98 protein-coding genes and 1 pseudogene (2 of these 99 only partly in view) are annotated in these 114,323 nt (G+C 62.6%); 37 read left to right on the top strand and 62 right to left on the bottom strand.

Going from position 1 to position 114,323, the window contains the following annotated elements; all coding sequences use genetic code 11:
* Together DEM26_RS14795 and DEM26_RS14790 are read left to right on the top strand one after the other, a co-directional pair.
* Positions 1-795 carry the 3' portion of a Gfo/Idh/MocA family protein gene (locus DEM26_RS14795; RefSeq protein ID WP_109172733.1) on the top strand. It extends 177 nt beyond the left edge of the window, so the window shows 795 of its 972 coding nt (coding positions 178-972); the start codon falls outside the window, past its left edge; the stop codon is at positions 793-795.
* A 21-nt stretch (positions 796-816) separates the two neighbouring features.
* The gene (locus tag DEM26_RS14790; protein WP_075775579.1) at positions 817-1,614 is read left to right on the top strand and encodes an SDR family NAD(P)-dependent oxidoreductase; all 798 of its coding nucleotides are present in this window, start codon (positions 817-819) and stop codon (positions 1,612-1,614) included.
* An 83-nt stretch (positions 1,615-1,697) separates the two neighbouring features.
* On the opposite strand, the gene DEM26_RS14785 is transcribed toward DEM26_RS14790, so the two are convergent.
* Positions 1,698-3,314, bottom strand: coding sequence for a Na/Pi cotransporter family protein (locus tag DEM26_RS14785; RefSeq protein WP_088720232.1), 1,617 nt, complete (start codon positions 3,312-3,314; stop codon positions 1,698-1,700).
* 487 nt (positions 3,315-3,801) lie between these two features.
* Between DEM26_RS14785 and DEM26_RS14780 the strand changes: the two genes are divergently transcribed.
* On the top strand, positions 3,802-4,137 hold the full coding sequence (locus DEM26_RS14780; RefSeq protein WP_088720231.1) for a J-domain-containing protein: 336 nt from the start codon (positions 3,802-3,804) through the stop codon (positions 4,135-4,137).
* 31 nt (positions 4,138-4,168) lie between these two features.
* Positions 4,169-5,080, top strand: a complete 912-nt coding sequence (locus DEM26_RS14775; protein WP_233243128.1) for a CPBP family intramembrane glutamic endopeptidase — start codon at positions 4,169-4,171, stop codon at positions 5,078-5,080.
* Between the two features lie 25 nt (positions 5,081-5,105).
* Here DEM26_RS14775 and DEM26_RS14770 read toward each other — a convergent pair whose 3' ends face one another.
* Both DEM26_RS14770 and DEM26_RS14760 read right to left on the bottom strand, forming a co-directional pair.
* Positions 5,106-5,933, bottom strand: a complete 828-nt coding sequence (locus tag DEM26_RS14770) for a DUF6544 family protein (RefSeq protein ID WP_109172732.1) — start codon at positions 5,931-5,933, stop codon at positions 5,106-5,108.
* A gap of 337 nt (positions 5,934-6,270) precedes the next feature.
* Positions 6,271-6,495, bottom strand: a complete 225-nt coding sequence (locus DEM26_RS14760; protein WP_075775584.1) for a DUF465 domain-containing protein — start codon at positions 6,493-6,495, stop codon at positions 6,271-6,273.
* 189 nt (positions 6,496-6,684) lie between these two features.
* Between DEM26_RS14760 and DEM26_RS14755 the strand changes: the two genes are divergently transcribed.
* Positions 6,685-7,617 (top strand): hydrogen peroxide-inducible genes activator, encoded by a 933-nt coding sequence (locus DEM26_RS14755; RefSeq protein ID WP_109172731.1) that lies wholly within the window; start codon positions 6,685-6,687, stop codon positions 7,615-7,617.
* A 226-nt stretch (positions 7,618-7,843) separates the two neighbouring features.
* Positions 7,844-8,596, top strand: coding sequence for an SDR family oxidoreductase (locus tag DEM26_RS14750; protein ID WP_088722601.1), 753 nt, complete (start codon positions 7,844-7,846; stop codon positions 8,594-8,596).
* A gap of 230 nt (positions 8,597-8,826) precedes the next feature.
* Here DEM26_RS14750 and DEM26_RS14745 read toward each other — a convergent pair whose 3' ends face one another.
* The 3 genes from DEM26_RS14745 to DEM26_RS14735 form a co-directional block, all read right to left on the bottom strand.
* Complete coding sequence (locus DEM26_RS14745) at positions 8,827-9,951, bottom strand: PQQ-dependent sugar dehydrogenase (protein ID WP_109172730.1); 1,125 nt, start codon at positions 9,949-9,951, stop codon at positions 8,827-8,829.
* A gap of 211 nt (positions 9,952-10,162) precedes the next feature.
* Positions 10,163-10,783, bottom strand: a complete 621-nt coding sequence (locus tag DEM26_RS14740) for a DnaJ domain-containing protein (protein ID WP_075775588.1) — start codon at positions 10,781-10,783, stop codon at positions 10,163-10,165.
* Positions 10,784-11,042: 259 nt separating this feature from the next.
* Positions 11,043-11,441: a DUF4177 domain-containing protein gene (locus tag DEM26_RS14735; protein WP_109172729.1), complete on the bottom strand. Its 399-nt coding sequence runs from the start codon at positions 11,439-11,441 to the stop codon at positions 11,043-11,045.
* Positions 11,442-11,616: 175 nt separating this feature from the next.
* Between DEM26_RS14735 and cobS the strand changes: the two genes are divergently transcribed.
* Positions 11,617-12,588, top strand: a complete 972-nt coding sequence (cobS, locus tag DEM26_RS14730) for a cobaltochelatase subunit CobS (protein ID WP_075775590.1) — start codon at positions 11,617-11,619, stop codon at positions 12,586-12,588.
* Positions 12,585-13,172: a hypothetical protein gene (locus DEM26_RS14725; RefSeq protein WP_158275131.1), complete on the top strand. Its 588-nt coding sequence runs from the start codon at positions 12,585-12,587 to the stop codon at positions 13,170-13,172. The genes cobS and DEM26_RS14725 overlap by 4 nt, the downstream gene beginning before the upstream one ends.
* A gap of 106 nt (positions 13,173-13,278) precedes the next feature.
* On the opposite strand, the gene DEM26_RS14720 is transcribed toward DEM26_RS14725, so the two are convergent.
* Positions 13,279-13,878 (bottom strand): NADPH-dependent FMN reductase, encoded by a 600-nt coding sequence (locus tag DEM26_RS14720; RefSeq protein ID WP_088735813.1) that lies wholly within the window; start codon positions 13,876-13,878, stop codon positions 13,279-13,281.
* Positions 13,879-14,134: 256 nt separating this feature from the next.
* Between DEM26_RS14720 and cobT the strand changes: the two genes are divergently transcribed.
* Positions 14,135-16,012 carry a cobaltochelatase subunit CobT gene (gene cobT / locus DEM26_RS14715; protein ID WP_075775737.1) on the top strand — a complete coding sequence of 626 codons (1,878 nt, stop codon included), beginning with the start codon at positions 14,135-14,137 and terminating at the stop codon, positions 16,010-16,012.
* Positions 16,012-17,811: an aminopeptidase P family protein gene (locus tag DEM26_RS14710; RefSeq protein ID WP_109172728.1), complete on the top strand. Its 1,800-nt coding sequence runs from the start codon at positions 16,012-16,014 to the stop codon at positions 17,809-17,811. Before cobT ends, DEM26_RS14710 begins: the two co-directional genes overlap by 1 nt.
* Before the next feature lie 133 nt (positions 17,812-17,944).
* Here the strand turns inward: DEM26_RS14710 and DEM26_RS14705 are convergent, their stop codons facing one another.
* Both DEM26_RS14705 and DEM26_RS14700 read right to left on the bottom strand, forming a co-directional pair.
* Complete coding sequence (locus DEM26_RS14705) at positions 17,945-19,117, bottom strand: acetate/propionate family kinase (protein WP_109172727.1); 1,173 nt, start codon at positions 19,115-19,117, stop codon at positions 17,945-17,947.
* Positions 19,114-20,502 carry a bifunctional enoyl-CoA hydratase/phosphate acetyltransferase gene (locus DEM26_RS14700; protein WP_109172726.1) on the bottom strand — a complete coding sequence of 463 codons (1,389 nt, stop codon included), beginning with the start codon at positions 20,500-20,502 and terminating at the stop codon, positions 19,114-19,116. The genes DEM26_RS14705 and DEM26_RS14700 overlap by 4 nt, the downstream gene beginning before the upstream one ends.
* Before the next feature lie 178 nt (positions 20,503-20,680).
* Between DEM26_RS14700 and DEM26_RS14695 the strand changes: the two genes are divergently transcribed.
* Positions 20,681-22,057 (top strand): FAD-binding oxidoreductase, encoded by a 1,377-nt coding sequence (locus DEM26_RS14695; protein ID WP_109172725.1) that lies wholly within the window; start codon positions 20,681-20,683, stop codon positions 22,055-22,057.
* Positions 22,054-22,446 (top strand): SgcJ/EcaC family oxidoreductase, encoded by a 393-nt coding sequence (locus DEM26_RS14690; RefSeq protein ID WP_075775597.1) that lies wholly within the window; start codon positions 22,054-22,056, stop codon positions 22,444-22,446. Before DEM26_RS14695 ends, DEM26_RS14690 begins: the two co-directional genes overlap by 4 nt.
* A gap of 11 nt (positions 22,447-22,457) precedes the next feature.
* Here DEM26_RS14690 and recN read toward each other — a convergent pair whose 3' ends face one another.
* The 15 genes and pseudogenes from recN to DEM26_RS20890 all read right to left on the bottom strand — a co-directional run.
* A complete protein-coding gene (gene recN, locus DEM26_RS14685) occupies positions 22,458-24,107 on the bottom strand; it encodes a DNA repair protein RecN (protein ID WP_088722593.1) in 1,650 nt (549 codons plus the stop codon).
* Between the two features lie 21 nt (positions 24,108-24,128).
* On the bottom strand, positions 24,129-24,977 hold the full coding sequence (locus DEM26_RS14680) for an outer membrane protein assembly factor BamD (protein WP_075775738.1): 849 nt from the start codon (positions 24,975-24,977) through the stop codon (positions 24,129-24,131).
* A gap of 179 nt (positions 24,978-25,156) precedes the next feature.
* Complete coding sequence (gene lpxC / locus DEM26_RS14675; protein ID WP_088720215.1) at positions 25,157-26,077, bottom strand: UDP-3-O-acyl-N-acetylglucosamine deacetylase; 921 nt, start codon at positions 26,075-26,077, stop codon at positions 25,157-25,159.
* A gap of 234 nt (positions 26,078-26,311) precedes the next feature.
* The gene (gene ftsZ / locus DEM26_RS14670) at positions 26,312-28,015 is read right to left on the bottom strand and encodes a cell division protein FtsZ (protein WP_088724887.1); all 1,704 of its coding nucleotides are present in this window, start codon (positions 28,013-28,015) and stop codon (positions 26,312-26,314) included.
* A gap of 269 nt (positions 28,016-28,284) precedes the next feature.
* Positions 28,285-29,610: a cell division protein FtsA gene (gene ftsA, locus DEM26_RS14665; protein WP_075775601.1), complete on the bottom strand. Its 1,326-nt coding sequence runs from the start codon at positions 29,608-29,610 to the stop codon at positions 28,285-28,287.
* Positions 29,607-30,572 (bottom strand): cell division protein FtsQ/DivIB, encoded by a 966-nt coding sequence (locus DEM26_RS14660; protein WP_109172724.1) that lies wholly within the window; start codon positions 30,570-30,572, stop codon positions 29,607-29,609. The genes ftsA and DEM26_RS14660 overlap by 4 nt, the downstream gene beginning before the upstream one ends.
* The gene (locus tag DEM26_RS14655; protein WP_075775602.1) at positions 30,560-31,474 is read right to left on the bottom strand and encodes a D-alanine--D-alanine ligase; all 915 of its coding nucleotides are present in this window, start codon (positions 31,472-31,474) and stop codon (positions 30,560-30,562) included. The genes DEM26_RS14660 and DEM26_RS14655 overlap by 13 nt, the downstream gene beginning before the upstream one ends.
* 66 nt (positions 31,475-31,540) lie before the next feature.
* A complete protein-coding gene (gene murB / locus DEM26_RS14650) occupies positions 31,541-32,473 on the bottom strand; it encodes a UDP-N-acetylmuramate dehydrogenase (RefSeq protein ID WP_109172723.1) in 933 nt (310 codons plus the stop codon).
* Positions 32,474-32,521: 48 nt separating this feature from the next.
* Positions 32,522-32,773 (bottom strand): DUF2484 family protein, encoded by a 252-nt coding sequence (locus DEM26_RS14645; protein ID WP_075775604.1) that lies wholly within the window; start codon positions 32,771-32,773, stop codon positions 32,522-32,524.
* Positions 32,770-33,960 (bottom strand): APC family permease, encoded by a 1,191-nt coding sequence (locus DEM26_RS14640; RefSeq protein ID WP_109172722.1) that lies wholly within the window; start codon positions 33,958-33,960, stop codon positions 32,770-32,772. Before DEM26_RS14640 ends, DEM26_RS14645 begins: the two co-directional genes overlap by 4 nt.
* Before the next feature lie 84 nt (positions 33,961-34,044).
* Entirely contained in the window at positions 34,045-35,454 is a 1,410-nt protein-coding gene (murC, locus tag DEM26_RS14635) for a UDP-N-acetylmuramate--L-alanine ligase (protein WP_109172721.1), read from the bottom strand.
* Complete coding sequence (locus tag DEM26_RS14630) at positions 35,451-36,554, bottom strand: UDP-N-acetylglucosamine--N-acetylmuramyl-(pentapeptide) pyrophosphoryl-undecaprenol N-acetylglucosamine transferase (RefSeq protein WP_075775607.1); 1,104 nt, start codon at positions 36,552-36,554, stop codon at positions 35,451-35,453. The genes murC and DEM26_RS14630 overlap by 4 nt, the downstream gene beginning before the upstream one ends.
* Before the next feature lie 18 nt (positions 36,555-36,572).
* Positions 36,573-37,739, bottom strand: coding sequence for a peptidoglycan glycosyltransferase FtsW (locus tag DEM26_RS14625; protein WP_075775608.1), 1,167 nt, complete (start codon positions 37,737-37,739; stop codon positions 36,573-36,575).
* 150 nt (positions 37,740-37,889) lie between these two features.
* Entirely contained in the window at positions 37,890-39,128 is a 1,239-nt protein-coding gene (locus DEM26_RS14620) for an FAD-binding domain-containing protein (protein WP_233243126.1), read from the bottom strand.
* 54 nt (positions 39,129-39,182) lie between these two features.
* Positions 39,183-39,407 (bottom strand): annotated as a pseudogene (locus DEM26_RS20890) (cyclophilin-like fold protein); the annotation flags it as partial.
* A 662-nt stretch (positions 39,408-40,069) separates the two neighbouring features.
* Here DEM26_RS20890 and DEM26_RS14615 point away from each other — a divergent pair.
* From DEM26_RS14615 to DEM26_RS14595, 5 genes are all read left to right on the top strand, one after another.
* On the top strand, positions 40,070-40,465 hold the full coding sequence (locus DEM26_RS14615) for a (R)-mandelonitrile lyase (protein WP_109172720.1): 396 nt from the start codon (positions 40,070-40,072) through the stop codon (positions 40,463-40,465).
* Between the two features lie 248 nt (positions 40,466-40,713).
* The gene (locus tag DEM26_RS14610) at positions 40,714-41,370 is read left to right on the top strand and encodes a TetR/AcrR family transcriptional regulator (RefSeq protein WP_075775610.1); all 657 of its coding nucleotides are present in this window, start codon (positions 40,714-40,716) and stop codon (positions 41,368-41,370) included.
* Positions 41,363-42,316, top strand: a complete 954-nt coding sequence (locus tag DEM26_RS14605; protein ID WP_109172719.1) for an HlyD family secretion protein — start codon at positions 41,363-41,365, stop codon at positions 42,314-42,316. The genes DEM26_RS14610 and DEM26_RS14605 overlap by 8 nt, the downstream gene beginning before the upstream one ends.
* Positions 42,313-43,287 (top strand): ABC transporter ATP-binding protein, encoded by a 975-nt coding sequence (locus DEM26_RS14600; protein ID WP_088722585.1) that lies wholly within the window; start codon positions 42,313-42,315, stop codon positions 43,285-43,287. The genes DEM26_RS14605 and DEM26_RS14600 overlap by 4 nt, the downstream gene beginning before the upstream one ends.
* On the top strand, positions 43,284-44,417 hold the full coding sequence (locus DEM26_RS14595) for an ABC transporter permease (RefSeq protein ID WP_109172718.1): 1,134 nt from the start codon (positions 43,284-43,286) through the stop codon (positions 44,415-44,417). The genes DEM26_RS14600 and DEM26_RS14595 overlap by 4 nt, the downstream gene beginning before the upstream one ends.
* A gap of 280 nt (positions 44,418-44,697) precedes the next feature.
* Here the strand turns inward: DEM26_RS14595 and DEM26_RS14590 are convergent, their stop codons facing one another.
* The 5 genes from DEM26_RS14590 to DEM26_RS14570 form a co-directional block, all read right to left on the bottom strand.
* Positions 44,698-46,530, bottom strand: coding sequence for a TniQ family protein (locus DEM26_RS14590; protein WP_109172717.1), 1,833 nt, complete (start codon positions 46,528-46,530; stop codon positions 44,698-44,700).
* Positions 46,527-47,537: a TniB family NTP-binding protein gene (locus DEM26_RS14585; protein WP_109172716.1), complete on the bottom strand. Its 1,011-nt coding sequence runs from the start codon at positions 47,535-47,537 to the stop codon at positions 46,527-46,529. The genes DEM26_RS14590 and DEM26_RS14585 overlap by 4 nt, the downstream gene beginning before the upstream one ends.
* Positions 47,525-49,666 (bottom strand): DDE-type integrase/transposase/recombinase, encoded by a 2,142-nt coding sequence (locus DEM26_RS14580; RefSeq protein WP_109172715.1) that lies wholly within the window; start codon positions 49,664-49,666, stop codon positions 47,525-47,527. Before DEM26_RS14580 ends, DEM26_RS14585 begins: the two co-directional genes overlap by 13 nt.
* Positions 49,663-50,343: a hypothetical protein gene (locus DEM26_RS14575; protein WP_109172714.1), complete on the bottom strand. Its 681-nt coding sequence runs from the start codon at positions 50,341-50,343 to the stop codon at positions 49,663-49,665. Before DEM26_RS14575 ends, DEM26_RS14580 begins: the two co-directional genes overlap by 4 nt.
* A gap of 508 nt (positions 50,344-50,851) precedes the next feature.
* Positions 50,852-51,385, bottom strand: coding sequence for an RNA 2'-phosphotransferase (locus tag DEM26_RS14570; RefSeq protein ID WP_109172713.1), 534 nt, complete (start codon positions 51,383-51,385; stop codon positions 50,852-50,854).
* 214 nt (positions 51,386-51,599) lie between these two features.
* Here DEM26_RS14570 and DEM26_RS20225 point away from each other — a divergent pair, with 214 nt between their 5' ends.
* Positions 51,600-51,830, top strand: a complete 231-nt coding sequence (locus DEM26_RS20225) for a hypothetical protein (RefSeq protein WP_146194468.1) — start codon at positions 51,600-51,602, stop codon at positions 51,828-51,830.
* A gap of 36 nt (positions 51,831-51,866) precedes the next feature.
* On the opposite strand, the gene DEM26_RS14565 is transcribed toward DEM26_RS20225, so the two are convergent.
* The gene (locus DEM26_RS14565; RefSeq protein ID WP_146194467.1) at positions 51,867-53,120 is read right to left on the bottom strand and encodes a hypothetical protein; all 1,254 of its coding nucleotides are present in this window, start codon (positions 53,118-53,120) and stop codon (positions 51,867-51,869) included.
* Positions 53,121-53,451: 331 nt separating this feature from the next.
* Between DEM26_RS14565 and DEM26_RS14560 the strand changes: the two genes are divergently transcribed.
* From DEM26_RS14560 to DEM26_RS20220, 3 genes are read left to right on the top strand one after another with little or no spacing between them, the layout of a single operon-like run.
* Positions 53,452-54,741, top strand: a complete 1,290-nt coding sequence (locus tag DEM26_RS14560) for an SIR2 family protein (protein ID WP_233243125.1) — start codon at positions 53,452-53,454, stop codon at positions 54,739-54,741.
* Entirely contained in the window at positions 54,728-56,740 is a 2,013-nt protein-coding gene (locus DEM26_RS14555; protein WP_109172711.1) for an ATP-binding protein, read from the top strand. Before DEM26_RS14560 ends, DEM26_RS14555 begins: the two co-directional genes overlap by 14 nt.
* A 39-nt stretch (positions 56,741-56,779) precedes the next feature.
* The gene (locus DEM26_RS20220) at positions 56,780-57,604 is read left to right on the top strand and encodes a hypothetical protein (RefSeq protein WP_146194466.1); all 825 of its coding nucleotides are present in this window, start codon (positions 56,780-56,782) and stop codon (positions 57,602-57,604) included.
* Between the two features lie 177 nt (positions 57,605-57,781).
* Here the strand turns inward: DEM26_RS20220 and DEM26_RS14550 are convergent, their stop codons facing one another.
* The 5 genes from DEM26_RS14550 to DEM26_RS20695 are packed head-to-tail and all read right to left on the bottom strand — an operon-like array spanning position 57,782 to position 65,276.
* Positions 57,782-60,883, bottom strand: a complete 3,102-nt coding sequence (locus tag DEM26_RS14550; RefSeq protein WP_109172710.1) for a type I restriction endonuclease subunit R — start codon at positions 60,881-60,883, stop codon at positions 57,782-57,784.
* Positions 60,876-62,054, bottom strand: a complete 1,179-nt coding sequence (locus tag DEM26_RS14545; protein WP_109172709.1) for an AAA family ATPase — start codon at positions 62,052-62,054, stop codon at positions 60,876-60,878. Before DEM26_RS14545 ends, DEM26_RS14550 begins: the two co-directional genes overlap by 8 nt.
* Positions 62,051-63,349, bottom strand: coding sequence for a restriction endonuclease subunit S (locus tag DEM26_RS14540; RefSeq protein ID WP_109172708.1), 1,299 nt, complete (start codon positions 63,347-63,349; stop codon positions 62,051-62,053). The genes DEM26_RS14545 and DEM26_RS14540 overlap by 4 nt, the downstream gene beginning before the upstream one ends.
* Complete coding sequence (locus DEM26_RS14535) at positions 63,346-64,890, bottom strand: type I restriction-modification system subunit M (protein WP_109172707.1); 1,545 nt, start codon at positions 64,888-64,890, stop codon at positions 63,346-63,348. Before DEM26_RS14535 ends, DEM26_RS14540 begins: the two co-directional genes overlap by 4 nt.
* Positions 64,887-65,276 (bottom strand): helix-turn-helix domain-containing protein, encoded by a 390-nt coding sequence (locus DEM26_RS20695; protein ID WP_233243123.1) that lies wholly within the window; start codon positions 65,274-65,276, stop codon positions 64,887-64,889. Before DEM26_RS20695 ends, DEM26_RS14535 begins: the two co-directional genes overlap by 4 nt.
* A 1,083-nt stretch (positions 65,277-66,359) precedes the next feature.
* On the opposite strand from DEM26_RS20695, the gene DEM26_RS14525 reads away from it, so the two are divergent.
* Genes DEM26_RS14525 through DEM26_RS14515 form a run of 3 tightly spaced genes read left to right on the top strand, consistent with a single transcriptional unit; the run spans position 66,360 to position 69,992 of the window.
* Complete coding sequence (locus DEM26_RS14525; RefSeq protein WP_109172705.1) at positions 66,360-67,562, top strand: ABC-three component system protein; 1,203 nt, start codon at positions 66,360-66,362, stop codon at positions 67,560-67,562.
* Positions 67,555-68,058, top strand: coding sequence for a three component ABC system middle component (locus DEM26_RS14520; RefSeq protein ID WP_109172704.1), 504 nt, complete (start codon positions 67,555-67,557; stop codon positions 68,056-68,058). Before DEM26_RS14525 ends, DEM26_RS14520 begins: the two co-directional genes overlap by 8 nt.
* Positions 68,055-69,992, top strand: coding sequence for a DUF3732 domain-containing protein (locus DEM26_RS14515; protein WP_109172703.1), 1,938 nt, complete (start codon positions 68,055-68,057; stop codon positions 69,990-69,992). The genes DEM26_RS14520 and DEM26_RS14515 overlap by 4 nt, the downstream gene beginning before the upstream one ends.
* A gap of 190 nt (positions 69,993-70,182) precedes the next feature.
* Here DEM26_RS14515 and DEM26_RS14510 read toward each other — a convergent pair whose 3' ends face one another.
* From DEM26_RS14510 to DEM26_RS14490, 5 genes are all read right to left on the bottom strand, one after another.
* On the bottom strand, positions 70,183-70,392 hold the full coding sequence (locus tag DEM26_RS14510) for a hypothetical protein (protein ID WP_109172702.1): 210 nt from the start codon (positions 70,390-70,392) through the stop codon (positions 70,183-70,185).
* 1 nt (position 70,393) lies between these two features.
* Complete coding sequence (locus DEM26_RS14505; protein ID WP_109172701.1) at positions 70,394-70,663, bottom strand: type II toxin-antitoxin system PrlF family antitoxin; 270 nt, start codon at positions 70,661-70,663, stop codon at positions 70,394-70,396.
* 167 nt (positions 70,664-70,830) lie between these two features.
* Positions 70,831-71,382: a hypothetical protein gene (locus tag DEM26_RS14500; RefSeq protein WP_109172700.1), complete on the bottom strand. Its 552-nt coding sequence runs from the start codon at positions 71,380-71,382 to the stop codon at positions 70,831-70,833.
* Positions 71,379-72,380 carry a tryptophan--tRNA ligase gene (trpS, locus tag DEM26_RS14495; RefSeq protein WP_109172699.1) on the bottom strand — a complete coding sequence of 334 codons (1,002 nt, stop codon included), beginning with the start codon at positions 72,378-72,380 and terminating at the stop codon, positions 71,379-71,381. Before trpS ends, DEM26_RS14500 begins: the two co-directional genes overlap by 4 nt.
* Before the next feature lie 601 nt (positions 72,381-72,981).
* Complete coding sequence (locus tag DEM26_RS14490; RefSeq protein ID WP_075775614.1) at positions 72,982-75,246, bottom strand: adenosylcobalamin-dependent ribonucleoside-diphosphate reductase; 2,265 nt, start codon at positions 75,244-75,246, stop codon at positions 72,982-72,984.
* Between the two features lie 159 nt (positions 75,247-75,405).
* Here DEM26_RS14490 and DEM26_RS14485 point away from each other — a divergent pair, with 159 nt between their 5' ends.
* Positions 75,406-75,831, top strand: a complete 426-nt coding sequence (locus tag DEM26_RS14485) for a DUF1489 family protein (RefSeq protein WP_075775615.1) — start codon at positions 75,406-75,408, stop codon at positions 75,829-75,831.
* On the opposite strand, the gene DEM26_RS14480 is transcribed toward DEM26_RS14485, so the two are convergent.
* The 7 genes from DEM26_RS14480 to DEM26_RS14450 all read right to left on the bottom strand — a co-directional run bounded on the left by DEM26_RS14480 (position 75,828) and on the right by DEM26_RS14450 (position 82,430).
* Positions 75,828-76,148: a hypothetical protein gene (locus tag DEM26_RS14480; protein ID WP_088724881.1), complete on the bottom strand. Its 321-nt coding sequence runs from the start codon at positions 76,146-76,148 to the stop codon at positions 75,828-75,830. The genes DEM26_RS14485 and DEM26_RS14480 overlap by 4 nt on opposite strands.
* Positions 76,149-76,261: 113 nt before the next feature.
* Positions 76,262-77,869, bottom strand: a complete 1,608-nt coding sequence (gene pgi, locus DEM26_RS14475; protein WP_109172698.1) for a glucose-6-phosphate isomerase — start codon at positions 77,867-77,869, stop codon at positions 76,262-76,264.
* 16 nt (positions 77,870-77,885) lie between these two features.
* Positions 77,886-78,557: a 6-phosphogluconolactonase gene (pgl, locus tag DEM26_RS14470; RefSeq protein ID WP_109172697.1), complete on the bottom strand. Its 672-nt coding sequence runs from the start codon at positions 78,555-78,557 to the stop codon at positions 77,886-77,888.
* Positions 78,554-80,008 carry a glucose-6-phosphate dehydrogenase gene (zwf, locus tag DEM26_RS14465; RefSeq protein WP_088727761.1) on the bottom strand — a complete coding sequence of 485 codons (1,455 nt, stop codon included), beginning with the start codon at positions 80,006-80,008 and terminating at the stop codon, positions 78,554-78,556. Before zwf ends, pgl begins: the two co-directional genes overlap by 4 nt.
* 106 nt (positions 80,009-80,114) lie before the next feature.
* Positions 80,115-80,615: a DUF2478 domain-containing protein gene (locus DEM26_RS14460; RefSeq protein WP_109172696.1), complete on the bottom strand. Its 501-nt coding sequence runs from the start codon at positions 80,613-80,615 to the stop codon at positions 80,115-80,117.
* 64 nt (positions 80,616-80,679) lie between these two features.
* Complete coding sequence (locus tag DEM26_RS14455) at positions 80,680-81,222, bottom strand: RSP_2648 family PIN domain-containing protein (RefSeq protein WP_109172695.1); 543 nt, start codon at positions 81,220-81,222, stop codon at positions 80,680-80,682.
* On the bottom strand, positions 81,222-82,430 hold the full coding sequence (locus tag DEM26_RS14450) for an RSP_2647 family RNA methyltransferase (protein WP_109172694.1): 1,209 nt from the start codon (positions 82,428-82,430) through the stop codon (positions 81,222-81,224). The genes DEM26_RS14455 and DEM26_RS14450 overlap by 1 nt, the downstream gene beginning before the upstream one ends.
* A 240-nt stretch (positions 82,431-82,670) precedes the next feature.
* On the opposite strand from DEM26_RS14450, the gene edd reads away from it, so the two are divergent.
* Together edd and eda are read left to right on the top strand one after the other, a co-directional pair.
* Positions 82,671-84,476 carry a phosphogluconate dehydratase gene (edd, locus tag DEM26_RS14445; protein ID WP_109172693.1) on the top strand — a complete coding sequence of 602 codons (1,806 nt, stop codon included), beginning with the start codon at positions 82,671-82,673 and terminating at the stop codon, positions 84,474-84,476.
* 133 nt (positions 84,477-84,609) lie between these two features.
* Positions 84,610-85,251: a bifunctional 4-hydroxy-2-oxoglutarate aldolase/2-dehydro-3-deoxy-phosphogluconate aldolase gene (gene eda / locus DEM26_RS14440; protein ID WP_088720197.1), complete on the top strand. Its 642-nt coding sequence runs from the start codon at positions 84,610-84,612 to the stop codon at positions 85,249-85,251.
* Positions 85,252-85,259: 8 nt separating this feature from the next.
* Here eda and DEM26_RS14435 read toward each other — a convergent pair whose 3' ends face one another.
* Entirely contained in the window at positions 85,260-85,526 is a 267-nt protein-coding gene (locus DEM26_RS14435; protein WP_075775741.1) for a hypothetical protein, read from the bottom strand.
* A 15-nt stretch (positions 85,527-85,541) separates the two neighbouring features.
* Complete coding sequence (locus DEM26_RS14430) at positions 85,542-88,316, bottom strand: glutamine-synthetase adenylyltransferase (protein WP_109172775.1); 2,775 nt, start codon at positions 88,314-88,316, stop codon at positions 85,542-85,544.
* 126 nt (positions 88,317-88,442) lie between these two features.
* Here DEM26_RS14430 and DEM26_RS14425 point away from each other — a divergent pair, with 126 nt between their 5' ends.
* The 5 genes from DEM26_RS14425 (at position 88,443) to DEM26_RS14405 (ending at position 93,200) form a co-directional block, all read left to right on the top strand.
* Positions 88,443-88,910 (top strand): YbaK/EbsC family protein, encoded by a 468-nt coding sequence (locus DEM26_RS14425; protein WP_075775626.1) that lies wholly within the window; start codon positions 88,443-88,445, stop codon positions 88,908-88,910.
* Positions 88,911-89,037: 127 nt separating this feature from the next.
* Entirely contained in the window at positions 89,038-89,493 is a 456-nt protein-coding gene (locus DEM26_RS14420; protein WP_075775627.1) for a DUF2852 domain-containing protein, read from the top strand.
* 139 nt (positions 89,494-89,632) lie between these two features.
* On the top strand, positions 89,633-90,463 hold the full coding sequence (locus DEM26_RS14415) for an arginyltransferase (protein WP_075775628.1): 831 nt from the start codon (positions 89,633-89,635) through the stop codon (positions 90,461-90,463).
* Between the two features lie 234 nt (positions 90,464-90,697).
* Complete coding sequence (locus tag DEM26_RS14410) at positions 90,698-91,795, top strand: TRAP transporter substrate-binding protein (RefSeq protein ID WP_075775629.1); 1,098 nt, start codon at positions 90,698-90,700, stop codon at positions 91,793-91,795.
* Positions 91,796-92,087: 292 nt separating this feature from the next.
* Positions 92,088-93,200, top strand: a complete 1,113-nt coding sequence (locus tag DEM26_RS14405; protein ID WP_075775630.1) for a TRAP transporter substrate-binding protein — start codon at positions 92,088-92,090, stop codon at positions 93,198-93,200.
* A gap of 76 nt (positions 93,201-93,276) precedes the next feature.
* On the opposite strand, the gene DEM26_RS20400 is transcribed toward DEM26_RS14405, so the two are convergent.
* The 4 genes from DEM26_RS20400 to DEM26_RS14395 form a co-directional block, all read right to left on the bottom strand.
* Complete coding sequence (locus tag DEM26_RS20400; protein ID WP_157771598.1) at positions 93,277-93,444, bottom strand: hypothetical protein; 168 nt, start codon at positions 93,442-93,444, stop codon at positions 93,277-93,279.
* A 99-nt stretch (positions 93,445-93,543) separates the two neighbouring features.
* Positions 93,544-93,714, bottom strand: a complete 171-nt coding sequence (locus tag DEM26_RS20585) for a hypothetical protein (RefSeq protein WP_166504604.1) — start codon at positions 93,712-93,714, stop codon at positions 93,544-93,546.
* A 76-nt stretch (positions 93,715-93,790) separates the two neighbouring features.
* Entirely contained in the window at positions 93,791-95,542 is a 1,752-nt protein-coding gene (locus tag DEM26_RS14400; RefSeq protein ID WP_109172692.1) for a TRAP transporter large permease, read from the bottom strand.
* A complete protein-coding gene (locus DEM26_RS14395; RefSeq protein ID WP_075775632.1) occupies positions 95,542-96,114 on the bottom strand; it encodes a TRAP transporter small permease subunit in 573 nt (190 codons plus the stop codon). Before DEM26_RS14395 ends, DEM26_RS14400 begins: the two co-directional genes overlap by 1 nt.
* 549 nt (positions 96,115-96,663) lie before the next feature.
* On the opposite strand from DEM26_RS14395, the gene DEM26_RS14390 reads away from it, so the two are divergent.
* The 3 genes from DEM26_RS14390 to DEM26_RS14380 all read left to right on the top strand — a co-directional run bounded on the left by DEM26_RS14390 (position 96,664) and on the right by DEM26_RS14380 (position 100,051).
* Entirely contained in the window at positions 96,664-98,409 is a 1,746-nt protein-coding gene (locus DEM26_RS14390) for an acetolactate synthase 3 large subunit (RefSeq protein ID WP_088720194.1), read from the top strand.
* A gap of 86 nt (positions 98,410-98,495) precedes the next feature.
* Entirely contained in the window at positions 98,496-99,056 is a 561-nt protein-coding gene (gene ilvN, locus DEM26_RS14385; RefSeq protein ID WP_075775634.1) for an acetolactate synthase small subunit, read from the top strand.
* 11 nt (positions 99,057-99,067) lie between these two features.
* On the top strand, positions 99,068-100,051 hold the full coding sequence (locus DEM26_RS14380) for a glycosyltransferase family 2 protein (RefSeq protein ID WP_109172691.1): 984 nt from the start codon (positions 99,068-99,070) through the stop codon (positions 100,049-100,051).
* Here DEM26_RS14380 and DEM26_RS14375 read toward each other — a convergent pair.
* The 5 genes from DEM26_RS14375 to DEM26_RS14355 all read right to left on the bottom strand — a co-directional run bounded on the left by DEM26_RS14375 (position 100,048) and on the right by DEM26_RS14355 (position 106,981).
* Positions 100,048-101,448, bottom strand: a complete 1,401-nt coding sequence (locus DEM26_RS14375; protein WP_109172690.1) for an O-antigen ligase family protein — start codon at positions 101,446-101,448, stop codon at positions 100,048-100,050. The genes DEM26_RS14380 and DEM26_RS14375 overlap by 4 nt on opposite strands.
* A complete protein-coding gene (locus DEM26_RS14370; RefSeq protein WP_109172689.1) occupies positions 101,448-103,589 on the bottom strand; it encodes a right-handed parallel beta-helix repeat-containing protein in 2,142 nt (713 codons plus the stop codon). The genes DEM26_RS14375 and DEM26_RS14370 overlap by 1 nt, the downstream gene beginning before the upstream one ends.
* Before the next feature lie 133 nt (positions 103,590-103,722).
* Positions 103,723-104,586, bottom strand: a complete 864-nt coding sequence (locus tag DEM26_RS14365) for a glycosyltransferase family 2 protein (RefSeq protein ID WP_233243121.1) — start codon at positions 104,584-104,586, stop codon at positions 103,723-103,725.
* The gene (locus tag DEM26_RS14360; protein ID WP_109172688.1) at positions 104,583-105,746 is read right to left on the bottom strand and encodes a polysaccharide pyruvyl transferase family protein; all 1,164 of its coding nucleotides are present in this window, start codon (positions 105,744-105,746) and stop codon (positions 104,583-104,585) included. The genes DEM26_RS14365 and DEM26_RS14360 overlap by 4 nt, the downstream gene beginning before the upstream one ends.
* Positions 105,743-106,981, bottom strand: coding sequence for a Coenzyme F420 hydrogenase/dehydrogenase, beta subunit C-terminal domain (locus DEM26_RS14355; RefSeq protein WP_109172687.1), 1,239 nt, complete (start codon positions 106,979-106,981; stop codon positions 105,743-105,745). Before DEM26_RS14355 ends, DEM26_RS14360 begins: the two co-directional genes overlap by 4 nt.
* Before the next feature lie 198 nt (positions 106,982-107,179).
* Between DEM26_RS14355 and DEM26_RS14350 the strand changes: the two genes are divergently transcribed.
* Entirely contained in the window at positions 107,180-108,571 is a 1,392-nt protein-coding gene (locus tag DEM26_RS14350) for an oligosaccharide flippase family protein (protein ID WP_158275130.1), read from the top strand.
* A 74-nt stretch (positions 108,572-108,645) separates the two neighbouring features.
* Positions 108,646-109,671 carry an SH3 domain-containing protein gene (locus DEM26_RS14345; RefSeq protein ID WP_158275129.1) on the top strand — a complete coding sequence of 342 codons (1,026 nt, stop codon included), beginning with the start codon at positions 108,646-108,648 and terminating at the stop codon, positions 109,669-109,671.
* Between the two features lie 455 nt (positions 109,672-110,126).
* Here the strand turns inward: DEM26_RS14345 and DEM26_RS14335 are convergent, their stop codons facing one another.
* The 4 genes from DEM26_RS14335 to DEM26_RS14320 form a co-directional block, all read right to left on the bottom strand.
* The gene (locus DEM26_RS14335; protein ID WP_109172684.1) at positions 110,127-110,468 is read right to left on the bottom strand and encodes a zinc ribbon domain-containing protein YjdM; all 342 of its coding nucleotides are present in this window, start codon (positions 110,466-110,468) and stop codon (positions 110,127-110,129) included.
* Positions 110,469-110,562: 94 nt separating this feature from the next.
* Positions 110,563-111,177, bottom strand: a complete 615-nt coding sequence (locus DEM26_RS14330) for an HD domain-containing protein (protein WP_233243120.1) — start codon at positions 111,175-111,177, stop codon at positions 110,563-110,565.
* Positions 111,178-111,449: 272 nt separating this feature from the next.
* The gene (locus DEM26_RS14325; RefSeq protein ID WP_075775644.1) at positions 111,450-111,695 is read right to left on the bottom strand and encodes a hypothetical protein; all 246 of its coding nucleotides are present in this window, start codon (positions 111,693-111,695) and stop codon (positions 111,450-111,452) included.
* A gap of 129 nt (positions 111,696-111,824) precedes the next feature.
* On the bottom strand, positions 111,825-114,323 hold the 3' portion of the coding sequence (locus DEM26_RS14320; RefSeq protein WP_109172683.1) for a vitamin B12-dependent ribonucleotide reductase. It continues 1,161 nt past the right edge of the window; only the last 2,499 of its 3,660 coding nucleotides appear in the window; the start codon falls outside the window, past its right edge — the gene reads right to left on this strand; its stop codon occupies positions 111,825-111,827.

The raw sequence follows: 114,323 nt of genomic DNA, 5'->3' as shown, positions 1-114,323 counted from the left end.
CTCGACGCCCTTCAGGGGCTGCAAACGGCGGGCGCAGTCGTCTGCAGCGAGACAGCCCACCATGCCACCGATATCGGAGCGGCGCTGTCTGCGGGGCTGCCGGTCTTTTCGGAGAAGCCGCTCGCCGGTAGCGCCCGCGACGCCGAGGCCGTGGCGCAGCACTCCGCGAAGGCCGAAGCGATACTGCACACTGCGTATTTCTTCCGAACCGTGCCCGCCCTGCGCAAGGCGAAGGGTTGGGTCTCCGAGGGGCGGCTGGGCGAGGCACGATCGGCGAGAATGCTCTTCAATCACGACGGCGGCTACGCGGACTGGCTGGATCTCGACAGTTGGATGACCGACCCGGAGCTCGCCTGCTACGACGGGTTCGTCGACGAGGCGGTGCACGCGATCGACGCCTTGCAGTGGATACTCGGGCCGATCCGCGAGGGACATGCGGCCACCGGCAACGCGCTGGGGTGGCCCTTGAACGATCACGGTGCCGCAATCCTGCGCTTTGCGAGCGGCGCCACCGGCGTCGTCGAAGCGGGCTGGACCGACACCCGGACGCGGCTCGAACTGGACCTCGTGGGCGATGCTGGTGCGATTTCACTCAAGGAAGGCGAGATGACGCTGACCCCGCGCGGGGCCGAGAGCCCGACCGAGCGCATGGTGCTCGATCCGCTCGACGCGGGCACCGGAATCCTGCCTTTCCTGAGCGCGCTCGAAGGCCGTGCCGCACCGGGGCTGGTCTCGGCCGGCGAGGCGGCGCGCGTCAACCGGGTGCTGGACGATCTCGGGCTTCGGCTCAACTGAACACGCGAAAGGAGCACGACGATGGATTATGGACTTCAAGGCAAAACGGCCCTGATCACGGGCGGCGCCTCGGGCATCGGCAAAGCCGCCGCCAGAACGCTGCTGGCCGAGGGCGCGCAGGTTATCCTCGTGGACCTCAAGGGTGACGAGGTGTCCCGCGCCGCCAAGGAGCTTGCCCACGGCACCTGCGCGCTTCAGGCCGACCTGCGCGATCCGAACCAGATCAAGGGTCTCGCCGCCACCACGCAAGAGCGCTTCACCATGCCGGACATCCTCGTCTGCGCGGCCGGTGTCACCGGCGCCAAGGGGCACCCGCTCGAGATGACGGACAGCGACTGGCACGACGCGTGGGAGAGCGATTTCATGTCGGTCGTCCGCACCGTGCGCGCCTTCGAGCCGACGATGGAAAACCGCGGCTGGGGTCGCGTCGTCATCCTCTGTTCCGAGAATGCGGCGCAGCCCTATGAGAACGAGGCGGTCTATAATGTGGCCAAGGCCGCGCTTCTCAATTTCGCCAAGGGGCTGAGCGGGGTGGCCGCGCGCCGGGGCGTGCTGGTCAATTGCGTCTCGCCCGCCTTTATCGAGACTCCCATGACCGATGGGATGATGGCCCAGAAGGCGGATGCGGAAGGCATCAGCCATGACGAGGCTGTCCGGAGCTTCTTGAAATCGGATCGCCCGTGGCTGGCGCTGGAGCGGCGCGGCAGACCCGAGGAAGTGGCCGCGACCATCGCCTTCCTGTGTTCCGAGCAAGCCAGTTTCGTCGTCGGTGCCAATTACCGCGTGGACGGCGGCTCGGTCGCCTCCATCGCCGTGTGACGGTCGGGGGTCGAAGACGCGCTTGGTGCGTAGATCAAGCCGTCGCCGGAGGGCCCACGCCGCCATGGCAAAACGCCTCAGGATCAGGAACCGGCGCTAAGCGGCGAGTCCGCCTCGGGAGAGGCGACCGCCACATGCCCCAGCTTCGCCTGCACCTCGCGCTCGTATTCGCCGACGCGCTGGACATTGTGCATGATCCGCGCAAACCACCGCATCGCATCAGTCGCCTGAAACGTCTCCTGCATCGTGTAGAGCCCAACATGCTCGCCCAGCAACAGGCCGCGCCGGTGCCGCGCGAGGCGATGGGCGACCGGGTCGGCCATCCGCGCCATGCGCTCCCCGATCTGCGGCAGATCGAGCGGACGTTCGGGCGACAGGCAGGCGGCGAACCATTGCGCGGGTCTGGGCGTGATCTTGCCGCGCAACAGGATCGGGATGTAGCCGCGGTGCTCGGCCTGCTCCACCAGACGCATGAGATGGTCGGCCTGATGCATCAGCGCGGCGAAGGCGGCGGCTTCGGCGGGCCGGTCTCGCGGGACCGAAATCTGCGCCATGTAATCCTTCAGGTCATCCAGAGCGATCGCGATCCGTGGCCCCAGCGTCGACATCCGCCGCAGATCGCGCGCGCGGCCGATCGCCAGCGAATAGGCTGCGAAAATCTCCTGCGCGGCCCAGATCACCATGGAATGCGCCGCTTGCATCGCGGCCCCTTCGTCGCTCAACAGGCGACGGTCCAGTTCCGGGGGCGCCCGCCCGCCGAGATCGGGCCGCAATTTCGCGACGAGCGTGGCGAATTGGCGAGTGACGGGAAGAAAGACCAGCGTTCCCAGCAGGTTGAACCCGGTGTGAAACAGCACGAGCGCCGTATCGACCCCGGTTCGCGCCGCCAGCCCCTCCAACGGAGCCGCGACCAGTTGCAGGAGGGGAAAGGCGATCACCATCGTTCCGCAATTGAACAGCAGGTTCGCGATAGCGGTCTGCTGCATCGCGCGCGATCCCCCGAGGGCCGCGATCAGCGCGGTGAAGGTGGTGCCGAGGTTCATCCCGATCACCGCCGCAGCCGCCTGGATCAGCGGCAGCGCACCGTTGCTGACCAGCACCAGCACAACCGCGATCGCCGCCGAGGAGGATTGCATCACCACCGTGACCGCGAGCCCCAGCGCCGCCATCGCGAGCAAGCCGCCCACCCCGGTTCCGGGCGTGCGCTCCACCGTGATCCAGGCCTCCGCCCCGGACATTCCCTGCTGCATCATGTCGAGCCCGATGAAGAGCAGGCAGAAGCCTGCAAGCACGCGCCCGATGCGCGCCGCCCGGCCATGCGAGAGAAACAGCGTCAGGCTCGCGAAGAACAAAAGCCCCATCGCCACCGCGCCCAGTTTCAGCTTGAAGCCCACCAGCGACACGATCCAGCCGGTGACCGTCGTGCCGATATTGGCGCCGTAGATCACGCCGAGCGCTTGCGGAAAACTAAGCAGTCCCGCGCCGACGAAGCCGACCGTCATCACCGTCGTCGCCGAAGACGACTGGATCACCGCCGTCGTCACCAGACCGCTCGCGACGCCCTTCAGCGGCGTGGTGGTGAACCGCGCCAGCAGGCGGCGCAGATTGGACCCAGCGGCTTCGCGCAGCGCCTCGGTCATTATCTTCATGCCGAGCAGGAACAGCCCGACTCCGCCAAGTGCCGCCAGTGTCTCCGACATGGTTCTCCATCCCTCGCGATCGAGCATGCGGCCGCGCGACACGGAATTCAAGCGCCGGCAGGAACGCCTCGCAAGGTTCTGTTTTGCCGGATGAATTCGTGATCGTCTGGCGTCGAAGACGGCAGTGCACGTTCGGCGCCCCCGCAGTCGCGGGCTAACCGCGGGCGATGAATTCGAAAAAGCACTTCATTCCGGGCTTCGGCGCTTGAGGTTTCCTATCTACATGCCTCGCGGGGGCACGCCGCTGTTGCGTGACCCCTCGATGAACGCCGATCCTCAGTCGCAGCTATGGATGCGAGTTGCAGGTCGGCGCGGCGGTCGCGGACGGGCTTTGGGAACTGCCGCAATTCGCGCGACTAACCCGAGCCCGCGCGCCGCCCTGTCACAGGTTTCGCACGGAAGTCTGAGTGTTGGCATCGCCAGAAGTGGGCTATGCTTGCGAGGGTACCGCGCCTCCCGCGGTGCTCGGAAACGGTAGGAACTCGGCATGAGCCAATCCCTGAACCGCCTCGTCGAGCGGCAAATCCAGAAGGCCCTTGCGGAGGGCCAGTTGAGCGGGCTTTCCGGCGAGGGCAAGCCGCTTCCGGATCGCTCGGGCGAGGCATTTACCGACATGGCAACCGCCGTGGCCGCCCGGATCATGGCCGAAGCCGGCGCGCTGCCCGAGGAGTTCAAACTCAAGAAGCTGCTGGAGGCGGCCAAGCAAAGCTACCGGGAGGCGGAGGGAGACGAGGCCAAGCGCGTCGCTATGGCGCTGATCGCCGATCTGGAACAGCGCTACAACATCGCGGTCGAGGCGCGGCGGCGGTTCATGGCGCCGTAGGACGCGCCGGGTCATCGTTGGCGCGATGCGCTTGACCCAGAACAAGGATTTCGGCGCGGAAAATGACGATGGTGGGGCGGCCCCTGAACGCACATCCATGGTCAGCCGAATGCCAGTCGCACCCGAAGACCTGCCCCTGCACGCCACCGCGCGCGCCTTGCTCGCCTTTCTCGCGCTGACCTTCGCGATCACCTGGGGCGTGATCGGCAGCTACATCTTCTTGTCCGCGGAAATGACCGCGCGGTTCGGCCAGATCAGCGGCTCCCACCCACTTTTCTTCCTCGCAACCTGGGCTCCGGCAATCGCAGGGTTCACGGTGGTCTTGTTCTCTGCCGGGCTTGGCGGCTTGCGCCGGTTCCTGTCGCGCCTTCTGATCTGGCACTGCCCGGTCTCGTGTTGGGGCTTCATCCTGCTCGTGATCCCGCTCGTCTTCATGGCGGGCTCACTGATCAAGGGCGGGCCCCTGCTTGCGCCGATGCCGCCCGAGGGCGTGGGCGCGACGGTCAGCGTGATGTTCATGATGCTGCTTCTCGGACCTATCGAGGAGTTCGGCTGGCGCGGCGTCGCACAACCGCTCTTGCAGCGCCATGTCGCCCCGTTCTGGGCCGGCGTGCTGATCGGCGCGATCTGGGGCATCTGGCACCTGCCCGCCTTCTACCTCGCCGGCGTGGTCTTCGCGCAGTGGAGCTTCCTGCCCTTCTTCATCGGCAATATCACCCTCGCGGTTCTGGTCACGCCGATTTTCAACGCGGCGCGTGGCAGCCTGCTGCTGCCGATTCTGTTTCACTGGCAGCTCATCAATCCGTTCTGGCCGGATGCGCAGCCTTGGGACACCTGGATACTGGTGGGCGTCGCCGCGTTGGTCGTCTGGTGGAAGCGCGAGAAGATGTTCACGCGCGCGGGCGCCGTGACTGAAGTGGTCCCCGGTGAGGCACGGCCATGAGGCGATGTGGCACAGGCAGACACAATCACTTGGGAAAGCGGATTTCGGTCACATCGACGAGGAAGAAGGGGAAATAGTCCTCGGTTTCGAAGTTGTTCCCCGCTTCCACATGGGTCGGCAATCGGAACCCGTCGACATTACGGAACTCCGAGAGATAGCCGCCGAAGGGCTGAAGGCGGTAACGCTTTTGCGGGTTCGCATTGCTCCAGCGCTGGAAGCAGACCTGCTCCGGCCGGCCACTCTCGGCGACGGTGAGGTCGACCGCCTGCTCCAACCCGTCATGGCGCATCGTCATCCGGGCGATGTTCCTCGAGACCGGCTCCCAGGTCACATTCGGGCCCGGCAGCACTGCCGCGGGCGTCCAGAACACTGCCTCGGCCACGTAGCGACCGAAGGCGGAGCGTTTGTGATCCGGGTTGCCGCCGAACCGGGCCACGGGGGCGAGCCCGGCGACCCAGAACCGGGTCCATTTGGCGCTGTCGGAGCCGCCGAGGCGCATTCCACCGGAGCCGCCCGACATTGTCCAGACAAAGCCGTGCGGCGCGGCGAGCACCTGCGTGGCGCGCATCGGCATGTAGCCGGGGGCGGATTTGTCACCCATGCCGAACTGACCCTGCATCTCCAGCCGTGCGACGGTGTAAAGCGGCGTCCCCTCCGCGATGGCGAAGGTGAAAAACCGCCGCGCGGGCTCTGGAAGACCGGCGACCATATCGGCAGAGAAGCGCGGCGGATCGACAGGCTGCGATGCGCTCAGTCGCGCCATCTCTGCGCGGTCGGCGCGCCGATCGAGACGCCGCCTCGCGAAAAGGCCGAAAAGCCCGATGGCGAGGATGGCGAATATCCATAGAGCCATGCAGCTTCCCTACCTTTCCACGCTCAAGCGACCACGCGGCAACCGCCGCATCCCGAGCCGGATGATAGCATGAAGCGATCAGCGCAGGGCACGTCCTCTGACCTCTGCGTCCCGTTCGCACGGGTCATCGAAGAGATCGAACCACGCCTCGGAACATGTTGCGCGCGCGACCGGGGCGCGCCTGATATGCCTGTGACACAGCGCCTCTTCCAGCTCGGAAATTTCCGCGCTCTTGAGAAAACGGTAGGGGAGGAACGGGTCGGTTCGGGATGCCATGTGAGTTCCTTTCGCGAAAAGGGCCCCGTCACGCGCGCGCCGGGACCGGAGAAAAACGATATCAGCCGGGCAGACGCCGACGCGCGAGCGTACGCAGCAGCCCCTCGTAGCGGCCCAGCTCGTCCTTCAGACGCAGGCGACGCCGCTTGAGCCGTTGCAGAACACTCATGTCGCGCCAGGCCCGTTTCTGCTCCTGCTCCACACGCGCATCGAGGTCGCGATGCCGCGCCCGCAGGGCTGCGATACGGGCCGCGATGGCGGCATGGGTCCGATCCGAAAGGCTCATCTCTAAACTCCTGTAAAGATTGGGGTTCACTCGTGCCGAGGGGGGATCCTCGCGGGGAGACTGCGGGGGGACACTATCCGCCGCCTCCGTCATTCGCGCTCCCTCAAGGCCCCCTCGACAGATCAGAGTTGGGGTTGCGGGCTGGTAAGCTCAATCCTAAGTATCCTGAAGTTATGATCGGAAATTCCTATGGATAAGCCGCGCCTGCCGACCCTGCGCCAACTCGAATATTTCCGCGCCCTCGCGGATGCCGGGAACTTCCGCAAAGCGGCCGAGCGTGTCGGCGTGAGTCAGCCCTCGCTGAGCCAGCAGATCGTCAATCTCGAGGACACGCTCGGTGCAGCCCTCGTCGAACGCGGACGCAGCGGCGCGGTGCTGACGGCTGCCGGGCGCGAGGTGCGTGCGCGGATCGACGGCATTCTCGACGAGGTCGCAGCCCTTGCGGGCCTCGCCGAACATACACGCGCGGGCCTTGCCGGGACCTATCGACTCGGGGCATCGGCGACATTCGGGCCCTATCTGCTGCCGAGCGTGGTGCGACGGCTCCACGCCGAGCACCCCGAGCTGCGCCTGTTCATCCGCGACGGGCAGCCGAGCGCCCTGCTCGACGATCTGCGCGCGGGCCGCCTTGATCTGGTCCTGACGCAGCTGCCGGTGCTCTCGTCGGATTTCACCGTCACCCGACTGTTCCGCGAACCCCTCCAGCTTGCCGTCGCCGGGGATCATCGCCTTGCGGAGAAGACAAATGTCGAGGATGCCGATCTCGCGGGCGAGACGCTGCTCGTTCTGTCGAACGGGTTTTCGCTGCATGCCCAGCTTGTGGAGCTGGCGCGCGAGATGAAAACCACCCTGCGGCAGGATTACGAGGGCAGCAGCCTCGATGCGCTGCGCCAGATGGTGGCGATGAATATGGGCATCACGCTCCTGCCCGCGCTCTATGCCCATTCGGAGGTCGAGCAGGCCGGACGGGATATCGCCCTCGTGCCGTTCCGGCGCGGGCGGGTGATGCGCTCGATCGGGCTGCTGACCCGGCGCAGCGCGCGCATTCCGTCGGTCTTCGCTGACGTGATCCGCGAGGTCGTGCGCACCGGTTTCGCGAAGGTGCTTCATCCCGAGAGCTGATTTCCGGGACGCGGGCGACAGGGACGCAGTCACGCGCCCGTGAAATTGCAGTTCCGGCCCCCTGCCCCTATCGTGCCGCGGCAACCGCCGAGCAGGCGCGCAGGACTGGCCCCATGGGAAATTCCCGACTGGCCCTGTCGCACCGGCAGACCAGAGAGACAGACTGGCCGCGACCGCCGCGCCGAGACGCGCGGCCCGACAGGCAGCAAGACAGGAAGGCCCCTTCATGACCAAGACCGCCCTCATCACCGGAGCCACCGCAGGGTTCGGCGACGCAATCGCCCGCCGTTTCGCCCATGAGGGCTGGAAGGTCATCGTGACCGGGCGCCGTCAGGAACGGCTCGACGCGCTGGTCGAGGCACTCGGCGGACCGGAGGTCGCGCATCCCCTGTGCTTCGACATCCGCGACGAGGCGGCGACGCGTGCAGCGCTCGACAGCCTGCCCGAAGGTTTCGCGCAGATCGACGCGCTTATCAACAATGCGGGCCTCGCGCGCGGCACCGCGCCTGCGCAGGACTGCGATCTGGATGACTGGCGCGCGATGATCGACACCAATATCACCGGGCTCGCGGTGATGACGCGGCTCACGCTGGATCGGCTGATCGCGCGCCGCGGGCTGATCGTGAACCTCGCCTCGATCGCGGCGAACTGGCCCTATCCGGGCGGCAATGTCTATGGCGGCACGAAAGCCTTCGTGCAGCAGTTCTCGCTTGGGCTGCGCTCGGACCTGTCGGGCACTGGCGTGCGCGTGACCTCGATCGAGCCGGGTCTGTCGGAGAGCGAATTCACCCTCGTGCGCACCGGTGGCGACAAGGCGGCCTATGACAAGCTCTATGCCGGGGCCGATCCGCTGCAGCCCGAGGATATCGCCGAGAGCATCTACTGGGTCGCCGCCCTGCCCGCGCATGTGAACATCAACTCGATCGAGATCATGCCGGTGAGCCAGAGCTGGGCGCCGTTCCAGATCCACCGCGAATAGTCCGAGGCAAGCCAATCGGAACCCGTGCTCGTGGGTATCTCCCTGTGCGGCGGCATCGTCTGGTGATTTGATCTGGCGATGCGCCGGGGCGGGAATAAGGTCGCGCCTTGGCTGGGCCGAATATAAGCCCGCGAATGGAAAGGCGGGGCCCCCTGCCTGACCTTCGCCAATTCCGGCCGCGCCGCGCTCGGATGCGCGCATCGCCGTTTTCGGTCAAGCGCCGGGCAAGCTCATTTCGGCATCAGCCGGTAGAGAGCGCCCTCGCCCGCGTCCTCGATGATCCAGACCTCGCCATTGGGCCCCACGGCCACGTCGCGCACACGCATCTGCAGGTTCCAGCGCGCGATCTGGTCCGAGCCGTCGCCCGCCACCAGCGCCAGCCCCTGCCCGGCGAGCCCGCCGATCAGCATATCGCCTTGCCAGTCGGGAAAGTCGCGGCCCTGATAGACCGCAAGCCCTGCCGGCGCTATCACCGGCGTCCACCAGAGCTTCGGCGCAGCGAATTCGGGCCGCGTGTCGTGATCCGGGATCGGCTGGCCGGAATAGTGTCGGCCGTTCGAGACCGCGTTCCAACCGTAATTCCTGCCCTTCTCGATCAGGTTCAGCTCGTCGCCGCCACGCGGGCCCATCTCGTGCTCCCAGAGCTTGCCGTCCGGCGTGAAAGCGAGGCCGTATTGGTTGCGGTGCCCTTCAGTCCACGTCTCGGCGCGCACACCGCCCGCCCCTTCATGGGGATTGCCGGGCGCGGGCTGACCTTCGCGGGTCAGGCGCAGGATCTTGCCGCGCGGGTTGCCCGGGTCCTGCGCGGTGTCGGGCTGCATCCGGTCGCCGACCGTGAGATAAACCATTCCGTCGGGCCCGAAGGCGACGATCCCGCCCGGCTGGCCACGCCCGCCCGGCGTCTGCTGCCAGATCGTCTTCAGCTGCGTGAGCTGGGTGCCATCCAGCACCCCACGCGCCAGATGCAGCGCGTTATCCGGCGCGACATAGGTGATATAGACCTCGCGCGTCTCAGCGAAATTGGGCGGCACCGCAACATCGAGCAGCCCGTTCTGGCCGCTATATTGCACCTCCGGCATGCCGGCCACCGCATGCGCCCCGCCGCCCGTGACATGCCACATCTTGCCCGCCTTGCCGGTCACCAGCACCGATCCGTCGGGCAAGGGCGCGATCGCCCATGGGTTTTCCAGCAGCGCCACCGGCTTGAGGACGAAAGGAAGATCGCGGCTTATCGGCTTCTCGCCCACGTTCTGCGCGGCGGCAGGCGCGGCGAGGGGCGCAAAGCCGAGGCTCGAGAGGACGGGGATCGTCAGGGCGAGCGCCAGAGCGGCGTGCAGACTCGGAAACGGGTTCATGAAGCACCTCCTCCCTTAGAGATGGGGCGGAGGCACGGAATGGGAAGGGCGCGCGATGGCAACGGGTGCGAGGGGCGCAGCCCCTCTGCCTGCGGCATTCACCCCGGGATATTTCGGCAAGCCCGAGGATTTGAGCGCGCCTCTTTGCTTCGGGTTTGCGAAAATATCCCGGGGGACGCGCGCAGCGCGGGGGGCAGAGCCCCCCCTGCCGTCACTTGAAGTTGCGGCTGTCCTTCAGCTGGTCCCAAGCCCAGACGACTTCCTGAAGCATCTCTTCCTGCGAGCGGTCGCCGCCGTTCATATCCGGGTGCAGCACCTTGATCAGCGCCTTGTAGCACTTGCGGATCTCGGCCTTGGACATCGAGTCCTTCGCCTCGAGAATGTCGAGCGCGCGGCGTTCGGTCGGCGGCAGCTTGCGCCCCATCGTCCGGCCCGGGTTCTTCGTGGCGTTGTCGCCGAGGATCTCATGCGGGTCCGAGATGCCGTGACGCGCCCAGCCCGCCTCTTCCTTGGCCTTGCTGAAGGGCTTCGTGGGCCGTTCCCAGACGGTCGCATTGTCCAGGAAAGCCTGGAATTCCTCCTCGGACTGACCCTGGAAATAATTCCAGTTCAGATTGTACTCGCGGACGTGGTCCTTGCAGAACCAGTAGTAGTCGTCGAGGATTTTCGGGCTTTTCGGCGCACGGTATTTGCCCGGCTCGTTGCAGCCTTCCTTGTCGCAGATCCGGGTCGAGGTCTCGAAAGCCCCCGACATGCCGCGTCTGCCACGCGAGCGGCGCTTCTTGTCCGCCGCGGCCGAAATGTTGAAGCCGAAAGGATCGCTGTTGCTCATGCTTGCCTCTTGCCTGCTGCCCGAATGCCACTTCGGGGCGGCATTTGGGCCTGCCTCCGAGTCGGGTCACGCAGTCTACTGGAAATGACGGATGTTGAAAGGGGGTCGGGCGGAAATGGGGCCGCTAATTGCGCGGATCAAGGGCGAGCAAGGAGCGTCGCGACGGCAACGCGACTGGCGCGCCGGTGCGGGCGCGCGGCACGTTTCGGGTGGATTGGTCCGGTTCCAAGCCGCCCTACCTTCGCCCTGTCCGTAACGGTCAGTCCCCGTCGCCTGACGACCCGTCGCGGCTGGCGCGCAGTTTCGGCGCACGGCCCTCGGGCGCATCGGCGAGAAGCGCGCGGCGCTTGGCCTCGGGCGCGTCCTCGTCATTCGCCGCAGCCTCGGGGTCGGGATGTGCACCGATCGCCTGCGCCGGATCGGCGCTGGTCGGGCGGCGGAAGACCAGCAGGTTGTGATAGACCGTGGACTTCCCCGTCAGGCCGGTGCGCTCTTCCGCAGGCAGGGTCTCTGCGCGCAGGTATTCCCAGCCGCGCGCCGCCATCTCGTTCATCACGCCGGAAAGCGCATGGGCGAAACGGTCGGCGCCGGATTTCAGGCCGCGCTCCTTGTCGCCGTGCGCGGGCGCCGGGATGACCTTGTATTCGTAATGCTGCATGATGCACCTCAAGCTTTCGCGTCTTTCTAGCGGATGCCGGGTCCGGGTCAACTCACTCCAAGCCACACTGGCGGGAACGGGCCGATAAAAGCCCCGCGCATCGCGCACCATCGCCCCCTTGCACGCCTGCGCGCGATGGTTCACAAATCGACCCAACCACGAAAGGACGTCCGCGATGCTCGACCAGACCGCCAAGCCCACCGAAGAAATCGACCTGCGCGAGGTGTTCGGCCTCGATTCCGACATGAAGGTCAAAGGGTTTGCAGAGCGCACCGACCGCGTGCCGGAGATCGACTCCACCTACAAATTCGACCCCGACACCACGATGGCGATCCTCGCAGGCTTTGCCTATAACCGCCGCGTGATGATCCAGGGTTATCACGGCACCGGGAAATCGACCCATATCGAACAGGTCGCCGCCCGCCTGAACTGGCCCTGTGTGCGCGTCAACCTCGACAGCCACGTCAGCCGGATCGACCTGATCGGCAAGGATGCGATCAAGCTGGTCGATGGCAAGCAGGTGACGGTGTTCCACGAGGGAATCCTGCCCTGGGCGCTGCGCAACCCGACCGCGATCGTCTTCGACGAATATGATGCGGGCCGCGCCGACGTGATGTTCGTGATCCAGCGGGTGCTGGAAGCAGACGGCAAGCTGACGCTGCTCGACCAGAACGAAGTGATCACGCCCAACCCCTATTTCCGTTTGTTCGCGACCTCGAACACGGTGGGTCTGGGCGACACGACGGGCCTCTACCACGGCACCCAGCAGATCAACCAGGGCCAGATGGACCGCTGGTCGCTGGTCTCGACGCTGAACTATCTCAGCCACGACGCCGAAGTCGCGATCGTTCTGTCGAAGAACCCGCAATACAACACGGCCGAGGGCCGCAAGGTGATCAGCCAGATGGTGACCGTGGCCGACCTGACGCGGACCGCCTTCATGAATGGCGATCTCTCGACGGTGATGTCGCCGCGTACGGTGATCGCCTGGGCCCAGAACGCGCGCATCTTCGACAATATCGGCTACGCGTTCCGCCTGAGCTTCCTCAACAAGTGCGACGAGCTGGAGCGTCAGACCGTGGCCGAATTCTACCAGCGCCTCTTCGACGAGGAGCTGCCGGAATCGGCGGCGGCCATCGCCTCGTGATGCCGCGCCTCGCGATCCGGGGCGTGCTTCTCGCGGCGCTGCTGCCCTTCGCGGCGGCAGCCCAGGAGGCGCCCAAGGATGGCGAGATTTTCGCGGCGCTCACCGGCGATTGGAACGGCGACGGCACGCAGGATGCGGCGATGCTGGTGCAGAACGGTGCGGATGCAGCCGATCTGGTGGTCTATCTCGGCGATCCGACCTTCGGACTGAAGCGCGAGATGACGGTCGAGCGGGTTGTCTTCTCCGGTCAGGCAGGCGGCCAGACGCCATCTCTCGAGCCGCTTCCCAACGGCGCGTTCAAGCTGCATTCCGAGCAGATCGGCATCGGGCGCAACCCGTGGGAGAGCACCTATTCCATCGCGTGGCGCAATGGTGGTTTTGTCGTCTCGGGCTACAGCTACAGCTTCTACGACCGGATCGATAACGAGAATACCGGCACCTGCGACGTCAACCTGCTCAATGGGGATTACGTCATGACGCGGCGCGGGCAGGAGGCGAAAGGCTCGCAGGATCGTCGCGCCTTCCCGCTGAGTACGCTGCGCGCGGACTGGATGCCGATGATCTGCTCGGGGCTTTTCCAGTAACCGCTCGCGCTGCGACCTCTTCGCGAGGAGCGGCGCAAAAAGCCCGGCACAAAGGCCGGGCTGGTACTCGTTACTCAACTAACTACGAAAAACAGGCGGGGTCGGATCACGCGGCCTGACGATTTTCTGCTTCGATCTTGGCAAGTTTCGCCGCCTGACCCCAGAAGGCCATGTCGTCGAGCAGCGTTTTCGCCGGACCGTCGAGATGGTCGCCCAGTTCCGCGATCGGCGTGCCCTGCGAGGCCTTCACGAAATCAGCACCGCCAATGCTGACCGCACCCGCGACGGGCACCATGCCGAAATTGATCGCGACGAGGCGCAGATGCTCGACCGCGCGGGCCGCGCCCACGCCGCCATAGCCGACGGTGCCCAGCGGCTTGCGGCGCCAGCCCTCGAACGCGTAGTCGAAAGCGTTCTTGATCGTCGCGGGAATTGAGTGGTTGTACTCCGCCGTCACCACGATGAACCCGTCGAATTCCTTGAGCTTTTCGCCCCAAGCGCGCGCGTTCTCGCTGGTCACGGGTTTCGCGGCGGGCGGGCCCGCCTCGTCGAAGAAGGGCAGCGCGGCTTCGCGCAGATCCAGAACCTCGTAGCGCATGTCGTCGCGCGCAGCGATCTTGGTCTCGAACCATTCGAGCGCGCGGTCGGCGAAGCGACCTTCGCGGGTCGTGCCGACGATCAGGCCGATATTCAGGGTCTCGCTCATGTCGAACTCCTTTCCGGTATGTCGCACGGGAAGGCCCTCGGGGGAGGAAGGGCCACGGGGGGAGACGTGCTGTCCGTGTTGCGAGTTAACCTAAGACGTAATCGCCCGCTTCCAACCGGGAGTTATGTGCGGATGCGAACGAGTGTCGCGCGTCAAATGCGGGAACCGCGCCGGCGGCGCTGCCCGTCCGCGCCGCATCGCCCGCTTACGCGATCGGCTCTTGCGGGTCGGCGCGCGCGGTGCTTTATCTGAGGCCATGAGCAAGCCTTCCGACAACCCCGCGGATCCCTTCAAAAAGGCGCTGGCCGAAGCCACCAAGACGATGGCCGACGCGCCCGACATGACGGTGAGCTACACGGTCGATCCTTCGGGAATGACCGCCGATACGATGCGCCTGCCGCAGGTTTCGCGCCGGATGAGCCGCGACGAGGTTCTGCTGGCGCGCGGCACGGCCGATGCGATGGCGATGCGCCGCCGTCACCACGACGCCAAGATCGACAGCCGTTACGCCCCGTCGGGCGAGTTGGCGAGCGCGATCTACGAGGCGATGGAGACCGCGCGCTGTGAAGCGTTGGGCGCGCGCGACATGCCGGGCACCCTGTCGAATATCGACGCCAAGATCGCCCATGAGGCAGAGCGCAAGGGTTACGCCCAGATTCGCGCTCCCGAGGAAGCGCCGCTCTCGGTCGCCGCGGGTTATTTCGTGCGCGAACTGGCGACCGGCCGGAAATTGCCGCCCGGCGCGGATAACGTGCTCGATCTGTGGCGCCCCTTCATCGAGCAATCGGCGGGCGACGATCTGGAAAACGTCAAACACGTCCTTGCCGATCAGGCCGCCTTTGCGCGCCTCACCCGCAAGGTGATCGCCGATCTCGGTTATGCCGATCAGTTGGGCGACGATCCCGACGAGGAGATGGGCGACGACGCCGAGGACGAGCAGGAAGAGAACGCCGACGAGGAACAGGGCGAAGAGCAGGCCCGCGACGAGCAGGAAGACGACGACGCCGAGGCCTCGCCCGAATCCAGCCAGGAAGCGCAGGACGACCAGACCCAGACCTCCGTCAGCTCCGACGATCTCGCCGATCAGGAAATGAGCGACGAGATGGATATGCCGCAGGCCGATGCGCCGCTGGAGCCACCGCCGCCCCCGCCGCATTCGCAGGCCGACCCGAATTACGTGGTCTACACGACCGAATTCGACGAGGAGATCGCCGCCGAGGACTTGGCCGAACCGGCCGAGCTGGAGCGTCTGCGCCTCTATCTCGATCAGCAGCTGGACCCGCTGAAAGGGGCTGTCTCGCGGCTCGCCAACAAGCTGCAGCGCCGCCTGCAGGCGCAGCAGAACCGTGCGTGGGAATTCGACCGCGAGGAAGGGATGCTCGATGCGGGCCGCCTGGCCCGTGTCGTCGCGAACCCGACCACGCCGCTCAGCTTCAAGGTCGAGAAGGACACCGAGTTCCGCGACACGGTGGTGACGCTACTGCTGGATAATTCCGGCTCGATGCGCGGTCGCCCGATCTCGATCGCGGCGATCTGCGCCGACGTGCTCGCCCGCACGCTGGAGCGCTGCGACGTGAAGGTCGAGATCCTCGGCTTCACCACCCGCGCCTGGAAAGGCGGGCAATCGCGCGAGAAATGGCTTGCAGATGGCCGCCCGCAAAGCCCCGGACGCCTCAACGACCTGCGCCACATCATCTACAAGCGGGCCGACGCGCCGATGCGCCGGACGCGGGCCAATCTGGGCCTGATGATGAAGGAAGGTCTGCTGAAGGAGAACATCGACGGCGAGGCGCTGGAATGGGCGCATCGCCGGATGCTCGCCCGGACCGAGCAGCGCAAGATCCTGATGGTGATCTCGGACGGTGCACCGGTGGACGACTCGACGCTGTCGGTGAACCCCGCGATCTATCTGGAGAAACACCTGCGCGACGTGATCGCCATGGTGGAGCGCCGCCGCGCGGTGGAGCTGATCGCCATCGGCATCGGCCATGACGTGACGCGCTATTACCAGCACGCGGTGACGATCACCGATGTGGAGCAACTGGCGGGCGCCATGACCGAACAGCTCGCCTCCCTCTTCGACAGCGATCCGCGGGCCCGCGCCCGCTTCCTCGGGATCAAGAAGGCTATCTGATGTTTCAGGATTTCTCGGTGCAATCGCGCCCCGAACTGGGCCCACCCCGGCTGGCGGCGCTGCGCGAAGCCATGTCAGCCGCCGGGCTCGACGGCTTCATCATTCCTCGGGCCGACGCACATCAGGGCGAATATGTCGCGCCTTGCGATGCGCGTCTGGCTTGGCTGACCGGCTTCACCGGCTCGGCGGGCTTCTGCATCGCGCTGCCCGAGATCGCAGGCGTCTTCGTCGATGGCCGCTACCGGGTGCAGGTACGCGCCGAGGTCTCGCTCGACCACTTCACGCCGGTGAGCTGGCCCGAGGTGAAACCAGCCGACTGGTTGACGGAAAACGCCCATGCAGGCGCCAAGATCGGCTTCGACCCGTGGCTGCACACCAAATCCGAGATCGCGAAGATCCGCGAGGGGCTTGAAGGCACCGGCATCGCGCTGATCGAGAGCGAGAACCTCGTGGACCGCGTCTGGGACGACCGCCCTGCCCCGCCCGCCGAGCCCGCCCGCATCCATCCGGCGGAATTCGCAGGCGAGACTGCGGCGGAGAAACGCACGCGTCTGGCCGAAGACCTGCGCGAAGAGGATATCGCGGCCGCCGTGCTCACCCTGCCGGATTCGATCTGCTGGCTGCTGAACATTCGCGGCGCGGATATCCCCCGCAACCCGGTGGTTCAGTCCTTCGCGGTACTCTTCGACGACGGCACGGTGAAGCTCTTCGCCGATGACGCGAAATTCGACGCCGATCTGCGCGCCCATCTGGGCGACGGGGTCTCGATCCTGCCGCCCGACAGCCTGACCGCCGCGCTGGAAGCGATCGAAGGCCCGGTGCTGGTTGACCCCGACAGCGCGCCGCTCGCTGTCTCTCTGTTGCTGGCCGATCACGACACCAAGATCGTTGAGGCGCGCGATCCCTGCATTCTGCCGAAAGCGCGCAAGAACGCAGCCGAAATCGCGGGCATGGAAGCCGCCCATCTGCGCGACGCCACCGCGATGGTCGAATTCCTCAGCTGGCTCGACGCGGAGGCCCCGAAAGGCCAGCTGACCGAGATCGACGTGGTCACCGCCCTCGAGGGCTTCCGCCGCGATACCAATGCGCTGCTCGACATCTCCTTCGAGACGATCTGCGGCGCGGGCGGCAATGGCGCGATCGTCCATTACCGCGTGAACGAGGACACCAACCGCCCCGTGAAACCGGGTGAGTTGCTGCTGGTGGATTCGGGCGGGCAATATGTCGACGGCACCACCGACATCACCCGCACCGTCGCCGTGGGCGATGTACCGGAAGACGCCAAACGTCCCTTCACCCGGGTGTTGCAGGGCATGATCGCACTGTCGCGTACGCGCTTCCCGCGCAACGTGGCGGGGGCCCATCTCGATGCGCTCGCCCGTGCGCCCCTGTGGGCCGAGGGCTGGGATTACGATCACGGCACAGGCCACGGCGTCGGCGCTGCGCTTTGCGTGCACGAAGGCCCCGCGCGGATCTCGCGCGTCTCGACCCTGCCGCTCGAACCCGGAATGATCCTGTCGAACGAACCGGGCTATTACCGCGAAGGCGCATTCGGCATCCGGATCGAGAACCTGATCCTCACCGAAGAGGCCGAGGCCAAGGGCGACAACCGCGACCAGCTCTCTTTCTCGACGCTGACCTGGGTGCCGATCGACCGCCGGCTGATCGACATCGATCTGCTCGGCCCCGAGGAGCGCGACTGGCTCAACGCCTATCACGCCGAGGTTCTGGAGCGTATCGGGCCCAAGGTCAGCGAGGGCGCCAAGGCGTGGCTGCAAACCGCCTGCGCGCCGATCTGAGGCTGCGCGCACAGTATGCCGGGGATGCCTCCGGCGGGGATATTTTTACCAAGCCGAAAAGCTGGGTCCCCTCTTTCGTATTGGTCTAAATATCCCCCGCGGAGCGTCCCGCAGGGGCCGCATGCGCCGTCGTCTAAAGGTCGAGTACCGCCTTCGCCGCCCGCGCGATGACGATTTCCTCGTTGGTCGGGATCACGAGAACCCGAACCGCGCCCGCCCCGATCTCGCGCGCATTCGCGCTGTTGCCCGTGGCATCGATCTCCACCCCGAGGAAGCCCAGACCCTCGCAGGCCTGCGCGCGCACGCGCGCCGAGTTCTCCCCGATCCCGCCGGTAAAGACGATCCCGTCCAGGCCGCCCATCGCCGCCGCCATCGCGCCGATCTGACGCTTGATGCGGAAGCAGAAATAGTCGATCGCTTCTTTTGCCTTGGGATCGTCCGAGGCCTCGAGCGTGCGCATGTCGTTGGAAATGCCGGACATGCCCAATAGGCCCGATTCCTTGTAGAGCAGCGTCGAAATCTCGGACGGGCTCATCCCCTCCTGATCCATCATGTAGAGCAGGATGCCGGGGTCCAGTTCGCCCGGGCGTGTGCCCATCGGCAGGCCTTCCAGCGCGGAGAACCCCATTGTCGAGGCGACGGACTGGCCGTTCTCGATCGCGCACATCGACGCACCCGAGCCTAAATGCGCCACGATCATCCGCCCCTTGTGCAACTCGGGCTCGGTCCGCGTCAGTTCGCCATTGATGAAATCATAGCTCAGTCCGTGGAAGCCGTAGCGGCGCACCCCCTGCTCGTAATAGCGGCGCGGCAGCGCGAATGTGTCGCTGACGAAGGGATGGCCGCGATGAAAGGCGGTGTCGTAGCAGGCGACCTGCGGCGTGCCGGGGAAGGTATCGACCGCGGCACGGACGCCGGCGAGGTTATGTGGCTGGTGCAGCGGCGCGAAGGGGGCGAGCTTGGCCAACTCCGCCATGAGCGGCTCGGACAGGGGTTCCGGCGCGGCGTGGTCGATCCCGCCATGCACGATCCGGTGGCCGACCGCGATCACTTCCAGCCCGGGAAAGGCCGACTGGAAGGCCGCAAGCGCAGTGTGTAGCGCCGCCGCATTGGTGACGAAGTCATCTGGCGCGGAGGCGGGCAGCGGCAGTGGCGATCCATCGGGTCCGCTGAGTTTCATCGCCGCCTCGCGCCGTCCGATCCGGTCGACATGGCCAAGCGCGAGCGTCTCGAGGTCTTCCGAGAACAACCCCAGCTTCAGCGAGGACGAGCCGGAGTTCAGTGTCAGAATCGCACGGGTGCTCATGCGCGGCCCCCGCAGGTGCGGTGGTAGTGGATCGAGGCCACGGCGGCAGAGGCCAGCCGCGCCATCCCGCTATCGGAGCGCGAGTTCAGGATCACCGGCACCTTCGCGCCCAGCATCAGCCCCGCGCCTTCCGCGTGGGAGATGTAAGCGAGCTGCTTGGCCAGCATATTCGCGGAATCGATCCCGGGTGCGACCAACACCTCGGCCCGGCCCGCCACGGCGGAACGAATGCCCTTGGTGCGCGCGGCGGCCAGATCGACCGCATTGTCCATCGCGAGCGGGCCATCGACTTCGCCCCCGGTGATCTGCCCGCGCTCTGCCATTTTCGACAGCAGCGCCGCATCGAGGGACGACGGGATCGCGGGCGTCACGGTCTCGACTGCAGACAGCACGCCCACTTTCGGCACCTCGATCCCGATCGAGATCGCCACGTCGATCGCGTTTTGCACGATATGCACCTTGGTCTCGAGATCGGGCGCGATATTAATCGCGGCATCGGTGACGATCAGCGGATGCACAACGCCCGGCACATCCATGACGAAGACATGGGTGAAGCGCTTGCCGATCCGCAGCCCGGTATTCTTGTCGAGCATCGGCTTCAAAAGCGCATCGGTATGCAGATGGCCCTTCATCACCGCGCCGGCGCGCCCCTCGTTGACCAGCTGCACCGCCATGCGCGCGGCATCGCGGGCGGTCTCGGCGGGCAGGATCTCGAACTTGGTCACGTCGCGGCCGAGCTCTTTCGCGACCGACATGATCTTTTCGGGATGGCCGATCAGCAGCGGCTCGATCAGGTGATGCTCGGCGGCGAGGAGCGCACCGTCAAGCGACACCGGCTCTTCGGGGCAGACGACGGCGGTGACCAGATCGGGCAGCGGCTCGGCCTTCTCCAGCAGTTTCTCGAAATGGCGATGGCGCTGCGAGATCAGGCCGGGCACTTCGAGCGCATCGAATTTCAGGTGTTTCTGCGGGGCATGGACCTCGGCCTCGCCCTCGACGATCAGCGCGTCATCGCCCACACGGCGCACTTCCGTCTTCATCCGCAGCAGCTCGCCGGGCAGCTTCTCGAGAACCTCGACGCGGGCGCAGAGCTCTTGACCCGCCATCGCGTGATCATGGAAGCGCAGGCTTTGCGCGCGGTAGAGCGTCCCCGGCCCCGGCAGCAGGTTGCCCAGCACGGCGGTGATCAGAGAGGCCACGAACATGCCCGGCGCGTAGGCCTCCTTCCGGCCATCGCCATCGCCATCCTCGTCTTCGAGATGGACCGGGTTGTGATTGCCGGAGGCGGCGGCGAAAACGTAGAAATCGTCGGCAGTGCATAGCCGCTTCAATTCGGCTGACTGGCCGACCTCGATCTCGTCCCATTTCCGGCTCTCGAACATCATTGGCGCGCTCCTTCTTTTTCCTGCACTGCAAGTCTGCGAGACCTGCACGCTGCTGCCTAGGCAAAGATTCGCGACAAATCCTTGATCCGAGACAAAAACCGCCGACAATCCGCTGAAACCCTTTCACTCCCGCGCGGCTGAGCCTAAACCTTTGGCAGCAAGACATGGGAGGCGTTGCATGGCACTGGCAGAGGCGCTGGCGGAACTCGAAACTTTGCTGGGCGACCGGCTCGATACCTCGAAAGGCGCGCGCGACCAACATGGCCGCAACGAGACGTGGTTTCCCTTCTCACCCCCCGATGCCGTGGCTTATCCGACCAGCACCGAAGAAGTCAGCCAGATCGTGAAGATCTGCGCCGCGCATGACGTGCCGATCACGCCCTACGGCACGGGCACCTCGCTGGAGGGGCACGCCGTGCCGGTGCGCGGCGGGGTCAGCCTCGACCTGATGAAGATGGACCGAGTGGTGGAGGTTCTGGCCGAGGATATGCAGGTCCGCGTCCAGCCCGGCGTGACTCGCGTGGCGCTGAACGAGGATCTGCGCGCGACGGGGCTGTTCTTCCCGGTCGATCCGGGCGCGAATGCCTCGCTTGGCGGCATGGCGGCGACCCGGGCGAGCGGGACGACGACGGTGGGCTATGGCTCGATGCGCGACAATGTGGCGGCGCTGGAAGTGGTGCTGGCCGATGGCCGCATCATCCGCACCGGCAGCCGCGCGAAGAAATCCTCCGCCGGATATGACCTGACCGCGCTGATGCTGGGTTCGGAAGGCACGCTCGGGATCATCACCGAATTGACGTTGCGCCTGCATGGCCAGCCCGAGGCGATCTCCTCTGCGGTCTGCGCCTTCGATACGCTGGAAGCGGCGGTCGAGACGGTGCAGATGACGATCCAGATGGGCATCCCGATGGCGCGGATCGAATTCGTCGACGACCTCACCGCGCAGATCTTCAACGAGGCCAACGGCACCGATTTCCCCGCGAAACCGCATCTGATGATCGAGTTCCACGGCTCGGAAAGCGGCGTGACCGAGGCGTCCGAGCGGTTCGGCGAAGTCGTGGCCGAGATGGGCGGCGCAGATTTCCAATGGGCGACGACGACCGAGGACCGCAACAAGCTGTGGAAGATGCGTCACGGCGCCTACCCCGCCACGATCGCGCATCGCCCCGGCTGCATGGGACTGGTGACCGATATCTGCGTGCCGATCTCGCGGCTGGCCGAGGCCGTGGCCGCGACCAAGCGCGACATCATCGAGGCCGGGTTGATCGGTCCCGTTGTGGGCCATGTCGGCGACGGGAATTTCCACTCTGTCCTGCTGCTCGATCCCGAGGATAAGGACGAGTTCAAACGTGCCAAGAAAGTGGCCGCGAAGATGGCCGAACGCGCGCTCGAAATGCAGGGCACCGTCACTGGCGAGCACGGCATCGGCATGGGCAAGACGGGCTACATGCGCGACGAGCATGGCGCGGGCTGGGACGTGATGGGCCAGATCAAACGCGCGCTCGACCCGCAGAACATTCTCAATCCCGGTAAACTGGTGGAGCAGGACGAATGAGCTTCGAGACTCCGGACGCGCTGCCCCGCGCCTTCGCAAAAGCCTGGGGCGCGCGCGATGCGCAGGCGCTTGCGGGATTTTTCGCGGAAGATGCCGATTTCATCTCGCTGACGGGTGGAGTCGCCTCCGGTCGCACCCAGATCGCGGAGTTGTTCGCAGGCGAACTCGCCGGCGCCTTCTCGCGCGCGCGGCTGGTGACCGGCAAGGCCAAATCGCGCCCTGTCGGCGCCGAGGCAGCGGTCGTCCTGCAGCGCTTCGTCCTGACCGGGATCATCACCGAGAACGGCGCCGATGCCGGCCGCATCGGCTGCACGCTGGCCGCAACGCTGGAACTGACGCCGAATGGCTGGCAAATCGTCGCCGCGCAGTTCGTCGTGGAGGCGGGGTAAGCGGCGCTCCCCTACCCCTTCAGCAGGTCCAGCGCCGCAGCCTTCGCGGCGTCGGTGACTTCTGCACCGGCGATCATCCGGGCGATCTCGTCGGTGCGCTCTGCTGTGGCCAGCGCGCGGACCTCGGACGTGGTCATGCCGTCAGTCACCGATTTCGCGACGCGGAAATGGGTGGCGCCACGGGCGGCGACCTGCGGAGAGTGGGTGACGACGAGGACTTGCGCCCCTTCGGCCAGCTTTGCGAGGCGGCGCCCCACGGCATCGGCGGTGGCTCCGCCCACGCCGCGGTCGATCTCGTCAAAGATCAGGGTCAGCGTATCGGTGCCGCGCGCGAGCACGACTTTCAGCGCCAGCAGGAAGCGCGACAGTTCGCCTCCGGAGGCGATCTTGTTGAGCGGGCCCGCCGGCGCGCCGGGGTTGGTGGCGACGGTGAAGCGCACGGTATCGGTGCCTTCCGGCCCGGGCTCGCCCTCGGACAGGCGCGTCTCGAACACGGCGCGGTCCATCTTCAGCGGAGCCAACTCGCCCGCCATCGCGGCATCGAGCTGCCCCGCGGCCTCGGCGCGCGCCTGCGACAGGGCCACGGCGGCCTTGTCATAGGTTGCACCGGCTTTCGCGAGGTCGGCTTCTAGCGCACCGATCCCCTCCTCGCCCGCGTCCAGCGCAGCAAGCTTCTCGCGCAGGCCTTCGGCGAAATCGGCCAGTTCATCGGCCAGCACGCCATGCTTGCGGGCCAAACCGCGGATCGCGAACAGACGTTCCTCGCAGGCCTCCAAGGCATGCGGGTCGAAATCGAGCGCATCAAGTGCGGTCTCCACGCCTTGGGCTGCCTCGCCCAATTCGAGGAACGCGCGCTCCAACGCCTCCAGCGGCGCGTCGAGTCGCCCTTCGGCCCGGTCCGCAGCGCCCTGCAGCCAGCGATCGGCGTCGCGCATCATCCCCTCCGCCCCTTCCGGGCCCAGAGCGGCAAAGGCGCGGGACACATCTTCGCGGATTTTTGCGGCACCCTGCATCAGGCGGCGCTGACCGTCGAGTTCGGCTTCCTCTCCGGGCTTGGGATCGAGCGAGTCGAATTCCTTCACGGCGTGGCGCAGGAATTCCTCTTCCTCTTTCACGGCCGCGAGTGAGCTACGCGCCGCCTCCAGCTTGCGCGCCGCAGCAGCGCGCGCTTTCCAGGCGGAGCGGGTGGCCTCCAGCAGCTCGGAATGGCCCGCGAAGGCATCGAGCAGCGCGCGGTGGCCGCGTTCGTTCAACAAGCCGCCATCGTCGGATTGACCGTGCAGTTCCACCAGCGAGGCAGAGACTTGCCGCAGCACGTCGCCGCTCGCTCGGCGGTCGTTGATCCAAGCGGTCTTGCGCCCGTCGCGCGCATTCACCCGACGCAGGATCAACTCGTCAGTTACGGGAATGCCGGCCTCGGCCAGCACGTCGCGCGCGGGGTGATCGGAGGGCAGTTCGAACACCGCTGTCACCTCGCCCTGATCGGCGCCCTGACGCACGAGTTCCGCGCGCCCGCGCCAACCAAGGACGAAGCCCAGGCAATCGAGCAGGATCGACTTGCCCGCCCCGGTCTCGCCGGTCAGCACGTTGAGGCCGGGACCGAAGTCCAGCTCGAGCCTCTCGATAATCAGAATGTCGCGGATATCCAGCGAATGAAGCATGTCAGACCATGAGGGCCCAGATCAGAGCCACTTGCCCTGAATCACCTGTCGATACACGCTGGACAGCCACCCGTCGCCCTTCGCCTCGGGCTTCAACCCACGCCTTTGCAGCAGGTTGTACGCGTCCTGATAGAAGGGCGAGGACTGGAAGTTGTGGCCGAGGATCGCCGCGGCGGTCTGCGCCTGATCGGTGATGCCGAGCGCGAGATAGGCCTCCACCAGACGTTCCAGCGCCTCGGGCGTGTGGGTCGTCGTCTGGAATTGTTCCACCACAACGCGGAAGCGGTTGATCGCCGCCGTATAGTTACCGCGCTTGAGGTAGTAGCGCCCGATCTCCATCTCCTTGCCGGCGAGGTGATCGAAGGCCAAGTCGAATTTCAGCATAGCCGACTGGGCATATTCGGAATCGGGGTATTTCTCGATCACGTCGCGCAACGCCTGCAGCGCCTGGAAGGTCAGGCCCTGATCGCGACCGACCTCGTCGATCTGATCGTAATAGCTGAGCGCCAGAAGATACTGCGCATAGGCCGCGTCTTCGTCACCCGGATAGGTGTCGAGGAATCGCTGCGCCGAGGCGCGGGCTTCTTCGTAATTCTTCGCCTTGTGCTGAGCATAGGCTTCCATGATCAAGGCGCGCTTGGCCCATTGCGAATAGGGGTAAAGCCGCTCGACCTCGGAGAAATATTTCAGCGCGGTGTTGGGACGGCGCGGATTGCCGACCTCGAGCTCGTATTCGCCGCGCTCGTAGATTTGCTTGGCCGTGAAGTTTTCGAGGTTCGGTGCTTTGTTCGGATCAGGACCGCAGGCGGAAAGCGCCATAACAAGACCAAGAGCCCCGAGTTTCGCTGCCGCTAATTTGCCGCGCGCCATGCCCTGCCCCATCCCTCTTTCGTTGCCGGAGAAAGGCCCCGGACCCGTCAATCACTGCCCCGGTTCGGAGGCCGTTCGGCATGTCCTAGCACAGAAAAATCCGGGGCGCAAAATGCCTTTGCGGGTTTTGACGCCCCTTTTCCCGATGCCCGCGAACCCGTGACCGGGCCGCGATGCGTTCAGGCCGATGCCAGTGCCGCTGCCGAGCATACACCAGCTCCGGGCAGGCTGTAAGCCTGTGCGGGCGAGCAGGTTTCCCAGCACCACGCATCGGGGCGCGCAAACAGCGCCCGCAGAAGCTGGTTCGTCATCGCGTGACCCGCGCGGTTGCCGCGATAACGCCCGAGGATCGGCGCGCCCGCGAGCGCGAGATCGCCAAGCGCGTCGAGCATCTTGTGGCGCACGGGTTCGTCCGCGTGACGCAAACCGCCGGGGCTCAGAACCTTGTCGCCATCGACGACCACGGCATTCTCGAAGGTGCCGCCGAGGCTCAGCCCCTTCTCGCGCATCGCATCGACATCGGCGAGGCGGCAGAAGGTGCGGCTGTCCATCAGCTCGCGCACGAAGGCGCCGTTGGCCATCTTGAGACGCTTGCTCTGACGGCCGATGGCGGCGTCGGTGAAGTCGATCGCGAAATCGATCTCGAGGCTGGCGGCCGGTTCGAGTCGCGCGACGGCCTTGCCGTTGCGCACTTCGACCGGCTTGAGGATGCGGATCGCGCGCAGTTCCGCGGCGAGGTGCCGCAGACCGGCTTCGCAGAACTCGGCGACGAACGGGGCCGATGAGCCATCGAGGATCGGCACTTCAGGCCCGTCGAGCGAGATCAGCGCATTGTGAATGCCAGAACCGACGAGTGCCGCCATCAGATGCTCGATCGTCGAGACCTGGACGCCATCCTCGTTTTCGATCAGCGTGCAGAGCGTCGCGCTCGGCACGTTGCTCCACAAGGCGGGTACGCGGGGGTTCACGCCGGACACATCGGTGCGACGGAACACGATGCCATGGCCCGACGGCGCCGGATGCACATGCATCTCGACCGGGGCGCCCGAATGGAGCCCAACGCCGGAAAAGGCCACGGATTTGGCAAGCGTCGTCTGCACGATAGACCTCACAACTTTTTTCTCTGGCGATCAACGAACACACGGGTTCGGGAGCCGCAGCATCAGTTAGTCAGAGAGGGCGCGGTTAACAATTCACTCTTTGTAACGGCCTGAAACATTGCGACCGTGATCTGGCGGAACACCGCGTATGAGGACGTAAACCTTTGTTCTCCAATAGAAAAGGGCCCGCTCGCGCAGGCCCTTTTCGATGTTTCGTGAAGTCTTTGTGACCGATTAATTCGCCTGACGACGCAGGAATGCCGGGATCTCGATGCGATCCTGATCGTCGGATTGCTCGTCATCGTAGGCTTCCGCGCGCGGCTGAGCGGTCTGCGGACGCTGCTGCTGGGGCTGCGGCGCAGGCTGCTGCGGAGCGTGCTGCTGCGGCGCGTGTCCCTGCTCGCCATGGCCGTGACCGGTCATGCGGTTGATCAGCGAGTTGATCCCGAAACGCGGACGCTCTGCCTGCGGCTGCGGCTGCTGCTGCGCTGCGGGGCGAGTCGCAGCCATCGGACGCTGCGCGGGCGCGTTCGACGGGGTCTTGTTCACCGCCGCCTCGAGGCGACGCAGCGCCTCCGGCGAAGGGGTGCCGGGCTGACGCGGACGCGGTGCGACATAGTCATGCGCGCCGTCTTCGACATGCAGGTCCTGCGTCGGCGCAGGCTGCGGACGGTAGGCCGGCGGCGGCAGATCGTCGGCGGCCTCGTGGGCGCGCGGCTGATCCATCGTGGCGCGCGCCGCGGGCGCATCGAACAGGGTCCGCTCTTGCGCGGTCTGCTGCGGTTGCGGCGCAGGCTGCGGGGCTGCCTGAGCCGCCGGCGCGTGCTGCGGCGCAGGCTGGGGTGCCGGTTGCGGCGCCGGAGCGGCTGCCGCGGCGGGTGCATGCTCGATGGTGGCCTCGGCTGCGGTTTCCGCGGGCTTCAGCGGCTCGGCCAGCGAGCGGCGCGGCACCGGGATTTCCGCCGGGCTCGCCAGCGCGTCGATGCCGGTCGCGACGACAGAGACGCGCATCGCGCCTTCCATCTCGGGATCCAGCGTCGAACCCACGATGATGTTTGCGTCCGGGTCGACCTCTTCGCGGATCCGGTTCGCCGCCTCGTCGAGTTCGAACAGCGTCAGGTCGTAGCCGCCGGTAATGTTGATCAGCACGCCTTTCGCGCCCTTGAGCGAGATCTCGTCGAGCAGCGGGTTCGCGATCGCCTTCTCGGCCGCCTGAACCGCGCGATCCTCGCCGGTGGCTTCGCCGGTGCCCATCATTGCCTTGCCCATCTCGTCCATCACCGCGCGCACGTCGGCGAAGTCGAGATTGATGAGGCCCGGGCGGACCATCAGGTCGGTCACGCCTTTCACGCCCTGATACAGAACGTCGTCGGCCATCGAGAAGGCTTCGGTGAAGGTGGTTTTCTCGTTGGCCAGACGGAACAGGTTCTGGTTCGGAATGATGATCAGCGTGTCGACGACCTTCTGGAGCTCCTCGAGGCCCTGCTCGGCCTGACGCATCCGCTTGGAGCCTTCGAACTGGAAGGGCTTGGTCACGACGCCAACGGTCAGCACGCCAAGCTCGCGCGCGGCCTGCGCGATGATCGGCGCCGCGCCGGTGCCGGTGCCACCGCCCATGCCGGCGGTGATGAAGCACATATGCGCCCCGGCAAGGTGATCGACGATCGCCTCGATGCTCTCTTCAGCCGCGGCCGCGCCCACCGTGGGACGCGCGCCTGCGCCCAGCCCCTCGGTGACCTTGGTGCCCATCTGGACCCGGGCCTGCGACTTGGACTGCTGCAGCGCCTGAGCGTCGGTATTCGCGACCACGAACTCCACGCCCTCGAGCTGCTGCTCGATCATGTTGTTGACCGCGTTCCCGCCCGCGCCCCCGACGCCGAATACGGTGATCCGGGGCTTGAGGTCCTCGTGCTCTGACATCATCAAATTCAACGCCATGTGGTATGTCCGCCTGTTGTTGCTGCCCGACCCTGTCCCAGGCCGATTTCGATGGAAATTAGACCGATTTTAGCGATGAATCGCCGCAGCGTCACGCAAAAAACCGTCCCGAACCACAAAATCTGGAGCTCCAGATTCCGTGACCAGCGGTATTTCGCGCAAACGTCAGGATATTGTGTGGATCGTGCGGTCAGACCGCCGCCGCTACGCGAACTTGAAGTTCGCGCGACAGGCGTCTGAGATCAGTCGATTTTCACTTTTGCAACATTTCACCAATTATCGCGGAACCAGCGGATGGCCCGGCGCAGCGAGCGCCCGCCCAGCGTTTCGGGCGGCATTTCGAAATCCCACCATTCGTCTTGCGGATGCGCCGCGAAAAGCGAGAGCCCCACCACGGAAGAGAAGCCCGCCCCGGTCGCGGCCTGCGGCAGCCCCTGCACCCGCATCGGTCGCCCGAGCCTTACATTCTGGCCGAGGATTCGCGCAGCCAGCCCGTCGAGGCCGGGGATCTGGCTCGCCCCGCCGGTCAGCACGATCTGCTTCGAGGGCAGATGCTCGAACCCTGCGGCATCGAGGATCGCACGCACGTCTTCGAGGATTTCCTCGACGCGCGGACGCATGATGCCGATCAGTTCGGCCCGGCTTACCTGGCGGCGATCCTTCTCCCAGTCGCCGGAGTCGCCGCCCAGCTCGATCATCTCGCGATCGTCCATGCCGGTAGCCACGACGCCGCCGTGGAAGGTCTTGATCCGCTCGGCCACCGACATCGGCACCCGCAACCCCGCCGCGATGTCGCGGGTGACATGCTCGCCACCCAGACGCACCGCATCGGCATAGATCATGTGTTTCTTCATGAAGATCGACACGCCGGTCGCACCGCCGCCCATGTCGATGCAGGCAGCGCCCAGTTCCTGCTCGTCTTCGACAAGGCTGGAGACGCCGGAAACATAGGCCGAACTCGCAATACCCGCGAGTTCGAGATCACAGCGCCGGATGCAGTAAATCAGGTTCTGGATCGCAGTGTCGGAGACGGTCAGCAAATGCATGTCGACCGCGAGCCGTTGCCCCGCATGGCCCCGCGGATCAGCCAGGCCCGAGCGATGGTCGAGCGCGAAGTTCACTGGCTGCGCATGGAGCACTTCGCGCCCTGCCCCGAGCGGTGGGATATCGCACGACGCCAACACGCGGCTCACATCCACCTCGGTGACCTGATCGCCCTGCACTTCGATCTCACCGGCGAGACCATAGGAGCGCGGTTCGGCGCCCGCGAAACAGGCGATGACGTGATCGACACGGGTATTGGCCATCTTCTGCGCCGCCTGCACGGCGGTCCGGATCGCGCGCTCGGTCTCGGCCATCGCGTCGATCTCGCCGAAGCGCACCCCGCGCGAGCGCGTCGTCGCGGCCCCGATCACACGCACGGAGGCGTGACCCGCCAGCGAGCCTTCATCCTCGGTCCCGTTGGGATTGTCGAACTTCAGAACGAGGCAGGCGATCTTGGAACTGCCGACATCGAGGAGCGCGATCACGCCCCGTTGCATCGCTGCCTTACGCATGTTGCGCATTGCGCGCTGGAACTCGTAGAGATCGGTCATTGCGTGGCCCTCGCTTTGAGAATGTCTGACTGCACCCGGCGGAATTCGGCGAGCGCGTTATCGCTGAGCCGGATCGTCGGACGGTCCTTGTTTCGAAAATCAATCACGGTGAAATCGCGGGCGAGCAGATCCTCGGCGGTATTGAGCGCGAGGATGCGGTCGAGAGCGGCGACGGGATCGGTCTCGGGGAGCATGATGCGCTGATCGTGATCGAGCACCATGTCCCAGCGCCGCTCGCCCAACCGCTCCAGCCCGCGCAGGCGCGGCAGGATCGGACCGGCATCAGCGATGATCTCCAGCGCCTCGGGCACCGCCTTGTCCGCGCCCATGCCGGAAATCACCGGCAGATCGGGGCGCGCGTCGCGCGAAATCAGCGTGGCGACCCGGTGGCCGGAGGCGTCGAGCATTTCCAGACCCGCTGGCTGCCGCCAGAGGATCGCGGGCACACGCTCGGTCACGTCGGCCTCGAGCACGCCGCCGGGGCGGATCACGAGGCGCGCATCGGCCACCGCATCGAGCCGGCGGATCGTATCGCGATAGGCATCAAGGTCGATGTCGAAGCTGGACGCGGGCAGCCCCACCGGCAGCATCGCGCGCACGGCATGCGCGACCTCGGGGCTCGCACCCTCGATCTTGAGCAGCTTGACCATGAATTCGGGGCGATGCTCGATCGCGTCCTTCACATCCTGCACCTGCGCGACCAGCTCGGCGCGGCGGCCGGGATCGCCGAGCCATACCCCAAGGCCCGCAACGATCAACACGAGCGGAAGGCCGATCCGGGTGAAGGCGCGCACGGCGGGCGTCAGCCACAGCCGTTCGAGCTTGAAAGCGAGCCGCGACGGCGCGGGATCGCGGCGCGCGGGACGTTTGGAGCGTTGGTAAACGCGAGGAGCCAGGCCGCCCGGGGGGCCTTTGCGATGCCCGGGGGCTTCGCGCGGCGGGGTCCCGTTCAGCGGCCGCATGAGGCGTCCTCCACCAACCAGGCGCAAAGCTCCGGGAAGTCGATGCCGCAATGGGCCGCCTGTTCGGGCGAAAGCGAGGTGGGCGTCATGCCGGGCTGGGTGTTGGTTTCCAGCAGCACGAGACCGGCGAGCCCCCTGCCCTCGTCCCAGCGGAAATCGGTGCGCGAGAGCCCCCGGCAGCCCAGCACCTGATGTGCGCGAATTGCGTAATCGAGGCAGGCTTCGGTGATCTCGACGGGGATTTCGGCGGGAAGGACGTGACGCGATCCGCCGGGGCGGTATTTCGCGTCATAGTCGTACCAGCCCTCGGTGATGATTTCGGTCACGCAGAGCGCGCGCTCGCCCATCACGGAAACGGTCAATTCGCGGCCCGGGGCGTAGGTCTCGACCATCACCTCTTCGGGCATCTCGGCCGACAGCTGCGGCGGAGAATTCGCGCCGTCCATCACCAGGTAGACGCCGACGGACGATCCTTCGTTATTCGGCTTCACGACGTAGGGCGCGGGCAGCACGTGCCGCGCCATCACGTCCCCCCTGGAGGCGATCACCGATTGCACGATGGGCAGGTTCGCGGCGGCATAGGCCTGCTTGGCGCGGGCCTTGTCCATGGCCAGCGCAGAGGCCAGAACTCCGGAATGAGTATAGGGGATACGGAGCCATTCGAGCATGCCCTGAACGCAGCCATCTTCGCCCCAGCGCCCGTGCAAAGCATTGAAAACACAGTCAGGCGCGGCATCGTTCAGCCGTTGCGGAAGATCCTCTCCCGCGTCGATCTCGATCACTTCGAAACCCGCCGTGCGCAATGCCTTGGCGCATTCGCGCCCCGAGGACAGAGACACCTCCCGCTCAGCAGAAGGGCCGCCCAGAAGAACCGCCACACGGTGGGATGCCCTGCTCGACATACCCGCTACTTTCGCCTCATGCGGGGGTTGGCCCCCGTCCGGTAATTGCGTTGTAGGGTGGAGGTCTTATGCCTCGAATTCTCCTACACGCATGATTTCCCACTCTAGCGAAATTCCGCTCGATTGCACAACCTTTTTGCGCACCTCTTCCCCGAGATTTTCGAGATCGGCCGCGGTCGCCCCGCCAGTGTTGATCAGAAAGTTACTGTGTTTTTCCGACATTTGCGCGCCGCCGATGCGCGCGCCGCGCATGCCGGCGTCGTCGATGACCTTCCACGCCTTCAACTCATGCGTGTCATCGGCGCGGCCCGTCGAGGAAAAGCCCGCCGGGTTGCGGAAGGTCGATCCGGCCGTGCGCTCCTTGGTGGGTTGGGTCGCGTCGCGCTTGGCCAGCTGTTCAGCCATATGCGCCTCGAGCGCCGCCGGATCGCCGGGTTCGGCGCGGAAAGTCGCCCCCGTCAGCACCCAGCCCTCGGGCAGATCGCTCTGACGATAGGCGAAGTTCAGATCGGCGGGCGTGAGCGTGACCCGCTGCCCTGCCCGCGTGATCGCACGCGCCTCGATCAGGTGGTCGGCCACGTAACTGCCGTAGCAGCCCGCGTTCATCCGCACTGCGCCACCAATCGCCCCGGGGATCGTGCGCAGGAAAGTCAGATCGAGCCCCGCCTGCGCCGCTTTGCGCGCGACATGGGCGTCCAGCGCCGCCGCACCTGCGGTGACGGTCTCGCCCTCGCAGTCGATGCCGTTGAAACCGCGCCCCATGCGGATCACCACCGCGCGCAGACCGCCATCACGCACGATCAGGTTCGAGCCGACGCCCATCGGGAAGACCGCGATCTCTTCGGGCAGGCCTTTCAGGAAGGCGGCAAGGTCATCCTCGTCGACAGGCTGGAACAGCCAGTCCGCCGGGCCGCCCACGCGAAGCCAGGTCAGCGAGTCAAGCGGACGGTTCGGCGTCAGAGCGCCGCGCGGAGTATAGGTCGAGGGGCAATCGGTCATGGCGCGTTTCGTAGCCTCGCGCGCGGGGCGAAGCAAGCGATCGTGAGCTCACTCAGCGGTGTCGCGCGTGCCGCGCAACGCCCGGACGAGAAAAATGACCGGCCAGCGCAGCACGGACATCCCGCCCGCCATGACCAGCAGCCCCCAGATCGGACCGTTCTGATAGGTCACCCAGCCGACCAGCGGCACCCCCACCGCGATCAGCCCCCACGCGCCCGGCCAATGAAACCGCCGCGGTCCCATCGCGATCAGCGTGGCTATGAGTGCCCAGACACAAGCGAGAAAGAGCGAGACGGTCATGAGAAACCTCCCAAGGCTGCAATCAGGGCCGCTCCGGCGACCAATGCGCCCACCACCGGAACCGCCATCGGCACCTTGAACGGCGCATAGTCGGACCGGCTTTTCAGCGCGACGAGCGACAAGTTAACGAGAAGGAAGACGCCCAGAAGCACCTTCGAGGTAATACCGGCCAATTGCTCGACCGGGGCGGCGAGCGCAAGCGCAATCATCGCCACGCCGCAAAGAAGTGTCGCGAGAACCGGCGTGCCAAAGCGCGGATGCGCCTGATGAAAAACCGAAAGCGCGGGGCTGCGGCGACCGAGACCGAACAGCACGCGCGCCGCCATCACCACCTGCGCGAGCACCCCGTTCAGCGCCGCCGCCACCGCGATCGCGGCGAGGATTCCGGGCGCGTGCCCCGCCGATTGCCATACCAGCGCCAGCGGCTGTTCGGAGCGGGCGAGATCGGCCAGCGGCACCGCACGCACGGCGGCATAGCTCACGGTCAGATACAGAACGGCGGTAATCGCGAGCGCGGCGAGGATCGCGCGCGGCATGTCACGGATGGGGTCGCGCATTTCCTCGGACATGTTCACCATGTCCTCGAAACCAATGAAGGCGAAGAAAGCGAGCGAGGCGGCCGCCGCGATCCCGGCCCAGTGCGGCGCGCGCAGCGGCGTGAGATCGGGGCTCGGATCGGCGGAGAGCCCCGCCCAGATGACCAGCGCGAGCCCGACCACCTCGACCAGTGTCAGCGCCGCGGCGAGACCGACGGATTCGAGCACGCCGAGGCATGCGACGCCGATCAGCGCCAGCCCGAAGGCGATCATCACGCCCTCGACCGGCAACGGCACCAGCAGCGTCAGGTACCCCGCCCCACCGCGCAGCACCGCCGCCGCGGAGACCGTGCCTGCCACGACAATGCCCAGCCCCACGATCAGAGCCAGCGCATGGCTGCGCAGCCCTTCCTCGACATAGGCCGCCTCCCCGGCGGCTTCGGGGATGCGCGAAGAGAGCTCGGCATAGGAAAGCGCCGAGGGGGCCGCGATCAGCCCCGCAAGCACGAAGGCCAGCGGCGCCCAGATCCCTGCCTGCGCCGCGACCGCGCCGACCAGCACGTAGATACCCGCGCCCACCATGACGCCGACCCCGTAGCCGGTCATCAGCCACGGACCCAATCGACGTTTCAGATGCGCCTCGTCACGCATAGCGCGGCTTTCCTTGCCCACATGAGACGACGTGGCAGCGCCGCAAGCCTTTTTGATGTCGTGCCGGGTCACCCCGGCGCCTGCTCAGCCCCCCAGCTTCGCAGGCAGGTTGTTCGCCCAGGTCGAGATCGTCCCCGCCCCGAGGCAGACGACGATATCGCCGGGACGCGCCTGTTCACGCACCAGCCGGGCCAGATCATCTTCCGACAAGATGGCACGAGCATGACGGTGACCATGCGCGATCAGACCGGCGACCAGATCGTCGCGCGTCGCCCCCTCGATCGGCTCCTCGCCCGCCGAGAAGACCTCGGCGATGGCGACCACATCGGCCTCGTTGAAACAGGTGCAGAAATCGTCGAACAGCGAATGCAGACGCGAATATCGGTGCGGCTGGTGGACCGCGATCACACGCGCACCGGGCTTCACCGCCTGACGCGCCGCTTTCAGCACCGCGGCGATCTCGACCGGGTGGTGACCGTAATCGTCGATGATCGTCACCCCGCCCAGCACGTCGCCCACCTTGGTGAAGCGCCGGTTCACACCGCCGAAGCCCGCAAGCGCCTCCTTGATCTCGCCCATCTTCATCCCGAGGTGGCGCGCCACCGCGACGGCGGCCAGCGCGTTCGAGACGTTATGATCGCCCGGCATCGGCAGCGTACAGCCCTCGATCACCGGCTTGCTCTCTTCGCCCTGCAGCGCAATGTCGAAATGCGCGACGCCCGCCTCGTAATGCAGGTTGATCGCGCGGATATCGGCCTGCGCGTTGAAGCCGAAAGTCACGACGCGGCGGTCATTGAGCTTGCCGACCAGCGTCTGCACCTCTGGATGATCGGTGCAGCAGACAGCCAACCCGTAGAACGGGATGTTCGAAACGAAATCGTAGAAGCCCTTGCGCAGCGCGTCGAAGGACCCCCAGTGCTCCATATGCTCGGGGTCGATATTGGTCACGATGGCGATGGTCGCGGGCAGACGGTTGAACGAGCCGTCGCTCTCGTCGGCCTCCACCACCATCCACTCGCCCGCGCCTGCACGCGCATTCGAGCCATAGGCGTGGATGATCCCGCCATTGATCACGGTCGGGTCGAAATTGCCCTTGTCCAGAAGCGTCGCGACCAGTGTCGTGGTCGTCGTCTTGCCGTGGGTACCGCCGATCGCGATGTTCGATTTCAGGCGCATCAGCTCGGCCAGCATCTCGGCGCGGCGCACGACCGGAAGACCGCGGCGGCGCGCTTCTTCCAGCTCGGGATTGCCCGGCTTGATCGCGGTGGAGATCACCACGACTCCAGCCTCCCCGATATTCTCGGCGCGCTGGCCTTCGAAGATGGTCGCGCCCAGCGTGGCCAGGCGGTCGGTGATTTTCGAGGATTTCGCATCCGAGCCCTGAACCGTGAAGCCCTGCGTCATCAGCACTTCGGCGATGCCGGACATGCCGATCCCGCCGATACCGACGAAATGGATGGGGCCGAGTTCTCCGGGCAGTTTGGTCGCGTTCATTGAGTCTTTCCTGCTAGGTCTTCGACGAGGGCGACAAGCCGCTCGGTGGCGTCCGGCACCCCGTAGGAGAGGGCCGCGCGCGACATCTGCAGAGCGCCCTCGGGGTTGTCCAGCACCAGTGAAATTTGATCCGCGAGGCTCTCTGCCGAGAGCTGGCTTTCGGGGATGGTGATCGCGCCGCCGGTCTTCGCGAGACCGCGCGCATTGGCCGCTTGGTGATCGCCAGCGGCGGCGGCATATGGGATCAGGATCGCGGGCCGCCCGATGACGGAGATATCCGCGACCGATGATGCGCCCGCGCGCGAGATCACCAGCTGACATTCGCTGAGGCGGCGCGGCACGTCGTTGAAGAAAGGTTCGACCTCGGCGGTGATGCCTGCAGCCTCATAGGCGGCCACGACCCGGTCGAGATCTTCGGGGCGCGCCTGGTGAGAGACGCGCAGATTGGCGCGGGCGGCTTCGGGCAGGCTCGCCATCGCGGCCGGAACCGTGTCAGACAGGATGCGCGCGCCCTGCGAGCCGCCGATCACGAGGACCGACATCGGGTAGTCGCCCGGTGGAATATAGGCAGCCCCCGCACGCTCCAGCACGGAAGCCCGCACCGGATTGCCCGTGTGCTCGCCCTGCACGCCCTCGGGCAGATCGGTCGGCCAGGTGCCGCAGGCGAAGCGGTTCACCCTCTTGGCGAAGACGCGGTTCACCTTGCCCATGATGCCGTTCTGTTCGTGGATCGCACGCGGAATGCCGAGCGCGACCGCCGAGGACAGCGCCGGGATCGTCGGATAGCCGCCGAAACCCACGACCACCGTCGGCTTGTCCGACAGGTTCTTGCGGATGGCCGAGGCCACACCGCCCGCGATCTTGAAGGGCACGCCCAGCTTGCCGAGCGCCCCGCCGCGCGCGAAGGTCGCCGAGGCGATCTGCTCTACCGTCACCGTATGAGGAAAGCCGCCCGCGTAGCGCGCCCCGCGTGCATCCGTGGACAGCTTGACGCGCCAGCCCCGGCGCACCATCGCCTCGGCCAGCGCCTGTGCGGGGAACATGTGCCCGCCGGTGCCGCCAGCGGCGATCAGCAGTAGCGGGGTCGTGTCCTTGGCCATGTCCCCCTCCTGAGGGTTTTAGCGACCGCGCCGGGCGAGAATATCCGAAATCTGCCCCTGCGGCCGGGTCCGAGTCAGCGCGAGCAACATACCCACCGCAATCCCCGAAGCAATGACCGAAGAGCCCCCGTAACTGACGAACGGCAAAGTCATGCCTTTCGCGGGCAGAAGGCGCACCGCGACGCCCATGTTGATGATCGCCTGAACGCCGAAGGCGCATGCCAGACCCGCGCCTGCGAGCCGGGTGAACGGGTCGCGCTCCCGCATCAGGCGCAGCAGCGACCGGATCACGACCGTCGCGTAGAGCGCGATGATGACGAGGACAAGGATGAGGCCGTATTCCTCGGCGGCGACCGCGATGATGAAGTCGGTATGCGCATCGGGCAGCGACCATTTCACCGACCCCTGCCCGACGCCCACGCCGAAGAACCCGCCCTCCTGGATGGCGTTCGTCGCGTAGCCGATCTGGGTGCGCGGGTCGACATCCGTCGACAGGAACCCGTTGATCCGGCGCGCGAAGTGTTCCGAGAAGTTATAGGCGAAGAAGCCGCCTGCGACGGTCATCGCCCCGATCCCCGTCAGCAGCGCGATCGGCGCGCCCGAGATGAAATACATTACCGACCAGGCGAAGAGCACCAGCGAGGCCTGACCGAAGTCGGGCTGCAGCGCGAGCGCCACGACGATGATCACCATCAGCAGGAAGGAATAGAGCCGCCCCTTCGGCCCGCCGACCTCATGCGCTGCGGCCATGAACCAGCCGGTGATGATGACGAAACCGGGTTTCAGGAATTCGGAGGGCTGGATCGAGGCGAAGCCGAAGGAATACCAGCGCACCGCGCCCTTGCCGAAATCGGTGCCCAGCACCGGCAGCAGCATCACCGCGATGAACGCGCCCACGAAGCCGATCACGCCGAGCCTGCGCACCTGTTTCGGATCGAGCATCGAGATGCCCAGCATCACGCACAGCGCCAACACGCCGAAGGCCGCCTGTCGTTTCACGTAATAGAAGGGTTCGAGTCCGTTGCGCTCTGCCAGCGGCACCGAGGCTGCGAGCCCCAGAAGCATGCCAAGGCCGAACAACGCCAAAACGGCGCCGAGCGCCCATTTGTCGATCGTGCGCCACCATTTCGGTAAGACGGGTTCACCGACCCGCACGGGGACGGTGCCGAATGCCATTTCTGTCATGGGCTATACTGCCGTTACTGCCTCGAATACGCCCGTTTTCCGGGTCTGAATGGAATCGTAGCCCAAAAGCTTTGAGATGACTAGGAAAATTCAACTGCGACGCGATCACTCGGCGATGATCGGCAAGGGCAGGCGCGATGGCCACCGCTCTCAGGTCAGGTCAAGCTCCTCGAGGATGCGCGGGAGCTTCTTCTTGATCTTGAAGAAACCGGCCGTGGCATGGGGCCAGATAGCGCGATCCCAATCCCTATTGACCTCGCACAGCGCAATACCGTGCTGGCGCAGCGCCGCGTCCGCCCTCTCCCGCCAGTCGCCAAGCGGGCCGACCGGGATAAAGGGCGTGACGATCTGCTTGGCACCAAGGCTTAGCGCCCATTCCACGAGCACGGCCAGATCGTCGGCCCCCATGGGCCGCCCTTCAGAGATTCCTGAGCGAACCGTAGCATCGGCGAGCGCGTCACGCTCGAACCGGGCGACATGTTCGGCCACCGCGCGCGGCGAGCGCAGATGGCTTGCGCTGACGGTCGCCACCCCGCGCAGGTCGAGCGCGCCCAGATCGAAATCCTCGACGCGGCAGTCTTCCTCGGTAATCAGAAGCGCCGTGGGCAGCCCCGGCTGCGGGGCGCGCGGCGCGCGTAACGGGGCGACCGGGGGCAGCCCCTCTGGCTCTTGCGCCTCCAGCCCCGCACTCACCGCCGCAAATTGTGCGGGATCGGGCGCGAACCGCCCGCCGGTATAGCGCGCGATATTGGCAGCTTCGGCGGCATAGAACTTGCCCCGCGTATGCAGCCCCGCCACCCAGCGCCAGCTGAGCGTGTTCGAGGCCGGATCGCCATCGAGCAGGTTGCGATAGAAGAAATCCGCCCCGATCCGCCACGGCAGCCGAAGCGTGAAAATCCAGATCGAGGCGAACCACATCCGGGCGTGGTTGTGCAGATAACCGGTCTCGCGCAGCTCTGTCGCCCAGGCGTCGAAACAGGCGATACCGCTGCGTCCCGCCTCGAAGTCGTTCACACGCGCCTCTAGCTTGGGGTTATCCTCGAGCGTCGCGAGGTCGTGCGCCAAGCCGTCGCGATAGCGCATCCAGATTGCCGGACGATGCTCCATCCAGCCTTTGAAATAGCCTCGCCAGAGAACCTCCTGCACGAATTTCTCGGCAGCTTTTGCCCCATGCGCGTCCAGTGCCCGCGCCACCGCATCCCGCTCCAGCACAAGACGGCGGCGCAGATAGGGAGAGAGTTGCGAGACATCCCTGTGCCGACCGGCCCCGTGATCGAAATTACGCCCCTGCGCGTAAGCCGCGCCCATCCTCGGCGTGAAGCGCGCGAGGCGCTCTTCGCCCGCAGCGCGGGTGGCGGCGGGACATGGCAAAGGCTCGGCTACAGTCACGGCGTCTCCTTTTGGGTCAGGACTACCGATCTACGCCGCGAAGAAGATATGCGATCACTCGGCCAGTTCGAACCGCACCGTCGGGTTGCTCATCAGCACCTCGACCGACCCGTCGAACGTACCCAGCCGCACGAGGCCCGGCGAGTTAGCGAAGGGCTTGTAGAAGATCGCGAGATTGCCCCACGGCGCATCAAGCGTGATGTCGCCCGTCTTCGGCTCATAGCTCCGAGGCGCGTTGGTCGTGTCGAGTTCGCGCGGAAGGTCGGCGATCTTCTCGACGCCGTGGGCGTCTCACAGGGTCAGCCCCAGCGGATCAGGCTCGCGAAATCGCGCCCCCGCGGGCGTGTCGTCCAGCTTCGCGGTCAGCACCGTCTCGCCTGCGGTCACGGTCACTATGATCGGGATCATGCTGTCTCCTTTCGCTTCCTGATCGCTGGCCATGCTCGCGACGTTAACAGCGCCGCGACGGGTCTGAGAAACCTCGGAAAGCGCATGGCCGGTGCCTCACGCTGCTGGAGGCAATACTGCCACAGATGAACGGCGCTCAGCTGTTGCGACCTGGGGCGCGCAGGTAGCGACGCAGGCTACCTGAAATGACGCACTGTATAATCCGTGGACGTCATGAACCACGCGCCACCTCTATTACCCCAGCCGACAGCGCCCGTCCTCCGCCTTCGGGGCGGTTCTGGAAGCCCTGCGCAAGCGCAGTTGACCGGGCTCCCATTATCACGCTCGGTTGAATGAACCTGCACATTCATGGCTCTTGCTCATGAGTGCTGTAAATATTCCACCGATTATCCTGTCGCCCCTGCCGCACTAGGTTGCAGGTCATGAACCGAAGTCGTGAACTTCAAACATCCCGTCTATGGCGGGCAGCTCTGATTTCGAGAACCTGCGCGGCTGAGCCCCGCACCCCCCTCCCCCAAGAAAGGAGTTTTCCCATGAAGATCATTCGCTCCGGCACCAACGCCTCGATGCAGGGTCCCGAAGACTGGTTCACCGGCACCGTCCGCCTCGACCCGCTGTTTCAGGCCGAAGAGCCCGGCCGCACCTCGGGCAGCCATGTCACGTTCGAGCCCGGCGCACGCACCGCATGGCATACCCACCCGGCGGGCCAGACCCTGATCGTCACCTTCGGGCGCGGCCGCGTCCAGCGCGAAGGCGGCCCCGTCGAAGAGATCAGCCAGGGCGATGTCGTCTGGTTCCCGGCAGGCGAAAAGCACTGGCACGGCGCCTCTTCCGACACCGCGATGAGCCATATCGCGATTCAGGAGAGCATCGACGGCTCGCCGGTCACCTGGCTCGAGAAAGTCGCCGACGAAGACTATAACGGCTGACCCTGATGGCCGGGCCCGCGCGGCTCGGCCTTCTCTCCAAGAACGAAACGATGCGAGCGGCTTCCGCGAGTACCGCTCGTCGCAAGCGGCTGGATCCGCTCTCCATCTCCCGCACTCCCGACCGCACCTTTATCCAGCGACCACAGCATGGCCGGCACCGAGCCCTACTCTTTCGCGGACTGCATTGAACCGGCGAGGAAGTATTCAAAGTCATTGCTACTGACCGACCGGTCAGTTACTTTCTTTCCATGACGACCTCCGACTCGCCCGAGCCCAAATTCCGCCGTCGCGCCGAGGCGCGGCCCGACGAGGTGCTCGACGCGGCCCTCACGCTCTTCGAAGAGAAGGGATACGCCCATACGTCCGTGGCCCAGATCGCCAAGACCGCAGGGCTCTCCAAGGGGGCGGTCTACCTCTATTTCCCCTCGAAACAGGCCATTCTCGAAGGCTTGGTGCGGCGGGCTGTCTCTCCGATCGCCGCGCGGGCGCAAGCCCTTGTCGAACTGAGCTCCGACGACGCGCGCGGCACGTTGCGCGCGCTGTTCTCGCTGATCGCGACCTCGCTTTCGGACCCGAAGGTGCTGGCGATCCCCAAGGTCGTGATCCGCGAAGCCGTCGTCGCCCCCGAGATCGCCGCGATGTATCGGCGCGAGGTGTTCGACCACGTCCTGCCCGCAGCGACTGAAATGGTGCGGCAGGGCATAGCGTCAGGCCAATTACGCCCGGTCGATCCCGAACTGACCCTGCGCTCGGTCATCGGTCCGATCGTCGTGCATCTCTTGCTTGCGGAAATCTTCAACGTCGTGCCGGAGGGGGGGCTCGCGATCGACCAGTTGATCGAGAACCACCTCGATATCCTGTTCCACGGCGTTTTCCTGTCCACAGAAGGTTCGACCGATGCTTGATACCATCCTCGCCTGGATCAGCGCACTGCTCGCCGCGATCATTCCCGGCTACGGGAACGCCCCGGTGCCGCATTACTCGGGCTATGTCGAAGGCGAATACGTCTACGTCGCCCCCTCGGTCACCGGACGCATCAAGACGCTGGCGGTGGTGGAAGGCGACACGGTGAAGGCCGACCAGTTCCTGTTCGACATGGATTCGACCAAGCAGCAGGCTGCGGTCCGCGCCGCCGAAGCCAAGATCGGGACCGCGAGCGCCAATCTGAACAACCTCGAAACCGGATCTCGCGACCCGGAGATCGAGGTAATCAAGGCCTCGCTGGAACAGGCCATCGCGCATCGCAATCTCGCGGAATCCGCTTTGAAGCGCACCGAAGATCTGTTCGCCCGCGAGATCGTCGCGCAGGCCAAGGTGGATGTCGACCGCGCTGCGCTCGAAGAGGCCGAGGCGCAGGTCGCCCAACTCAAGGCTCAGCTCGAAGTGGCCGCCCTGCCCGCGCGCAGCGCACAGCTTCTCGCTGCCCAGAAAACCCTCGAGGCAGCACAGGCCGATGCCGATCTCGCGCGGTCGCAACTCGATGACATGACGGTCGCCGCGCCGGTGGAGGGGCGGATCGAGACGGTCTATTACAAGGCCGGGGAAGTGGCCGCAGCGGGGGCGCCCGTGCTGTCGATCCTGCCGCCGAACGCGCTCAAGGTCCTGTTCTTCCTGCCCGAGGCCGAACGCGCCGACTTTGCGCTCGGCGATCAGCTGGAGATGGAGTGCGACGGCTGTGACACCGGCATCAAGGTGACGATCAGCAAGATGGCTTCCGAGCCGCAATACACGCCGCCAATCATCTATTCCCGCGAAGAACGGTCGCGGCTGGTGTTCCGCGCCGAGGCGCGCATTCCTGCGGGCGCGACGCTCCTGCCCGGCCAGCCGGTCAGCCTGAGGCGAGTGAAATGACCACGACGCCCGCCGCGACCTCCGAGCCCGAACCCGCGATCGAAGTGCGCGGGCTGACGAAAATCTATGGTGGCAAAAAGGTCGTGGACGCGGTGGACATGTCGGTGCCGAAAGGCGCGATCTACGGCTTTATCGGACCCAACGGCTCAGGCAAGACCACCACGATCCGGATGATGTGCGCCCTGCTCACCCCCGATGGTGGCGAAGGTCACACCCTTGGCTACGACATTCGCAAGGACGCGCGCCTGATCAAGGAAAACGTCGGCTACATGACGCAGAAGTTCTCGCTCTATGGCGATCTGACGATCCGTGAGAACCTCGACTTCATGGCGCGGATGTATCGGGTGAAAAACCGCAAGAAGGTGGTGGACGAGACGTTGCGCACGCTCGGCCTCGAGGGGCGCGGCAAGCAGTTGGCAGGCACGCTGTCGGGGGGCTGGAAACAGCGCCTCGCGCTGGCTGCGTGCATGCAGCACAAACCCGCGCTCCTCTTGCTCGACGAACCCACCGCCGGGGTCGACCCGAAGGCGCGACGCGACTTCTGGGACGAGATCCGCCAGCTCAGCAAGCAGGGCGTCACGGTGCTGGTCTCGACGCATTACATGGATGAGGCGGTGCAATGCGACTACATCGCCTATATCGCCTACGGGAAGAAGCTGATCGACGGGCCGGCGGCCGAGATCCCCCATCAGGTCGGCCTGACCACCTGGCGGGTCTCCGGCCGCGATCTGATCCAGCTAGAAGACGATCTGCGCGCCGATCCCAGGGTCGAACAGGTGGCGCGGTTCGGCGCCCAGCTTCATGTCTCCTCGACCGACAGCGCCGGGCTTGACGCGGTCGTCGCTGAAAAGCGGAACGAAAACGACGCACGCAAATGGGAGAAGAAAGAGGCCGAGCTTGAAGAGGTCTTCATCTACCTGATGGCGACAGCGGCCGACAATTTCGGTGTCAACGGAGGCCCCTCCGCATGAGCTGGTTCTCTCTGTCGCGTTTCGGAGCGGTGCTCTACAAGGAATTCATCCAGATGCGGCGCGACCGGATGACCTTCGCGATGATGATCGGCATCCCGATCCTGCAGCTGATCATGTTCGGCTACATCATAAATTCCGACCCGCATCACCTGCCGACCCTGATCGAGATGGCCGACGAGAGCCCGGTGGCGCGCGCGGTGCTGTCAGGCATGGAAACCTCGGATTACTTCAAATTCGAGGGCATCGTGACCAGCGCCGAAGAGGGTGATCGCGCGCTTCGCGACGGCACCGCGAATTTCGTCGTGGTCATTCCGCCCAATTTCGAACGCGACATCGTGCGGGGCCTCTCGCCGAAGCTGCTGGTCAGCGCCGATGCCTCCGACCCGACGGCGGTGGGGACGGCCGTAGGCGCCCTGTCGGGGATCGTCGACACCGCGGTGAAGCAAACGTTCGAGGGCCCCCTCGCCCCGGTCGCAGGGCAGCCGCCGCCGTTCTCGGTCGTCGTGCACAAGCAATTCAACCCGGCAGGCGAAACCTCCCTGAACATCGTGCCGGGGCTGATCGCCGTGATCCTCGCGATGACCATGGTGCTGATCACGGCCATCGCGATCGTACGAGAGACGGAGCGCGGCACGATGGAGACCCTGATCGCTACACCGGTCCGACCGCTCGAGGTGATGCTGGGCAAGATCCTGCCCTATGTTGTGATCGGCTACATCCAGACCATAGTGTTCCTGATCGCCGGGAAGCTTCTGTTCGACGTGCCGTTTCTCGGCTCGGGCCTCGCCTTCTTCATCGGCTTCAACCTCTACATCGTGGTGAACCTCGCCCTCGGCTTCCTGATCTCGACCCTCGTGCGCACCCAGATGCAGGCGATGCAGGCGAGCTTCATGACGATCCTGCCCACGATCCTGCTCTCGGGGTTCATGTTCCCCTATGCAGGCATGCCCGGCTGGGCACAGGTAATCGGCGCGGCGATCCCGGCCACGCATTTCCTGCGGATCGTGCGCAAGGTGATGCTCAAAGGCGCCCACCTGGCTGACATCACCGGCGACCTGCGCGCGATCCTGATCATCGGCGTGGCGATCATCGTCATCTCGCTGCTGCGCTACCGGCAGACGCTGGATTGATGCCGATCCAGCGAATGAAATCAGATCGAAGATCGTAACCCGCTGGAACAGAAAAGCCCCTGACCAGACGGTCAGGGGCAGATCTTTTGTTGCGCCAACCAAAAATTCGCAACTTCACCCTACTTACCTAATTTGTTTTCAATAAGTTAGCATGTCGCAATCTGACTTATTTGCAATTTCTCCACCCATAAACTTGCAACTCCATTGAAGCGCCTGAAGCCACACTAAAACAAAAAAGGCCACGCGTTGCGTGGCCTTCGGTCTGATTTCGTCGTGTTGCTTACAATATGACGGGGTCGACTTGCTCTCGTTCGAACAAGTAGGCGCAGACCCACTTCGGGTCGCAGACAGGGTGAATGCCATGCATTCGCAGCTCTTTTTGAACATCAGCATGATGCCAGCCCGACCGCTTCTTCAGTTCGCCGAGCGTCACATACTTCCGCTTGAACCGTTCCATCTCTTCGAATGAAAAGCACTCCTTTGCGCACGCGCCCTCCTTGCGAACTTCAGGGTGGAAGAAATCCTGGCCGGGTGTCTCTAAAAGACGCTTCATTGTCCTCGACGAAAGCCCCAGGAGCTTGGCTGCCTGATATCGTCCCGGCCTCTTATCGGCTTGAGGTAGAGGTAGCGCCTCCTCGACTTCGACAGGGCTCACCCGCAGTGACAGATAGCCACGTTCAGTCGAGATCTTCTCTACAGTCGAGAGGCGACCCTTGAGGAGCAGGCCAACAATGTCCTTTGTAGGCCGCTTGCTTGCCTGAGCGGCGTCCGGGATACGAAGCATACCCGAAGTCGGCTTATCGACCGACTTGGCCCTGTCCGAAACCCTCGCAATTAGATCGTCGATTTCTCGCGTATCGACCCATGAAGAAAAGCGACGATTGCCCCCCGACGGATTTATTATCGGTTGCAGGAAGCCTTCCTGAAGCAGGGTTTCCACCTGCCCCCTGGTCGCGTTCAGATATTCGGGGATCTCTCGAAAGGTAATCGCGCGGGAAAGTGCTCCTGCCAGCTGCTCCCCGGCTACGGCGTCGACGGAGTTGTTAAGGCTCGACTTGTCGCCGCCATTCAAGAGACCATTCGAAACCAAGGCTCGGCGCAGAGTTCTCACGTCCAAGCCGGACTTCTTGGCGAGGCTCTTAACCGTGTGCCTACGCGTCTCATGGACAATCTCGCCCAACAGGTTCGAGCCCGCTTTCACAGCCATCGTGTCGAGGATGTGTTCGCGAAGCACGTCCTTGATCGGGCCATAGTCCTTACCGCCGCGACTGAATTGCAGCCATTTGTAGAGGGGGCCGAACACGGCTTGAGGGCCGACGTTGGCGTTCGGGGACGGATGGTTTCGTTGAATGCGCTCGAAGAACTGCCGGATGGTGCTCACGCCACCGCTCGTGACCTCGAAGCCAAGTTGCCCCGCTTTGTCCCAATCATCATCCACCAGAGTGTGCAGATTGGCGGACGCTCCCCATCCTTCGAGCACACCGATCATCGTCGTCGCGCGCGATGCCTGCTCAATCGACTGACTGTCCAGCCAAGCGGGCCCTGTCTCTCCACGCATCCGGTCGACAACATATCCTTGCAGCGGGGAGACGCTCCACTCCGGCATATTGTCTGCCTGCCGTGCGATTGCAGTTTTCTCCGGAGCGATTTCGTTAAAGCCACGGATCATGTCGTTCCACTTTGTCTTTTGGTGGACGATCAAAGGGACGTTGTGGTGCTCGCAAACGCGGACAGGCTCGAAAAGCCACATCCACCGGCCCACGCGGGTAGAGTGGCCCCTTTCGTCATCCTCGCGAAGGCAGCGTGGGCAATAAGCGAGCTCTTTCTGCGGCATGAACTCACTTGAGAAATCGTTGCCGCGAAAGCGATACCGGCGCTGATCAGTTTGCTCAGGCTGAAGGGCTCGAAGCCCCCCAAAGTCTGCCCCAGTTATTTCCGCCAGATTTCGCAATACCTCGTTGTCACCGGCAAGCAGCCTCTGGGAAGGAATGGAAAAGTCGTTCAGGAAACGCGCGACGATGTCGCCAGTGTGGAAAGCTGCCAGTCGAGCAACCCACGAAAGCACTGTTTCGTCCCTTTCCTGTGGCAGATACGGCTTCAAAACTTGGGTCATTTGCGCCCCCGTTTGCGCTTGCTATCGGCAAGCGTCGCGTGTTCATGAGGGCCCGGAAGCATCGCCCAGTCTCTCGCAACGAAGATGTTCTCATCAAAGCCGCAGCCTTCCTGCAGGGCCCAGGCACTGGCGAAGGCTTCCACTCCAAGCTGTTTCGCACCCTCTTCGAGAGCGGCCTCGATCGCGAAGACAATCAGTTCGACAGCTCTGCCGAACTGGTTACCGGACGCGTAGATCAATCGTTGAATCAGATCATCTGTGAAGTTCACCGCAAGGCCAGCGGTCTCCGCGTAGTGAGCGATTAGCCCCTCCAAGTTCTCACCGTCGGAAGCGTAGGAGATTTCGCTCAGAATCACCGTCGAAAAACGTCTAGCGACCTGAAGATCGACTTCGGTGAGCTCACCCAGAAGCTTGGTTCCGGACAGAACGATAACAACGGCGTGCTCCCCTTGCATCAGGGATTTAATCGTTTTCAAGATATCGTCCCGCTCGCGTGCTGCAGACGGGGAAAAGAGATCGTGCGCTTCATCGATCCAGAGCACCTTGATCCCGAGCAAGGATAGCCTGTGCTTGACAGCCTCCCAGATTTTCCAGCGCTCAGCCCGCTCTGAGATATTGGGGTAGTGAAGCTTCTTGAGAATCTCGAGGCCAACGCTTTTAAGTGTCGCAGGGCTTGGGACCGTGATGTGCAGGTATTGAGACCAGTCATTCCCTGCGATGGGGACCAACCCTTCATGATTTTGGAGGTGATGGCGCACAAGGGCCGTTTTACCGCTGCCAGGTTCGCCGAGCACCATGACGCCGCGGGTTTCGAGACCTCCTGTGTGTAGCCGCGGGACGATGGCGCCATCATCGCTGTCACTCCTACGAAACAGCCGTTCAAAATGCCCGGTGAACCTGTCTGTAGCGGGTGTGACGATGTGGTTTGCGGCGAGCTTGTCCACCACCTCGGCGATGGAAACGGGCGTCTTGGGTAGTTTTGGCTGGGCCATGGTCAGAACTTCCATTTCCGTTTGGCGCTCGGGATGTGTGCTGCTTGGTTTCGTTCCGGAGCTTTGAGCTCGATCGGGGTTTCGATCTTGTCACCATACAAGCCGTCAGGTGGTTGATAGGCATCTTGAGTGTCGTCGCTGACGAACCCCATCGAAATTTTCTGCTCAAGTTTCTCGATGGCCTCCGCGTCGAGGCGTTCATCGAGAAGCCCCGCCCGGTGGCCGGCGACCCTGTTCATCTCGTCGATCTCGGCGATGGCTCGGGTGACAGTGTTCATCGAGATATTGCGCTCGTGGGGGTTCCCTTTTCTGATGAGGCGCTGTGCCGCAATCCAGTCGACAGCGGATCGACCGTCGAAGCCAGGCAACACCGCCGGGACCGTGTGCCATTCTTCGCCCAACAGAACCTCGATCTGTCCAATGTCGTCGGCGAGCCACCGCAGAGAGACTTCACGGTTCGGGTTACGGCGGAAGTGCTCCATGAGGAGAGCACTGTTGTAGTAAAGGTTGAGAACCCGGAGGCCTTGCTTTGAAAGCGTGCGCTCCCACCGCTCACCCAGTGCCAGTCGCAAGGTTCTCGCATCCGGGCAAGGGCGAACGCCAACGGTGCCCGCGAGGCGCCGCCAGCATTCCCGAGGGGTTTCGCCGCCAAGGCCCTCGTGCGGAGTGTTGTGGTAGACGTCGACGACCCAGCGAATGAGGATCGCGGTGAAGTCATCCAGTGTGAGCACCGCACGCTCTTCCGCCGGATAATCCCCCCGCGATACGACGTCCGAGAAAGTCCGACCCGAGAGACGTCCTATCAATTGGGTTGAGACAGTTCTGAAGAGCCGTTCAATAGTGGCCCGAAGTTGGGGCAATCCGGCAGCGGCTCTCTCGAAATCGATGCTCAGATCCTGAGTGGCCATTTGGAATAGAAGCGAGGCAAACTGGCTTCCGCAGTCCGTGACCAGAAGATCGGGTCTTCCAGCCATATCCCAGGCATCAAGCGCGCCCACGGCATCCGCCCATTTACCCTTGTCGCGAACAACCATTTTCAAGCACTGGATTGCCGCGCTTGTAGGAGCCGAGTTTGATAGGGACATGCCGACGATACAGCGCGTAGTCCTGCAGATCGCAACACAAAGGTGCCATCTCTTCTTCTTACCATCGAGGGCGAGCTCCTGGAGGAGCTCGGGCGGGAGAGCGGCCTCCAAGCCCGCATGGCGCGCGATTGTCAGCAGGTCGACAGTCCAGTCATCCATTTCCACCCGCTCCAGGGGTCTGGACAATGCCAGGCCCCCGCCGACAGGATGAAATTTCTTGGCGGCCACATCCCTGCCTTCTCTGGCCACGCAGACTTCGAAGGGGGAGAAGGCGAGGATCCGCTTTCGGATGGTTTCTTTGCTCGGAACGGGAAGCGGCGGCTCACCATCGGCTTCGCGTTTATTGTTCTCTCGCCTGAAGGTGTCCTGGGTGTCCTGAATGCATTTGTGCTTGGAGGGACAGTCCGGGTGCAAATACTTGGCCACCTCCGCCCGAAGAATGGCTTCGACCTCACTGGAGAAACGGCCGCTGCGATTTCCACGGAGAGAACGCTTGTCGAGAAGGCCAGGCAGACCGTGCACAGAGTAGTTCTTGACCCAGTTCAGAAGAGAGGTCGAGCTGACGGTGGCGAGCTGTTTCCTTGTGCCACCTCCATATTGCTTCTTCTCTGATCCAAATTGATCCGACGTTTCATGAAAGATGCGGTTCGCCGAAAGTTGGATGTTACCGAGTTGCTCCTCGACGGAGGCGTGGGTTTTTGAAACCCGCTTTGCTTCGTGCATTGCAAGAAAGCTCTGGCACCACGCGAGGCGGACTGCGAGAGTTTCGCGTTGAGCTTCAGTAAGCTTCGCGAAGGCGAACTCGGCCTCTCTTCGCCGTTTGGCAGCGCGCTCGGGGGCAAAGTGCTCAACCTCCACTTTGATCCGCCCGGCGTTCTGGAACTGCTTCAGATCGGCATGAGTAAACATCTCGCAGCCGCCAATTTCGCGAAGCGAACGCATGACATAACCGTCTTCGTTGGTCTGCAGTGTCTGATAGGGAACACCGTTGATCTCGACGCGATCGAATGCACCGAAGTAGACGCGGCCTTGGGTCGTGGTAGGCGGCATGCGGATCATGCGACATGTCCCCCGCTGACGAGAGTTTCGAGACCGATGCCCCCATCGCAGACCTGCCGCAGCGCGCCACGTTGAACCAAACGAACCAGGGCTTTGAACCCACGCGGACCGAGACCGATTTCTTCAATCAGCGCAGACATCTTCACCGGGCTGAAGAGATTGCGAGCAACCGTTGCCGCGATGGAGTCCGCTTCGTCGTCCACCTCTCGAACTGACCGAAAGAGACGGGCGTTATTGAGATTTGCGTTGCTCAGAGCGCGGTCGGTGAGCACGCGAACTTCATCAGCAAAGCCTGCACGCGTGGCTTGCTCGGCAATGGCTCTGGCTTCGGCTTTGAACGCCGACTTCTCGGCTCGCCACGCAGGCTTAACCATGAACGCGATTCTTGAGCCTTGAGAGAAAGACGCGACAAAGTCGAAGTAGTGGGTGCGCGCACGGCCACTGTCCGACCATTGGAAGGCGACCTGTTCACGGAGATCCTGGACGCTCGGATCGGCGTCGAGAATGATCGCCCACTTCATCTCAAGATCGGATTCAACCAAGATGATGCGTTCGGTTTCACCCCGCTTAAAGATGAGGTGACCAGATGCGTGGCCCTTAGAAGTTGTTGCGACCTTACGTTGGGCCATAGACTGGAAGGGAAGTTTGCGCCCCGACCCTGTTTGCTCGATTTGCACTTTTCAGCTCCAATAGACATGAGTGAGCCGTTCGGATCGGAAAGAACCGACCCGTTAGCTTGCGTGTATTGTTGGGAAGAGCCGAAGGACGCTTGATACTGTGCCTGATAGTTGGCACTCATATCGTGTCAGAGAGGCGCCCTCGGCGTTTCTGCAGAGCGCGTGGACTGTTGGCGCAGTCCGCGCGCTTTTGTTTTCTTAAAGTCTGATGTTTCTTCTCCCGAGGTCCGAACTTTGTTTGCCCGGGAGAGTTCGCACAAATTTCGACCGGCGCAAAATTCAAAAATCTGGTTTGACCTCTAAGAACAAAAAACGAACGAAGTCCAATCGTAGTTCGTCATCGCCATAAAACCTTGGTAGTGTGCCTCGCAAAACGAGCCATCCTTGTGCATCGCAATCTTTCTGTTCGCACGCCTCGCGAAAGCATCACAAAAGTGTGATTTTCGACTTAAATCTGCACTCAGCTCATACGCATGAGCGTGATGTGACACCCGCAGGATAGGAAGCGCTACGTCCAAGAGCCGAAACCCAAGTATCTTGAGGGCACAAAATCTGTCAGCCAAACGCCATTGTCTGCCCTGTAGAACGCGTGTCCACTGGTATGCATTCGCCCCGTCTCGACCCGAAGAACTGTCGCCTTCCCATGCCTCTTCCCAACATGGATTGCGGCGGCAGGGTCGCCCGAAAGATGCACGTGACGCCGTCGCCCAGGCACAAGGCCCTCGGAGAATATGGCATCAAGGTTTCGCACCGCAGTCCCGTGAAAGAGCGTTTCTGGCGGTTCGATCCGCGGAAGCCCAAGATTCACGTCGACCGAATGTCCCTGCGCAGCACGGATCAAATCACCGCTGAGCGTGAAACGCGACTTGTTATTTGTAGCGACGATCTCCTCAAGCTGAGCACGCGACATCACTCGCCCAGCTTTCCGCAGCGACCGCAACAATTCGTCAATCCGCGCCCAACCCTGAGGATCAAGCTCGAGGCCGATTTCCTCCGGGGTATGCCTCAAAATGCGAGCCAAAAACTTGCTATCTCTGCTCATCAACATTTTTCCTTCAGGTTGTATCGCTCACATACAAACTCGCCGCCGCCACCGCGAGGCCGAGCGTCATCCGTGACATGCGCTGGAACACCATCAGTGACACGCTCACGGGCACTTTCGCTTTCTTCGACGCATCGTTTTGTCCCACGAATCTGCGAAGTTTCTCGAACGCTCCATGGCATGAAGCCCTTGTTCACTACTGATGGAGAATGAAATGAACACCAAGAGTAAGCAGTCTGCAGGTCTTCCCTCGAAGCAACATGGCAAGAAATCCGGCGGCGGCCGAGACAACGAGGCTCCTAAGACACTCAAGGCGCATCCGACGCCTCGGAAGCCGATCACTCAAAGCGATGTCGACCGCATTCGCGAAGGCAAGGACACTGGCTTTCCTGTTCGCGCCCAAAAAGCTGTGAATCGGCGTCGCGGAAAAGCATCGACGCGCTGAAACACCTTACCACGCAACATGCCTTGCCGGATGTTTCTACAGAGCGAATTCGGCAAGGCGCTCGCGATGACCTTCCAAAGCGTGCCCGTATAGGCGTGGCCAATCTTGCCAGGCAGCGTGTAAATCCTGAAGAAAGTCAGGGCGTTGCATCTCTACACTCGCATACTTCCAGACACGCTCGATGTAGCCCATGTAGCCCGAGATGTGCCCGTGCAACCTGAGTTCGAAAAGCTGGGTTTGCCAGCCATTGCTGTCCGGGCGAGCCACTGGATCGTTCGCCCCCTCGTCGCAAACCGCGCGCATAGCAATTTCAGTTTTCCAACAGATATCTTCGACCATCCTGAAGGTCAGTGGCGCCCGGCCGGATCTGATGTCGTTTATTCTTCGGGTTAAATGATCACTTTGAGCGTCTCCTCCTCCCTTCTCAATCAGCGCAATTATCTGGCTCGCCTCACTTTTTGGGCCGCGCGCGCCAACCCTGGGATCTGTGAGGTGTAAACGCGCAAACTTGGACAACTCGGCAACCCAAGCCGTCCCGCCCGACCAACGTTGGCCGCCTCCCTTGGTGGGGTGAGGCGCCAGATCGGGTTTAGGCTTATCGCCTGATGGGTTCATCAAAGTGACTTCGCAAAGAGCGAGCTGCCATGTGAGGCCGGTCAGCGCTGCAAGCCGCGACAAGCGCTCGAGATCGTCATCATTGCTCCCTCGAAACCGCTCGTGAAGCGCTGTGCCCTCAGGCAGCCCTTCCAGAAAGAGCACCTCGATATCGGATAGTCCTTTCTCACCTCTCTCAATCGAGAGAAACGTTCTTTCCGGCTGGCTCAAAATTTCGATGAACTCGCTGAAAAAGGCATGCGTTGCGTCTGGCAGAGGCGCAACACTTCCGAAGCGACTGGAGAACATCCCCAACATCATCGATGTCGGACCGACATGCCACTTCGAAAACTCGGCGAAGCTCAGCTGATGCTTTCCAAGGAAATCGCGGAACACGTCGTAGAGGTTTTCGAGCTCGGGCCGGGCCGCCACGTTTAGTTCGGCGCGGTCAAAAAGATGGTGGAGATACTCTGACAGGAACTTTTTGACCTTCGGGTCATCGGGAGAAAATCTATCACCCTTAACCAGACGAGAACGAGCCTTGCGGACCCGGTCGGCACGGTGCAACTGACTGTCGGACATTCCTTTGTTGCGCGCCAAAAAAGGATCAAAATCCGGTTTGAAGGTAGGCTCTGCCGACGCTGACGCGGCACAGTAGGCGTTTATCACTGCAGATTGGTGAGGAAATGTAATCATCTAAAAATATCCATCGCGAGCTCGTCGCGAATTAAAGAGGAACAGCATCGAGAAGAAAAGCAGACACTCCACGAGAGGTTCACAAATTTAGTGGAGAGGCTGGTCATAGCGGCGGCTTAAAAAGGAGCACCGGTAAGGCTAATTCTACACACCCCAATCGATTGTGCACCCGACCCGTTCCGAAAGCTCATACCACTAAGGGCGGGGAGCGGCCATTCGCTGCATCTACCTATGATTGAGGAATAACCGCCGAAACCGGACTTACAACATTCGAGTTCCTTCGCTACCGTGGGGCGAGATATCAAGGGCGAGGCTTACTTGGAGTGATTGCTTGATCAATTTTAGAAAAGGGAACAGAGACGAGTTTGCAAAACTCTCCCCTGAAGCAGGGTATGATGACCGCGCTGAAATTATCCGGCGGCATCTGGCAGAGGCCTTCGGCTCCAAGAACTTGTCTTTTCTCATCGGCTCCGGTTGCTCATCCTACATGCACGAAGGCAATGATCTTGGCATTCCGACGATGGGGCCGCTTGCCGCAGAGTTCCAGGTAACGCTTGAAGAAATTCCTGGTCTGCCTGGCGTCGGAGTGTTTGTGACGGCTGAACAAAGAATGGCCCTCAACGATCAGCTGGGGATCGATCTAACCCATGAAGACTTTCGAAAAAACCTGGAGCGGTTGATGGAAGCCCTCATGACGGCGCAGCAGTTTTGTAAGAGAAGCCGTAAGGCAGATCTTCAAGGTGCCCTCGGAACCGTCGAGGCCGTCATCGCAGGCGTGAAAAAGTTCATCCTTCAGAAATGCACTGAAGGACCTTTTGCAAACGGCGACGAAGCAGTCGTGACGCTGTATCGGCGCTTTTATCAGTCGCTGGCCACCCGATCCCGTGGCCTTGCGCCGCCTTGGGTTTTCACCACAAATTACGACCTCTTTAACGAGAGGGCGATGGATCGATCCGGCGTTCCCTATTCCAACGGGTTTGCGGGCACGGTTGAGCGCCGTTTCAACCCTTCCACATACCGCCGCGCCCTCGCTGAACAGCTCGATATTTCCTCAAAGAGGTGGGCGGCGGTTGATGGATACGTGCATTTTTGCAAGCTCCACGGGTCTGTAAACTGGACGGAAGAGGAGACAGGTCTTTTCCCGATCCGGGAATCTGCTGACAAGCTCGATCCTTCCAAGGATCGTGTCATGATCTATCCGACACCCTCGAAGCAGACCGCGAGTTTTGGCTCGCCCTATTCGGACATGTTCCGTGAGTTTCAGCGTCAGATCGTTCAAGATCAAAGTGTCCTTTTCGTGATGGGATTCAGCTTTGGCGACGAGCACATTAACAACATTATTTTTCAGGGACTAACCCTCCCAGGCTTCCGCCTGATCGCCTTCCTCAATCCTGACGACGCCAACAATCCGGTGACTAAAGAGCTCGCAGCGCTAGGAGACCCGAGGATTTCCTTCATCTGGGGCCGCGACAAGGCGACGGGCAAGAAGGCGCACTACTTCGACAGTATCGTGCAAGACTTGATGCCAACGAGCGCTGACCAGAAAGAAGAACAGGCTATCGAAAAGGTCTTCAAGAAGCTGCTCTCCAAGCAGCAGGGTGGCGAAAATGGCGAGGGATGATGCAAGCCGTGCCATAGGCAAGATCGTTAGCGTGTCAGCAGATCGCCTTGTTGTCGAACTGCATAGGGGCAGCGACAACTTCACGGTCGTCGGTTTCGATGATGTCCATTATGTCGCGACCTTGGGATCATATCTCATGGTGCCGACCCAATCCGAGTATGTCGTCTTGGAGATTATCGGCCTCCGAGAGAAGGATTTTTCACCAGCCTACGGCAATGCAGCAGAGATGGACAAAGCCACGGCGGCAAAATTTCTCGATGTGGTTCCGGTTGGCTCCATGCCTGTCCATGGCGGCTCCTTCAAATTTGGGGTCTCGACGTTTCCTCCGCTTTATGCAGATGCCCTTTATGCGCGTGATGAAGACCTGGACCGCATCTTCAACGTGGAGCAACCAGCAGATCGTGAGACAAAGACCGACGCTGAGGGGGCTCAAAAGGAGGGAACGGTTCCCCATACGATCGAGATCGGCACGTCAGCGGTTTTCAAGGACTATCCTGTGAAGGCGCAGCTTGACGCACTTTTCGGTGGGCACGTCGCCGTTCTTGGAAATACCGGAAGCGGAAAATCTTGCACTGTAGCTACGATTTTCCAGTCAGTCTTCATGAGGCCTGACGACTTCGGAGCGCTTGGAGCGTCTTTTGTGATCTTCGATGTCAACGGCGAGTATCGACAAGCGCTCGACAATCTGCCGTGGTCCATCAATTCAAGCTATCTCAAAGCCACCGACCCCGGTGCAGAGATCGAGGCTTCCGTGAGGAGCCTCGTAGGGAATGAAGAAATAAGCCGCTTTCGACTGCCGCATTGGTTCATGACGGTCGATGAATGGGCGCTACTGTTGCGCGCCAGCGAGCGGTCGCAGCAGCCCGCTCTTCGCACAGCACTCGGCCTAACTACGCTTTTCGCAGAGCAGGAAGATGGTGTCATCGAGGGAGCCGCTGACATTTCTGAAATAAGAAATCACGTGCTCGCCAAGACTTTGCTGGCAATTCTTCAGAGCGATGCTAGCAGTCCGAGTAAATCAGATCGCCTCGCCGCGATTCTCGCATCCTTCAAAACGGGTGAGATCAGTATTCCGCAGATCAGGCATCAACTCGGTGTAAATTATGGTTCCTTAGCCGATGCCATTGGCTTATCTGAATTCCTCTCTAAGTTCGTTCAAGACGAGCCTGTGTTGCCCACATATGCAAATAAGCCGTTTTCCTTCGAGCGATTGCAGGCGGCACTCGATCTCGCGCTTCACTATGAAGAGGCAAACGGGAACAAGCAGATTAGAGACTACTGTTCTCAGATGGTGACGCGCTTAAAGTCAGTCTCCGATAACCCTGACTTCGAGTTTTTGCGGGCGAAAGTCGAGAACCTGAAAGATCACGATAGAGAGCCAACCCACTTCGTGGATCGACTTTTGGGAATTGCCAGGCAGGGGGAAAACTACCGGAAAAAGCGGCAGCTCTGCATCATCGACCTGAACGATGCTTCGGACGAGATCGTCGAACTAGCCTCTGCCGTTGTTGCACGGCTGATCTTCGACCGGATGCGCCGCGCGACGCCCCGAAACAAGATGCCTGTCCATCTGATCCTCGAAGAGGCGCACCGCTACATCTCAGAGCGCCCTAGCCGCTTTGCCATCGACGCAAGCATAACCTTCCAGAGGATTGCCAAAGAGGGCAGGAAATACGGGGCTTTCTTGATTGTGGCTTCACAACGGCCGAGCGAGCTCTCGAAGACGGTTCTCTCGCAGTGTAACAACTTCATCATTCACCGCATCCAAAACCCCGACGATCTTTCGCAGATTAAACAGATGACGCCATTCATCTCGGAAACGGTTCTGAGGCGCTTGCCATCTCTACCGAAGCAGCACGCGCTGATCTTCGGAAGCGCGGTGAAGATTCCGACCACCTTCCGCGTCAGGGACGCCGATCCCACGCCCAACAGCGACGATACGCAGGTTCGCGACCTTTGGTATGTCCCCAAGAATCCAAGTTTGCACTGGAAAGCATAGCCTCTTGGAATTCCACTTCTGAAAGTAGGCCGCACGAGTATGACAACCGTCACATCATGGCTCTCGGTGTCCGCCACAGGCACAAGGACATTTTACTTGGGGGCTGATAGCCAAGGGACATCTCTTCAAACTGGTCAAGCAGTGTCTTTGCGAGAAAAGAAGGTCTTTGAAAGCGTTTGCACCCCAGAAATTTTTGCCCTCTCAGGGGATCTCCAATGGGGCCAATCTTTCCTGCGGCAACTCCTGAAAGAAATTCAGCGTGCTGTGATCCAATCTTCGCCCGGGACCCGAGGCCGGGCAGAAGAATTTTGTGGATTGCCTTGTGCTACCCCTCTGAAGGGGCCGATTTGTGAGCTTGAAATCCTATACGGCGCGCGCTGCGATGCCGAAGGGCCTTCAGACTTTCAACTGTATCGCTTGCATCATGCCGGGCGCGCGAATTCAAGTTGGAGCGTGAACCAGATTGGTGAGAATGAATTGAACAGCAAAAAGTCGGCGCATGTCTATAGTTCGGGCCTCGGTGGTCGCCCGAACAAGGACCGGCAAGAATGGATTGCCAAAGGTGATCAAGGCGACGTGGCTCGGACCTGCTTTTGGTCCCTCTGTGATCTAGTCAATGGCATACCTTCAAAATCCTTCATGACGGGAGGTCATCCACAACTTGTAAAACTTGATCAACGCGGCTTCGGCCACGCTGTTGGAGTGAAATTCAATGGCGTCCCAACTGTCTACGGAAGGCGGACCACTAATCCCCAGAGTTTTGCGAAATTTTGGGTCGATGAGAATTTCACTCAGCTAAATCCCGAAACCTTGGAGAAATACAGTCAAGCGCAGAAATATGGTCGAAGTAGGAGCGGGCGATGACGATTAGGCTCAATTGGCAATGTCTGCTTTGATGAAGCTGCACCGCAGCATCACTTCACTCGGTGAAGGTCGGCTCAGGGCCGTTCGCGACGGGGCTGTAGGTCTGGGCGGTAAGCAGTCATTCGCAGCATGTGGGATGAATGGCAGCGATGTTCATCGTTTTGCAGACCGCCGCACTCACACGTCACCGCCTACACCTTTGAATTTATCAACAAAGTCGGAGATCTTCTCAAACACTATCGCCTTCTTGCTTCGAAATTTTGGGTTCAGCGGGCTCATTCTTGGCAATATGGCATTCAGGTCGGCGCCATTATCAGACGCGAACTCCTGTTTGATCGAGGCCGCGATATAGCGTTTTGCAGCCTCGGGATTCAGCTCTTCGGATTTGATGATCTCGTCCATTTCGTGGCGCTGCTCTTCCCGAGCGAATGCGAAGAACGCGTCGATCAGGCTTGCCTTGTCGTCGAGGCGGTCGAGGTCTGTCTTGTTGATAAAGTCGACGATTAAGCTCTCTTTCGCCCGGTTGCCAATGCTGGCGCGAATGGCGCGGCGGGCCTCGTCGATCAGACCCGCCTTGTCTTTCAACTTCTTGTTCTTCTCAAAGATTAGTTCGAGAATATAATCGAGGTTGATCTCCTGCGATTTGAGCAGATCGACCTCGAACACGACGTCATCCCAGTCGATGCGGGATTTCTCGCTGTCGACCGCGTTCTTTTCTTGCCGCAACCAGTCCCGGATGTCGTTGTAGGTCGACCTGTAATCCTGGATCTTGCGCTCAGGCGGCAGATGGATTTTTTGCATTTCATGCAGCACGTCGTCGTTCAGATAGTGCTGCGCCTTGAAGATCTCGATGGCCTCTGCATTGCTGGCATCCACTTCTTGAAGGGCTTTCAATGCCGCAAATTCATCGAAGTTCCGTAGAATGTTTTCGGCCTTGAGATACTCGCCGAACAATTTTGCAAAGGCCCTTTTGTCGGATTCCTTCTCGATCTCTGAAGGATTCGGAAACCGGCTTTCAAGTTCGCTCACGATATCGATGAAACCGCGTCGGGTGTTCCCGTTTTCCTGATCCTGAAAGCCCTTCATGTATTCGTCGTAGCTTTTCTCCAAGACGACATTCTTGGTGTTCTTGTCCCCGAAAAGCGTGATCGCGTCGACGGTCGCCTGTTCGAGATCACGGAAGGCGATGATATTGCCAAAAGTCTTGGTCGCGTCGTAAATCCTGTTCGTTCTGGAAAATGCCTGTATCAAGCCATGGAAGCGCAGGTTTTTGTCGACGAACAAGGTGTTCAAGGCCGGGGCGTCGAAGCCGGTCAGGAACATGCCTACAACGATCAGCAGATCGACTTCTCTGGATTTGACGCGCTTCGCCAAGTCTCTGTAATAGTTTCGAAAACCCTGCCCATCGACGCCGAAACTCGTCTTGAAATACACATTATAGTCCGTGATCGCCGCATTCAGAAATTCTTTGGCGCTTCCGTTCATCGCCGAAACGTCAAAACTCTCGTCCTCAATGTCCCCGACGGCGTCTTGTTCTTCGTTCGCGGCGAAGGAGAAGATCGTCGCGATTTTCAGGGGCTTGTCGCTGCTGGCCTGAAGGGCGTTCAGCGTCTCGTAATATAGCTTGGCCGCACCCACGCTGCTGACCGCGAACATGGCGTTGAAGCCGCTGCTTCCGGCCTGTAGTCGGTGCGTCTTCTGGCGAAAATTGTTCAGGATATACTGCGAAACTTCCTTGATCCGTTCGGGATGCAGCAGGGCCTGATTGTTCTCGGCGGCGCTTAGCTTTTTCTCGTCTTGCTCGCTTTCGAAGGCTTTGAACTGCGGCCGCACGTCGTTGTAATCGACCTTGAACTTCAGCACCTTCTCGTCGCGGATGGCATCCGTGATCACGTAGGAATGCAATTCGCGCCCGAACACGCTGGCAGTGGTTTCCGCGCCCAGGGCATTCTCCGGGAAGATTGGCGTGCCGGTAAAGCCAAACTGGTAGAACGTTTTGAACTTCTTTTTCAGGTTCTTTTGCGCTTCGCCGAACTGACTGCGGTGGCATTCATCAAAGATGAAAACCACCTGCTTGCCGTAGACCGGCAAATCCGCTTCGGACTTCATCAGGTTGTTCAGCTTCTGGATCGTGGTGACGATGATCTTGTTGTCGTCCTTGTCCAGATTGCGCTTCAATCCGGCGGTGCTGTCCGATCCGTTGACGCTGTCGGGTGAAAACCGCTGATATTCCTTCATCGTCTGGTAATCGAGATCCTTACGGTCAACGACGAAGAACACCTTGTCGATGAAGTCGAGTTCGGTCGCCAGCCTGGCCGCCTTAAAGCTCGTCAAAGTCTTGCCCGACCCCGTGGTGTGCCAAATAAAGCCACCGCTTTCGGGCTTGCACCAAGTCTTGGCCAGATACGAGCTGCGGATTTTCCAAAGAATGCGCTCTGTTGCCGCGATCTGGTATGGGCGCATGATCAGTAGGGTGTCGCTGGTATCGAAGACCGAATATTGCAGCAAGACATCCAGAAGCGTGCGCTTTTGCAGGAAGGTCGCGGTAAAGTCCTTCAGATCGCGGATTAACCCGTTGTCTGATTGTGCCCAGTTCATCGTGAAGTCGAAGCTATTCTTGTTACGCTTCGTGGTGTTGGCGAAATAACGGGTGTCGGTGCCGTTCGAGATGATGAACATCTGCAGGAACCTGAATAGCGAATTCTCGCTGTTAAAGCTCTCCTTGCTGTAGCGGTGAATCTGGTTGAAGGCCTCACGGATGGCCACGCCGCGCCGTTTCAGCTCGATTTGCACCAACGGCAGACCGTTCACCAAAATCGTCACATCATAACGGTTGGAGTGGGAGCCCGTTTGCTCAAACTGCTTGATTACCTGCAGCTTGTTGCGGGACTTGTTGCGTTTGTCGACCACATGGATGTTCTGAATACGACCATCGTCGAAGACAAAATCATGTATATGATCGTCTTGGATTTTTCGGGTCTTGTCGACTATACCTTCGCTGGGCCTGTCCAGATAAGTCTCGACGAAACGCGCCCATTCAACGTCCGAAAAGGCAACGCTGTTCAGGTTCTGCAATTGGACGCGGATATTGGCGAGCATCGCCTGAGACGAGTCGATGTCGGGACGGAATTCATAGCCCTGATCGACCAGATCCTTAACCAGTTCACACTCCAGATCACCTTCGCTCTGATAGCCCTTGGCGGGATCTTCGATGCGCTTGTATGCATCCAGAACGATGAAACTCTTACTCTCAGCAATCGGGGTCAGATGTTCAGCCATTCTGCGCGTCCTGTTTCCAGTAGCCGTAATTGTCGATCAAATTATCGAGTAAACGCTTGACTGTCTGCTTTTCTTGCGGCGTCGGGTCGCGCACCTGATCATTCGAAAGCGACGAATGGCTAAAGGTGTTGATTGTTCGAACATAGGCTTCTTTGCTACCCTCAGCAGAGTTCAACAGATCCCCCCATTGGTTATGACCCAGAAATCCTGCCGTCTTCTCGTATAAGTTACGCAACAATGTGAAATGATATCGTTCAACCTTGTCTTGCTCGATGGCCTCTTCCAGTATGCGTCGCAAATGCAAATGGTAGGAAAAGCTCTTATTGGAGTCTCCCAGCTTGTTATCGAGAGTGAAACTTCCATCCGCATGGCGCACCAATAGGTAGCAGCCCTGATTGGCTGGTTTCTTCTTCAATTCCAACTCATTGTGCAGAACGTTGTAGAAAAGCGGACTGTGCGTCGTAATAACGAACCTGAGCTGCGGAGGGGCAGATTTGATCAATTCCGAAAGGGTAACAGCCAATTCAATTAAGTGGTTTTCATCCAATGAGCTAACAGGGTCGTCAATGAACACATATTCCAACGTATCAAACTGGTTCGTCGCGCGATCATCAGGCTCTGGAATATTGAGCTCTGCTACGACCGTCTCCAGTAGCGAATAGAAGATGCTCCAGATGAAGGTGCTTTCTTCGCTTTTAGATATCTTGAAGTTCCCCGTTTCTTCGTCACTTCCAGCCTGGATCGAGAAAGTGACTTCTGAAAATGCCTTCACCTCGGTTTCGCTGCCATCTGGGTTATGGCGGATATATTTTTGATTAAAACTCGGCGTCAGCGTGGCACTCGTATAGTGCTGAAAGATGCGGCTGATACTTAGCTCTTTGCCTTCGTCTTCAAAAATCCAATCGGTGAAGTTGTTGGGTTGAATGATCAGCTTTGGGTCTGCATCACCTATTAGATCATTATCCCAATAGAAGAGGTCTTCAGTGAAAGCGCTGTAGTATAGGATCTTGTTGCGTGCTGGGGTATCGTCGCCCTCCAACTTGGGGGCGATCAGGGTTTTCATCGCCCGGGACAACCGGGTTTTTCCGGTGCCGTTGAAGGCGTAGATCAGTTGGACATTTTTTTTTGGATCGCGCAGTTGCTCGGCGATTTCCTCAAGCGTCTTGGTCATGCCTGAGCTCCTTTGCGAAAGCTGAGCAGCAGATTGCGGTAGTATTCATACTGTTTTTGCCGCAGCGCGATTTCGCGCGGCAGGCCTTCGCTGAGAGAGGTGGTGATCGTGTCGAATTTGTCGAGGATGGAGACTATGCGTGCTTGTTCGGCGAGGGATTTTTCAGGGTCGTTGGGGAAAGGAATAGGCAGCTTCACCTTCTTGATCCCGTCGATCAACAGCCTCTTCATTTTCCCGGTCGAGACATATTGGGCCTTCTGATCTTGAAACGCGTCTGTTTGCAGCGCGTAAGCGATGAACTTTGGGTTCATTTCATGACGAAAGGCGTAACTGTCGTCATGAAAGGCAACTTGCTCGTCTCCGAGCCATGCAAGAGCTTTACCAACTTCTTCGACTGTTTCGCTGACACCGGTGACGATGACGTCGCCTTTTTGGGCAAATCGAAGGGAGTTCTCAAGCGCAGGCCTGACCTTGGAGAGAGTTTCACTCGCGAAAGTCCCGTAATGTGTGTAGATTTCACCGTAGTGAATTGCGCTAATGCCTTCATCAACATAGTCAGATTTTGTGAAGCGCTTGCCGCGGATGAATTCGCCGATCTCCCCCAAAGCCCTCCACTCTACATCCGCGTCGTCGAAGCTGAGGAGTTGGTTGCGGTAGTGGTTGTATTGGGTTTTGCGGGCGGTAAGCTCTGCGGTAAGCTCTGCGGTAAGCTCTGCGGTAAGCGCGGTGAAAGCGTCCAATATCCGCACAATCTCGGCCTGAATCGCCAAAGACTTCTGCGGGTGTTCTGGGCACGGGATGGGGATTTCAAAGCCCCCCATAATCCTTGAACTCAAGTTATTTATGGTTGAGCTATTCAACCTGTCATCAAGATACCTCTGAAATATCTGACTACTTAAAATATGAAACAAAAATCGCGAGTTCAGGTTCTTTCCGCACCTAACAACCCCCATGAATCCGCCAAAGTAGAAATCAATGTCTTCATTGATAAATGCCACTTTCCCAACATGCTCACGGCTGCCGCTGGCAGCGCTTATCAATATATCATTTTTATAAAGCTTTTGTGATTTCTTAACCTTGGTTTTGAAATTCACTGTCTTCACTTCGTCGAAACGTAAGGAATTACCTGGAAGCGTGATGTTATTCGCTCTTAGAACCTTGAAGCCTTGGCCATCGGCACTTTCACTCGATTTACTGTAGACTAATCCGCGCACATATTCAGCCACCTCTCCCAAGTGCACCCAGTCCACCGCCACCCCATCCAAGAGGCGCTCCAAATACCCCAAACCGCTCACGCCTCGATCTCCGCCACGATCGCGTCGATCTGCGCGCGCAAATCGGTGATCCGCTCCACCGTTCTCGCGATGTCTGCGTTGAGGGTGACAATATCCGTCACCTCGCGGGTATCCTTTGGCTCGACATAGGCGCTGACCGAGAGGTTATAGTCATTGTCCATGATCGCTTGCTGCGCGATGTTTTGCGCCACATGGGGGACAGACTCTTTGCTGGCAAAGAGACGTAGCACCTCGGCGATATGGGGATCGTCCATCAAGTTGGTGTTAGTGCTTTTTCGGAAGAAAGTCTCTCCGCTCGCGTCGATGAACTGCACATCGGTGCCGGTCTTGTTCTTGGCGAGTATAAGGATCGTCACCGCAATGGTGGTGCCGAAAAACAGGTTCGGCGACAGCGCGATGACGGTTTCGACGTAGTTGTTGTCGACCAGATATTGGCGGATCTTCTTCTCCGCCCCGCCGCGATAGAAGATACCAGGGAAGCAGACAATCGCCGCGCGGCCCCGCGATGAGAGGTAGTGCAGTGCGTGTAGGACAAATGCGAAGTCGGCCTTGGATTTCGGAGCCAGAACGCCTGCGGGGGCAAAGCGTTCGTCGTTGATCAGGGTCGGATCGTCCGAACCCTTCCACTTCACCGAATAGGGCGGGTTCGAGACGATGGCGTCAAAGGGAACGTCATCCAAGAAATGCGGATCTTCCAGCGTGTTGCCATGCTGGATGTCGAACTTGTCGTAGTTCACGTTGTGCAAGAACATGTTCATGCGCGCGAGGTTGTAGGTGGTGTAGTTGATTTCCTGCCCGAAAAAGCCGCCTTCGATGATGTGGTCATCGAAGTGTTTCTTGGCCTGTAAGAGCAGAGAGCCGGAGCCGCAGGCGGGGTCGTAGATCTTGTTGACGCGAGTTTGGCCGTGCATGGCGAGTTGTGCGATCAGCTTGGACACGTGCTGCGGGGTAAAGAACTCGCCGCCCGACTTGCCCGCGTTGGCGGCGTAGTTGGAGATCAGGAACTCATAGGCATCGCCGAAGGGGTCACCCTGCGCATCCGCGAAGTCGAGCTGTAGCTCTGCAATCCGTCTGAGAACCTTCGCAAGGCGATCGTTCTTTTGCGCGACGGTATTGCCAAGGCGGTTACTGGTGGTGTCGAAGTCAGAGAACAGGCCTTTGATGTCTTGCTCGGATGGGTAACCATTGGCCGAACCTTCGATGGCCTTGAAGATGGCAGCAAGATCGGTATTCAGGCTTTCGTTGGTATTGGCTGATTTGGCCACATTCTTGAAAAGCTGCGAAGGGTAGATGAAGTAGCCCTTCGTCTTCACAGCATCGTCGACAGCCTCGGCAGGGATGTCTGCGTCAGGCATCGCGGCGTAGTTGACGCTCGGGTCGCCGCCTTCGATGTAGATCGTGAAATTCTCGCTGATGAAACGGTAGAAGAGAGCGCCCAAAACGAATTGTTTGAAGTCCCAGCCGTCGACGGCGCCGCGCACATCGTTTGCGATGGCCCAAATCTGGCGATGAAGTTCGTCGCGCTGTTTTTGCCCGGTCATTTCTGCTTCCCTTCTTGTTCCTGCTGGGCGATCCAGCGATTGATCTCGCCCTTGCGAAACCGCCACGCACTGCCAACCCTGAACCCGGGCACCTTGCCTTCGGAGGCGAACCGATAGGCAGTCTTCTCCGCGATCTTCAGATAATCGGCGAGTTCTTTCACGGTCATGATGTCATCGTTGGGCACCCGGAAATGTCCTTTCAGATGGATCTGGATTGAAAATAGAGGAGCTTGAGGGCGGCGGCAAGCTCGGCAATCACGCTTCTGACGCTGACAAGCTGGGCGGCCGCGCCAGGCGAAGAAACCACTCTGGCTGACGCCCAGGGCACGGCACATGCCGCTGATGGAAAAGCTGGCCTTCTCCGCCTCGATGAAAGCAAAGCTCATCGAGTTGCAACTTTCGCGAAGAAGGCTGCGGCTTTTTTAGGAGGTCACGCTCCTGTTTGAGCACTGCGTTCTCGTATCGCAACCGCTTCAACTCGGCATGCACGTCGACAGAAGCCTCGACCGGCACACCGGCATCCCGCTCGCGACCGTGCCACGGCGTCAATGTCGAAAGCTCAATCCCCGGATCTTCCGCGATCTCCCGCCGCGTCCTCGCAGGCGCAGACGGATCGGAGGCTTCATTTCACTCGACGAGGGAGAGCGACGAACGGCAGATATGATCTCGCGGAAGCAGTCAAAAGAGGCGTCCGTGAACCGGAACTCAAACCGGAACGCGGAAAGCTCTTAAATCGCGATGACGACACATAAGCATCTGATATATTAGTTATTTTTCAAATGAATTCTGCTACTTAAAGCGGAACTCGATTCGGAACTTTAAGCGGAACTCTGGCCTCATTTCTTCCTTGTGTAGTGCTCTTAGTTTGTGACACATCAAGCGCCGGGCTCTCTGTCTATGCTGTGCGTAAAGCTGAGCGCTGTAATACGAGCCCTGACGTCGAATCTGGATATGCATCGGCATGCGGACATCGAGCGATGCTTTGGATCAGCACTCAGGCGCCAGACGCGGTCTCTCTCGAAGAGTTGGGCATTGATAGCATTCCGATTTCATGACAAGGCAAGATCGGTGCGTCCAACTTCAAGTATTTATCGGTTGTTTGAATTGTCCAATTTCAAGTAGTTAATTTTGATTTCCGGCGATTTCCTCGCACACTCTGAAACTTAGCACCGTCCAACTTCGAGTAGATAAGCGAGATTTTGAGTGATTTAGGGGGGGGCCGAAACGCCTCCGGGAACCCATTAAGGGAGCCAAACCTTCTCGAGATGCGGCAACGCACCAAGCGCGGAAATCTCGTGAACATCTTCATCTCTATTACCCACTCATTCACAGACGATCGCGATCAAACCGCGCAGTAGTCTGCTGCTTCGTTCACCACAGCTCAGTGACCTTAACTGGGTTGGGAAATGTAGATCTTTCAGAAATCTCCTTGCTCAACCGTGAGTTTTCAATAACGGTTAGGGAATTGATTGTTTGTTTGGTTCGGTTTGTCAGACGCACACAACGCTTCCGCATCTTTAGCTGGCTACCTGTTCCAATGCAGGTTGGCCCTACTGCTCGGCCTGCGACGGGTGAAGCAAAGAGCGAATGGGCAAATCACGATCGAAAAGTTCGACGATATCGCCTTCGAGACCAATGATTATGCGGAGTGCCTTATACAGGCCAAGCATCATGTGACCCCCAAGACGATGAGCGATGGAAGCGTCGATATCTGGAAGACGCTTCGAATTTGGATCACCGAGTTCAAGAGGGGAGCGCTGATCTCACCCGACATGCGCTTCGTTCTGATTACCACTTCAGAGGCCGAGCCCGGCTCAGCAATGTCTCTGCTTAGGCCGGGGCGAACTGAGAAGGATGTCCAGAAAGCGTGCGAGCTGCTGACGGCAGCTGCGGGGCACTACACCTCGCAAGGAAGTGCTGCAGGGCGAGAGGCATTTCTATCACTATCTCCAGTGGACGCGGAGATTTTCTTGGGGCGAATAGATGTTCTCGACCTGCACTCAAATTTGACCGACGTTCGAAGTGAGATTGAAGGTGAACTGCTTATACTCGCGCCAGACCACATCAGTGAACTGGTCGACGATCTCGAAGGCTGGTGGTTTGCGACCGTCGCTGAAGGAATGCTGGCAGAGAAAAGCGCCGCCATCCTGCTCCAAAACATTGTTCGCAAGGCACACGATATTGGCGGGAAATACAAAAACGAGGGCCTTAAAATTTCTGAACCGGAAGACCTCGAAGCCCCAGACTACACACCATCTGACGAGCAGCTTCTTTTCGTCAAGCAGATGCGCGCGGTGGCGTTGAATGATCGGTCGGTGCGGCGCGGTGTGCGTGATTTCTACCGCGCTTCGGCACAGCGTTCTAAGTGGGCGCGTGAAGCGCTCTTGCTCGACGGAGAAACTGCGGCATACGATGCGAAGTTGATCGACCGTTTCGAACGGCACTTTGATGAGCGCTTCGATCTCGCGCATCCAACGACCAACGACGAGAAGACTCAATTTGGCCGAGAGATGTGTCATTGGGCATCACAACAAGCGATCGCCTTCCGAGACATCGTAGAGGCATGGATCACATCAGGGTCATTTCACGCTCTTGCAGATCGCCCGCTGATTGGGTGGCACCCAGACCATGTAACGCTCTTCCCAAAGACCAAAGAAGACAGCGATGATTGAACCGTGGCAACGGCGAGCGCCGGAAGAGGCGAATCTATTTAACCCGGCCTTCATGGGTGCGTTGGCGTGTGAGTATGCCAAAGAACACATTCGGCAGCGAGATGAGAGTGCGCCGCTCACCTACCTGCTGATCGCCTATGCTATCGTTCTCCATGCGCCAACTCGACTACGTCTGCCCAAGACGACTATTACCTCGCTCTTGGCTTGGTCACAGGAGAACGAGGATCTATTGGTCGGTTTCCCATCGCGCCAGTCTGGGGTCCGTCCCTACGCTTTGGAGGGCATTCGGTTTGCGATCGGGGCGTCAGCGCTCGAACTGGCGGATGGCCACGCTCTCCGGCCGGGATCTCGCAAGGTGACCTTCGGTGCCGCATTTCGCCGGACTGCAACTGCGGAAACTACGGAGGTTATTGAACGTATGAAGTTCGCGGCGCGGTGGTTTGCTAAATCTGGTTCAGAGGCGACGGTGCTTTCGGCTTGGAGGTGTCGGCCATGAGTTTCGTTATCAAAAAGATGGTAATCTATGGTCACCACGCTCAGATGCGAGAGGTTCAGTTCCGCGAGCACGGTCTCAATATTATCACGGGGCGCTCGAAAACAGGCAAGTCGGCGATAATCGACATCATCGACTACTGTCTTGGACGAGGAACGTTCAATGTTGCTGAAGGCTTTATTCGCGAGCGCGTTTCATGGTTTGGACTGCTTTTAGCAAAGGATGGTGATGAAGTGTTCGTTGCTCGGGACAACCCTGGGCCAACAGCGAATACCGGATCAAAAGTATACCTTAGGCGTGGAACTTTCGACGATTACCCTTCACTGGAAGAGCTCGAGAAGAATACGACCGAGGACAGCCTCAAGTCTTTCATGACCAAATACGCCGGAATCGAGGAGAACGAGCACAGGCCGATCTCGGGGACACGCGATGTGCTTGAAGCAAATATCTCGCACGCATTGCTAATGTGCTTTCAGAAGCAGGGCACGATCGCGAACCAAGATTATCTCTTTCATCGGATGAACGAGGATTATCTTCCGCAGGCGATGAAGGACACCTTACCGTTCTTCCTGGGCGTTGTAGGAGAGGACCACTTCCGTCATCTTGCTGAGCTTGATCGCCTTCGTGAAAGACAGAGGCTTCTCGAGAGGGAAGAGGCCGGCAGAATTCGAGCTATTGACGCAGGCCGATCGCGCGTAGTTCAAATTGTTGGCGATGGTAAGCGGGTGGGCCTTATCCCTCAGGACTTTCAACCCGTAGATGATAGGGTATTCCCATACCTACGGGAGATCTTAACTCGCGAGATCGGAGCGCCTGAGATCATTCCGGATTTCGGAGCAACAATCGAAAGCCTATTGGGTGAACAGGCGACCCTGCAGAAAAGACTGCATGACCTTACACAGGACATCAGAGCTACTGAGGCATTCCTTGCAGACCAGAGCGAGTTCTCCTCAGAGGCGAGAGAGCAGCACTCTCGACTAAGCAGCCTCGGCCTCTTCAGGGCGGACGACGGTGGGGCTAAAATGTGTCCTCTCTGCCAAAGCCCTCTCACTACTCGAGTTCCGGCCGTAGAGGATATGATGAAATCTCTGGCTCGGGTGGATGCACAACTAACAGCGGTGAGGAGCGACAGTCCTCATTTGCTTGAGCACATCTCTACTCTCCAAAGTCAGATTGACGAGTCCGCTGATGCGCTTAGGCTGGTTCAGGCCAACTTGCGCCGTGCCATTGCCGAAGATGAGAATGCGCGGGCATCGCAAAATCAACTTATCGCGCAGGCCCGTTTCATTGGACGTCTCTCGAACTTTCTCGAGACCTCCGGCGCCATAGACACCGAGGAGGATCGTTCGGCCGAACTCGCAGAACTGCGCAAGGCGATCGCCGCGGTGCGCGACAAAATCAATAGCGACGACATCGCCTCACGCCTTCAGACCTGTCTCGACTACATCAGCACGAAGATGACCGAATACAGCGACCACCTCAGTCTCGAGTATCAAGGAAGCCAGCTTCGACTCGATCTCCGCAAGCTGACGATGGTAGCGAACACGGAAAATGGACCAATCCCATTGCAGCGTATGGGGAGCGGTGAGAATTGGGTCGGATATCACGTCCTAACCTTGTTGGCACTCCACTGGTGGCTACGGCGAAAAATGAGACCTGTGCCTGGCTTTCTTGTCTTTGACCAACCCACTCAAACCTACTATCCGGCGGAGGTTGTCGATGGGAGCCTCGCAGGGTTTCGAGAAGACGAGGATCGGATCGCGGTCCAAAGACTCTTTGAACTGATGCAGTTCGCCTGTTCTGAAATTGCACCGACCTTTCAGTTGATAGTGCTTGATCACGCCAACCTCCAAGTAGACTGGTTTCAGAACTCCATCATTGAAGAGTGGAGAGGGGACAACGCGCTCGTGCCATACGACTGGCCGTCTTCTCAGTAATATTGGCCGGGAGCGGAATGCTTCGCTGCTCCCGAGAAACGAGCAACAGCAGCCCCGACGTCCGGCGGTCCAAAAAACGTAGGCAGAGCAACACCAACCGGGCTCCGGTCGCGGCTGGATGAAAGACCCGTGGCAGGTCATTAGCTGCCCACAGTCCAAGTTACACGGTCATCGTTTCCCGCCAGCAGAACTACTTTTCGCGAGGAGATCGAGCATAGATGATCTCACCGTCTTCGGAGAGACCCACTCCCAAGCCACGTTCACGTCGGCGCGCGAAAAACGCTTCCTCTTCAGGGCCGGGCTTCGACATGGCCTCGGCAAACTGGTCGAGGGCAAACCGCCCTTCCTTGGACGACGTATCCTCCGAACCGACATTGTATTCTTTGTCTTTCTTCGTCATGTCAGTCGTCATCCAATGACAGCGGCTTGTCGAGATCGACATCGACTTCTGAGACCAAAGCTTCAATTCGATCATACAAAGCTTGGTCGAATACCCGAAGCGCCGGCGGATATGCTTCTATGTCAGCCTCAAGGAAATCGAGCGCCGAGAGTAAATCTGCATCCGCCGCAAAAGCACCGCCCGCAATGCCATGTTTGCAGACCTTCGCCGCAATGCGCCAATCAATCTGATCTTTTGCGCACGACTTCAGCTGCCGTGATTTGTCGATCAAAGCCGGAACCTGATCAGATCGATCCGATTTGTTGCCGTCGCGAATGCTCTTTCTCGTGAAAACTCCTGAGACGGTTATCGCTTACCTCGAAGGAACAGTAGTCGCTTCTGGGTTGCGGACAAACTTCCTGGCGCGAGCTTACAGCAATGCGAAGTATCGCCCTCGCACTACCTGTTGCCAAGCGCCCCTTGCGCGTCACTTGCCAATGCCCGCATCCAAGACCGAGCCAAGCGTGCGCTATCTCGCCCCGCCCGGTGCGGCGCGCGATGGCGCTCCAGAAACTCATAGAGATCATCAAGCACACGCCCGGAAAACGAGCCGAACGACGCCGCATGAAAGTCTTCGATGAAGATCTGCCCCTCGCGTTCAATGAGCGCAAGCAAACGATCCAGCCATAGTGTCTCATATGGCGGCGCATCGGACAGAACCACGCAACCCCGGAGCTCTTCAAATGCCTTTTCCGCGACGCCGATCGCGTCGGCCCCCTCAAGAAGCTCATTGAGAGGGATGTTGTGGACCTTCGCGCTCTTCTCCGAACATTCGGAAATCGGCCAACTTGTATGAGGTCGGATCGTGCTGTCCCAGGTAGCAACACTGACGCCCTCTTCTCCGAACAGGAGACGAGAGACCCCGACCTCGATAGGCCAGGATGCGGCACTCACGGAACATGCCTCGAAGTCGAGGAAACGGATGCGCGTGAAATGATCGTTGGTTGTCATAGAGCAAACAGGCCGAGCCCGTCGACCACCTCCTTTTTCGTCGCTTCTGTCACCACTCTCGCGCGTTCCGTGCCCACCCGGATCACGTCGAGCACGAAATCCGGTTCTTGGGCAAACTCCGCGCGCCGGTTTCGGATCGGTGCGACAAGGGCCTGAAGGATCTCGTCGAGCCGTTTCTTGATCTTCCCATCGCCCAGCCCGCCATGCCGATACCGCGCCTTGAGCTCCTCGAGGGTCTGGGTATCCGGATCGAAGGCGTCGAGATAGGTGAAGACGACATTTCCCTCGACGCGACCGGGATCTTCGACACGCAAGTGTGCCGGATCGGTAAACATCGCGCGCACCGCTGCCGAGATCTGATCGGGTGTCGCCGAGAGCGGGATCGCATTGCCACCAGACTTCGACATCTTGGCCCTCCCATCAACGCCAGGGAGACGCCCGGAGCGCGGGATGATCGCCCGCGCCTCGGGCAAGACATCGCGCCCCGCGACGGCGTTGATCCGACGCGCGATCTCATTGGTCTGCTCGATGAGCGGCGCCTGATCTTCTCCGACCGGAACGACGGTGGCCTTGAACGCCGTGATGTCCGCTGCCTGCGCTGCGGGATAGCATAGAAAGCCCGCGGGAATGTCGCGTCCGAACCCGCGCGCGGCGATCTCTGTCTTGATCGTCGGATTGCGCTCCAGCCGCGCAACGCTCACGAAGTTCAAATAGAGCATCGACAGCTCGGCCAGTGCCGGCAGATGCGATTGCAGGCAGATCGTGCTCTTCGTGGGGTCGATCCCGACGGCGAGATAGTCGAGCGCGACTTCGATGACGTTGCGGCGCACTTTTTCCGGGTCGTGCGCATTGTCCGTCAGCGCCTGCGCATCAGCCAGAAGCAGATAGGTTTCATGGCTGTCCAGCAGGTCCAGCCGCGAGCGCAAAGACCCGGCATAATGGCCGAGATGCAGGGGGCCGGTCGTGCGATCACCGGTCAGGAGTATGGGTTGGATCATGGTGTCCTCTCGAGATGGGAGGGACGCCGCAAAGGAAGCTGGAAACAAGAAAAGGCCGCCTTCGCGGCGGCCCGGGTAGCATGAAGCGTCCGGCCGCCTATCAGCTGGCCGGCCACCAGAAGTTTGCGGTGGCGATCATGTGTTCCATGAGGAGTTCGTTATGCTGTCAGTTAGCGCCCGTCAACCGCTGAGAACGGGCAAGCGCAAGAAACCGCTTCGCGGGCCGCACTATTGAACTAACCCCTTTATCGATCTCTCGTTGGTGATCAAACCACCGTCAACTGAGGTCCGGGCTCATGCATGCGAACGGTGATCTTTTAGTTGACGGTTCTTGATCACGCCAACCTCCAAGCAGACTGGTTCCAGAACACCATCATTGAGGAGTGGGGAGAGAACAACGCACTCGTGCGATACGACTGGCCGTCATCTCAGTAATATCGGCCGGGAGCGGAATGCTTCGCTGCTCCCGAGAAACGAGCAACAGCAGCCCCGACTGGAGCTGCTGTTGCAATTTTATTCGTGCAAGAATTGCAGCCGGAAGGCGCAAAATTGCAGATTTATGGTGGGCTCAACATCTTTTCATATCAATAGCCGGATCAGCTCAGCCGCATTTCGAATGGCCGCAATCGGCGCAGGTCATGCAGCCTTCGACCATCCGGAGGGCGTAGGAACCGCAGGACGGGCAGGCCTTGCCGCGGGGGGCTTCGCCGATGGCCATACGGTCGGCCTCGGGGTCGGATTTCAGGCCCATGCCCTCGCCTTCGAGAAAGCCGATGGAGATCATGTGACGCTCAATGACGCCGCCGATCGCCGCGAGCATGGAGGGGATGTATTTGCCCTGCATCCAAGCGCCACCGCGCGGATCGAACACGGCTTTCAGCTCCTCGACCACGAAGGAGACATCGCCACCGCGCCGGAACACCGCCGAGATCATCCGGGTCAGCGCCACGGTCCAGGCGAAATGCTCCATGTTCTTGGAGTTGATGAAGACCTCGAAGGGACGGCGATGGCCGCCTTGGACGATGTCGTTAATCGTGATGTAGATCGCGTGCTCCGAGCCCGGCCACTTGATCTTGTAGGTCGAGCCTTCGAGCGCCGCGGGACGGTCCAGCGGCTCGGTCAGGTAGACCACATCGGCGCCCTCATCGACTTCCGGCGCGTCTTCGGACTTCTCGGAAACGCTGAGAACCGAGCCGGTGACGTCGTTCGGACGGTAGGTGGTGCAGCCTTTGCAGCCGGTGTCCCAAGCTTCCATATAGACCGATTTGAACGCCTCGAAGGGGATATCCTCGGGGCAGTTGATGGTCTTGGAGATCGAGCTGTCGATCCATTTCTGCGCCGCCGCCTGCATCCGGACGTGGTCCATCGGCGCGAGCGTCTGGGCATTGACGAAATAGTCGGGCAGCGGTTTGTCTCCGAACTTGTCGCGCCACATCTGCACCGCGTAATCGACCACTTCTTCCTCGGTGCGCGAACCGTCGGGTTGCAGCACCTTGCGCTTGTAGGCATAGGCGAAGACCGGCTCGATGCCGCTGGAGACGTTGCCCGCGTAGAGCGAGATCGTGCCCGTGGGCGCGATGGACGTCAGCAGCGCATTGCGGATGCCGTGCTCGCGGATCGCTTCGCGCACGTCGTCATCCATTTGCATCATGTTGCCCGAGGCGAGGTATTTCTCGGCGTCGAACAGCGGGAACGGCCCCTTCTCCTTCGCGAGATCGACCGAGGCGAGATAGCTCGCCCGCGCGATCTGCTTCATCCAGGCTTCGGTTTGTGCCGCGGCCTCTTCCGAGCCATAGCGCAGGCCCAGCATCAGGAGCGCGTCGGCCAGACCGGTCACACCCAGCCCGATGCGGCGCTTGTTCTGCGCCTCTTCGCGCTGCTGCTCCAGAGGGAAGCGCGAGGCGTCGACCACGTTGTCCATCATGCGGATCGCAAGGCGCACCATCTCGTCGAGCTGCTCGGGATCCAGCCCGGCATCCGCCTCGAACGGGTTCGTCACCAGCCGCGCGAGGTTGATCGAGCCCAGCAGGCAGGCGCCATAGGGCGGCAGGGGCTGCTCGCCGCAGGGGTTGGTCGCGGCGATCTGCTCGACATAGTTGAGGTTGTTCATCTTGTTGATGCGGTCGATGAAGATCACGCCCGGCTCGGCGTAGTCATAGGTCGCGCGCATGATCTTGTTCCACAGATCGCGGGCGTTCAGAGTGTGATAGACCTTGTCGCCGTATTTCAGATCCCACGGACCATCCGCCTTCACGGCCTCCATGAACGCGTCGGTCACCAGCACGGACAGGTTGAACATCCGCAGACGGGCCGAATCCTGCTTGGCGGTGATGAAGCTCTCGATATCGGGGTGATCGCACCGCATCGTCGCCATCATCGCGCCACGGCGCGAGCCCGCCGACATGATGGTGCGGCACATCGCATCCCAGACATCCATGAAGCTCAGCGGGCCGGAGGCATCGGCGGCGACACCCTTCACCTCGGCCCCGCGCGGACGGATGGTCGAGAAGTCGTAGCCGATTCCCCCGCCCTGCTGCATCGTCAGCGCGGCTTCCTTGAGCATGTCGAAGATGCCGCCCATGTTGTCGGGGATCGTGCCCATGACGAAGCAGTTGAACAGTGTCACGGCGCGGCCCGTGCCCGCACCTGCGGCGATACGGCCGGCAGGGAGATATTTGAAATCTTCCAGCGCGCCGTAGAATTTCTCTTCCCATTTCGCGGGCTTATCCTCGACCTCGGCCAAGGCGCGCGCGATACGCCGCCAACTGTCTTCCACGGTGGCGTCGATCGGGGTCCCGTCCTGCTCTTTCAGGCGGTATTTCATGTCCCAGATCTGTTCGGCAATCGGGGCGGCAAAACGGCTCATGAGGTCCTCGTGGCAGCAGTTCGAGTGAGGTCAGAAATCGAAAGCCCCCGCCGCATATCGTGCGTCGGGGGCGGGCTGACACTATACCTAAGGCCTCTTCGCATGACCAGACGCAAATCGGACATTGCCGTCGCGGGAACGAAATCCTAGTTAAGGGGCATGGGTGACAAAGTGGTGAATCTGATAAAACTGTGCGTCGGCGCCGAGAAGGTCGAAGACCTGATCGCGTGGCAGGCCAGCCGTTATGGCAAGGGCCCGGCCATGCATGTCACGCGCATGTGGCCGAAACGCGCAGACGAAATCCTCAACGGCGGGTCGCTGTACTGGGTCTTCAAGGGCGCGGTGCTGGCGCGCCAGCGCATTCTGGAACTGTCCGAGGTGATGGGCGCGGACGGGATCGCGCGCTGCGCCATCGTGCTCGACCGCGAGGTGATCCGCACAGAGGCTCTATCGCGTCGCCCCTTCCAGGGCTGGCGTTATCTCAGCCCCGAGGATGCACCCCGCGATCTGCCCAAAGGCCGTGCCCGCGAAGAGGCTCTGCCCCGCGAGCTCGCCGTGGCGCTCTCGGAAATCGGCCTGCGCTAAGAGCCGAGCCAGCGTTCCGCCTCCGCCTGCACGGTAAAGATGCGGAACGCGCCGCCCTCGCCCTGCAAATCCGCCTCGGAGCGCATATCCTCCGGCACGACCAGCGCGCAGCGCCCGGCCTGACCGTCTTCGCAGCTTTGGCGCAGCCCGCCGATCAGTTCGGCCATGTAGCCATCGAAGCGCGGCGCGACGACGACCATCATCCGGTCCGCCGTGCCTACGAGGCGCATCGCCTCGGTCACGTCATGCTTGAGAACGGTGCCCGACGCGCGGAGTGCCGCGACGCCTTCGGGTCCATCTTCCATCTTCTCGATCATCGCGAAAATCCTTCACTCGAACCTTGGCGGGTAGAGCGCCCCGGCCTGCAAGATGAACGGAAGGATAACCGACGCGGTTCCGCCCGCAGGCGGGACCGCCGAACACGTTTGGATCAGCCGCGCAGCGACTGGACCCGGGCGACAAGCTGCCGGGTCGAGCCGTCCTTGCCCTCTCCCGCATCCTCGCCTTTGAGCACCGGCGCGAGCGCAAGCGCCAGTTCCTTGCCCAACTCCACGCCCCATTGGTCGAAGCTGTTGATGCCGAGGATCACGCCCTCGACGAAGACGCGATGCTCGTAAAGCGCGACGATCCCGCCGAAGACCTCGGGGGTCAGTTTCGGATAGAGCAGCGTCGTTGATGGCCGCGAGCCCGGAAAAACACGGTGCCGCGCCTGACGGTCCAGCTCATCGCCCTCGAAGCCTTTCTTGCGCATGATCTCGGTCGCCTCGGCGAGCGAGCGCCCCCGCATCAGCGCCTCGGATTGGGCAAGGCAGTTGGCCACGAGCAACATGTGCTGATGCGCCAGATCGGGCTCATGCCCCTCGGCCGCGACCATGAATTCGCAGGGAATGACCCGCGTACCCTGGTGAATCAGCTGGTAGAATGCGTGCTGGCCGTTGGTGCCCGGCTCGCCCCAGACGACGGGGCCCGAATTGTAAGGCAGGTTCTTGCCATCCATGCTCACGCGCTTGCCGTTGCTCTCCATCTCCAGTTGCTGAAGATAGGCCGGCAGCCGCGCAAGCCTTTGATCATAGGGCAGAACCGCACGGGTAGCGTAGTCGCAGAACTGATTGTGCCAGATACCCACCAGCGCCAGCATAACCGGCAGGTTGTCCTTGTAATCGGCGGCGCGGAAATGGGCATCCATCTTAGCGGCGCCTTTGAGAAAATCTGCGAAATCCTCCGGCCCGATCGCAATCATCAGCGACAGCCCGATCGGCCCCCACATCGAATAGCGCCCGCCAACCCAATCGGCGAACCCGAAGACGCGTGCCTCGTCGATGCCGAAGGCGGCGGTCTTGTCGGCAGCGGTCGAGAGCGCTGCGAATTGCTGCGCCGGGTCCGCGACCTTCTCGGCCATCCAGCGCTTTGCCGTCTCGGCGTTGGTCATCGTCTCGATCGTGGTGAAGGTCTTGGAGGCGACGATCACCAGCGTCGTTTCCGGGCTCAGACCTGCCAGCGTGTCATGGATATGCGCCCCGTCCACATTGGACACGAAATGGCAGCGGGGACCGTCGTGATAAGGCGCAAGCGCCAGCGTCGCCATCGCCGGGCCAAGGTCCGAGCCGCCGATGCCGATATTGACCACATCGGTGATCTTGCCGCCCTGACCCTTGAACTTGCCCTCGCGAACGTCGCGGGCGAACGCTTCCATACGGGCATAGGTTGCGCGGACATCGGGCATGACGTTCTCGCCATCGACGAACACGTCCGTGTCGAGATTGCGCAGCGCGGTATGCAGCACCGCGCGGCCTTCCGTGTCGTTGATTTTCTCACCGGTGAACATCGCTTCCGCGCGGGCCGCGACGCCCTTCTCCTCGGCCAGCTTCACCAGCAGGTCGAGCGTTTCCGAGTCGATGTTGGTCTTGGAGAAATCGAACAGGAATGGCCCGGTTTCGCGGCTGAAACGGGACGCGCGATTGTCCTTTTCGAACAATTCCGCGATTTCGCGGGACTGCACGGATTGCGCCTTGTCGAGGAGGTCTTGCCAGATGGTCATCGGTGAAAGTGCTCCCTTATTCAGCCCAGTGCACGGTCGCGTCCTTGAGAACGGCGCGCACCGGCGCCTGTTCCACGGGGAGCTTTTCCGCCGCTTCGATCGCCGCGCGCTTCTCCGGCCCGGTGATCAGGATATGCGTGTGCATCGCATCGCGCAGCACCGGGGCCGAGAGCGTGATACGCGGCTCGCCCGCAGCTTCGGCGCGCATCGTCAACAGGATCGGCGCGTCGTTCGACAACGCCTCTTTCAGGCGGTCGGCACCGGGGAACAGGCTCGCCGTATGCATATCCGCGCCCATACCCAGAAGCAGGACGGAGATCGGCAGATGCGGTTCGATCCCGGCGGCCAGTTCCGTCATTTTGTCCTCGGGCCGCTCCGCTTCAGCATAGAGTGGCACCAGCGTCGCCGCCGCCGCCCGGCCCGTCAGGAGCCGCGCGCGGATCAGGCGCGTATTCGACCGCTCCGAGGTTTCGGGCACCCAACGCTCGTCATTGAGCAGCACCGCGACCTTGGACCAGTCCAGATCGATATCCGAGAGGATATCGAATATCGGTCCGGGCGTGGAGCCGCCCGGCACCGACAAGGTCGCGCGGCCCTCGTTGTTGATTGCCGCGCGAAGCTGGCTCGCGATGCGGTCCGCAAGCCCCATCATAAGCATCTCGCGATCGGGGTAACTTTCGAAATTCATTCGCGAATCTCCCGCCAGCGGCGGCCGTCCCGATGCATCAGCATCAACGCGTCATCGGGGCCCGACGAACCGCTGTCATAGCTTTGAGGTTTGTCGCCGCGCGACTCCCAGCCTTCGATGATCGGATCGGTCCAGGCCCAAGCCGCTTCAACCTCGTCGCCGCGCATGAACAGCGTCTGGTTGCCGCGGATGACGTCCATGATCAGCCGCTCGTAAGCGTCGGTGATGTCGGCCTCTTCGCCGAGAGCTTCCGCGAAGGACATATCGAGCGGCACCTGCACGAGGCGCATGCCGCCCGGCCCCGGCTCTTTGATCATCATCTTCAGGTTCATACCCTCGTTGGGCTGGAGCCGGATCACGAGCACGTTCTCGCGCCACTCGCCCTCGGCCTCGTCGAAGATCTGGTGCGGCGGCTGCTTGAAGGTGATCGCGATCTCGGACGTGCGGGCCCGCAGCCGCTTACCGGTGCGCAGGTAGAAGGGCGTGTTGACCCAGCGCCAGTTCGCGACATGGCATTTCATCGCGATATAGCTCTCGGTCGTCGACTCCGGGTCCTCGGCATCTTCCAGATAGCCGGGCGCGTCCTTGCTCGCCACGTATTGGCCGCGCACGATATCGGCAGGTGCGACAGGCTGCAGAGCCCGGATCACCTTGAGTTTTTCGTCGCGCACCGCATCGGGGTCGAAGTGGTAAGGCGGCTCCATCGCGATCAGGCACAGTAGCTGCATCAAGTGGTTCTGCACCATGTCGCGCATCGCGCCCGACTTGTCATAATACGATCCGCGACCGCCTACGCCGACCGTTTCGGCGACCGTTATTTGCACATGATCGACAAACTGACTGTTCCAGAGCGGCTCGAACAGGATGTTGGCGAAGCGTACCGCCATCAGGTTTTGCACGGTTTCTTTGCCGAGATAATGGTCGATCCGGTAGATCTGTGTCTCGTCGAAATACTCCGCGAGGACGGCGTTGAGCGCCTTGGCAGAGGCGAGGTCGCGCCCGAAGGGCTTTTCCACGACGATCCGGGCATCCGGCCCCGCGATCCCGCGCTTGTGCAGCCGCTCCGCGAGGTCGCCGAACAGCGAGGGCGCCACCGAGAAGTAGAACGCGTTGACCGTGTCGCCGCGGACTTTCGATTTCAGATCATCCCAGCCGCCATCGCCTTTCGCGTCGATCGCGACATAGTCGAGCATCGGCAAGAACCCGTCCAGCGCTCCTTCGTCGTCGCATTTGCTGCCACCGAATTCGGCGATCGCCGCGCGGACCTGATCGCGGAATTCATCCGGGGTCATCTCCGAGCGCGCGGCACCGATGATGGTGGAGCCTTCGGGAATCTGTCCCGCGCAATAGCGCCGAAACAGGCCGGGGAGAATTTTGCGATTGGCGAGGTCGCCAGTGGCGCCGAAAATCACCAGGTCGAAACGTTCGACGGGAATGACGCGCGAAACCATGGGCTGCTCCGTGTTTGGGGTCCGTTAGCGCTAACGACCCCCTTGTACTCACCTTAGCGGAACAAGTCTAGCATGGCAGCGGCGCGAGACAACGTAAGGGCGCGGATTAAGCGCTCTCACGCGAGAGAAATGCCTCAAGCGCCTGAATATCCGGCAGGATTTCTTCGGCCAAACCATCCGTGAACGCCGCGAAATCCGCGCGCGTTTCTGGCGGAACGGACAGAAGCACCGGAAAATCGGAGGCCATCGCCTGCGCGATCAGGTCGCGACAGCCGCGCCCCGCGGCTTCCTGTTTGCCGAACTTGTTGAGGATCACGATGGTGCCCGGTTGCGCCATCTCGAGCGCATGGCCGACCTGTGCGACGACCTCTTCGAGCGCACCCGCGTCGAGCGAACACGCCCCCGCGCCCTGCCCCAGATCCTGCGAAATTGTGCGGGTTTCGCCCTCGGGGAGGATGCGCAGATGCATCTCGCAATCGAACCGCTGCGGCACCTCGGCGCGCACCATGCCAATCACGTCGCGCCCTTGCGACAGCAGCCTGTCGGCGAGCTGGGCAAGGAGCTTGTCGGCCGCGCCGCGCTCTTGGCATGTGATGAACCCGATCATTGCGTCTGTTTGGCGAGGCTTTCGCGGGCGGTCAAGGGGCCACACCCGGAGACGGAGCGCAAGATCACGCCGCCAGCGCCTTGCCGAAGCGCGGCAGACGCGCCCGTTTCATCAGCGCCCGGATCGGCTGCGGCTCGCCCGACAAACGCTCTGCCTCGGCGCGTACGGATTCGGTGATGGCGCGCATCTTCTCGGGGTGCTCGGACAGAAGCTGCCAGAGGAACCCGTCCGGATCACGCCGCTCCAGCCCCTCGCCCGCCAGTGTCCCGCGCGGGAAGTCCTGCGCGTTGAAGGTCAGGATCGCATCGGCGCTGCCCGCGATCGCCACGGCCAGAACGTGCAGATCGTTTTCGTCGGGCAAGACCAGCCGGTCCTCGATTCCCGGCTGCGCCGCCACCTCGGCCTTCGGGAAGGTGGCGCGCAGCAGCGCGATCTCGCCCCGCGCAACCGCTTCGTCGGCGGGCGCGCGGCGCGCGGCGGCCCGCGCCCATTCCTCGAGAATCCGCGCCGACCAGAGCGGACGATAGAGCCCCGCCTTCGCCGCCCCGATCAATATCTCGCGTAGCACCGTCGGGTAGAGCACGCAGGCATCGAGCACGACCCGCATCAGTCGAGCCGGAAGAACAGTGATTTCAGGTAACCTGATTCCGCCAGTTGCGGCAGCATCGGGTGGTCCGGCCCGGCATAACCGGTGTGGATCAGCTGCGCGGACCGCCCCGCCTTGCCGATGCCACGCGTGCAAGCTGCGCGGAATTGCGACAGATCGGCGGCATGCGAGCAGGAGCACAGCACCAGATAGCCGCCCGGTTCGACCAGCGGCGCGGCCATCCGGGCGATCCGCTCATAGGCACGCAGCCCCGCTTGCAGCGCGGGCTTGGCGGGGGCGAAGGCGGGCGGATCGCAGATCACCAGATCGAACCGCTTATCTTCTTGACCCAAAGCGTCGAGCGTATCGAAAGCGTCCCCCTGACGCGTCGCGAACCGGGCGCTGGCGCCCATCGCCTCGGCGCCCTTGCTTGCCAGCTCGAGCGCCGACGCAGACGCATCGACCGACAAAGCGGATTGCGCGCCACCGGCCAGCGCGGCCAAAGCGAAGCCGCCCACGTGAGAGAAGACATCCAGCACCCGCGCGCCCTCGGCCAGCCGCGACGCAAATGCGTGGTTCGGGCGCTGGTCGTAGAAAAGCCCAGTCTTCTGCCCGCCCATCAGATCGGCGAGGTAAATTGCTCCGTTCATCGGCACCTCGACCGGGGCGTCGATCCCGCCACGGAGCGTGACCATCTCCTCGTCGAGACCTTCGAGATTGCGGGCCCGGCCTGCGCCGTTCTTGATGATCGTGGTGACGCCCGTGACCTCGGCCAGCGCGGCCTCGAGATCGGCGATCATCACCTCCGACCATGCCGCGTTCGGCTGGATCACCGCCGCGTCACCGAACCGGTCGATGATGACACCGGGCAGCCCGTCCGCCTCGGCATGAACCAAGCGATAGAAAGGCGCATCGAACAGGCGCACGCGCATCTCGAGCGCCCGGGCCAGCTTCACAGTGAGCCAGTTGCGATCGATCACCGCCTCGGCGTCGCGGCTCATCACCCGCGCGATGATTTTGGAGTTCGGATTGACCGTAACCGTCGCGAGCGGACGGCGCTCGCCATCCTCCAGCGTCGCGATCGTGCCGGGCGCGATCGCCTTGGTGCGGCGGTCGGTCACCAGCTCGTCCGCATAAACCCAGGGAAAGCCGTGGCGGATCGCGCGGGCCTCGGCTTTCGGGCGCAGCCGGACGGTCGGACGGGTGGCGGGGTCTTCGGACTGGCTCATCGGGGGCTCCTTGCGCGCGCTGTCTCAGGCGCGGCCTTCCTAGCGCCAAGCGACCCGGCGCGAAAGCCCTCGCGCTTGCCGCATCCCCGCTCTGCCCCAGATAATCGACAAAGGGAACGGGTTGCGGCGTTAGCGCTAACATGGTAGCGAGGACGCAACCGCGATCCGCGCCCGCTGCGCGAGCGGCCCTTACGGGCTGCATGTTCCGCATCAGATGCATAGCAAGGAAAGGCCCCGCCGATGACCCTCGATGCCACAATCGCCCGTGTGACCGACCGAATCCGCGCCCGCTCCGAAGGCCCGCGCGGCGACTATCTCGCCCGGATGCAGGCCGCCGCCGATGCAGGGCCCGCCCGGGCGCATCTCAGCTGCGGCAACCAGGCCCATGCCTATGCCGCGATGGGAGAGGACAAGGACAAGCTCGCCGGCGAACGCGCCCCCAACGTGGGCATCGTGACCGCCTATAACGACATGCTCTCGGCCCACCAGCCCTTCGAAACCTTCCCGCAGACGATCAAGGCTGCGCTGCGCGAGGTGGGGGCGACGGCACAGGTCGCGGGCGGGGTGCCCGCGATGTGCGACGGCGTCACACAGGGCCAGCCGGGGATGGACCTGTCGCTCTTCTCGCGCGACGTGATCGCGATGGCCGCGGCAGTGGCGCTCAGCCACAACACCTTCGACGCGGCGCTCTATCTCGGCGTCTGCGACAAGATCGTGCCCGGGCTCATCATGGCCGCCGCGACCTTCGGGCATATCCCGGCGATCTTCATCCCCGCGGGGCCGATGACGACCGGCCTGCCCAATGACGAGAAGGCCAAGGTGCGCCAGCAATTCGCCGCCGGCGAAGTCGGCCGCGACGCGCTGATGGCCGCAGAGATGGCTTCCTATCATGGTCCAGGCACCTGCACTTTCTACGGCACCGCGAATACCAACCAGATGCTGATGGAGTTCATGGGGCTTCACCTGCCCGGCGCCTCCTTCGTGAACCCGAACACGCCGCTGCGCGATGCGCTGACGGTCGCAGGCGCGAAACGCGCCGCCGAGATCACCGCGCTCGGCAATGACTACCGCCCGGCGTCGGAAGTGCTCGACGAGAAGGCCTTCGTGAACGGCATGGTGGGGCTGATGGCCACCGGTGGCTCGACCAACCATGTGCTGCACCTGCCGGCGATGGCGCGCGCCGCCGGGATCGTGCTCGATCTGGAAGATTTCGACGAGATTTCCTCGGTCGTGCCGCTGATGGCGAAAGTCTACCCCAACGGCCTCGCCGACGTGAACCACTTCCACGCCGCGGGCGGTCTGCAATTCATGATCCGTCATCTGCTCGACGCGGGCCTGCTGCACGAGGACGCCAAGACCGTCGCGGGCGACGGGCTGACCCGCTACACGCAGGAGCCGAAGATCACCGAGGACGGTCTGGTCTGGGAAGAGGCCGATCCCGAGAGCCAGAACGAAAAGATTCTGCGCAAACCCGCCGATCCGTTCCAGAAGACCGGTGGCCTGAAGCAGCTCGAAGGCAATCTCGGCCGCGGCGTGATCAAGGTTTCCGCCGTCGCGCCGGAGCGCCATGTGATCGAGGCGCCGGTCCGCGTGTTCAAGGAACAGCACGAGGTGAAGGACGCCTTCAAGGCGGGCGAATTCACCTCAGACACGATCGTCGTGGTGCGCTTCCAGGGACCTAAGGCGAACGGGATGCCGGAGTTGCACTCTCTCACCCCGACCCTCGCAGTGCTGCAGGATCGCGGGCTGAAAGTGGCACTGGTCACCGATGGCCGGATGTCGGGCGCATCGGGCAAGGTTCCCGCAGCAATCCATGTCTCCCCCGAGGCCGCCGATGGCGGGCCGCTTGCGAAGCTGCAGGACGGCGATATGGTGCGGCTCGACGCGACGACGGGCGAGCTGACCTGCCTGAGCGAAGGCTTCGAGAGCCGCGCGCCGGTCGAACCCGACCTCAGCGGCAACCAGTTCGGCCTCGGCCGCGAGCTGTTCGGCGCCTTCCGCACCCATGTCGGCCCGTCCACCAAAGGCGCCTCAGTGGTGCTTTGAGTTTTCTTGCCTCCGGCCGGGATATTTCCGCCAAGGCGAAAACAGGGTTCTGCTTTCGGCTTGGCAAGAAATATCCCCCGCGGAGCGTCCTTCCCTCTCCGCCCGCATGGGCGACCCAGACTGGAGTGATCCGATGACCCCGAGTGAACAATCCGCATCCGCCCGCAAGATCTGCGAACTGGCCCCGATCGTGCCGGTGATCGTGGTGAAGGACGTGTCTCATGCCGCGCCGCTGGCCAAAGCGCTCGTCGCGGGCGGCCTGCCCGCGCTGGAGGTGACGCTGCGCACGCCCTGCGCGCTCGACGCGATCCGCGCCATGGCCGATGTCGAAGGCGGCGTGGTCGGCGCGGGGACGCTCTTGACCCCCGCCGATGTGAAAGCCGCGAAGGCCGCGGGCGCGAAATTCGGCGTGTCGCCCGGCGCGACCGAAACGCTGGTGAAGGCCTGCGAAGATGAAGGCCTGCCGCTGCTGCCCGGTGCGGCCACTGCATCCGAAGTGATGAAGCTTCTCGAGATGGGTTACGACGTGCTGAAGTTCTTCCCGGCGGAAGCTTCGGGCGGCGCGCCTGCGCTGAAGGCGATCGGGGCCCCGATCCCGCAGGTCAGCTTCTGCCCGACGGGCGGCGTCAGCATGAAGAACGCCAATGATTACCTGAGCCTGCCCAACGTTCTTTGCGCAGGCGGCTCCTGGGTCGCGCCCGATGCAATGGTGCAATCGGGCGACTGGGCCGGGATCGAAGCGCTTGCGCGCGAGGCGGCGGCGCTGCCGCGCTAATCACCCTGCTAGGGACGACGCGCCCGCCAGCCGCCGCGCCGCATCGGCGGGGCGCTTTCGCGGGTCAGACCTTCTTCGAGCACCCGGGTCATCGGGTGCTCGGGCGGCGCCTGATACGCCGCGAGCACGGTGCGCATCGCTTCGCTCGCATCCATCCCCGGCCCGAGGCTCAACGCCCAGTCCATGAAGATCGAGCGGCACTCTTCCATAGTGATCCCGTCGATCTTGAAGCTCTCGCGGATCAGCCCTTTCGGGTCCGCCTCGCTCAATTCCATAAGTTTGCGCGCCATTCAGCCCTCCAGAGCCCTGTCCACGATGGCGGCTGTCTCGGTCGTGACCTCGCTCAGACGCGCCGCCAGAGCATCGAGATCATCCAGCCCCGTCTCGCGCAACAGGAAAGCGCGGCCGCCTTCTCCGATCGCCGCCATATCCAAGGGCTTCTCGCTCAGCAAGCGCCCGCCTGCCTGCAACCGCCACAGCAGACGATAGGCCGAGGCAAGCGCCTCACCCTCTTCGCGGGTCACGAACCCGCCGCGGGGGCCTGCGCGCAGTTGCGCTTCGACCTTGCGCGCCGGGACGCCCGCGCGGAGCGCAAAACTCTGCGCGAGCAGTTCGATATCCTGCAGCCGTCCGGGGCCGACCTTCGCCTCCCAATCGCCATCGGGAGCCTTGGCCGCGAAGATCCGCGCCCGCATCTGCGCCAGATCGCGCAGCACCTCGGCGCCGCCGCCTTTCGCCTGTAGAACCTTCAGCCGGATCGCCTCGACCCGGTCGGCCAGATCGGCGCTGCCGGCGACCGGGCGCGCCCGGGTGAGCGCCAGATGCTCCCAGGTCCAGGCCTCCTCCATTTGGTAGCTATCGAAGCTTTGTACCGAGGTCGCGACAGGCCCCTGCTTGCCCGAGGGGCGCAGCCGCATATCCACCTCGTAGAGCGTCCCTTCCGGCATCGGCGCGCTGAGCGCGGTGATCAGCGCCTGCGTGAGCTTCGCATAGTAAGCCCTTGAGGCAAGTGGCTTCTTGCCATCCGAGAACTCCTCCCCATCGGCGTCATAGATCACAATCAGATCGAGATCGGATTGCGCATTCAGCCGCTCGGCCCCGAGGCTACCCATGCCCAGAACTACCGCCCCCTTGCCCGGGCATGACCCGTAGCGGCGCGCGAATTCGCCCTGCACGACCGGCCAGAGCGCGCCCAGCACCGCGCCAGCCACATCTGCATATTGGCCCGCGGCTTCTGACGCATCGACGAGACCGCGCAGATGATGCACGCCCACGCGGAATTTCCATTCCTTCGCCCAGCGCCGCGCCGCAATCAACGCGGCCTCGTAATCGTCGGCGCGCTCCATCAGCCGGGCGAGATCGGCTTCCAGCGCAGATTTTCCCGGCCAGGGCGCGAAGAACGAGCCGCCGAGAACCGCGTCCAGCACCCCGGCATTGCGCGACAGGTAGCTCGCGAGCCCCGGCGCCGTGGCGCAGATGTCGACGATGAGATCGACCAGTTGCGGATTGGCTTCGAACAGAGAGAACAGCTGCACGCCCGCGGGCAGCCCCTTGAGGAAGCCGTCGAACTGGGTGAGTGCTTCCTCCATGTTTGCTGCGCGCCGCATCCGGTCGAGCAGTTCCGGCTCTAGCCGCTTGAAGATCGCGCGCCCCCGTTCGGATCGGAGCGCCGGATAGCCCGTCCAGCCCTCGACGATCTCACGCGCGGCGTCGCTCAGTTCGGGGCGCTCGGCGGCGGCATCGGGGGCGAAGAAATCATTCGTCAGGCTTTCGACCCGCTCCAACCGGTCGCGCAGCCGATCGCGCCAGCGAGCCACATCGCCCTCGCCCATCATAGCGGCGATCCGGGCGAGCCCTTCTTCATTGCCGGGCAGAATCTGGGTCTGGGCGTCGCCCACCATCTGCAGACGGTGCTCGATCTCGCGATGCTCGCGGTAATGACCGATCAGTTCCTCCGCGACATCCTCGGCCACCCAAGTCTTCGCGGCGAGCGCACGCAGCCCGCCCACCGTGGTCCGGTCGCGCAGCGTCTCGTCGCGCCCGCCTGCGATCAGTTGCCGGGTCTGGGTGAAGAACTCGATCTCGCGGATGCCGCCCTGACCGAGCTTGATATTGTGGCCCGCCACCTCGATCGGACCGTGCAGCCCCTTATGCTCGCGGATACGCAGGCGCATGTCGTGGGCGTCCTGAATCGCCGCGAAATCGAGATGCTTGCGCCAGACGAAAGGCCGCAGGCGTTCAAGGAACTGATCCCCCGCCGCGAGATCCCCCGCGCAGGGACGTGCCTTGATATAGGCCGCGCGCTCCCATGTCCGGCCTTCGGCCTCGTAATAGAGCTCCGCCGATCCCATCGAGATGCAGACCGGCGTGACGGCGGCATCGGGGCGCAGGCGCAGGTCGGTGCGAAAGACGTAACCCTCGGACGTGCGATCGTTTAGCATCGCCGCCATCTTGCGCGTCGCCCGGATCAGTGCGCTGCGCGCCTCCATCGCGTCATCGGGGTCGTACCGGCTTTCATCGAAAAGGCAGATCAGGTCGATATCGGAGGAGTAGTTCAGCTCCCCTGCCCCCATCTTGCCCATCGCGAGCGCGACCATCCCGGCGGCGCTCTCGACATCATCGTCGCTCGCACCGGGTATCTTGCCGCGGCGGATTTCCTCGGCCACCAGCCGCTTCATCGCGAGATCGACCGCGATATCGGCAAGCCGCGTCAAGGCGCCGGTCACTTCCTCGAGACACCAGACGCCACCGAGATCGGCCAGTCCCGCGAGCAGCGCGACCCGCCGCTTCGCCCGGCGCAGTTCGCTCGGTAGATCGGCGAGGCTGACGGGCGTGATCCGCGCGAATTCATCGGCCAGCGCAGCTTCCGGATTGACTGAAATCGCAGACCGCAGCCACTCGGCCTCTTTCTCCATCAGGCCTTTGAGATATGGGCTGCAACCCGCCGTGCCCCCTAACAATTCGCGCAACTCCGGCGCGAGATCGGAAAACAGCTCTTCGGCCTCGGCGGCGCGGTCGGGCTCGAAAGGCAGGGGCGAACGGGTGAGACGCGAGGCAAACGGCATGGCGCCATGCTTACCCTGCGCGGCCAGCCGGTCAATGGGGATTGCTGTCACGCGCCATCTGGCCATAACTACACCCCGCCCCGGGGCGCATCCGCGCCCTGACCGCAGACCGTCCGGAGCCTCGCCATGAGCAAATCCCTGAAACGCGTTCGTGCCGCCCTCGAAGCCGCAGGCGCACCTTTCGAGATCACCGAACCGGGCGAGGCCCGAACTGCCGAGATGGCGGCGCAGGCGGTGGGCTGCGAGGTCGATCAGATCGCGAAATCCATCATCTTTCGCGGAGAAGACAGCGGCCATGTCGTGCTCTTCATCACCGCAGGCGGCAACCGGGTGAGCGCCGAGAAGGCGAGCGCTGTCGCGGGCCAGCCCTTGGGCAAGGCAGACGCGGGGCTGATCCGCGCGGAGACCGGCTTCGCGATCGGCGGCGTCGCGCCGCTGGGGCATGTCGGGCCGGTAACGGCTTTCCTCGACCCCCGGCTGTTCGATTTCGATACCGTCTGGGCCGCAGCGGGCACGCCTCGGCACGTTTTTGCCATCGCCCCGGCCGACCTGGAACGGATCAGCGGCGCGAAACGGGCCGATTTCACCGAATAAAACAAAGCAATTTCGGTGCCTTGCGGCAAAAATGTAAAAATCGTTTACATCCCCCCTTGCAAGACACGGTCCGACTTCCGATCTTGGAGATGTGAAAGGAATTCACATACTCAACCCGGAGGTTCCAATGTCCGCCTATTCCACCAACTCCATGCCCGTCGCGGTTGGTAACTGGTTTACCCGCGCCGTTAACTGGATGGATGGGAACGGCCCCGGCGCCTGGATCGCGCTGATGGTGGCCGGCTTCATCTTCGCAGGCCCCCTCGGCCTCGTCATTCTCGCCTTCATCTTGTTCACCGGCCGCTTCGGGCGTCGCTGGCGCACGGGTCAGGCGGTGCAGAAACGCGGCTTCGGCTGCTACGGCGCCGGTGGCGTCCATGTTTCGCGCTCGACCGGCAACGCCGCGTTCGACGCCTACAAGGCCGACACGCTCGAGCGACTGCAGCGCGAACAGCAGGAATTCGAAGAGTTCCTCGGCCGTCTGCGCGAAGCCCGCGACAAGGCAGAGTTCGACCAGTACATGGAAGAGCGCGCCAAGGAAGCGGCCCAGTCGGAGAACACCTCCGAAGAGGCGAAAGCCTAACCATATAGACAGTTCGCGACGCGAATTCAGCGCCCCGGTTGACCTGACCGGGGCGCTTTCTATGTCGTCACCATGAAACACTTGGCGGGTGAGCGCTCCTTTGCTAGCCTGCCGCCACCCCTCCCCAACGAGGCTTTTGATGCGCCATTCGCTTCCGCTTGCACCGCAGTTCTATGTAACCGCGCCGCAGCCCTGCCCCTATCTGGACGGCAGGTCGGAACGAAAACTGTTCACCGCCTTGCAGGGCGAGTCCGCCGAGAAGCTCAACAACGCGCTGTCGCGCCAAGGCTTTCGCCGGTCACAGAACGTGCTCTATCGGCCGTCCTGCGCCGATTGCACCGCGTGCCTGTCGGCCCGCATACGGGTCGCCGATTTCAAACTGTCGAAATCGCAGCGCCGGGTGATGAAGAAGAACGGCGACCTGCGGCGCACCGCGACGTCTCCCTGGGCGACAGAAGAGCAATTCGCCCTGTTCCGCCGCTATCTCGATGCGCGCCACGCCGATGGCGGCATGGCCGACATGGATATCTTCGAATTCGCTGCGATGATCGAGGAGACGCCCGTGAAATCGCGGGTCATCGAATATCGCGAGACCGCGGCCACTCCCGACAGCATGCGCGCGCTGATCGCGACCTGCCTGACCGATGTGCTCGATGACGGGCTGTCGATGGTCTATTCCTTCTACGAGCCTGAACGCATCCGCGACTCCCTCGGGACATACCTCATTCTCGACCATGTCGAGATCGCGAAGCGCGTGGGCCTTCCTTACGTATATCTGGGCTATTGGGTACCTGGCTCGCCTAAGATGAACTACAAGGCGAACTTCTCCGCGCTCGAGATCTACAAGGGCGGCAAGTGGACCGATATCGGTGATCCCGCCAAGCACGAGACCGAGACGCATCCGCTCTCGGTGCCGCCGATCGCAGAACAGGTCGCGCGAATCCAGCTCCCCGACACACGCAACAGTTGAGCCACCACCACGCGCCGCCGACGCTCTCGCAGACGACTGCTCAACCGTTCGGCACTCGCCGTATGTCAAATGATTTTTTTAAAACTTTTCCACGACTTCCGTTGATTACGCGCGCGTGAACTCTGGACACTCCCGGCCTGTGGTGAAACGGTCCCGGCAGACCCGCCACGGAGGATACGAGGTGGGTGGCGAGGCGCGTCCTCGCGCAACGGAGCAATAATGGGAGGATCCTAAATGGACCGTCGTTCCTTTCTGACGAAAGCCGCGCTGGGTGGTGCGGCTGCGAGCACGCTGGCAGCCCCCGCGATCGCACAAAGCAACCCGCAGATCACCTGGCGTCTCGCCTCGTCCTTCCCGAAGTCGCTCGACACGATCTATGGCGGCTCGGAAGTCCTGTCGAAGATGGTCGAGGAAGCCTCGGACGGCAACTTCAAGATCCAGGTCTTCGCCGCAGGCGAGATCGTCCCCGGTCTTCAGGTCGCAGATGCTGTGATGAACGGCACGGTCGAAGCCTGCCATACCGTGGGTTACTACTTCTGGGGCAAGGATCCGACCTGGGCGCTCGGCGCGGCAGTGCCGTTCTCGCTCAACGCGCGCGGCATGAACGCGTGGCACTACCACGGCGGCGGTATCGAGCTCTATAACGAGTTCCTCGGCAAGCAGGGCCTCTACGGTCTGCCGGGCGGCAACACCGGCGCACAGATGGGCGGCTGGTTCCGCAAGGAGATCTCGACGGTCGAGGATCTCAAGGGCCTCAAGATGCGCGTTGGTGGCTTCGCGGGCAAGGTGATGGAAAAGCTCGGCCTCGTGCCGCAGCAGATCGCCGGCGGTGACATCTACCCGGCGCTCGAAAAAGGCACGATCGACGCGACCGAATGGGTCGGCCCCTACGATGACGAGAAGCTCGGCTTCTATAAAGTCGCGCCCTACTACTACTACCCCGGCTGGTGGGAAGGTGGCCCGACGGTCCACTTCATGTTCTCGAAAGAAAAGATGGAAGGCCTGCCGAAGCAGTATCAGCAACTTCTCCACACCGCCGCTCAGGCCGCCGATGCGGACATGCTGCAGAAATACGACATGAAGAACCCGAAGGCGCTCAAGACCCTGGTCGCCAACGGCACCCAGCTGCGCGCCTTCTCGCCGGAGATCATGCAGGCCTGCTTCAAGGCGGCCAACGAGGTCTATTCGGAGATGGAAGCGAACAACCCCGAATTCGCGAAGATCTGGGGTTCGATCAAGGACTTCCGCAAGGACTGGTTCACCTGGGAGCAGCTGGCCGAGTTCAACTACGATTACTTCATGATGAGCGAAGCCAACAAGGGCGAGCTGTAAGCCGCCCAAACTGGTCAAGCCAGAGAACCGAAGCCCCGGCGCGCTGCGCGCTGGGGCTTTTTCTATACCTGCACGAGACCAGGCGCCGGGCGGACATTCTGCGCGTGCAATGCTACATTGCAGCATGGTTTCAGAACTGTGACCACACACGACATAAAATTGCGTGATGCCCGGTTTACACCCGGAACCGGTCAAGTAAAGTGACCGCAATGTCCACACCGGAGGGAACGCCATCAATGGAGCAGTGTGGTCAGAAAAATTGACAGACATCCACGACTTGGGAGGAAACCATATGGATCGTCGTTCTTTCCTGCGCAAAGGTGCGCTTGGCGGGGCAGCCGCAGCTGCCAGTAGCGCACTCGCCGCACCTGCTATCGCGCAAGAAACCCCTACCGTGACGTGGCGCATGACCTCGTCTTTCCCCAAATCGCTCGACACGATCTACGGCGCCGCCGAGACGATGGCGAATTACGTCAAGGGAATGACGGACGGGAAATTCAACATTCAGGTCTTCGCGGCGGGCGAAATCGTGCCCGGCCTGCAGGCCATGGATTCGGTGTCGAACGGCACCGTCGAGGCTTGCCACACCGCGTCCTACTACTACTGGGGTAAGGATCCGACCTTCGCCTTCGCAACCGCAGTGCCGTTCGGCCTGAACATGCGCATGCAGAACGCCTGGTTCTACTATGGCGGCGGCAACGACCTGATGAACGAGTTCTACGCGAACTACGGCATCACCGCATTCCCCTGTGGCAACACCGGCGCCCAGATGGGCGGCTGGTTCCGCAAGGAGATCAACACGCCCGAAGACCTCAAGGGCATCAAGATGCGGATCGGCGGCTTCGGCGGCAAGGTCGTGGAGAAGCTCGGCGTCGTGCCGCAGCAGATCGCCGGCGGCGACATCTACCCGTCGCTCGAGAAAGGCACGATCGACGCCACCGAATGGGTCGGCCCCTATGACGACGAGAAGCTCGGCTTCTACAAGGTCGCACCCTATTACTACTATCCCGGCTGGTGGGAAGGCGGCGCCTGTCTGCACGCCATGTTCAACAAGAACGCTTACGAGCAACTGCCCGAGGCCTACAAGGTCGCACTGCAGGCAGCGACGCAGGCGGCGAACTCGGATATGATGGCGTCCTATGACTACAAGAACCCGACCGCGCTGAAGAAGCTCCTCGGCCAAGGGGCACAGCTGCGTCCGTTCAGCCAGGACATCCTCGAAGCCTGCTTCAACGCCGCGAACGAGGTCTACGACGAGATCAACAGCTCGAACGAGGCGTTCAAGAAGATCTACGACAGCCAGTTCAGCTTCCGCAACGACGCCTATGGCTGGTGGCAGCTGTCGGAGTTCAACTTCGACTACTTCATGATGCGCCAGCAGGCTGCGGGCAATCTGAAGATCTGAACCACGCCCAGCGTGAAACGAGAAGGCCCCGGGGTTCGCGCCCCGGGGCCTTTTTCGATCCGGGTGCGGCCCGACCTCACTTCGTGGTCGCGGCCCCTGCCGTCGCGCCTGCCACGGCCCCCACGGGTCCGGCCACGACAAGCCCGCCGACGCCGCCAGTGGCTGCGCGTTCGGTGGTGGTATCTCCACAGGCCGCGAGCGAAACCAGCAGGCCGCCCGCCATCACAATCGTCGCAATTCGCATCTTCTCGTCCTTTCGATAGCAGCCGCAACGCGCGACCTTCTCAAGGACAAGACGCCGAGACGCCTTTCGCGGTTCCCAAGCTCCGTGAAAGGCTGCTCGTCAGTTCCTGCGCGTCACCACACCTAGCCCGGCCCCGACGACCGCTCCGACAGGGCCCGCCACGACGAGACCGGCCACGCCGCCCGTCGCCGCCCGCTGCTCCTTGGTCTCACCACAGCCCGCCAGCGCAAGCAACGAAACCCCGAAAATCACCAGAAGAGGATACCGCATCCCTCGCCCTCCACTCTCTCTCTATAAAAAAGGGGCGGCCCCTGAAGGCCGCCCCGATCTTTCATTTTACGGTCGATCAGTTGCTGCCCGGTGTGGGAAGCGGGGGCAGCCCGCCCGGAGCCGCGCTTCCCGAGCTTGACCCACCAGAGGTCGACCCACCGAGCGGCGCCAGAGACGGCAGTCCACCGAGGCCGCCCCCATCGCCCATGCCCGGCATCTGGGGCAGCTTGATCTCGACGTCCTTCAGATCAACCTGCGGCCCCTTGTAGTGCATCACCATGGCCGGGAAGGCGATCACGATGGCGATCATCGCAACCTGGATGAACACGAAGGGAATGGCGCCCCAGTAGATCTGCGAGGTCTTCACCGGCTCCATCTTCTTGCCGGTAACCTTGTCGATATAGGGCACCTTGGCCGCGACCGAGCGCAGGTAGAACAGCGCGAAGCCGAAGGGCGGGTGCATGAACGAGGTCTGCATGTTCACGCCCAGGATCACGCCGAACCAGATCAGATCGATCCCCAGCGCCTGCGCGGCAGGCGCCAGAAGCGGCACGATGATGAAGGCCAGCTCGAAGAAATCGAGGAAGAAGGCGAGGAAGAACACAAGGAACGACACCACGATCAGGAAGCCCAACTGGCCACCCGGAAGCGAGGTCAGCAGATGCTCGACCCAGACCTGCCCGTTCACCCCGTAGAAGGTGAGCGAGAAGACCCGCGCGCCCAGCAGGATGAACAGCACGAAGGCCGACAGACGCGTCGTCGCCGCCAGCGCGTCACGCACGACGGGGAAGGTCAGACGCTTCTTGACCGCCGACAGCACCAGCGCGCCGACCGCGCCCATGGCGCCGCCTTCGGTGGGAGTCGCAACACCCAGGAAGATCGTGCCCAGCACCAGGAAGATCAGCGCCAGCGGCGGGATCAGCACGATGACCACCTGCTGGGCCAGACGGCTCATCAGGTTGATCTTCAGCGCCTTGTCGAGCAAGGCCACGATATAGACGACGATCACGGCGGCACCGGCAGCCAGGATCTCGGAGTTGTTGACGCTCGACCCGCTCGCCTCGAAATACTTCTCGGCGAAGATGAAGACCGCGACCGCACCTGCCAGCGCGACGAGGAGCGACATCACACCCGAGCCGAGCGTACGCGCCTCTTTCGGCAGGGCCGGCATCGACTTCGGCTTGATGATCGACATCACGAGCACGTAGCCGAGGTAGATGCCGGTCAGCACCATACCGGGGACCAGCGCGCCCTTGTACATGTCACCCACCGAAACGCCCAGCTGGTCAGCCAGAACGATCAGCACCAGCGAAGGCGGAATGATCTGCGCCAGTGTCCCAGACGCCGCAATGACACCTGTGGCCACCTTCCGATCATAGCCGTAGCGCAACATGATCGGCAGCGAGATCAGGCCCATAGCGATCACCGACGCCGCGACCACGCCCGTGGTCGCCGCCAGAAGCGCGCCCACGATGATCACCGCATAGGCGAGACCGCCGCGCACCGGACCGAACAACTGACCGATCGTGTCGAGGAGATCCTCGGCCATGCCCGATTTCTCGAGCACGATGCCCATGAATGTGAAGAATGGGATGGCAAGTAGGGTCTCGTTCGACAAGACCCCGTAGAACCGTTGCGGCATCGCATTCAACAACGGCCAGTCAAGATTGATCGTCCCGCCGGAATAGCCCGACAGTTCAACGCCGATGACGAAGAACAAAAGACCGTTGGCCGCGAGCGCGAAGGCCGCAGGATAGCCGATCAGCAGGAAGACGATCAGCGAGATGAACATGATCGGGGCCATGTTCTGAGCAATAAGCTCGAGCATTACAGACCCTCCTCTTCGGCGATGGGATCATGGCCGTGATGGCCCGCGCTGTCGGCATGGGGATCCGCGATCAACCCACGCATCACGCCGATCTTCTTGATGATCTCGGACACGCCCTGGAAGAACAGCTGCCAGAAACCGATCAGCAGCAGGAGCTTGGCCGGCCACAGGATCAGACCGCCCGAATTCGTCGACATCTCGCCCGAGCGGATCGAGATCATCACGAAGGGAGTCAGCTTGAACAGCATCAGCACGACGAACGGCATCAGGAAGAAGATATGCCCGAGCAGATCGATCCAGTGCTGCACTTTCCGCGAGAACGCACCATAGATGATGTCGATGCGGATATGCTCGTTTTGCTTGAGCGTGTATGCGGCAGCGCCCAGAAACGCCGCGCCGAAAAGATACCATTGCAATTCCAGCCAAGCGTTCGACGACATGTCGAAGGCTTTGCGTACAATGGCGTTGGTCGCACTCACGAGGACCGACACCAGAATAAGCCACGACACCGCCTTGCCGATGGTCTCGTTTATCCGGTCGATCGCGCGTGAAAGGGCCAGCAAAGCGCCCATCTCACTTCCTCCCTAATTTTGTCCCGAAAGCCTGCCCGAGGCTTTGCCCGTGATTGGCCGAGTGGAGGCGAAAGGTCAAGCAATTAAGGCCCTATCTGGTCTGTTCACTTGACCAGATCGACCTAAAAACATCGCTCCCCAGCGCCGACCTGGCGACTGACGAAGCGTCAACGGGATCACTTTGATGCGACTGACCTAGCGGCACCCGCGTCGCACGCCGCTTATGATTTCTCAAAGTTGCGACTCGCAGGTCGCGATGCGCAACAATCGGGAAGAAATTTCCTCCCTTCGCGACATTTTATTCAGCGTTTGGGCATTGACGCCTCCTGCACCCGCTCATAATGTCCGCGCAAAGCAGTCCGAAAGGGATCCGCAATGGATGCGATTCTTCTTGTCGTCGTAGGAGCCAAGCGCATGGGCCGGTAACGGTTAGACCATGAAGGTTCCCATGCGCCCCCGCCTCAAAGCCGGGGGCTTTTTATTGGACGATTGGACGCTTGAGAGGTAGCGGCGGGCGGCGTGGCCCTCGCGCAAGGATGGAGTGAGCATATGGCACGGCAGATGACCGGCGCGAAGATGGTGGTTCAGGCGCTGAAGGATCACGGGGTCGAGGTAATTTTCGGCTATCCCGGCGGCGCGGTCCTTCCCATCTATGACGAGATTTTCCAGCAGAACGACATCCGTCACATTCTCGTCCGCCACGAGCAGGCCGCGATCCACATGGCCGAAGGCTATGCGCGTTCGACCGGCAAGCCGGGCGTGGCGCTGGTGACCTCGGGCCCGGGCGCGACCAATGCGGTGACGGGTCTGACCGACGCGCTGATGGACTCGATCCCGCTGATCGTGCTGTCGGGTCAGGTGCCGACCTTCCTCGTGGGCACCGATGGTTTCCAGGAGGCCGACACGGTGGGCATCACCCGCCCCTGCACCAAACATAACTGGCTGGTGAAAGACCCCGCGAAACTCTCCGAGACGATCCATCAGGCTTTCCACGTGGCGACCTCGGGCCGCCCCGGCCCGGTGCTGATCGACATGCCCAAGGACGTGCAATTCGCGGTGGCCACTTACTGCGAGCCGAAAGCCGCGAAGGTCGACCATTACCAGCCGCAGGTGAAAGGCGATCTCGACGCGATCACCAAGCTGGTCGAGCTGATCGAAACCGCCGAGAAGCCGGTCTTCTATACCGGTGGTGGCGTGATCAATTCGGGCCCTGCCGCGAGCCAGCTGATGCGCGAACTGGTCGACGCGACCGGCTTCCCGATCACCTCGACGCTGATGGGTCTGGGCGCCTACCCTGCCTCGGGCAAGAACTGGCTCGGCATGCTCGGCATGCACGGCCTCTATGAAGCCAACCTCGCGATGCATGGCTGCGACCTGATGATCAACCTCGGCGCGCGCTTCGACGACCGTATCACCGGCCGCGTGGCGGACTTCTCGCCGAAATCGACCAAGGTGCATGTCGATATCGACGCCTCCTCGATCAACAAGATCATCGCCGTCGACCTGCCGATCCTCGGCGACATCGGCCATGTGCTCGAAGACGTGCTCAAGGTCTGGAAGTCGCGCGGGCGCAAGGTGAACAAGCCCGCGATCGAGAAATGGTGGAAGAAGATCGACGAGTGGAAGAAGGTGAACTGCCTCGCCTACACCAACTCGGAAAAGACGATCAAACCGCAATATGCGCTGCAGCGTCTCGAAGAGCTGACCAAGGGCATGGATCGCTACATCACCACCGAGGTGGGTCAGCACCAGATGTGGGCCGCGCAGTTCCTCGGCTTCGAGGATCCGAACCGCTGGATGACCTCCGGGGGCTTGGGGACGATGGGCTATGGCTTCCCGGCCTCGATCGGCGTGCAGATCGCCCATCCCGAGAGCCTCGTGATCAACGTGGCAGGCGAGGCGAGCTGGCTGATGAACATGCAGGAGATGGGCACCGCGACCCAGTTCCGCGTGCCGGTGAAGCAGTTCATCCTCAATAACGAGCGTCTGGGCATGGTCCGCCAGTGGCAGGAACTGCTGCATGGCGAGCGCTACTCGCATAGCTGGTCCGAAAGCCTGCCCGATTTCGTGAAGCTCGCCGAGAGCTTCGGCTGGAAGGGGATGCAGGTCTCCGACCCCGCCGATCTCGACGATGCGATCATGGAGATGATCAAGCATGACGGCCCGGTGCTGTTCGACTGCCTCGTGGAGAAGCACGAGAACTGCTTCCCGATGATCCCGTCCGGCAAGCCGCATAACGAGATGCTGCTGGCGGCCGATGCCGATGTCTTCAAGGAAGGCGCTGCGCTGGTGTGAGCGACGCCGGGGGCTCTGCCCCCGGACCCCCGGGATATTTGGACCAAGCCGAAGATCGGGTCCGAACTAGGAAAAGGAGAGAGGCAATGGCCGCTCTGAAAATCAAGAAAGGCTCCTCGAGCCATTCCGCTTACGACCTGCGCGACAGCCACGATCAGATTGAGCGCAGCCATACGCTCGCCGTGATCGTGGATAACGAGGCCGGGGTTCTGGCCCGTGTGATCGGGCTGTTCTCGGGCCGCGGCTACAACATCGACAGCCTGACCGTGGCCGAGGTGGACCATAAGGGCCATCGCAGCCGGATCACCGTCGTCACCCGCGGCACCGAGAACGTGATCGACCAGATCAAGGCACAGCTGGGCCGCATCGTGCCGGTTCACGAAGTGAAGGACCTGACCGTCGAGGGCTATCCGGTCGAGCGCGAACTGGCGCTGATCAAGGTTGCGGGGACCGGCGACAAGCGTATCGAAGCGCTGCGTCTGGCCGAGATCTTTCGCGCCAATGTGGTCGACTCGACGCTGGAGAGCTTTGTCTTCGAGATCACCGGCACGCCCGAGAAGATCGACGCTTTCGCCGATCTGATGCGCCCGCTGGGTCTGGCCGAAGTGGCCCGCACCGGGGTCGCGGCGCTGTCGCGCGGGGCCTGAGCCCGAGCGACATGGCCGAGCCGCATCCCGCAACCGATCCTGCTCTGGGTGTCGTCATCGTCACCTATCGGTCTTCGGACGTGATCGCGGCCTGCATCGCCTCGCTGCGGGCGGCGACCGGCGTGGCGCTGCATGTGGTGGTAGTCGACAATGCCTCGCCCGATGACACGGTCGAGGTGATCCGTTCAGCCGTCCCCGATCTGATGGGGGCCGCGGAGGCGGGTCAGGACGGCATCGCGCTGATCGAGGCGGGGGCCAACGGCGGGTTTGCTGCGGGCGTCAATCTGGGGCTGGCGCGGCTCGCGGCCAACCCCGCGCTCGACCGGTTCTGGCTGCTCAACCCCGATTGCGTGGTGCCGCCCGAGACGCCTGCCGCCCTCGCCTCGCATGATCCCGGACCGCGAGGCGCCGCGATGATCGCGCATCGGGTGGTCTATGGTGACGCGCCCGATACGATCCAGATCGACGGCGGGGTGATCGACCGGCGCACCGGGATCACCCATAACCTGAACCAGTTTGCCCCCGCGGACAGCCCTGCCCCGGACCCGGAGCACATCGACTTCGTCACCGGCGCGAGCCTTGTCGCGACCCGCGCCCATCTCGAGCGCGCGGGGCCTCTGACGGAATATTATTTCCTCTATTACGAGGAGGTCGACTGGGCGCTGCGTCGGGGCAATCTGCCGATCTCCTATTGCGAAGGCGCAATCGTTCATCACGTTGCGGGCACGGCGATCGGCTCGCAGCGGATGGGCTCGGTCGCCTCGCCGTTCTCGCAATATTTCAAGCATCGCGCACGGGCGATGTTCCTGCGCCGCCATTTCCCCGCCGGGCTGATCGGCGGCGCGGCGTGGTCGCTTGCCAAAGCCGCGCAATTGCGGGCGCAGGGGCATGGAGCGGAAGCCGCGGCCCTGTTGCGGGGTTTTTTCGGAATGGCACCGCCCGATCCGGTTCTGGCCGCGCTCAGCCCGGAGGCGCGGGCAAAGATCGGCCGTTAATCCCGCCGATGACTCTGTGCAAACCGCGTGTAGCTGGTGGCGCGCGCCTCAGGCCGTGCCGTGTCCTCGGGGGCGTCGGCCCGCTCTTTCACCGCCTCGGTCAGCATCCACATGCCGGCGCCGAACAGGAAGAAGGTGAAGGCGTAGATCGACTCCCAGACATAGACGGTGCAGAGCGTGAAGGTCATCCCCGCGAAGGTGAACACCCAGGAGCGACGGAAATTCTGCATCCGCGTATCGCCGCTGAAATCCCGGAACATCACCTTGAACAGCCCCCAGACATAGCCGCTCGTGACCAGCAGGAAGCCGGGGATGCCATAGCGCACCGCCATCACCAGCCAGAAATTGTCCATCGAGCCGGAATACATGTACCACGGTCGCACCCAGTCGTTCAGGCCGATCCCGAAGACCGGGTTGGCCCAGACATTCTTCAGCCCCCACTCGAAGATGATCGTGCGCCAATAGGCGGTATGGGCCGAGAAGGTCGCGTAGCTGAGAAACACCATGATCGGCGAGCGGTTCGACAGCAGGTCCACCGTGACATAGGCGAAAGCGAAGAGCCCCGTCAGCAGCCACCAGCGCCATTCGATCCGCACGAAGGTGATATACCAGCCGATCAGTCCCAGTTGCAGCAGCAGCGATAGCAGCGCGCCCGAAGACAGCGCGAGAAAGCCATTGAGCAGGATCATCCCGCTCGCCACCACCCGCCACCCGAGCGATTTGATCCCGTCGAAGGCCACGAAGGCGAAGGCGAAGACGACCGAGCAATAGAGCCCGAAATGGATCGGATGGGCGAAGGGGCCCTGCACACGCTCCAGCCCCAAGCGCGGCTCCTGAAAGTTGTAGGTGATCGTGCTCATTCCCGGCAGCTTGTCGATCAGCGTCGGGATCAGGGTCGTGCCGGTCTTGGTCTCGTATAGCGAAAATGGCGTCAGGATCATCACCGACCAGATCAGCACCTTGCCCAGCGCCGCGAAATCCTCGCGCGAGCGGATATAGGCGCGCCCGATCAGGTAGCCTCCCAGCACCTCGAGCCCCACCGAGCCCGCTTGCTGAATGACGCGATCCGGGTTGTTGACCGCGAGCGCGACCGACAGCCACAGCGCATGGAACAGGAACAGCCAGTCCACCGGCAATATCCGCCCCGCGCGCCCGCTGAAGACCCGCGCGAAGGCGGGCAGGATGAAGAACATCAGCACGAGACGGCTTCCGGTGATCGCAAGCGGGCCGAGGTTGAACTTGAAGGGCAGCAGGATCGACAGCACGAACAGCAGCACCGGCCACGGCAGTTTCGCGGTCGCGAGCGCGGCGGTCTCGGCAATGCGGTTTCGCCCACCCGCACGGCGTGTCGGGCGCGCATGCTCCGGCATGGTGCCACCGATCGCCCCGGCGCGCATCAGCGCATCGCCCCGCTTACCGCCGGGCGGCTCGCGGTCAGATCAAGGGCTTCAAGCTCGCCGTGGAAGCTGCCCTTGCCGAAGGGATTGCCCAGCGCAAGGCCCCAATATTCCATCGGCTTGAGCCGCCCCGAGACGGTGCCTTTGCCGATCACCTCCTCGCCCGCCAGCACCTCGAAAAGACTATCCTCCGAGGCGTAGCGGAAGGTGATGTCGTGCCATTTTCCGTCATAGATCGGCACGCGTTTGGTGCGAAGGAACAGCCGCTGCCCACTCTCGGGCCAGAACTCGACCTCGAAGGTACCGCGCCCGGTAACCCGCACGATCAGCGATTGATGCAGGCGCAACAGCTCTCCCGCGGATTTGTAATCGCCCATCGCTCGCAGGCTCATATGCAGCGAGAAGCGATCTGCTCCGAAGAGAGGGGCGACCATCTCGCGCGGGATCACCACTGCGCCCCCGCCGAGCCCGAATTCCAATGCGCCGGGGCTGAGCGGGATCGAGTCGAGCACTTTCGGCTGCGACCCGGCATGCGAGATCACCCGGCCCAGTTGCGGATCGTAGCTGAGGATACGGTCGTCGCGGACCATGACGTAGCCGGTGCTCTGCGCGCTCCGCCCATCGGGCAGCGTGAGCGAGAGGGTCACTTTGTGCCGACCCGGCATTCGGAAGCCCACCGGCACCTGCACACCATCGAGACTGGTCTGCCCGTCGATCTGCCACTCATAGGCGACCTCGGCGGGGTCCACGCCTTCGGGAAGCACACTCGCGCGCGCATCGAATTGCAGCGTCGTGCCGCCTCCCTCGCCGCGGGCAAACCGCATGACCGGCTGGAACGCATCCGGACCGCCGAGGATATCCAGCATCGGCGCACCGATCCCGCTCCCGGCCAATGGACCACTCGGCAGATAGGCGTAATTCGCGATCTCACGCGGCGCACCGGTGCGCGCGGCGACGAAAATATCGTCGTAATAGCCCGCCCGCTGCGGCGTGACGTCCTGGATCAGCAGGTTGTCCCGTACCCTCCAGTCGGGCTGCCCCGCGGGCCCTGCGATCTCGCTCACCGCATTGCGGGCGATCTCGACGGCGCGGGCGTCGCGCGCCACGCGGATCTGCGGGATCCAGAGAACCGGGTCGCGTTTCTCGCCCTCGGAATAGACATCATGGATGAGCGTGTTGTTGGCGATCTTCACGCCGTCCGCCTCCCCCAAAGTGATCCCGTGCAGATGGGCGTTGATGATGACGTTCCCGCTGATCTCGACGTTGCGGTAGAACATCTCCGCCCCGGCCTTGCCGCGATCGACCAGCTCGTTGCGCATCAGGATCGACTGGGTGAAGCCGCCCTCCCCGGAATTGAGCAGATTGCCCCGGATCGCGATGTCGCGGCTCGGTCGCTCGGTCCCAGCGGTCCAGAACTGGATCATGTCGGCATGATCGCCGGACGCGACCGCGCGATGGAAATCGTGAATGTGGTTGCCCGCGATCTCGGCGCGCTCGATTTGGGCGAAGTTCAGCCCGTCCATCCGCATGTCGTGGATATCGTTGCCGACCAGATTCAGATCGGTGCAATCGGTGAAGATCGCGCCGCGATAGAAGCGTCGGAACTCGGAACTCTCGACCCTGATCCCGGTCGAGGCGCGCACGGCGAGGCCGAAAGCAGTCGGCAGCGGGCCCTGCTCGATCAACTCGGGATCGGGCGGCGCGAGGTCACCGTCGAACACTACATTGCGGATTGTCAGATTGCGCGTGGTAAAGACCTGAAACGGGCGCGTGTTGGACCGGTCTCCCTCTGCGTAACGATAGTCGAAAATCACCGCCTCGATCACGACATGACTGACCTCCTGCAGGTCCATTCGCGCGATCACCGCCGGGTTGCCCGGATCGGCAGAGCGAAAGGTGATCGGCGCATCCTCGCGCCCCGCCATACCCCGCAGCTCGAGAGCGTCATAGTCGCCCGGCGCGATCAGGACCGTATCGCCCGGCTCCAGCTTCGCCCCGATCCGCGCGAGTGCTTCCGTATCCGAGACCTGCCAATCGCGCGCCATTGCGGGCCATGCGCCGAGCATGACAAATCCGACGGCCAAAAGCCCAAGCCATCCGACGCGGGCCGCATGCCTCGTGGTGAATGCGATCTGCTCCATCGCTGCCTGCCTGTTCCGGGCCGCTTCTTGCGGCTCTGATGTCTTGACGTCACGCTAGCGTGAGGGCGATCAAGGCAGCAAGCGCTTTAACCCAGATTTAACTTTTCACGTCGCCTTTGTGGCCTTCGCGCCGCTAAAGCCGCCCGAAAATCGCCTGCCGCAGCATCCAGCCCATCCGCGCGAGCCGCAGCCTTGCGAGCGTCCCCACCGCGCGGCGACGCTCGGTCGCACCGTTCAGCTCGGGATGGCGCAGGACCTTCGGCAGATGGGCGAGTATCGACACCGGCATCAACAGCGCCTTCGCGCCCCAACGCAGCCGCGCGGGCAAGCTCGCGCCATTCACGCCGAAGCCTTCCTCGGTCAGGCGCCGCCATTTGCGCGACAGCGCCGCCCAATCCTGCCGCGACGGATGGCCCACGCGCAGCCTTTCTGCATAAACCAGAGAATACCCCTTCGCGGTCGCCCGACGGCACCAGTCCAGATCCTCCGACAGCCCGGCGATGAAGGGGCCGGTGGCCTCATAAACATCGCGCCGGGTCAGCAGGTTGCCGGTGCCGGAGAAGCCTTTCTCCTCGATATAGCGGCGGAAATCGAATGCGAAGACGGTCTCGAACGCCTCCGCGCCGGAACGCGGCGGCGGAGTCTCTTCGAAGACGAAGACATGCCCGCCGACCAGATCGCCCTGCCCGGCCACGGCGAAAGCGGTCGCGATCCAGTCAGGATCGGCCACGCAATCGCTGTCGATGAAGAACAGCCGCTCCGCCGTCGTCTCCGCCACGCCGCGATTGCGGGCCTCTGCCGCGCCCTTCTTGGTCTCGGTGACGATCCGAAGGTCGGGATAGGCCGCGCGGACGGGGCCAAGATCATCGGTCGAGCCATTGTCGACCACCAGCAGCTCGCAACGCGCATCCAGCTGCGGCGAAAGCGTTTCCAGGCAGCGCATCAGCCGCGTGACATCGTTGAAATGCGGGATGATGATCGCGGCCTGGGCCATCATAGAGCCTTCATCAGGTTTAACAGCGCCGCGTCATAGGCGGCGAGCCGGTCGATCCCCCGCGCCAGCGCCGATTGCGCCTCTGCGGCCAGCGTCTCGCGATTGGCGAACCCTCGCTCCAGCGCCGCCATCACCGTATCCGCATCCGCCGTGGTCGCATCGACCGTGTGATCGTAGCCAAGCGCGCCGAAAAGCCCAGCGAACTTGCGGCTATAGGCGAGCGGCACCACCGCGACGCCCGCCGAAAATGCCGCGATACAGGCATGCATCCGCGCCCCGGTGAAGAAATCGAGCCCGGCGATATAGCTCTTGGCCTCCGAGGGGCATGCGAAGGCAGGCGCGCAGATCACATCATGCTCGGCCGCCAGCGTCTCACAGGCGCGCAGGTCATCCTCGATCACCATCGGGCCTTCGGGCACGATCACATGCGGGACCAGATGGACCTCCACTCCCTGCCCCTTGAACCAGTCGATCGCGCGCGCGATCAGCGCGGGATAATCCAGCGCCATCCCGAAATCATTGCTCCCGTGATAGCCCCCCGCCATCAACAACCCCGAGACATTGACGCCGACGCGCACCGGCCCACCATCACCCGGCGCGGGCGGATCAAAAGGCAGCCGCAGCGCCAGATCGGAGGCCAGAACTGGAGCGCCGCGATAGCCCAGATCGTCCAGCGCCGCGCGCGAGCGTTCGTCGCGCACCGCCACCAAAGCCGAACGGTTGAGGCTCATCCGCGCCAGCCGCTTCGACCAGCCCTTGGTGAACGGCCCCACGGTCTGCGGCGCGACCACCAAAGGCGTGCCCGCGAGATGGGTGGCGAACTTCATCCAGAACATCTTCACCAGCCGCGAGGTGCCGTAGATGTCCGCGAAACTGTCGCCGCCGCCAATGTCGATCACCAGATCGGCTGCCTTAACTTCGGCCCACAACCCTTTGGGCGATTTCAGAAACGCGCCATCCACCTCGATCAGCCGCAGGTCATCGCCCGCGACATAGGGCGCGCGCCGGTCCTTCCAGTCGAGCACGGTAATCGCGATCTCGCGCCCCGCTTTCGTGGCCAGATCGCGCAGCAGGGCGATCTCCGACACGGTCAGCGCGCCAACGCCAAGATTGTCCGAGCGCGTCGAGTGGAAGATCAGGCAGACGCGCAGCGTGCGGCTCATATCCGTCCTCGCCAGACGCGGCGCATCGTGCCTGCGAAGTTGCGCAGGTTCCGCGTGACCGGGTTCTGCAATGCACAGGCGCGCAGGTTCATCCCCTCATAGCGCGGGATCGGACGGGCCATCAGTTTGAGCGCGGCGAGACGCGCGAAAAGGGCGCGGCGGCGTTCGCGCTGACCGGGTTGGATCGCGGCGAGTTCCGCCACATCGAACGGCGCGGTCTCGACCGCCTCTGCCGCTTCGGCCTCCCTCAGAATGTCCGCGCCGAGCCGCGTGCGCGCCACGATCAGGCAGCGCCCCGGCGCCTCCTCGAACAGCGGATAGCCTTCGTCATCGGCTTCCCACGCATCGGCGCAGACCAGATCGGCGGCAACCCCGGTGCCATCGGCGCAAATCTTGCAGCGATGCTGGACATGGCGCGAGAGCACCCCGCCCCAGGCCGCGTGATAGCTCGTCTCGCGGGTGGAGCCATCATGCAGCGTGGCCACCGTCTTGCCCGGCCAGCCATTGCCGCGATAGCGCAGGCCTGTCAGTTGATCCTCGGGCGCGCCCATCTCCGCCAGCAACTCCCGCGCGCCCTCCGCGCTGGGAACGCCCGCGCAGAAGAAGGACAGGATCACCGGGAAAGTCCGCGCGAGTTTCGGATCGCGCGCCACAAGCGCCCGCAGTGCGACCGCATCGCAAGGCTTCCCGATCACCGCGAAGCGCCGTCCATCGTCAATGAGCTTCGACAATTCCGCCAGCGGCGCCGAGGGCGCATAGCGTGAGCCCGCCGCCCCCAGAACCTCGTCGCGCGTGGTGCTCAGCCGCATCCGGTTTCCGATCGGGTTTTCGGGGTCGGGTTCGATCTGGGCGATGGCATCGACACGACCCGATTGCAGCAGATGCAGCGCCAGCGCCGAGAGCGCCCCGCCCGAAGCGCCTGCGTGGCGCAGGTCCGGGTCGGTTGCATGGCCCGCTTTCATCTCCATGAACCGCCCCCAGAGCGGCTCCTCTCCGGCCGCGACGCGCTGCGCGCTCTGGCCCAAGCCGGGGCAACAGGCGGCGATGGCCGTCTCCGCACGGGCAGAAATCTCGGCGCTCTGCACCGGGCGCAGGAAGCCCCGCGCATCAGACGCCATCGCGATCTCATCCGGTGCGACCCCGGCGCAAAGCCCGCAGCCTGCACAGAGATCACCCGCCGCGACATGCGCGAGCGCATCGCTCGATGGTGTCGGAAAATGGCTGTGATGGTTCATGCTCGGCCGCTCTGCTTTTTCACGAAGTTGAACAGCAAAGCCGGGAATCTGGCAAGGCGGCACACCGCCGGAGACCTCGGTTGACGTGGCCGTCAGGCCACAGCCGTAATGCCGCGCTTGACCAAGCAGTACCCGGGGCGGGATTATGGGCGCAAAACATGCTCGGGCGGCCAAACCCCGCCCCATATCGGACAGTACATGCTTCGCACCGCGATCCTCATCCTCAGCGGGAACGCCGCCACCTCGGCGCTGATGCTCGCGCGCAACCTCGTGATCGCGCGGCTGATCCCGGTCGCCGATTACGGCGTGGCCGCGACCTTCGCGATGGTGATGGCGGTGATCGAGATGGGCTCGACGCTGGGGCTGCAGCAGCAGATCGTACAGTCCAAGCGCGGCGACGACCCCGCGTTTCAGGCAGCACTGCAAGGTTTCCAGCTATTACGCGGCGTGATCGCGGCGGCGGCGCTGTTCGTGCTGGCGGGGCCGATCGCCGACTTCCTCGCGATCCCGGAGGCCGCATCTGCCTATCGCTGGCTCGCGCTGGTTCCGCTCCTGACGGCGGCGCAGCATTTCGACATCCACCGCGCCCAGCGCAGGGGCCACTATCGCCCGATGCTGCTGACAGGCGCCCTGCCCGCACTGGCCGCGCTGATCGCAATCTGGCCGCTCTCGCGTCTCTTCGACGACTGGCAGGTGGCGCTTTGGGCGATCCTGCTGCACGCAGCCCTCGGGGTTCTGGTCTCGCACCTGATGGCCGAGCGCCGCTACCGCCTGCGCCTCGACCGCGCCGAGATGCGCGCGAACCTGCGTTTCGGCGCGCCGCTTCTGGCCAATGCGGCCCTGATGTATCTCGTCTTTCAGGGCGACAAGATCATCGTCGGGCGACTGGCAGGAATGGAGGCGCTGGCGGTCTTCGCGATGGGCATGACACTAACGCTGACGCCCACGCTGATTGGCGCGAAGTCGGTGCAGAACCTCTTTTTACCGAAACTCTCGGCCGCACATGGCCGTGCGGACGCCCTCGCGCATCGCCAGCTTGCCGGGGCGACATTCGAGGGGATGTTCCTCACCGGATCGACCCTCCTGCTGGGCACGGTCCTGATCGGACCGTTCGTCGTCACCGCCCTTCTGGGGACGAAATATGCAAGCCTCCTGCCGCTCCTGATCCCCTTCGCGCTTATGAACGCGCTCCGCGCGATCAAGAACGGGCCGAGCACGGTCGCGCTCTCGGCGGGGCAGACCGATAATGGTTTTTGGGGGAACCTGCCCCGGATCGCGGTTCTCCCGCTGAGCTGTTGGGCGCTTGCCCAGACCGGCTCGGTCGTGCCGGTGATCTGGCTCGGGGTCACGGGCGAGGCGATCGGTCTCGGCGTGGCGCTCTGGCGGCTGTCGCGGGTTATGGCGCTGCCACAGGTTGGCCGCGCTGCGCTGACGACCGCACTCGTGCTGGTCGCGATCCCGCTGATTACACTTGCCGCGCCCGGCACGCTGCTGATCTGGCCGATCGCGCTGATCCTGATGGCGGTGCAACTTGCCGCCCTGTCCCATCTGCGGGCCTATTTCGGACACCCGCAGATCGGCACTGCCTGACGCCGCGCCTCTTTACGATTTTCGTGCTACACTCTCCGATGACGCGCGCCATAAACCAAAGAGGGAGGATCGGTATGAACCGATTTCTGGGTTATGTCTTCGTCGCGGCGCTCTCATTCGCTACGCCTGCCCTCGCGGAGGAGATGCGCGAGGTTCCGGTGTATTTCTCAGCGGGAGCGGATAACGCGGTTCTGAGCGATCGCATCAAGGGCTATGACAGCGTGGTCTACACGATCGGCGCCGAGGCCGGTCAGACGATCGATATCAAGCTGTCCACGAACCACACCGCCACGTATTTCAACCTCTACGGCCCTGGGAGCGGGCCCGGCGATCAGGCGATCATGAACAGCCAGTTCACGCCCGAGCTGAACCACTACACCGGCACGCTGCCGAGTTCGGGGACATACAAGATCTCGGTCTACATGATGCGCTCGGCGGCGCGGCGCGACGAGATCGCGAATTTCGACATCCGGATCGGGATCACCGGGAAGACCGGCGCGATCGTGCAGGGCGATTATGCCGACGGGCTGCAGGGCGGGCCGGATTTCTGGCAGGTCCAGACCGGCGATATCAACGATCCGCTGAACCTGCGCGCGAGGCCCTCGACCGGGGCTACGATCCTCGGCCGGTTCCCCGAGGGGGCGATCCTGCGCAACATGGGCTGCCGAATGGCCGAGGGTCAGCGCTGGTGCCAGGTCGCGGCCACCGAGGGCTATCTGACCGGCTGGGTCGCAGGACGCTATCTGCGAGAAGGCTCTGCCCCGCCACCGCGCGTGGCCGAACCCGAGACCCGCGATCAGCAGGTCCAGTTCGCCCCCGGCACGAGCGGCGCGGTGCTGAGATCGACCCTCGCCCCCGGCGCTGCGGTCAACTACCGGCTCGGCGCGCGGGCCAAGCAGTTCCTGACGGCACAGCTCCAGACAGGCTCGCCTGCGGTGCATTTCAACATCTTCACCCCGGACGGCCAGCTTCTCTACGAGAGCCGCGGCGGTAGGCGCGACTATCGCGGACAGCTCTGGCTCAACGGCGAAAACCGGATCACGGTGTACAATATCGGCGACGCCCCTGCCCCCTTCACGATGATCGTCGGGATCGAGTGAGCGCGGGCGCAAACCGGAGGGACAATCCAATGACCAAGAGGACGACACTCACACGCAGGGCCGCCACCGCGGCCCTGGCGGGCGTGACCCTGAGCGCGCTCGCAGCCTGCGTTCCAGAGCCACCCGACGGACGGCCAAGCCCGCTCGACGGGCACTGGGTCGGTAGGTACACCCCTCAGAGCATGCGTGTGATGGATCGGCCCTGCACGCCGGGCTACGGCGGGATATTCATCCGGGACGGCCGGGTTTCGGGCCAGGCCACCAACACCTACGGAGCTTCCTACAGGGTAACCGGGCAAGTCGTCGGAGCCGACCGGATCGTCGGGAATTTCTACTTCCGAACGCGCTCTGTCGGCTCACTCAAGGGGCAGCTCGTCAAAGGGCGCCTCGTGGGGGATTATCAAAACGTCGACGGGTGCAGCGGCACCTGGGTCGCGACGCGACAATGAGGAAGCTTACTCGGAAACCTTCTTCACGAATTGCGACTTCAGCCCCATCTGGCCGATGCTGGGCACCTTGCAGTCGATGTCGTGATCGCCGTCGACGAGACGGATGCCGCGCACCTTGGTGCCGACCTTCACCACCGAGGAGGAGCCCTTCACCTTGAGGTCCTTGATCACTATCACCGTGTCGCCGTCGTTCAGCACGTTGCCCACCGCGTCGCGCACCTCCGCGGGCGCATCCGCGTCACCCGAGGCCGACCATTCATGGCCGCATTCGGGACAGATCAGCAGGGCGTCCATCTCGTAGGTGAAGGACGAGTTGCATTCGGGGCACGGGGGCAAGGTATCGCTCATGGGTCATGCCCTTAGTCTCGCGCGCCTGTTATCGCCAGAAAAATCTTTCTCCTGCGACAAAAAGCGGGAAGCGATCTGTGCGGCTCCGGCCCGCTCAGGCTGCATCAGGCAAGCCGTGAACCTCGCCAGCGCGCAGGACCTCTGGCGCATAGGCCTTGCGGGAAAACACCTCGCGGACGTCCTCGACGAAGCTCTCCAGCGGGTCCATCGGATAGGCCGGATCGAAGCTCGACTGATCCCAGCGCTCGCAGAATTGCTCGCAGCTGCGATAACAGGGGTGGTCCTTGAATTTCTGGCGCTCCTCCGGGTCCCAACCGTAGTGATGGCCGTAATAGGCGATCTGGAAAATGCCGTGATGTTCGACCACCCACGAGACCTCCTCGCGGACATAGGGCCGCAGAATTTCCGCCGCCATCCGGTCGTGGTTCTGGGGCGCGAGCCGGTCGCCGATGTCGTGCAGCAGCGCCGCCACGATCCAGTCAAGATCCGCCCCGTCCCGCCGCGCCCGGGTCGCCGCCTGCAGCCCGTGTTCGAGCCGCGTGATCTGGTAGCCCGACAGCGTCTCCTCCGCCTGCGCGGCGAGTTCGCGCAACAACCGATCCGCCGTTCCTGCAAGGAAAGGCTTCTCCAGCTCTTCGAGCAGTTCGTAATCTTCGCGGGTGCCGTCTTTCATCTGGGTGAAGGAGACTGTCTGTCCGGATGCGGTCATCTGCGGTCCTTCCGGTTGCGGGTTTCATTCCTCGGCCGCCTCGGGCCACACCGGACATCGTGACGCGGGATGGCGAAAATGGCCAGAGCGCGGCCGCACCTTCCAGTTTCACCCCGAACGGAAAGAGGCCCTCTCCGGGGGGCGGAGAGGGCCAGTTTCGCCGATCAGGCTCATTAGTTTACCGCCCGAGCTGTTTTTAGTCTCGCCTGGGCCTTCTCGGCGTCTGGGACGAGCGCACCCGCCCCGGATCTCGTTGTTGCGCAAGGCGGCGCTCAGTGCAGCGCCATCTCGCGCGCGGTCATCAGGGTGACGGTGGTCGCACCGCCGCCCATCCGGATATCGGTCACGTCGAGCGCGTGGTGATCGAGGTCGCCGCCGAGGCAGGCGATCTCGGTGCCCGTGAAAGTCGCGTCGATCAGCGAGGTCAGCCCCTCGCCCACCAGCTCGGCCTCGATGCCACCGGGGATGCGGCGCGTCGTTTTGGGGGTCACCCGCTTATTGCCGACGATCAGGTCCAATTTCCGCTCCTTGCCGCCGTTGGCGGTCGTTTCTGTCCCTCGGGCCGCGCCCGTCTTCCCTCGGCCCGGACAGACCGGACCGCGCCGTCGTCGTCGGGGCCCCGGCCGCCAGACCGAGACCCCTGTCCCTCAAGAGCAACCGCTGGTCGCCCCGCAGGTGTTGCACTTCATGCAGGTGCCGTTGCGCACCAGCGTGTAGTTGCCGCAATCTCCGCAAGCTTCGCCCTCGTAGCCCTGCATCTTCGCCTTGGCGCGGGCATCCATCTGGACCGAGCCCGAGGAGACCGCGGTGGAGCTGGAGGCACGGGCCTGCGCGCTTTGCGCGGGCATCTGCGAGGTCACCACTTCCACGCCGCCCTGCAGAGCCATCAGCTCTTGCGGCAGGCGCTTGCGCAGATAGCCGGTCGAGGAAATCTGGCGCAGCACTTCGAGCGACTTCGAAGCGTTCTCGGACATCGGCTCGACATTGCCGTCGGCGCGCTTGCCCTCGTTCTCGCCACCGCCCAGATCGTCGAAGCTGGTGCCCTGCGGCTTGATATGCGCAAGGTCGGTGCGGTCGAGATAGGACACGGCCAGTTCGCGGAACACGTAGTCGAGGATCGAGGTCGCGTTCTTGATCGAGTCGTTGCCCTGCACCATCCCGGCCGGTTCGAACTTGGTGAAGGTGAAGGCGTCCACGAACTCCTCCAGCGGCACGCCGTATTGCAGGCCCACCGACACGGCGATCGCGAAGTTGTTCATCATCGCCCGGAAGCCCGCGCCTTCCTTGTGCATGTCGATGAAGATCTCGCCCAGCGTGCCGTCATGGTATTCGCCGGTGCGCAGATAGACCTTGTGACCGCCCACGACCGCCTTCTGGGTGTAGCCCTTGCGACGTTCCGGAAGCTTCTCGCGGTGGCTGCGGACGATCTCCTTGACCAGCACCTTCTCGACGATCTTCTCGGCGAGCACGGCGGCCTTTTCCCGGGTCGAGCCGGTGGCGAGGATTTCCTCGGCCTCCTCGTCATCCTCGACCAGCGCGGCGGCCAGCGGCTGCGACAGTTTCGACCCGTCACGGTAGAGCGCGTTGGCCTTGATGCCGAGCGACCAGCTGAGCTCGTAAGCCGCTTTCACGTCTTCGATCGAGGCGTGGTTCGCCATGTTGATCGTCTTCGAGATCGCGCCCGAGATGAAGCTCTGCGCGGCAGCCATCATGTGGATGTGGCTCTCGACGCTGAGGTAGCGCTTGCCCTTCTTGCCGCAGGGATTGGCGCAGTCGAACACGCTCAGGTGCTCGTCCTTCAGGTGCGGTGCGCCTTCCAGCGTCATCGTCCCGCAGACATGGTCGTTCGCGGCGTCGATCTGCTTCTTGGTGAAGCCGAGGTGACGCAGCATGTCGAAGGTCGGGTCGTTCAGCTTCTCGGCCGGGATGCCCAGCGTCTGGGTGCAGAACTCCTCGCCCAGCGTCCACTGGTTGAAGACGAAGCGGATATCGAAGGCGGTCGGCAGCGCGGCCTCGACCTTCTCGATCTCGCGCGGGCCGAAGCCGTGGCCGATCAGCGCGGTGGTGTTGATGTCGGGGCAGTTGCCAAGGCTGGCGTGGCCCACGGCATAGGCGATGATCTCTTCGATCTGCGCCGAGCTATAGCCCAGCGTTTCGAGCGCGCCCGGCACCGAGCGGTTGATGATCTTGAAGTAGCCGCCGCCTGCAAGCTTCTTGAATTTCACCAGCGCGAAGTCCGGCTCGATCCCGGTGGTGTCGCAATCCATTACCAGACCGATCGTCCCGGTTGGCGCGATCACCGACACCTGCGCGTTGCGGTAGCCGTGCTGCTCGCCCAGGGCCAGCGCCTCGTCCCAAGATTGTTTGGCCAGCGCGATCAGTTCCTGATCGGGGCAGCCCTTGTGATCGAGCGCGACCGGCTTGATCTCGAGGCTCTCGTAGCCATCGGTCTTGCCGTAAGCGGCGTTGCGGTGGTTGCGGATGACGCGGAGCATATGCTTCGAGTTCTTCTCGTAGCCCGGGAACGCGCCCAACTCGCCCGCCATCTCGGCCGAAGTGGCGTAGGAGACACCGGTCATCACGGCGGTCAGCGCGCCACACAGCGCCCGGCCCTCTTTCGAGTCGTAGCCCAGACCCATGTTCATCAGCAGGCCGCCGATATTGGCATAGCCGAGGCCCAGCGTGCGGAAGTCGTAGCTGCGCTGCGCGATTTCCTTCGAGGGGAACTGCGCCATCAGCACCGAGATTTCCAGCGTCACGGTCCACAGGCGGGTGGCGTGCATGTAGCTTTCCGCGTCGAACTTGCCGTCCTTGTAGAAGGTCAGCAGGTTCATCGAGGCAAGGTTACAGGCCGTGTCGTCGAGGAACATGTATTCCGAGCACGGGTTCGAGCCGCGGATCGGGCCGTCCTCGGGGCAGGTGTGCCATTCGTTGACGGTGTCGTGGAACTGGATGCCCGGATCGGCGCAGGCCCATGCGGCGTGGCCAACCTGCTCCCACAGCTCGCGCGCCTTCACGGTCTTCGCGACCTTGCCGTCGGTGCGGCGGATCAGTTCCCAATCGGCATCGTCCTTCACCGCTTTCAGGAAGGCGTTGGTGACGCGCACCGAGTTGTTCGAGTTCTGGCCCGAAACCGAAACATAGGC

This window comes from Thioclava sp. NG1 (genome assembly GCF_003122275.1).
Taxonomy (GTDB): Bacteria; Pseudomonadota; Alphaproteobacteria; order Rhodobacterales; family Rhodobacteraceae; genus Thioclava; species Thioclava nitratireducens.
This window is presented reverse-complemented; position numbering and strand designations above follow the sequence as displayed.

What these genes read in the sequence shown, in the direction of transcription:
- DEM26_RS14790 (WP_075775579.1), top strand. Translation starts at nt 817, where the DNA reads ATGGATTATGGACTTCAAGGCAAAACGGCCCTGATCACGGGCGGCGCC.
- DEM26_RS14785 (WP_088720232.1), bottom strand. Translation starts at nt 3,314, where the DNA reads ATGTCGGAGACACTGGCGGCACTTGGCGGAGTCGGGCTGTTCCTGCTC.
- DEM26_RS14780 (WP_088720231.1), top strand. Translation starts at nt 3,802, where the DNA reads ATGAGCCAATCCCTGAACCGCCTCGTCGAGCGGCAAATCCAGAAGGCC.
- DEM26_RS14770 (WP_109172732.1), bottom strand. Translation starts at nt 5,933, where the DNA reads ATGGCTCTATGGATATTCGCCATCCTCGCCATCGGGCTTTTCGGCCTT.
- DEM26_RS14760 (WP_075775584.1), bottom strand. Translation starts at nt 6,495, where the DNA reads ATGAGCCTTTCGGATCGGACCCATGCCGCCATCGCGGCCCGTATCGCA.
- DEM26_RS14755 (WP_109172731.1), top strand. Translation starts at nt 6,685, where the DNA reads ATGGATAAGCCGCGCCTGCCGACCCTGCGCCAACTCGAATATTTCCGC.
- DEM26_RS14750 (WP_088722601.1), top strand. Translation starts at nt 7,844, where the DNA reads ATGACCAAGACCGCCCTCATCACCGGAGCCACCGCAGGGTTCGGCGAC.
- DEM26_RS14745 (WP_109172730.1), bottom strand. Translation starts at nt 9,951, where the DNA reads ATGAACCCGTTTCCGAGTCTGCACGCCGCTCTGGCGCTCGCCCTGACG.
- DEM26_RS14740 (WP_075775588.1), bottom strand. Translation starts at nt 10,783, where the DNA reads ATGAGCAACAGCGATCCTTTCGGCTTCAACATTTCGGCCGCGGCGGAC.
- DEM26_RS14735 (WP_109172729.1), bottom strand. Translation starts at nt 11,441, where the DNA reads ATGCAGCATTACGAATACAAGGTCATCCCGGCGCCCGCGCACGGCGAC.
- cobS (WP_075775590.1), top strand. Translation starts at nt 11,617, where the DNA reads ATGCTCGACCAGACCGCCAAGCCCACCGAAGAAATCGACCTGCGCGAG.
- DEM26_RS14720 (WP_088735813.1), bottom strand. Translation starts at nt 13,878, where the DNA reads ATGAGCGAGACCCTGAATATCGGCCTGATCGTCGGCACGACCCGCGAA.
- cobT (WP_075775737.1), top strand. Translation starts at nt 14,135, where the DNA reads ATGAGCAAGCCTTCCGACAACCCCGCGGATCCCTTCAAAAAGGCGCTG.
- DEM26_RS14710 (WP_109172728.1), top strand. Translation starts at nt 16,012, where the DNA reads ATGTTTCAGGATTTCTCGGTGCAATCGCGCCCCGAACTGGGCCCACCC.
- DEM26_RS14705 (WP_109172727.1), bottom strand. Translation starts at nt 19,117, where the DNA reads ATGAGCACCCGTGCGATTCTGACACTGAACTCCGGCTCGTCCTCGCTG.
- DEM26_RS14700 (WP_109172726.1), bottom strand. Translation starts at nt 20,502, where the DNA reads ATGATGTTCGAGAGCCGGAAATGGGACGAGATCGAGGTCGGCCAGTCA.
- DEM26_RS14695 (WP_109172725.1), top strand. Translation starts at nt 20,681, where the DNA reads ATGGCACTGGCAGAGGCGCTGGCGGAACTCGAAACTTTGCTGGGCGAC.
- DEM26_RS14690 (WP_075775597.1), top strand. Translation starts at nt 22,054, where the DNA reads ATGAGCTTCGAGACTCCGGACGCGCTGCCCCGCGCCTTCGCAAAAGCC.
- recN (WP_088722593.1), bottom strand. Translation starts at nt 24,107, where the DNA reads ATGCTTCATTCGCTGGATATCCGCGACATTCTGATTATCGAGAGGCTC.
- DEM26_RS14680 (WP_075775738.1), bottom strand. Translation starts at nt 24,977, where the DNA reads ATGGCGCGCGGCAAATTAGCGGCAGCGAAACTCGGGGCTCTTGGTCTT.
- ftsZ (WP_088724887.1), bottom strand. Translation starts at nt 28,015, where the DNA reads ATGGCGTTGAATTTGATGATGTCAGAGCACGAGGACCTCAAGCCCCGG.
- ftsA (WP_075775601.1), bottom strand. Translation starts at nt 29,610, where the DNA reads ATGACCGATCTCTACGAGTTCCAGCGCGCAATGCGCAACATGCGTAAG.
- DEM26_RS14660 (WP_109172724.1), bottom strand. Translation starts at nt 30,572, where the DNA reads ATGCGGCCGCTGAACGGGACCCCGCCGCGCGAAGCCCCCGGGCATCGC.
- DEM26_RS14655 (WP_075775602.1), bottom strand. Translation starts at nt 31,474, where the DNA reads ATGTCGAGCAGGGCATCCCACCGTGTGGCGGTTCTTCTGGGCGGCCCT.
- murB (WP_109172723.1), bottom strand. Translation starts at nt 32,473, where the DNA reads ATGACCGATTGCCCCTCGACCTATACTCCGCGCGGCGCTCTGACGCCG.
- DEM26_RS14645 (WP_075775604.1), bottom strand. Translation starts at nt 32,773, where the DNA reads ATGACCGTCTCGCTCTTTCTCGCTTGTGTCTGGGCACTCATAGCCACG.
- DEM26_RS14640 (WP_109172722.1), bottom strand. Translation starts at nt 33,960, where the DNA reads ATGCGTGACGAGGCGCATCTGAAACGTCGATTGGGTCCGTGGCTGATG.
- murC (WP_109172721.1), bottom strand. Translation starts at nt 35,454, where the DNA reads ATGAACGCGACCAAACTGCCCGGAGAACTCGGCCCCATCCATTTCGTC.
- DEM26_RS14630 (WP_075775607.1), bottom strand. Translation starts at nt 36,554, where the DNA reads ATGGCCAAGGACACGACCCCGCTACTGCTGATCGCCGCTGGCGGCACC.
- DEM26_RS14625 (WP_075775608.1), bottom strand. Translation starts at nt 37,739, where the DNA reads ATGACAGAAATGGCATTCGGCACCGTCCCCGTGCGGGTCGGTGAACCC.
- DEM26_RS14615 (WP_109172720.1), top strand. Translation starts at nt 40,070, where the DNA reads ATGAAGATCATTCGCTCCGGCACCAACGCCTCGATGCAGGGTCCCGAA.
- DEM26_RS14610 (WP_075775610.1), top strand. Translation starts at nt 40,714, where the DNA reads ATGACGACCTCCGACTCGCCCGAGCCCAAATTCCGCCGTCGCGCCGAG.
- DEM26_RS14605 (WP_109172719.1), top strand. Translation starts at nt 41,363, where the DNA reads ATGCTTGATACCATCCTCGCCTGGATCAGCGCACTGCTCGCCGCGATC.
- DEM26_RS14600 (WP_088722585.1), top strand. Translation starts at nt 42,313, where the DNA reads ATGACCACGACGCCCGCCGCGACCTCCGAGCCCGAACCCGCGATCGAA.
- DEM26_RS14595 (WP_109172718.1), top strand. Translation starts at nt 43,284, where the DNA reads ATGAGCTGGTTCTCTCTGTCGCGTTTCGGAGCGGTGCTCTACAAGGAA.
- DEM26_RS14590 (WP_109172717.1), bottom strand. Translation starts at nt 46,530, where the DNA reads ATGACCCAAGTTTTGAAGCCGTATCTGCCACAGGAAAGGGACGAAACA.
- DEM26_RS14585 (WP_109172716.1), bottom strand. Translation starts at nt 47,537, where the DNA reads ATGGAAGTTCTGACCATGGCCCAGCCAAAACTACCCAAGACGCCCGTT.
- DEM26_RS14580 (WP_109172715.1), bottom strand. Translation starts at nt 49,666, where the DNA reads ATGATCCGCATGCCGCCTACCACGACCCAAGGCCGCGTCTACTTCGGT.
- DEM26_RS14570 (WP_109172713.1), bottom strand. Translation starts at nt 51,385, where the DNA reads ATGAGCAGAGATAGCAAGTTTTTGGCTCGCATTTTGAGGCATACCCCG.
- DEM26_RS20225 (WP_146194468.1), top strand. Translation starts at nt 51,600, where the DNA reads ATGAACACCAAGAGTAAGCAGTCTGCAGGTCTTCCCTCGAAGCAACAT.
- DEM26_RS14565 (WP_146194467.1), bottom strand. Translation starts at nt 53,120, where the DNA reads ATGATTACATTTCCTCACCAATCTGCAGTGATAAACGCCTACTGTGCC.
- DEM26_RS14555 (WP_109172711.1), top strand. Translation starts at nt 54,728, where the DNA reads ATGGCGAGGGATGATGCAAGCCGTGCCATAGGCAAGATCGTTAGCGTG.
- DEM26_RS20220 (WP_146194466.1), top strand. Translation starts at nt 56,780, where the DNA reads ATGACAACCGTCACATCATGGCTCTCGGTGTCCGCCACAGGCACAAGG.
- DEM26_RS14550 (WP_109172710.1), bottom strand. Translation starts at nt 60,883, where the DNA reads ATGGCTGAACATCTGACCCCGATTGCTGAGAGTAAGAGTTTCATCGTT.
- DEM26_RS14545 (WP_109172709.1), bottom strand. Translation starts at nt 62,054, where the DNA reads ATGACCAAGACGCTTGAGGAAATCGCCGAGCAACTGCGCGATCCAAAA.
- DEM26_RS14535 (WP_109172707.1), bottom strand. Translation starts at nt 64,890, where the DNA reads ATGACCGGGCAAAAACAGCGCGACGAACTTCATCGCCAGATTTGGGCC.
- DEM26_RS20695 (WP_233243123.1), bottom strand. Translation starts at nt 65,276, where the DNA reads ATGAGCTTTGCTTTCATCGAGGCGGAGAAGGCCAGCTTTTCCATCAGC.
- DEM26_RS14520 (WP_109172704.1), top strand. Translation starts at nt 67,555, where the DNA reads ATGATTGAACCGTGGCAACGGCGAGCGCCGGAAGAGGCGAATCTATTT.
- DEM26_RS14515 (WP_109172703.1), top strand. Translation starts at nt 68,055, where the DNA reads ATGAGTTTCGTTATCAAAAAGATGGTAATCTATGGTCACCACGCTCAG.
- DEM26_RS14510 (WP_109172702.1), bottom strand. Translation starts at nt 70,392, where the DNA reads ATGACGAAGAAAGACAAAGAATACAATGTCGGTTCGGAGGATACGTCG.
- DEM26_RS14500 (WP_109172700.1), bottom strand. Translation starts at nt 71,382, where the DNA reads ATGACAACCAACGATCATTTCACGCGCATCCGTTTCCTCGACTTCGAG.
- trpS (WP_109172699.1), bottom strand. Translation starts at nt 72,380, where the DNA reads ATGATCCAACCCATACTCCTGACCGGTGATCGCACGACCGGCCCCCTG.
- DEM26_RS14490 (WP_075775614.1), bottom strand. Translation starts at nt 75,246, where the DNA reads ATGAGCCGTTTTGCCGCCCCGATTGCCGAACAGATCTGGGACATGAAA.
- DEM26_RS14485 (WP_075775615.1), top strand. Translation starts at nt 75,406, where the DNA reads ATGGGTGACAAAGTGGTGAATCTGATAAAACTGTGCGTCGGCGCCGAG.
- DEM26_RS14480 (WP_088724881.1), bottom strand. Translation starts at nt 76,148, where the DNA reads ATGATCGAGAAGATGGAAGATGGACCCGAAGGCGTCGCGGCACTCCGC.
- pgi (WP_109172698.1), bottom strand. Translation starts at nt 77,869, where the DNA reads ATGACCATCTGGCAAGACCTCCTCGACAAGGCGCAATCCGTGCAGTCC.
- pgl (WP_109172697.1), bottom strand. Translation starts at nt 78,557, where the DNA reads ATGAATTTCGAAAGTTACCCCGATCGCGAGATGCTTATGATGGGGCTT.
- zwf (WP_088727761.1), bottom strand. Translation starts at nt 80,008, where the DNA reads ATGGTTTCGCGCGTCATTCCCGTCGAACGTTTCGACCTGGTGATTTTC.
- DEM26_RS14460 (WP_109172696.1), bottom strand. Translation starts at nt 80,615, where the DNA reads ATGATCGGGTTCATCACATGCCAAGAGCGCGGCGCGGCCGACAAGCTC.
- DEM26_RS14455 (WP_109172695.1), bottom strand. Translation starts at nt 81,222, where the DNA reads ATGCGGGTCGTGCTCGATGCCTGCGTGCTCTACCCGACGGTGCTACGC.
- DEM26_RS14450 (WP_109172694.1), bottom strand. Translation starts at nt 82,430, where the DNA reads ATGAGCCAGTCCGAAGACCCCGCCACCCGTCCGACCGTCCGGCTGCGC.
- edd (WP_109172693.1), top strand. Translation starts at nt 82,671, where the DNA reads ATGACCCTCGATGCCACAATCGCCCGTGTGACCGACCGAATCCGCGCC.
- eda (WP_088720197.1), top strand. Translation starts at nt 84,610, where the DNA reads ATGACCCCGAGTGAACAATCCGCATCCGCCCGCAAGATCTGCGAACTG.
- DEM26_RS14435 (WP_075775741.1), bottom strand. Translation starts at nt 85,526, where the DNA reads ATGGAATTGAGCGAGGCGGACCCGAAAGGGCTGATCCGCGAGAGCTTC.
- DEM26_RS14430 (WP_109172775.1), bottom strand. Translation starts at nt 88,316, where the DNA reads ATGCCGTTTGCCTCGCGTCTCACCCGTTCGCCCCTGCCTTTCGAGCCC.
- DEM26_RS14425 (WP_075775626.1), top strand. Translation starts at nt 88,443, where the DNA reads ATGAGCAAATCCCTGAAACGCGTTCGTGCCGCCCTCGAAGCCGCAGGC.
- DEM26_RS14420 (WP_075775627.1), top strand. Translation starts at nt 89,038, where the DNA reads ATGTCCGCCTATTCCACCAACTCCATGCCCGTCGCGGTTGGTAACTGG.
- DEM26_RS14415 (WP_075775628.1), top strand. Translation starts at nt 89,633, where the DNA reads ATGCGCCATTCGCTTCCGCTTGCACCGCAGTTCTATGTAACCGCGCCG.
- DEM26_RS14410 (WP_075775629.1), top strand. Translation starts at nt 90,698, where the DNA reads ATGGACCGTCGTTCCTTTCTGACGAAAGCCGCGCTGGGTGGTGCGGCT.
- DEM26_RS14405 (WP_075775630.1), top strand. Translation starts at nt 92,088, where the DNA reads ATGGATCGTCGTTCTTTCCTGCGCAAAGGTGCGCTTGGCGGGGCAGCC.
- DEM26_RS20400 (WP_157771598.1), bottom strand. Translation starts at nt 93,444, where the DNA reads ATGCGAATTGCGACGATTGTGATGGCGGGCGGCCTGCTGGTTTCGCTC.
- DEM26_RS20585 (WP_166504604.1), bottom strand. Translation starts at nt 93,714, where the DNA reads ATGCGGTATCCTCTTCTGGTGATTTTCGGGGTTTCGTTGCTTGCGCTG.
- DEM26_RS14400 (WP_109172692.1), bottom strand. Translation starts at nt 95,542, where the DNA reads ATGCTCGAGCTTATTGCTCAGAACATGGCCCCGATCATGTTCATCTCG.
- DEM26_RS14395 (WP_075775632.1), bottom strand. Translation starts at nt 96,114, where the DNA reads ATGGGCGCTTTGCTGGCCCTTTCACGCGCGATCGACCGGATAAACGAG.
- DEM26_RS14390 (WP_088720194.1), top strand. Translation starts at nt 96,664, where the DNA reads ATGGCACGGCAGATGACCGGCGCGAAGATGGTGGTTCAGGCGCTGAAG.
- ilvN (WP_075775634.1), top strand. Translation starts at nt 98,496, where the DNA reads ATGGCCGCTCTGAAAATCAAGAAAGGCTCCTCGAGCCATTCCGCTTAC.
- DEM26_RS14380 (WP_109172691.1), top strand. Translation starts at nt 99,068, where the DNA reads ATGGCCGAGCCGCATCCCGCAACCGATCCTGCTCTGGGTGTCGTCATC.
- DEM26_RS14375 (WP_109172690.1), bottom strand. Translation starts at nt 101,448, where the DNA reads ATGCGCGCCGGGGCGATCGGTGGCACCATGCCGGAGCATGCGCGCCCG.
- DEM26_RS14370 (WP_109172689.1), bottom strand. Translation starts at nt 103,589, where the DNA reads ATGGAGCAGATCGCATTCACCACGAGGCATGCGGCCCGCGTCGGATGG.
- DEM26_RS14365 (WP_233243121.1), bottom strand. Translation starts at nt 104,586, where the DNA reads ATGATGGCCCAGGCCGCGATCATCATCCCGCATTTCAACGATGTCACG.
- DEM26_RS14360 (WP_109172688.1), bottom strand. Translation starts at nt 105,746, where the DNA reads ATGAGCCGCACGCTGCGCGTCTGCCTGATCTTCCACTCGACGCGCTCG.
- DEM26_RS14355 (WP_109172687.1), bottom strand. Translation starts at nt 106,981, where the DNA reads ATGAACCATCACAGCCATTTTCCGACACCATCGAGCGATGCGCTCGCG.
- DEM26_RS14350 (WP_158275130.1), top strand. Translation starts at nt 107,180, where the DNA reads ATGCTTCGCACCGCGATCCTCATCCTCAGCGGGAACGCCGCCACCTCG.
- DEM26_RS14345 (WP_158275129.1), top strand. Translation starts at nt 108,646, where the DNA reads ATGAACCGATTTCTGGGTTATGTCTTCGTCGCGGCGCTCTCATTCGCT.
- DEM26_RS14335 (WP_109172684.1), bottom strand. Translation starts at nt 110,468, where the DNA reads ATGAGCGATACCTTGCCCCCGTGCCCCGAATGCAACTCGTCCTTCACC.
- DEM26_RS14330 (WP_233243120.1), bottom strand. Translation starts at nt 111,177, where the DNA reads ATGACCGCATCCGGACAGACAGTCTCCTTCACCCAGATGAAAGACGGC.